General features: G+C 62.2%; 114 protein-coding genes, 1 tRNA gene and 2 pseudogenes (2 of these 117 cut by a window edge). 77 read left to right on the top strand and 40 right to left on the bottom strand.

The annotated features are described in order from the left end of the window. A protein-coding gene (locus tag AC0L2H_RS14280; protein ID WP_107650079.1) for a glycosyltransferase crosses the window boundary here: on the top strand, positions 1 to 277 show its 3' portion. Its footprint begins 227 nt before the window's first position; the window shows 277 of its 504 coding nt (coding positions 228-504); its start codon lies off the left edge, out of view; its stop codon occupies positions 275 to 277. A gap of 251 nt (positions 278 to 528) precedes the next feature. Continuing rightward, complete coding sequence (locus AC0L2H_RS14285; protein WP_473591051.1) at positions 529 to 1,503, top strand: phytanoyl-CoA dioxygenase family protein; 975 nt, start codon at positions 529 to 531, stop codon at positions 1,501 to 1,503. 9 nt (positions 1,504 to 1,512) lie between these two features. Here AC0L2H_RS14285 and moaB read toward each other — a convergent pair whose 3' ends face one another. The 6 genes from moaB to AC0L2H_RS14315 form a co-directional block, all read right to left on the bottom strand. Then, entirely contained in the window at positions 1,513 to 2,064 is a 552-nt protein-coding gene (gene moaB / locus AC0L2H_RS14290; protein WP_473590825.1) for a molybdenum cofactor biosynthesis protein B, read from the bottom strand. Between the two features lies 1 nt (position 2,065). After that, positions 2,066 to 2,926 carry a 4-(cytidine 5'-diphospho)-2-C-methyl-D-erythritol kinase gene (locus AC0L2H_RS14295; protein ID WP_473590826.1) on the bottom strand — a complete coding sequence of 287 codons (861 nt, stop codon included), beginning with the start codon at positions 2,924 to 2,926 and terminating at the stop codon, positions 2,066 to 2,068. A gap of 44 nt (positions 2,927 to 2,970) precedes the next feature. Beyond that, positions 2,971 to 3,156 (bottom strand): hypothetical protein, encoded by a 186-nt coding sequence (locus AC0L2H_RS14300; protein ID WP_107650076.1) that lies wholly within the window; start codon positions 3,154 to 3,156, stop codon positions 2,971 to 2,973. 82 nt (positions 3,157 to 3,238) lie between these two features. Continuing rightward, on the bottom strand, positions 3,239 to 4,102 hold the full coding sequence (locus AC0L2H_RS14305; RefSeq protein WP_473590827.1) for a S49 family peptidase: 864 nt from the start codon (positions 4,100 to 4,102) through the stop codon (positions 3,239 to 3,241). A 139-nt stretch (positions 4,103 to 4,241) separates the two neighbouring features. After that, complete coding sequence (locus AC0L2H_RS14310; protein ID WP_473590828.1) at positions 4,242 to 5,042, bottom strand: tRNA1(Val) (adenine(37)-N6)-methyltransferase; 801 nt, start codon at positions 5,040 to 5,042, stop codon at positions 4,242 to 4,244. After that, complete coding sequence (locus AC0L2H_RS14315; RefSeq protein ID WP_473590829.1) at positions 5,042 to 5,266, bottom strand: putative signal transducing protein; 225 nt, start codon at positions 5,264 to 5,266, stop codon at positions 5,042 to 5,044. Before AC0L2H_RS14315 ends, AC0L2H_RS14310 begins: the two co-directional genes overlap by 1 nt. Positions 5,267 to 5,426: 160 nt before the next feature. Here AC0L2H_RS14315 and AC0L2H_RS14320 point away from each other — a divergent pair, with 160 nt between their 5' ends. After that, positions 5,427 to 6,443, top strand: a complete 1,017-nt coding sequence (locus tag AC0L2H_RS14320) for a polyprenyl synthetase family protein (protein WP_473590830.1) — start codon at positions 5,427 to 5,429, stop codon at positions 6,441 to 6,443. Positions 6,444 to 6,494: 51 nt separating this feature from the next. Here AC0L2H_RS14320 and AC0L2H_RS14325 read toward each other — a convergent pair whose 3' ends face one another. Next, on the bottom strand, positions 6,495 to 7,595 hold the full coding sequence (locus tag AC0L2H_RS14325) for a helix-turn-helix transcriptional regulator (protein WP_473590831.1): 1,101 nt from the start codon (positions 7,593 to 7,595) through the stop codon (positions 6,495 to 6,497). Between the two features lie 310 nt (positions 7,596 to 7,905). Here AC0L2H_RS14325 and AC0L2H_RS14330 point away from each other — a divergent pair, with 310 nt between their 5' ends. Continuing rightward, entirely contained in the window at positions 7,906 to 9,681 is a 1,776-nt protein-coding gene (locus tag AC0L2H_RS14330) for a tetratricopeptide repeat protein (protein WP_473591052.1), read from the top strand. Positions 9,682 to 9,733: 52 nt separating this feature from the next. Here the strand turns inward: AC0L2H_RS14330 and AC0L2H_RS14335 are convergent, their stop codons facing one another. Next, positions 9,734 to 10,195 (bottom strand): GNAT family N-acetyltransferase, encoded by a 462-nt coding sequence (locus AC0L2H_RS14335; protein ID WP_473590832.1) that lies wholly within the window; start codon positions 10,193 to 10,195, stop codon positions 9,734 to 9,736. Positions 10,196 to 10,381: 186 nt separating this feature from the next. On the opposite strand from AC0L2H_RS14335, the gene AC0L2H_RS14340 reads away from it, so the two are divergent. Beyond that, positions 10,382 to 11,326, top strand: a complete 945-nt coding sequence (locus tag AC0L2H_RS14340) for a glycine--tRNA ligase subunit alpha (protein ID WP_473591053.1) — start codon at positions 10,382 to 10,384, stop codon at positions 11,324 to 11,326. Between the two features lie 87 nt (positions 11,327 to 11,413). Next, the gene (locus AC0L2H_RS14345; protein ID WP_473590833.1) at positions 11,414 to 12,109 is read left to right on the top strand and encodes a DUF4328 domain-containing protein; all 696 of its coding nucleotides are present in this window, start codon (positions 11,414 to 11,416) and stop codon (positions 12,107 to 12,109) included. On the opposite strand, the gene AC0L2H_RS14350 is transcribed toward AC0L2H_RS14345, so the two are convergent. After that, complete coding sequence (locus tag AC0L2H_RS14350; RefSeq protein WP_107650070.1) at positions 12,070 to 12,258, bottom strand: hypothetical protein; 189 nt, start codon at positions 12,256 to 12,258, stop codon at positions 12,070 to 12,072. The genes AC0L2H_RS14345 and AC0L2H_RS14350 overlap by 40 nt on opposite strands. Before the next feature lie 226 nt (positions 12,259 to 12,484). Here AC0L2H_RS14350 and AC0L2H_RS14355 point away from each other — a divergent pair, with 226 nt between their 5' ends. From AC0L2H_RS14355 to AC0L2H_RS14365, 3 genes are all read left to right on the top strand, one after another. Beyond that, complete coding sequence (locus AC0L2H_RS14355) at positions 12,485 to 15,103, top strand: glycine--tRNA ligase subunit beta (RefSeq protein ID WP_473590834.1); 2,619 nt, start codon at positions 12,485 to 12,487, stop codon at positions 15,101 to 15,103. 108 nt (positions 15,104 to 15,211) lie between these two features. After that, complete coding sequence (locus tag AC0L2H_RS14360; protein WP_473590835.1) at positions 15,212 to 15,526, top strand: ATPase (modular protein); 315 nt, start codon at positions 15,212 to 15,214, stop codon at positions 15,524 to 15,526. Positions 15,527 to 15,706: 180 nt separating this feature from the next. After that, positions 15,707 to 16,228, top strand: coding sequence for a hypothetical protein (locus tag AC0L2H_RS14365; RefSeq protein WP_473590836.1), 522 nt, complete (start codon positions 15,707 to 15,709; stop codon positions 16,226 to 16,228). Positions 16,229 to 16,246: 18 nt separating this feature from the next. On the opposite strand, the gene AC0L2H_RS14370 is transcribed toward AC0L2H_RS14365, so the two are convergent. Beyond that, positions 16,247 to 16,684, bottom strand: a complete 438-nt coding sequence (locus AC0L2H_RS14370) for a hypothetical protein (protein WP_473590837.1) — start codon at positions 16,682 to 16,684, stop codon at positions 16,247 to 16,249. 161 nt (positions 16,685 to 16,845) lie between these two features. Here AC0L2H_RS14370 and AC0L2H_RS14375 point away from each other — a divergent pair, with 161 nt between their 5' ends. The 3 genes from AC0L2H_RS14375 to AC0L2H_RS14385 all read left to right on the top strand — a co-directional run bounded on the left by AC0L2H_RS14375 (position 16,846) and on the right by AC0L2H_RS14385 (position 20,053). After that, a complete protein-coding gene (locus AC0L2H_RS14375; RefSeq protein ID WP_473590838.1) occupies positions 16,846 to 17,856 on the top strand; it encodes an L-threonylcarbamoyladenylate synthase in 1,011 nt (336 codons plus the stop codon). 9 nt (positions 17,857 to 17,865) lie between these two features. Beyond that, a complete protein-coding gene (locus tag AC0L2H_RS14380; protein ID WP_473590839.1) occupies positions 17,866 to 19,296 on the top strand; it encodes an FAD-binding oxidoreductase in 1,431 nt (476 codons plus the stop codon). A 184-nt stretch (positions 19,297 to 19,480) separates the two neighbouring features. Further along, positions 19,481 to 20,053 carry a DUF6101 family protein gene (locus tag AC0L2H_RS14385; protein WP_473590840.1) on the top strand — a complete coding sequence of 191 codons (573 nt, stop codon included), beginning with the start codon at positions 19,481 to 19,483 and terminating at the stop codon, positions 20,051 to 20,053. A gap of 134 nt (positions 20,054 to 20,187) precedes the next feature. Here the strand turns inward: AC0L2H_RS14385 and AC0L2H_RS14390 are convergent, their stop codons facing one another. From AC0L2H_RS14390 to ubiA, 3 genes are all read right to left on the bottom strand, one after another. Beyond that, positions 20,188 to 20,400, bottom strand: coding sequence for a hypothetical protein (locus AC0L2H_RS14390; protein WP_473590841.1), 213 nt, complete (start codon positions 20,398 to 20,400; stop codon positions 20,188 to 20,190). Beyond that, complete coding sequence (locus AC0L2H_RS14395; protein WP_473590842.1) at positions 20,400 to 20,627, bottom strand: hypothetical protein; 228 nt, start codon at positions 20,625 to 20,627, stop codon at positions 20,400 to 20,402. The genes AC0L2H_RS14390 and AC0L2H_RS14395 overlap by 1 nt, the downstream gene beginning before the upstream one ends. 261 nt (positions 20,628 to 20,888) lie before the next feature. Beyond that, positions 20,889 to 21,872 carry a 4-hydroxybenzoate octaprenyltransferase gene (ubiA, locus tag AC0L2H_RS14400; protein WP_473590843.1) on the bottom strand — a complete coding sequence of 328 codons (984 nt, stop codon included), beginning with the start codon at positions 21,870 to 21,872 and terminating at the stop codon, positions 20,889 to 20,891. Between the two features lie 180 nt (positions 21,873 to 22,052). Here ubiA and AC0L2H_RS14405 point away from each other — a divergent pair, with 180 nt between their 5' ends. The 3 genes and pseudogenes from AC0L2H_RS14405 to AC0L2H_RS14415 all read left to right on the top strand — a co-directional run. Beyond that, positions 22,053 to 22,850, top strand: a complete 798-nt coding sequence (locus AC0L2H_RS14405; protein ID WP_473590844.1) for a phytanoyl-CoA dioxygenase family protein — start codon at positions 22,053 to 22,055, stop codon at positions 22,848 to 22,850. A 131-nt stretch (positions 22,851 to 22,981) separates the two neighbouring features. Next, positions 22,982 to 24,262: a phosphoribosylamine--glycine ligase gene (gene purD, locus AC0L2H_RS14410; RefSeq protein ID WP_473590845.1), complete on the top strand. Its 1,281-nt coding sequence runs from the start codon at positions 22,982 to 22,984 to the stop codon at positions 24,260 to 24,262. 121 nt (positions 24,263 to 24,383) lie between these two features. Further along, positions 24,384 to 24,527 (top strand): annotated as a pseudogene (locus tag AC0L2H_RS14415) (helix-turn-helix domain-containing protein); the annotation flags it as partial. 71 nt (positions 24,528 to 24,598) lie between these two features. Here AC0L2H_RS14415 and AC0L2H_RS14420 read toward each other — a convergent pair. The 4 genes from AC0L2H_RS14420 to AC0L2H_RS14435 all read right to left on the bottom strand — a co-directional run bounded on the left by AC0L2H_RS14420 (position 24,599) and on the right by AC0L2H_RS14435 (position 27,348). Continuing rightward, positions 24,599 to 25,708: a glycoside hydrolase family 25 protein gene (locus tag AC0L2H_RS14420; RefSeq protein WP_473591054.1), complete on the bottom strand. Its 1,110-nt coding sequence runs from the start codon at positions 25,706 to 25,708 to the stop codon at positions 24,599 to 24,601. 349 nt (positions 25,709 to 26,057) lie between these two features. Next, positions 26,058 to 26,519: an RES family NAD+ phosphorylase gene (locus AC0L2H_RS14425; RefSeq protein ID WP_473590846.1), complete on the bottom strand. Its 462-nt coding sequence runs from the start codon at positions 26,517 to 26,519 to the stop codon at positions 26,058 to 26,060. Continuing rightward, complete coding sequence (parS, locus tag AC0L2H_RS14430; RefSeq protein WP_473590847.1) at positions 26,519 to 26,956, bottom strand: type II RES/Xre toxin-antitoxin system antitoxin; 438 nt, start codon at positions 26,954 to 26,956, stop codon at positions 26,519 to 26,521. Before parS ends, AC0L2H_RS14425 begins: the two co-directional genes overlap by 1 nt. Before the next feature lie 155 nt (positions 26,957 to 27,111). Beyond that, complete coding sequence (locus tag AC0L2H_RS14435; RefSeq protein WP_473590848.1) at positions 27,112 to 27,348, bottom strand: hypothetical protein; 237 nt, start codon at positions 27,346 to 27,348, stop codon at positions 27,112 to 27,114. Positions 27,349 to 27,654: 306 nt separating this feature from the next. Here AC0L2H_RS14435 and AC0L2H_RS14440 point away from each other — a divergent pair, with 306 nt between their 5' ends. Both AC0L2H_RS14440 and AC0L2H_RS14445 read left to right on the top strand, forming a co-directional pair. Then, a complete protein-coding gene (locus tag AC0L2H_RS14440) occupies positions 27,655 to 29,421 on the top strand; it encodes an acyl-CoA dehydrogenase (protein WP_473590849.1) in 1,767 nt (588 codons plus the stop codon). Between the two features lie 32 nt (positions 29,422 to 29,453). Next, positions 29,454 to 30,206 (top strand): crotonase/enoyl-CoA hydratase family protein, encoded by a 753-nt coding sequence (locus tag AC0L2H_RS14445; protein ID WP_473590850.1) that lies wholly within the window; start codon positions 29,454 to 29,456, stop codon positions 30,204 to 30,206. Between the two features lie 11 nt (positions 30,207 to 30,217). Here AC0L2H_RS14445 and pdxH read toward each other — a convergent pair whose 3' ends face one another. Then, complete coding sequence (gene pdxH, locus AC0L2H_RS14450) at positions 30,218 to 30,835, bottom strand: pyridoxamine 5'-phosphate oxidase (RefSeq protein WP_473590851.1); 618 nt, start codon at positions 30,833 to 30,835, stop codon at positions 30,218 to 30,220. 41 nt (positions 30,836 to 30,876) lie between these two features. On the opposite strand from pdxH, the gene AC0L2H_RS14455 reads away from it, so the two are divergent. The 5 genes from AC0L2H_RS14455 to AC0L2H_RS14475 all read left to right on the top strand — a co-directional run bounded on the left by AC0L2H_RS14455 (position 30,877) and on the right by AC0L2H_RS14475 (position 34,526). Further along, entirely contained in the window at positions 30,877 to 31,338 is a 462-nt protein-coding gene (locus AC0L2H_RS14455; protein WP_473590852.1) for an RT0821/Lpp0805 family surface protein, read from the top strand. A gap of 100 nt (positions 31,339 to 31,438) precedes the next feature. Continuing rightward, a complete protein-coding gene (locus AC0L2H_RS14460; protein ID WP_473590853.1) occupies positions 31,439 to 32,368 on the top strand; it encodes a DnaJ C-terminal domain-containing protein in 930 nt (309 codons plus the stop codon). Between the two features lie 106 nt (positions 32,369 to 32,474). After that, the gene (gene fabI / locus AC0L2H_RS14465; protein WP_107650050.1) at positions 32,475 to 33,293 is read left to right on the top strand and encodes an enoyl-ACP reductase FabI; all 819 of its coding nucleotides are present in this window, start codon (positions 32,475 to 32,477) and stop codon (positions 33,291 to 33,293) included. Positions 33,294 to 33,350: 57 nt separating this feature from the next. Continuing rightward, positions 33,351 to 33,938 carry a histidine phosphatase family protein gene (locus AC0L2H_RS14470; RefSeq protein ID WP_473590854.1) on the top strand — a complete coding sequence of 196 codons (588 nt, stop codon included), beginning with the start codon at positions 33,351 to 33,353 and terminating at the stop codon, positions 33,936 to 33,938. 300 nt (positions 33,939 to 34,238) lie between these two features. Continuing rightward, positions 34,239 to 34,526 carry a hypothetical protein gene (locus tag AC0L2H_RS14475; protein ID WP_473590855.1) on the top strand — a complete coding sequence of 96 codons (288 nt, stop codon included), beginning with the start codon at positions 34,239 to 34,241 and terminating at the stop codon, positions 34,524 to 34,526. Between the two features lie 207 nt (positions 34,527 to 34,733). On the opposite strand, the gene AC0L2H_RS14480 is transcribed toward AC0L2H_RS14475, so the two are convergent. After that, a complete protein-coding gene (locus AC0L2H_RS14480) occupies positions 34,734 to 34,988 on the bottom strand; it encodes a DUF1344 domain-containing protein (RefSeq protein ID WP_097576521.1) in 255 nt (84 codons plus the stop codon). Positions 34,989 to 35,199: 211 nt separating this feature from the next. Between AC0L2H_RS14480 and aroC the strand changes: the two genes are divergently transcribed. Further along, positions 35,200 to 36,315, top strand: a complete 1,116-nt coding sequence (aroC, locus tag AC0L2H_RS14485) for a chorismate synthase (protein WP_473590856.1) — start codon at positions 35,200 to 35,202, stop codon at positions 36,313 to 36,315. Between the two features lie 93 nt (positions 36,316 to 36,408). Beyond that, positions 36,409 to 37,509: a 3,4-dihydroxy-2-butanone-4-phosphate synthase gene (gene ribB / locus AC0L2H_RS14490; protein WP_473590857.1), complete on the top strand. Its 1,101-nt coding sequence runs from the start codon at positions 36,409 to 36,411 to the stop codon at positions 37,507 to 37,509. A gap of 30 nt (positions 37,510 to 37,539) precedes the next feature. On the opposite strand, the gene AC0L2H_RS14495 is transcribed toward ribB, so the two are convergent. Further along, entirely contained in the window at positions 37,540 to 38,760 is a 1,221-nt protein-coding gene (locus AC0L2H_RS14495; protein ID WP_473590858.1) for an MFS transporter, read from the bottom strand. Between the two features lie 120 nt (positions 38,761 to 38,880). On the opposite strand from AC0L2H_RS14495, the gene AC0L2H_RS14500 reads away from it, so the two are divergent. Further along, positions 38,881 to 39,501 (top strand): TetR/AcrR family transcriptional regulator, encoded by a 621-nt coding sequence (locus AC0L2H_RS14500; RefSeq protein WP_473590859.1) that lies wholly within the window; start codon positions 38,881 to 38,883, stop codon positions 39,499 to 39,501. Here the strand turns inward: AC0L2H_RS14500 and AC0L2H_RS14505 are convergent. Then, positions 39,442 to 40,368 (bottom strand): AraC family transcriptional regulator, encoded by a 927-nt coding sequence (locus AC0L2H_RS14505; RefSeq protein WP_473590860.1) that lies wholly within the window; start codon positions 40,366 to 40,368, stop codon positions 39,442 to 39,444. The genes AC0L2H_RS14500 and AC0L2H_RS14505 overlap by 60 nt on opposite strands. 88 nt (positions 40,369 to 40,456) lie before the next feature. Here AC0L2H_RS14505 and AC0L2H_RS14510 point away from each other — a divergent pair, with 88 nt between their 5' ends. The 12 genes from AC0L2H_RS14510 (at position 40,457) to AC0L2H_RS14565 (ending at position 50,515) form a co-directional block, all read left to right on the top strand. After that, on the top strand, positions 40,457 to 41,305 hold the full coding sequence (locus tag AC0L2H_RS14510) for an SDR family oxidoreductase (RefSeq protein ID WP_473590861.1): 849 nt from the start codon (positions 40,457 to 40,459) through the stop codon (positions 41,303 to 41,305). A 95-nt stretch (positions 41,306 to 41,400) separates the two neighbouring features. After that, a complete protein-coding gene (locus AC0L2H_RS14515; RefSeq protein ID WP_473590862.1) occupies positions 41,401 to 42,381 on the top strand; it encodes a hypothetical protein in 981 nt (326 codons plus the stop codon). Positions 42,382 to 42,457: 76 nt separating this feature from the next. Continuing rightward, complete coding sequence (locus AC0L2H_RS14520) at positions 42,458 to 43,384, top strand: histone deacetylase family protein (protein WP_473591055.1); 927 nt, start codon at positions 42,458 to 42,460, stop codon at positions 43,382 to 43,384. A 3-nt stretch (positions 43,385 to 43,387) separates the two neighbouring features. Then, a complete protein-coding gene (locus AC0L2H_RS14525; protein ID WP_006330579.1) occupies positions 43,388 to 43,639 on the top strand; it encodes an exodeoxyribonuclease VII small subunit in 252 nt (83 codons plus the stop codon). 108 nt (positions 43,640 to 43,747) lie between these two features. Next, positions 43,748 to 44,014 carry a DUF2277 domain-containing protein gene (locus tag AC0L2H_RS14530; protein WP_473590863.1) on the top strand — a complete coding sequence of 89 codons (267 nt, stop codon included), beginning with the start codon at positions 43,748 to 43,750 and terminating at the stop codon, positions 44,012 to 44,014. 9 nt (positions 44,015 to 44,023) lie between these two features. Further along, positions 44,024 to 44,944, top strand: a complete 921-nt coding sequence (locus AC0L2H_RS14535; RefSeq protein WP_473590864.1) for a pirin family protein — start codon at positions 44,024 to 44,026, stop codon at positions 44,942 to 44,944. A gap of 93 nt (positions 44,945 to 45,037) precedes the next feature. Further along, the gene (gene dxs, locus AC0L2H_RS14540) at positions 45,038 to 46,951 is read left to right on the top strand and encodes a 1-deoxy-D-xylulose-5-phosphate synthase (RefSeq protein ID WP_473590865.1); all 1,914 of its coding nucleotides are present in this window, start codon (positions 45,038 to 45,040) and stop codon (positions 46,949 to 46,951) included. Positions 46,952 to 47,099: 148 nt separating this feature from the next. Further along, the gene (locus AC0L2H_RS14545) at positions 47,100 to 47,393 is read left to right on the top strand and encodes a hypothetical protein (protein WP_473590866.1); all 294 of its coding nucleotides are present in this window, start codon (positions 47,100 to 47,102) and stop codon (positions 47,391 to 47,393) included. A gap of 129 nt (positions 47,394 to 47,522) precedes the next feature. After that, positions 47,523 to 48,317, top strand: coding sequence for a TlyA family RNA methyltransferase (locus AC0L2H_RS14550; RefSeq protein ID WP_473590867.1), 795 nt, complete (start codon positions 47,523 to 47,525; stop codon positions 48,315 to 48,317). Continuing rightward, the gene (locus AC0L2H_RS14555) at positions 48,314 to 49,555 is read left to right on the top strand and encodes a class I SAM-dependent RNA methyltransferase (RefSeq protein ID WP_473590868.1); all 1,242 of its coding nucleotides are present in this window, start codon (positions 48,314 to 48,316) and stop codon (positions 49,553 to 49,555) included. The genes AC0L2H_RS14550 and AC0L2H_RS14555 overlap by 4 nt, the downstream gene beginning before the upstream one ends. Positions 49,556 to 49,647: 92 nt before the next feature. Beyond that, on the top strand, positions 49,648 to 50,016 hold the full coding sequence (locus tag AC0L2H_RS14560) for an antitoxin Xre/MbcA/ParS toxin-binding domain-containing protein (RefSeq protein WP_473590869.1): 369 nt from the start codon (positions 49,648 to 49,650) through the stop codon (positions 50,014 to 50,016). Further along, a complete protein-coding gene (locus tag AC0L2H_RS14565) occupies positions 50,009 to 50,515 on the top strand; it encodes an RES family NAD+ phosphorylase (protein ID WP_473590870.1) in 507 nt (168 codons plus the stop codon). The genes AC0L2H_RS14560 and AC0L2H_RS14565 overlap by 8 nt, the downstream gene beginning before the upstream one ends. A gap of 12 nt (positions 50,516 to 50,527) precedes the next feature. Here AC0L2H_RS14565 and tldD read toward each other — a convergent pair whose 3' ends face one another. Together tldD and AC0L2H_RS14575 are read right to left on the bottom strand one after the other, a co-directional pair. After that, positions 50,528 to 51,940: a metalloprotease TldD gene (gene tldD / locus AC0L2H_RS14570; protein WP_107650176.1), complete on the bottom strand. Its 1,413-nt coding sequence runs from the start codon at positions 51,938 to 51,940 to the stop codon at positions 50,528 to 50,530. A gap of 147 nt (positions 51,941 to 52,087) precedes the next feature. After that, on the bottom strand, positions 52,088 to 52,657 hold the full coding sequence (locus AC0L2H_RS14575) for an invasion associated locus B family protein (RefSeq protein ID WP_473590871.1): 570 nt from the start codon (positions 52,655 to 52,657) through the stop codon (positions 52,088 to 52,090). 375 nt (positions 52,658 to 53,032) lie between these two features. On the opposite strand from AC0L2H_RS14575, the gene coxB reads away from it, so the two are divergent. The 13 genes from coxB to AC0L2H_RS14640 all read left to right on the top strand — a co-directional run bounded on the left by coxB (position 53,033) and on the right by AC0L2H_RS14640 (position 62,910). Beyond that, on the top strand, positions 53,033 to 53,914 hold the full coding sequence (gene coxB, locus AC0L2H_RS14580) for a cytochrome c oxidase subunit II (RefSeq protein ID WP_473590872.1): 882 nt from the start codon (positions 53,033 to 53,035) through the stop codon (positions 53,912 to 53,914). A gap of 38 nt (positions 53,915 to 53,952) precedes the next feature. Further along, positions 53,953 to 55,605: a cytochrome c oxidase subunit I gene (ctaD, locus tag AC0L2H_RS14585; RefSeq protein ID WP_473590873.1), complete on the top strand. Its 1,653-nt coding sequence runs from the start codon at positions 53,953 to 53,955 to the stop codon at positions 55,603 to 55,605. A 75-nt stretch (positions 55,606 to 55,680) separates the two neighbouring features. Further along, complete coding sequence (locus AC0L2H_RS14590; protein WP_473590874.1) at positions 55,681 to 56,625, top strand: heme o synthase; 945 nt, start codon at positions 55,681 to 55,683, stop codon at positions 56,623 to 56,625. Between the two features lie 2 nt (positions 56,626 to 56,627). Then, on the top strand, positions 56,628 to 56,789 hold the full coding sequence (locus AC0L2H_RS14595) for a hypothetical protein (protein WP_473591064.1): 162 nt from the start codon (positions 56,628 to 56,630) through the stop codon (positions 56,787 to 56,789). 1 nt (position 56,790) lies between these two features. Continuing rightward, the gene (locus AC0L2H_RS14600) at positions 56,791 to 57,420 is read left to right on the top strand and encodes a cytochrome c oxidase assembly protein (RefSeq protein WP_473590875.1); all 630 of its coding nucleotides are present in this window, start codon (positions 56,791 to 56,793) and stop codon (positions 57,418 to 57,420) included. Between the two features lies 1 nt (position 57,421). Continuing rightward, complete coding sequence (locus tag AC0L2H_RS14605; protein ID WP_473590876.1) at positions 57,422 to 58,303, top strand: cytochrome c oxidase subunit 3; 882 nt, start codon at positions 57,422 to 57,424, stop codon at positions 58,301 to 58,303. Between the two features lie 82 nt (positions 58,304 to 58,385). Beyond that, positions 58,386 to 58,772, top strand: a complete 387-nt coding sequence (locus AC0L2H_RS14610) for a DUF983 domain-containing protein (protein WP_473590877.1) — start codon at positions 58,386 to 58,388, stop codon at positions 58,770 to 58,772. Then, positions 58,769 to 59,566: an SURF1 family protein gene (locus AC0L2H_RS14615; RefSeq protein WP_473590878.1), complete on the top strand. Its 798-nt coding sequence runs from the start codon at positions 58,769 to 58,771 to the stop codon at positions 59,564 to 59,566. The genes AC0L2H_RS14610 and AC0L2H_RS14615 overlap by 4 nt, the downstream gene beginning before the upstream one ends. A 147-nt stretch (positions 59,567 to 59,713) precedes the next feature. Further along, positions 59,714 to 60,718 carry a 4-hydroxy-3-methylbut-2-enyl diphosphate reductase gene (gene ispH, locus AC0L2H_RS14620; RefSeq protein WP_107650023.1) on the top strand — a complete coding sequence of 335 codons (1,005 nt, stop codon included), beginning with the start codon at positions 59,714 to 59,716 and terminating at the stop codon, positions 60,716 to 60,718. Between the two features lie 7 nt (positions 60,719 to 60,725). Beyond that, on the top strand, positions 60,726 to 61,688 hold the full coding sequence (locus tag AC0L2H_RS14625; protein ID WP_473590879.1) for a homoserine kinase: 963 nt from the start codon (positions 60,726 to 60,728) through the stop codon (positions 61,686 to 61,688). Further along, entirely contained in the window at positions 61,685 to 62,224 is a 540-nt protein-coding gene (rnhA, locus tag AC0L2H_RS14630; RefSeq protein ID WP_473590880.1) for a ribonuclease HI, read from the top strand. The genes AC0L2H_RS14625 and rnhA overlap by 4 nt, the downstream gene beginning before the upstream one ends. Before the next feature lie 103 nt (positions 62,225 to 62,327). Beyond that, positions 62,328 to 62,609, top strand: coding sequence for a ribbon-helix-helix domain-containing protein (locus tag AC0L2H_RS14635; protein ID WP_473590881.1), 282 nt, complete (start codon positions 62,328 to 62,330; stop codon positions 62,607 to 62,609). After that, on the top strand, positions 62,599 to 62,910 hold the full coding sequence (locus AC0L2H_RS14640) for a type II toxin-antitoxin system RelE/ParE family toxin (RefSeq protein ID WP_473590882.1): 312 nt from the start codon (positions 62,599 to 62,601) through the stop codon (positions 62,908 to 62,910). Before AC0L2H_RS14635 ends, AC0L2H_RS14640 begins: the two co-directional genes overlap by 11 nt. A gap of 4 nt (positions 62,911 to 62,914) precedes the next feature. On the opposite strand, the gene AC0L2H_RS14645 is transcribed toward AC0L2H_RS14640, so the two are convergent. The 3 genes from AC0L2H_RS14645 to AC0L2H_RS14655 form a co-directional block, all read right to left on the bottom strand. After that, positions 62,915 to 63,394: a DUF2938 domain-containing protein gene (locus AC0L2H_RS14645; protein ID WP_473590883.1), complete on the bottom strand. Its 480-nt coding sequence runs from the start codon at positions 63,392 to 63,394 to the stop codon at positions 62,915 to 62,917. 39 nt (positions 63,395 to 63,433) lie between these two features. Then, a complete protein-coding gene (locus AC0L2H_RS14650) occupies positions 63,434 to 63,916 on the bottom strand; it encodes a redoxin family protein (protein ID WP_473590884.1) in 483 nt (160 codons plus the stop codon). Positions 63,917 to 64,029: 113 nt separating this feature from the next. Beyond that, the gene (locus AC0L2H_RS14655) at positions 64,030 to 64,836 is read right to left on the bottom strand and encodes a protein-disulfide reductase DsbD domain-containing protein (protein ID WP_473590885.1); all 807 of its coding nucleotides are present in this window, start codon (positions 64,834 to 64,836) and stop codon (positions 64,030 to 64,032) included. A 171-nt stretch (positions 64,837 to 65,007) separates the two neighbouring features. Here AC0L2H_RS14655 and AC0L2H_RS14660 point away from each other — a divergent pair, with 171 nt between their 5' ends. Then, positions 65,008 to 65,616, top strand: coding sequence for a YqgE/AlgH family protein (locus AC0L2H_RS14660; protein ID WP_473590886.1), 609 nt, complete (start codon positions 65,008 to 65,010; stop codon positions 65,614 to 65,616). A gap of 24 nt (positions 65,617 to 65,640) precedes the next feature. On the opposite strand, the gene AC0L2H_RS14665 is transcribed toward AC0L2H_RS14660, so the two are convergent. From AC0L2H_RS14665 to thrC, 4 genes are read right to left on the bottom strand one after another with little or no spacing between them, the layout of a single operon-like run. After that, positions 65,641 to 68,529 (bottom strand): EAL domain-containing protein, encoded by a 2,889-nt coding sequence (locus AC0L2H_RS14665; protein WP_097576714.1) that lies wholly within the window; start codon positions 68,527 to 68,529, stop codon positions 65,641 to 65,643. A 2-nt stretch (positions 68,530 to 68,531) separates the two neighbouring features. Continuing rightward, positions 68,532 to 69,128, bottom strand: a complete 597-nt coding sequence (locus tag AC0L2H_RS14670) for a GNAT family N-acetyltransferase (protein WP_107650013.1) — start codon at positions 69,126 to 69,128, stop codon at positions 68,532 to 68,534. Between the two features lie 15 nt (positions 69,129 to 69,143). Beyond that, complete coding sequence (locus AC0L2H_RS14675) at positions 69,144 to 70,436, bottom strand: M16 family metallopeptidase (RefSeq protein ID WP_473590887.1); 1,293 nt, start codon at positions 70,434 to 70,436, stop codon at positions 69,144 to 69,146. A gap of 14 nt (positions 70,437 to 70,450) precedes the next feature. Continuing rightward, positions 70,451 to 71,848 carry a threonine synthase gene (thrC, locus tag AC0L2H_RS14680; protein ID WP_473590888.1) on the bottom strand — a complete coding sequence of 466 codons (1,398 nt, stop codon included), beginning with the start codon at positions 71,846 to 71,848 and terminating at the stop codon, positions 70,451 to 70,453. 127 nt (positions 71,849 to 71,975) lie between these two features. Between thrC and AC0L2H_RS14685 the strand changes: the two genes are divergently transcribed. Further along, positions 71,976 to 72,680, top strand: coding sequence for a hypothetical protein (locus AC0L2H_RS14685; RefSeq protein ID WP_473590889.1), 705 nt, complete (start codon positions 71,976 to 71,978; stop codon positions 72,678 to 72,680). 37 nt (positions 72,681 to 72,717) lie between these two features. Here AC0L2H_RS14685 and AC0L2H_RS14690 read toward each other — a convergent pair whose 3' ends face one another. Continuing rightward, a complete protein-coding gene (locus AC0L2H_RS14690) occupies positions 72,718 to 73,407 on the bottom strand; it encodes an HAD family hydrolase (RefSeq protein ID WP_473590890.1) in 690 nt (229 codons plus the stop codon). Between the two features lie 179 nt (positions 73,408 to 73,586). On the opposite strand from AC0L2H_RS14690, the gene AC0L2H_RS14695 reads away from it, so the two are divergent. Continuing rightward, complete coding sequence (locus AC0L2H_RS14695; RefSeq protein WP_473590891.1) at positions 73,587 to 74,720, top strand: DNA methyltransferase; 1,134 nt, start codon at positions 73,587 to 73,589, stop codon at positions 74,718 to 74,720. Positions 74,721 to 74,833: 113 nt separating this feature from the next. Here the strand turns inward: AC0L2H_RS14695 and vapC are convergent, their stop codons facing one another. The 4 genes from vapC to mutY all read right to left on the bottom strand — a co-directional run bounded on the left by vapC (position 74,834) and on the right by mutY (position 77,466). Further along, on the bottom strand, positions 74,834 to 75,223 hold the full coding sequence (vapC, locus tag AC0L2H_RS14700; protein WP_473590892.1) for a type II toxin-antitoxin system VapC family toxin: 390 nt from the start codon (positions 75,221 to 75,223) through the stop codon (positions 74,834 to 74,836). Beyond that, positions 75,220 to 75,432: a type II toxin-antitoxin system VapB family antitoxin gene (locus AC0L2H_RS14705; RefSeq protein WP_006330656.1), complete on the bottom strand. Its 213-nt coding sequence runs from the start codon at positions 75,430 to 75,432 to the stop codon at positions 75,220 to 75,222. The genes vapC and AC0L2H_RS14705 overlap by 4 nt, the downstream gene beginning before the upstream one ends. Positions 75,433 to 75,612: 180 nt before the next feature. After that, complete coding sequence (locus tag AC0L2H_RS14710) at positions 75,613 to 76,224, bottom strand: HAD family hydrolase (protein WP_473590893.1); 612 nt, start codon at positions 76,222 to 76,224, stop codon at positions 75,613 to 75,615. Positions 76,225 to 76,353: 129 nt separating this feature from the next. Next, a complete protein-coding gene (mutY, locus tag AC0L2H_RS14715) occupies positions 76,354 to 77,466 on the bottom strand; it encodes an A/G-specific adenine glycosylase (protein WP_473590894.1) in 1,113 nt (370 codons plus the stop codon). Positions 77,467 to 77,518: 52 nt separating this feature from the next. Here mutY and AC0L2H_RS14720 point away from each other — a divergent pair, with 52 nt between their 5' ends. The 7 genes from AC0L2H_RS14720 to AC0L2H_RS14750 all read left to right on the top strand — a co-directional run bounded on the left by AC0L2H_RS14720 (position 77,519) and on the right by AC0L2H_RS14750 (position 87,783). Then, a complete protein-coding gene (locus tag AC0L2H_RS14720) occupies positions 77,519 to 78,019 on the top strand; it encodes a DUF721 domain-containing protein (RefSeq protein WP_473590895.1) in 501 nt (166 codons plus the stop codon). Between the two features lie 142 nt (positions 78,020 to 78,161). After that, the gene (locus AC0L2H_RS14725) at positions 78,162 to 78,905 is read left to right on the top strand and encodes a DsbA family protein (protein WP_473590896.1); all 744 of its coding nucleotides are present in this window, start codon (positions 78,162 to 78,164) and stop codon (positions 78,903 to 78,905) included. A gap of 69 nt (positions 78,906 to 78,974) precedes the next feature. Then, complete coding sequence (gene smc / locus AC0L2H_RS14730) at positions 78,975 to 82,433, top strand: chromosome segregation protein SMC (protein WP_473590897.1); 3,459 nt, start codon at positions 78,975 to 78,977, stop codon at positions 82,431 to 82,433. 106 nt (positions 82,434 to 82,539) lie between these two features. Further along, a complete protein-coding gene (locus AC0L2H_RS14735; RefSeq protein WP_473590898.1) occupies positions 82,540 to 83,529 on the top strand; it encodes an NAD-dependent epimerase/dehydratase family protein in 990 nt (329 codons plus the stop codon). Between the two features lie 927 nt (positions 83,530 to 84,456). Then, positions 84,457 to 85,059, top strand: coding sequence for a toxin-activating lysine-acyltransferase (locus AC0L2H_RS14740; protein WP_473590899.1), 603 nt, complete (start codon positions 84,457 to 84,459; stop codon positions 85,057 to 85,059). A 415-nt stretch (positions 85,060 to 85,474) separates the two neighbouring features. Continuing rightward, entirely contained in the window at positions 85,475 to 86,749 is a 1,275-nt protein-coding gene (locus tag AC0L2H_RS14745) for a hypothetical protein (RefSeq protein ID WP_473590900.1), read from the top strand. Further along, positions 86,749 to 87,783 (top strand): Tle-like phospholipase domain-containing protein, encoded by a 1,035-nt coding sequence (locus tag AC0L2H_RS14750; protein ID WP_473590901.1) that lies wholly within the window; start codon positions 86,749 to 86,751, stop codon positions 87,781 to 87,783. The genes AC0L2H_RS14745 and AC0L2H_RS14750 overlap by 1 nt, the downstream gene beginning before the upstream one ends. Positions 87,784 to 88,090: 307 nt before the next feature. Here the strand turns inward: AC0L2H_RS14750 and AC0L2H_RS14755 are convergent. Next, positions 88,091 to 88,165, bottom strand: a tRNA-Gln gene (locus tag AC0L2H_RS14755). A gap of 144 nt (positions 88,166 to 88,309) precedes the next feature. Continuing rightward, a complete protein-coding gene (locus tag AC0L2H_RS14760) occupies positions 88,310 to 88,654 on the bottom strand; it encodes a VOC family protein (RefSeq protein ID WP_473590902.1) in 345 nt (114 codons plus the stop codon). A 209-nt stretch (positions 88,655 to 88,863) separates the two neighbouring features. On the opposite strand from AC0L2H_RS14760, the gene ppdK reads away from it, so the two are divergent. The 3 genes and pseudogenes from ppdK (at position 88,864) to AC0L2H_RS14775 (ending at position 93,618) form a co-directional block, all read left to right on the top strand. Continuing rightward, on the top strand, positions 88,864 to 91,542 hold the full coding sequence (gene ppdK / locus AC0L2H_RS14765) for a pyruvate, phosphate dikinase (RefSeq protein ID WP_473590903.1): 2,679 nt from the start codon (positions 88,864 to 88,866) through the stop codon (positions 91,540 to 91,542). Between the two features lie 163 nt (positions 91,543 to 91,705). Further along, positions 91,706 to 92,797, top strand: coding sequence for a glycosyltransferase family 9 protein (locus AC0L2H_RS14770; protein WP_473590904.1), 1,092 nt, complete (start codon positions 91,706 to 91,708; stop codon positions 92,795 to 92,797). Between the two features lie 74 nt (positions 92,798 to 92,871). After that, a pseudogene (locus AC0L2H_RS14775) lies at positions 92,872 to 93,618 on the top strand (polysaccharide deacetylase family protein). 25 nt (positions 93,619 to 93,643) lie between these two features. Here AC0L2H_RS14775 and AC0L2H_RS14780 read toward each other — a convergent pair. Beyond that, positions 93,644 to 94,033, bottom strand: a complete 390-nt coding sequence (locus AC0L2H_RS14780) for a DUF427 domain-containing protein (RefSeq protein ID WP_473590905.1) — start codon at positions 94,031 to 94,033, stop codon at positions 93,644 to 93,646. Between the two features lie 155 nt (positions 94,034 to 94,188). Continuing rightward, on the bottom strand, positions 94,189 to 94,545 hold the full coding sequence (locus AC0L2H_RS14785; RefSeq protein ID WP_473590906.1) for a hypothetical protein: 357 nt from the start codon (positions 94,543 to 94,545) through the stop codon (positions 94,189 to 94,191). A gap of 179 nt (positions 94,546 to 94,724) precedes the next feature. Here AC0L2H_RS14785 and AC0L2H_RS14790 point away from each other — a divergent pair, with 179 nt between their 5' ends. Together AC0L2H_RS14790 and AC0L2H_RS14795 are read left to right on the top strand one after the other, a co-directional pair. Next, the gene (locus AC0L2H_RS14790; RefSeq protein ID WP_473590907.1) at positions 94,725 to 96,353 is read left to right on the top strand and encodes a fatty-acid--CoA ligase; all 1,629 of its coding nucleotides are present in this window, start codon (positions 94,725 to 94,727) and stop codon (positions 96,351 to 96,353) included. A gap of 75 nt (positions 96,354 to 96,428) precedes the next feature. Further along, a complete protein-coding gene (locus AC0L2H_RS14795; RefSeq protein ID WP_473590908.1) occupies positions 96,429 to 97,208 on the top strand; it encodes a DUF1499 domain-containing protein in 780 nt (259 codons plus the stop codon). A gap of 3 nt (positions 97,209 to 97,211) precedes the next feature. Here the strand turns inward: AC0L2H_RS14795 and AC0L2H_RS14800 are convergent, their stop codons facing one another. Then, entirely contained in the window at positions 97,212 to 98,120 is a 909-nt protein-coding gene (locus AC0L2H_RS14800; protein WP_473590909.1) for an MBL fold metallo-hydrolase, read from the bottom strand. Between the two features lie 117 nt (positions 98,121 to 98,237). Between AC0L2H_RS14800 and AC0L2H_RS14805 the strand changes: the two genes are divergently transcribed. The 12 genes from AC0L2H_RS14805 to AC0L2H_RS14860 all read left to right on the top strand — a co-directional run. Beyond that, positions 98,238 to 98,828, top strand: coding sequence for a biotin transporter BioY (locus AC0L2H_RS14805; RefSeq protein ID WP_473591056.1), 591 nt, complete (start codon positions 98,238 to 98,240; stop codon positions 98,826 to 98,828). 448 nt (positions 98,829 to 99,276) lie between these two features. Further along, a complete protein-coding gene (nusG, locus tag AC0L2H_RS14810) occupies positions 99,277 to 99,819 on the top strand; it encodes a transcription termination/antitermination protein NusG (protein WP_473590910.1) in 543 nt (180 codons plus the stop codon). Between the two features lie 166 nt (positions 99,820 to 99,985). Next, positions 99,986 to 101,263, top strand: coding sequence for a sugar transferase (locus AC0L2H_RS14815; RefSeq protein WP_473590911.1), 1,278 nt, complete (start codon positions 99,986 to 99,988; stop codon positions 101,261 to 101,263). A 104-nt stretch (positions 101,264 to 101,367) separates the two neighbouring features. Further along, positions 101,368 to 102,462 carry a GDP-mannose 4,6-dehydratase gene (gene gmd, locus AC0L2H_RS14820; protein WP_473590912.1) on the top strand — a complete coding sequence of 365 codons (1,095 nt, stop codon included), beginning with the start codon at positions 101,368 to 101,370 and terminating at the stop codon, positions 102,460 to 102,462. Between the two features lie 22 nt (positions 102,463 to 102,484). Then, positions 102,485 to 103,273, top strand: coding sequence for a glycosyltransferase family 2 protein (locus tag AC0L2H_RS14825; protein WP_473590913.1), 789 nt, complete (start codon positions 102,485 to 102,487; stop codon positions 103,271 to 103,273). A 3-nt stretch (positions 103,274 to 103,276) separates the two neighbouring features. After that, positions 103,277 to 104,338 (top strand): hypothetical protein, encoded by a 1,062-nt coding sequence (locus AC0L2H_RS14830; protein ID WP_473590914.1) that lies wholly within the window; start codon positions 103,277 to 103,279, stop codon positions 104,336 to 104,338. A gap of 1 nt (position 104,339) precedes the next feature. Beyond that, complete coding sequence (locus AC0L2H_RS14835; RefSeq protein WP_473590915.1) at positions 104,340 to 105,506, top strand: glycosyltransferase family 4 protein; 1,167 nt, start codon at positions 104,340 to 104,342, stop codon at positions 105,504 to 105,506. After that, positions 105,503 to 106,114 carry an acyltransferase gene (locus AC0L2H_RS14840; protein WP_473590916.1) on the top strand — a complete coding sequence of 204 codons (612 nt, stop codon included), beginning with the start codon at positions 105,503 to 105,505 and terminating at the stop codon, positions 106,112 to 106,114. The genes AC0L2H_RS14835 and AC0L2H_RS14840 overlap by 4 nt, the downstream gene beginning before the upstream one ends. Positions 106,115 to 106,252: 138 nt before the next feature. Continuing rightward, positions 106,253 to 107,590, top strand: a complete 1,338-nt coding sequence (locus AC0L2H_RS14845; RefSeq protein ID WP_473591057.1) for a flippase — start codon at positions 106,253 to 106,255, stop codon at positions 107,588 to 107,590. A 105-nt stretch (positions 107,591 to 107,695) separates the two neighbouring features. Further along, positions 107,696 to 108,379, top strand: a complete 684-nt coding sequence (locus AC0L2H_RS14850) for a class I SAM-dependent methyltransferase (RefSeq protein ID WP_473590917.1) — start codon at positions 107,696 to 107,698, stop codon at positions 108,377 to 108,379. Positions 108,380 to 108,460: 81 nt separating this feature from the next. Beyond that, on the top strand, positions 108,461 to 109,777 hold the full coding sequence (locus AC0L2H_RS14855; RefSeq protein ID WP_473590918.1) for an O-antigen ligase family protein: 1,317 nt from the start codon (positions 108,461 to 108,463) through the stop codon (positions 109,775 to 109,777). Positions 109,778 to 109,915: 138 nt separating this feature from the next. Then, positions 109,916 to 110,777, top strand: partial view of a glycosyltransferase family protein gene (locus tag AC0L2H_RS14860; protein WP_473590919.1) — the 5' portion only. The gene runs 215 nt beyond the window's last position; 862 of the gene's 1,077 nt are visible here — the first part of the coding sequence; its start codon is at positions 109,916 to 109,918; the stop codon falls past the right edge of the window.

Here is a 110,777-nt window from a genome sequence, read left to right on the forward strand (position 1 = left end):
GGAGCCGGGCGCGCGGCTGGCGGAAGGCTGGATCGACGATGTCGCCGCCCATACGGCCAGGCAAACCATGCCGGCGCGGTTCTCGCGGGCGCGCGCCAGCCGCACGCCGTTTCTGTCGCGGGTCTTTTCTGGAAACCGGGCGCTGGCCGAAGGGCTGGTGATCAGCAAGCGTCAGGCCGCTGCCTTGTCCAAGAACGCCCGCAGCGCTGAAGCCATTGCGCGCGGCCTCGCGACAAAGCGGCTCCACGCCGAGATCTCCGTCGCGCCGGCGAAGTGAGCTCCTTCTTGCGCTGCTCCTCGTTCTTCTATTCACGCTGCTCGCCACGTTTCCTCTTTCCGTAGGTGGGCGAGGGGTTACGGGAATTTTTACCGGGCTGTCCTTTTTTACCGGCCTGTCCTTTATTGTGCGTTGCACAATACCTTCCCTCGGGGTAGCATTCTCCTGATGCGGGATATCAGGGTTTGGGTAATGCCGGAGCGGTGAGCGACCGACACTTCGTCGACGCCGCCTTCACAGCCGAGGAGCCGATGACCCTTTCAAGCCCTGACAAGACCGGCGCTGCGAGCCTCGAGGCGATCGCCCGAAACGGCAGCCTGCTGCGCCGTATCGCCGTGCGCATCCCAACCTATCTGACGGATCTTCGTGAGAACCCTGCCTGGTTGCCGATGTTCGTGCTGGCGCGCACCATGCCGGCGCGCCGGCTGCATTGGCGTGGCGCAAAACCGGTTCGGCCGGCACAAAAAGCCCGGGAAACGATGTTCGCCGGCGTCGATCGTGAAGCCGTGGTCGAAGCGCTCCGCTCGGACGGCCTCTTTTCCGGGTTGGTCCTGCCATCGTCGATCCACGAGGAGATCGCCCGCTTTGCCCAGCGCACGCCGTGCTTCGGCAATTTCGACCGTAGGCTGGAATTCCAGCCGGCCAAGCACGCCGAGGCCGAGAAGCACTTCGGCCGGCCCTTGCTCAGCGGCCATTTTTTCGAACGGATCCTCGACTGTGACGCGGCACTTGCCGTGCAGCGCGACCCGCTGCTTCTCGACATCGCCGCCCACTATCTCGGCAGCCAGGCGAAGCTGATCACGACACGCGTCTGGTGGAGCTTTCCGACCGGCGGGGTCTCCGACGCCGAGAAAAACCTCGCGTCGCTCGGCAAATACCACTTCGACCTCGACGACTGGCGCATGCTGAAATTCTTCTTCTACCTTGTGCCGGTCGACGACGGCACCGGTCCGCATGTCTATGTCAGGGGCAGCCACAACCGCCGCATCGTCAAGCATCAGATGACGCTTCTCGTCGGCCATCCGGCCGAGGAGGTTCTGAAGGTCTACGGCGACGACAGCCCGGTCACGCTGACCGGCGAGGCCGGTCTCGGTTTTGTCGAGGATCCCTTCGGTTTCCACATGGGCACCGTGCCGACGCGCGCGCCGCGGCTGATGATGGAAGTCGGCTTCGGTGTTTCGACACCGTCGCGCCGGCGCTTCCACGGCGAGCCGGTCATTCGCTGAACGCTCCGGCTATCCGGTTTTCCCGCGCCTGAGATGCTCGTCCAGCCGCGGCATGATCTCGACGAAATTGCAGGGCATGTGCCGGTAATCGAGCTGCGGCTTCAGGATGCCGTCCCAGGCGTCCTTGCAGGCGCCGGGCGAACCCGGCAGCACGAAGACGAAGGTGGCGTTGACGACGCCGCCGGTCGCCCGGCTCTGGATCGTCGAAGTGCCGATCTTGTCGTAGGAGATGCGGTGGAACACTTCGGAAAACCCGTCCATGTGTTTTTCGAAGATCGGCTCCAGCGCCTCCGGTGTCACGTCGCGGCCGGTGAAGCCGGTGCCGCCGGTGGTGATGACGACATCGATATTCTTGTCCCTCGACCACGCGAGGACCGTGTCGCGGATCTTTTCCCTGTCGTCGGTGACGATGTCGCGGGCGGCCAGGATATGGCCGGCGCCGGTGATGCGGTCGGCCAGCGTCTGGCCGGACTTGTCGTCGGCCAGGCTGCGCGTATCGGAAACCGTCAGCACCGCGATGCGCACGGGGATGAAGGAGCGGCTCTCGTCAATTTTGGCCATGTCAGTCGGCCTCCGATGTCAGGCTGCGCGTCGCGGCGACGAACCAATCCGGTTCGCGACTGCGGATTTCGGCTGCGGCGCGCTTCGCCACATTGCCGGTCTCGAACAGCCCGAAGCAGGTCGCGCCCGAGCCCGACATCCGGGCGAACCCCGCTCCGGCCTTGTTCAGCACGGAAAGCGCCCTGCCGATGGCCGGCTGGATGGCACGCGCCGCGGGCTCGAGATCGTTGCGGGTGATCTCCAGCCAGTTGCGGACGCTGTGGAAGTCGAAAGTATTCGGCAGCGGCGGCAGCCCATCATTGTCACGGCGCGAAAGTGCCGCGAATACCTCGGCCGTGGAGACAGCAGTGCTCGGATTGACCAGCACCAGTCCCAAGGCCGGAAAACCCGGCACGACCGACAGGTCGTCGCCGACCCCGCGCGCGATCAGCGGCTTTGCCGCCAGGCACATCGGAACGTCGGCGCCAAGCGAAAGGCCGATCCGCGCCAGGTCGGTATCGCCGATGTCGAGCTCCCAGCTCCGCACCAGCCCGCGCAACACCGCCGCGGCATCGCTGGAGCCGCCGCCGACGCCGGACGCGACCGGCAGGTTCTTTTCCAGCCGGATGACAACCGGCGTGTGCTGGAGACCGGCCTCCCGCCGCAGCGTGTCGCGCGCTTTCACCGCCAGATTGCCGCCGTCGAGCGGGACGGCGGACGCGTATTTGCCGGAGACGGAAAACCCGTCGCTGTCGGCACGCTCGATCTCGACCCTGTCGCCGAAGCGCGTGAACACGGCGAGGCTCTCGATCAGGTGATAACCATCCGGCCGCTTGCCGGTGACGTGCAGCGCAAGGTTGATCTTGGCATGCGCATGCCACATCCGCGCGTCGGAATTCACGGTCTCGGCGGCGAGGGAGATGATTTTCAGTCCTTGGCCAGGCGGTATTCGCCGGTCTTCGGATCCTTGACCAGCGTTCCCATCGTGCCGTTTGCCGCCTGCTTTTCGGTGCGCCGTATCTTGGCCGTCACGCGCTGGGCCTCCCTGACAAAGGAGCGGTAACCGACATAGGCAAGCACCCCGACGGCGGCGAAGAAAACGATCTGTGGCATGTCAAACTCCTCCCTCGCAGGGCTGGCAAACGCGGCCAATGGGGTCGGTCAACGCACTATGCTAGACGTTTCCGCCGGTTTTTCAAAGCCCGAAGCGCGCCCAAAGCGCGCGCTGTTCCGCCGCATCGATCACGCCGCTGGCGGCAGCGGCGGCGATATCGGGCGCCGAAAAGCCCTGGCGCGAACCGAACAGGCCGAACCGCCCGAACAGGCCGCGCGGCGCCGTGATCAGCTTGAGCTGGGTCTTTGTACCGAAACGGGTCTTCAGCACGCTGCGCATGTCGCCGAGCGCGTCGACAAGGCCGAGTTCCAGTCCCTTCTTGCCGGTCCAGAACAGGCCGGTGAACAGGTCGGGATCGTCCTTGAGCCTGGTGCCACGCCGCTCCTTGACGAGATCGATGAAGGTCTCATGGACCTCGAGCTGCAACGCCTTCAGCCGCTCGACATCCTCCTTCTTCTCGGGCTTGAACGGGTCGAGCACGGCCTTGTTCTGGCCGGCGGTGTGGACGCGGCGCTCGACGCCGATCTTCTTCATCAGCTCGGGAAAGCCGAACGAGGCTGATACCACGCCGATCGAGCCGACGATCGAGGAGGGGTCGGCAAAGATCTCGTCGCCGGCGACCGCGATCATGTAGCCGCCGGAGGCTGCGACGTCCTCGACAAAGACCAGAACCTTTTTGTTCTTCTCGTTCGCCAGGTCGCGAATGCGCCTGAAGATCAGCCGCGACTGCACCGGCGAGCCGCCCGGCGAATTGATCGAGATGGCGACCGCGGGTGCGGCGAAGGAGAACGCCTTCTCGATCAGGCCTGCGGTCGAAGCCAGCGACAGGCTCGGCCGGAACTGGCCGCCGCCGGCCATGATGGTGCCGTGCAGCCGGATGACCGGAATGACGACGACGTTGGAGCGCCAGGATTTCGGCAGCAGGCGGTTGAAGAGGCGTTTCACGGGATCTCCGGTCAATTGGCCTGAAGGCATGTAGGCGGTTCGCCAGCCAACGACAATGCCGCGACGCCGGTCGGCAAAATGCATGTCGCCCAAAAAGTGTGCCGCGGTTTTGGGTTAACGACATGCATCAAATCAAAAATCAATCGCCAAACAGCGATGCCAGTCCGTTGTTGATCATCTCGGTCCGCTCCGTCGGGCCGTCGCCCGATTGCGCATGCAGCATCAGCGGCGGGCGGATCGACAGTTTTCCACGCGCACCGAGCGTTGCCCTGACGACGATGCGGATTGCCTGCGCATTGGGGCGCGGGTGGACGGCCAGCATCTCGGCGTCGCCGAAACGGCGCGACATCGCGTCCAGAATGGCGCCGAGCTGCTCCGGCCGGGCAATGATGGCGAGACCGCCGCGCGGTCTGAGCACCGCCGCGGCACTTCGGATCCAGCGATCGAACAGTCCGTCCTCCATCACATGCGCCGCCTTTCTCAGCGGGTCGGGCGTGGCGCGATCCTCGGCGGCATTGAAGGGTGGGTTCATGATGACGAAATCGAAGGAATTGTCGGCAAGGCCGGCAGCCGTCCGCGCCTGGCCCGACAGCGTGACATCGGCGGCGAGCACGCGGGCGCGGTCACCGAGATGGGCGTTGCCGGGGTGGGCGAGCGTGGTTGCGGCAAAACCCGCCATTTCAGGCGAGCGTTCGACGAGCACCACCTCGGCCGCCGGGCAGCGCGACAGCACCGCAAGGCCCGCGGCGCCGGCGCCCGCGCCGAAATCGGCGAGCCGGCCAGTAAAGGCGGACGGTACCGAAGCGGCCAGCATCATCGCGTCCATGCCGGCGCGATGGCCGGCCTGTTTCGGCTGCACCAGCCAGAAGCGCCCGCGATGGAAGGCATCGACCGTGTGGGCCGGCGTGTCGCGGACAAGGGTGGCGCGCGATACGGACATTATGTCAGGCGGATCTCGTTGGCGATGCCGGCATCGGTAAGGATGCGCCGCGCCACGTCGGCCTGATCGGCGTCGACCATGATGCGCCGGGGCAGGATGCCGATCGACCCGTCGAGCACGCTCATGTTCTGGTCGGCCACGAAACAGCCGATGCCGGCGTCGCGCATCAGCGATTCGACAAAGGAGATGATCACGGCATCGTTGGTGCGGATGAGCTCTATCATCGGACGAAACTCGCAGGTTGCGGCGTTCATGTAAATGTGGATGGACCAAGGCGCCAGAGCCCCCGCGCCAATTCGCCTCTTGCCGCCCCGGTGGGTAGCGCCCTAGAGTCTTTTCAAGGGACCAGCGTGCCGTCGTGCATATGAGGTTGGGAGTTTTGTCGTGGGTGTCGTTCTCAACATTGAAAACGGGAAGCGGGAAGTTGCGTCCATCAAGGATCTCATCGATCTGACGGCCGCCGACATGGCAAGGGTCAACAAATTGATCCTGTCGAAGGCCGGTTCCGATGTCGAGATGATCCCGGAGATCGCCAACCACCTGATCTCGTCCGGCGGCAAGCGGCTGCGGCCGATGCTGACGCTCGCCTCGGCCCAGATGTTCGGCTATTCGGGCGAGGGCCATGTCAAGCTCGCCACATCGGTCGAATTCATGCACACGGCGACACTTCTCCACGACGATGTCGTCGACGAGAGCGGCATGCGGCGCGGCAAGAAGACCGCCCGCATGATCTGGGGCAACCAGGCAAGCGTGCTGGTCGGCGATTTCCTGCTGGGTCAGGCTTTCCGCATGATGGTCGATGTCGGTTCGCTGGAAGCGCTCGACATCCTGTCGAGTGCCGCCTCGATCATCGCCGAGGGCGAGGTGATGCAACTTGCCGCCGCAAAAAACCTCGAAACCACCGAGGACGAGCATTTCGCCGTCATCAAGGCCAAGACCGCGGCGCTGTTCTCGGCCGCCGCCGAGGTCGGACCCGTCATCGCCCAGGCGACGCGCAACGATCGCGCGGCCCTGCGCTCCTACGGCATGAATCTCGGCCTGGCCTTCCAGCTGATCGACGATGCGCTGGATTATGGCGGCACCAGCAAGGATCTGGGCAAGAATGTCGGCGACGACTTTCGCGAGGGCAAGGTGACGCTGCCGGTCATCCTCGCCTATCGGCGCGGCACCAAGGCCGAACGCACCTTCTGGAAGCGCGCCATCGAGGACAATGTCACCGATGACGCCGGGCTGGAAAAGGCGATCGGCCTGATGACCCGCCACGGGGCGATCGCCGACACGATCGGGCGCGCCCGCCATTTCGGGGAGATCGCCCGCGATGCGCTGGCGCCGCTCGAGGCGACACCGCAGAAATCGGCGCTGATCGATGTCATCGATTTCTGCATCAGCCGGATAAACTGAGTAAGCCGAGCGGCATCCGCGGATCCGTGGTTCGACGGAACAGCTTATGGATCACACAAAAGACCGCGCGCTCTTCAGCAGCGCCACGAGCTGGCTTTGGCGGTTGGTCCCGGTCTTTCGGAAGATTCGTTCGAGGTAGCTGCGGGCCGATTTGACGGCGATGCCGATTTCCATGGCCGCTTCCTGCGTGGAACGGCCCGAGGCAAGCGCGGTGGCGAGCCGGGCTTCCGCCGGCGTCAGGTCGAACAGGGCCGCAAGGATGCTCGGCGACGCAATGGTGGCGTCAACGCTTACCGTCGTCGCAGCGACCAGAATTTCGGCGCCCGAAAAAATATCGTGCGCGGCGCGGCGCAACGACAACAAGTGAACGATCAGCGCCGGCCGCTCCCGCACGACCGGAACGGGGACGGAACGCACAACGCGGTTATCCCTGTTCTGTACGACGGCCTGCTGGAACAGCGCGTTTGCCGGTTCGTCGGCAAGCGCCATGCCGCCATGAGCCAGGGATCGGAAAACGTCAGCCATCCCGTCCAGGAGGCTGTTGGCCAACAGCACGCGGCCCGATCCGCCCGTGACGGCGGCCGGCAATCCCATGTCGCCGAGGACGGACACGGCCGTGCCTGCACGCTCCAGACCCAGGCGCTGGGCTATCAGGCCAGCGCGTGCCAGATGCGGACGCAGCCCGTTCAACAGATCGATCGTGGCCTGATCGTAATCGCCGTCCTTCAGCCAGCGCAGGAAAACAAACAGGAAAAGCTCTCCACCGGGCATGGAAATCGACGTGCAGACGAGCGATCCGACGCCGAAAGCTTTGGCGGATGTGCAGATGGGATCGCGCTCGCTCTCTTCGCCGGTCATGAACTCGTCGATCCGCGCGAAGCTTGCCGGCCGGGTGTTCAACATGCGCTGGACGCTCCGGGAAAGCGCCCGGTTGTCCTTCGCCATGAACGCGTCGAGCAACGGCTGGAGATGCGCCTCGCCGATGGCGCGAACCGGCGCATGATCGCTGACCACGAAAATCGCACCGCCCGCCGAGCGCGACAGCGCGCTGGCCGCTTCCAGCGCATCCGGCCACATCTCGGCGGCGAAGGCCGCTTCGTAGATCAAATCGACAATGGCGAAGGCTTGCTCGTTACGCGGCATTTCCAGCATCGGCACCTCCTCGGCGAAGCAAGCGCATCCGTCTGCACGCGCCACGCGTGGTTTCCGTGACGGCAGTTCTCAACCCTTGCTGCTTACGGGAACATCGGAGGCATTGAAGTGAGCAACGTCACATTGGTAGGTCGCAGGGCGATATTTGAAGAGGTGCATCCGCTTGTCGGCATGCTTTCTTAATCGCATGACCCGATTGTGAATTCGGGCCGGATTGATGCTTGACCCAAAAAAGGCCATGCTTTGCCCGGAAAAGATCGAGTCTATGGTGAGCCCGCTGATGCGGGAGCCCCAGGCTGAAAGGAATATGATGCGGCAAGGATGTGCGCGCTGGCTGGCAGGGCTGGCAATTGTGACGGCTATGGCGGTGTCCGATCTGCCGGCCTATGCCAAACAGACCACCGAACCGGTCAAGATCACATCCTTCTCGGGCGCTTATCTCGCCGCGCGGGTCGCCGAAGGCGACAACGATCTCGACAGCGCCATCACCTATTACAAGCAGGCGCTCGCCTTCGATCCCGGCGACACCTCGTTGCAGCAGAGCCTGATGCTGTCGCTGATCGCGCAGGGACGCTTCGACGAATCCCTGGTCTATGCCGACAAGCTCAAGACCGTTACCGATGTCGAGCGGTTCTCGCGCCTGGCGCTCGCCGTCGGTTCTTTCCACAAGAAGGATTTCTCCAAGGCTGAGTACTGGCTCAAGCTTTCGCTCGAATCCGATCTCGACCGGCTGATCTCCGGCATCATGACCGGTTGGGCCAAGCAGGGCGCCGGTGACAGCAAAGATGCCTTGGCCTTTGTCGACAAGCTGCAGGGGCCTGACTGGTTCGGCCTGTTCAAATCCTACCATCGCGCGCTGATCGCCGACGCCTCCGGCTTGCCCGAAAAGGCCGATGAACTCTATGCCGCGACCTTGGCTGACACCACGGCCGGCGGTGCCGCGCCCGAGACATGGCTGCGCAACGCGCAGGCCTACGCCTCCTTCCTCGCCCGCAAGGGCGACAAGGCCAAGGCGCTTTCCGTTCTCGACCAGGCCGAGACGTTCGCGCCCGGCAAGGTTGAGATATCGGCCCTTCGCGACAAGATCACCAAGGGCGAGAAGGTCGAACCCTTTGTTGCCGGCCCGTCGGACGGCGCCGCGGAAATCCTGCTCGATCTCGCCACCGCGCTCAATCGCGGCGGCGGCGAGCCGTTCGTGCGCCTCTATCTGCAATACGCCCTGGCGCTGAAGCCCGACAGCGATGCGGCCCTTGTCCAGCTTGCCGCTGTCGCCGAGCAATTGAAGGACGGCGAAGGCGCCATTGCCTTGTATCGCCGCATTCCCGACAGTTCGCCGCTGAAGGAGCTTTCGGAGCTGCAGCTCGGCCTCAACCTTGCCGACCTCGACCGCCAAGACGAGGCGGTCACCCACCTGAAGGCACTCGTCGACGCGCATCCCGACGACATGCGCGCCTATCTGGCGCTCGGCGGCGTCTACGCCGCCAAGGAGGATTTCCGCTCCGCGGCCAATCTCTACGACAAGGCGGTGGAGGTGCTGAAGACGCCGACCGGCGCCAACTGGAACATCTTCTACCAGCGCGGCATCGCCTATGAGCGGCTGAAGGAATGGCCGAAGGCCGAGCCGAATTTCCGCAAGGCGCTGGAATTGTTCCCCGACCAGCCGCAGGTTCTGAACTATCTCGGCTATTCCTGGGTCGACATGAACATGAACCTCAAGGAAGGCCTTCAGATGATCCAGAAGGCCGTCGATCTCCGGCCGAGCGACGGCTACATCGTCGATTCGCTGGGTTGGGCCTATTACCGCCTCGGCAGGTTCGACGACGCGGTGCGCGAGATGGAGCGGGCCGTGTCGCTGAAGCCGGAAGATCCGGTGCTGAACGATCACCTCGGCGACGCCTATTGGCGCGTGGGCCGCAGGCTGGAAGCCACCTTCCAGTGGAACCAGGCCCGCGACCTGAAGCCGGACCCGGATGTGCTGGCCGCCGTGCAGCAGAAGCTTTTGAAGGGCCTGCCGCCGATCGAATCCAACACGGCGCAGGAAACCCCGAAGGTGAAGCCCGGACCCGTGCCTGCGCCGAAGGGCTGAACATTTCTGAATTCGATGATGCGGGGCTCGAAGTCGGGTCCCGTTTCTGTTTTCAGAACAGCTTTCGATAGACGCCAAAGCCGGAGCGTTCTCCGACCTTGTCGTAAAGCTTCATCGCCGTGTGATTGGTTTCATGCGTCAGCCAGTAGACCCGGCCCGAGCCGTCGGCTTTGGCGCGGTCGTAAACGCCTTCGATCAGAGACCTGCCGACCCCTCTTCCACGCGAAGCCTCGGTGGTGAAAAGATCCTGCAAATAACAATTCGGCGCGATCGACGTGGTGCTGCGGTGGTAGAGATAGTGCACCAGGCCGAGAAGCTGTCCTCCGGTCTCGGCAACGAGCGCATGCATCGGCTCATAGACGTCGAAGAAGCGAGACCAGGTCATATCGGTGATTTCTTTTGGCAGAGCGGTAGCGCCGGAGCGGCCGTAGAATGCGTTGTAGCCATCCCATAGCGGCAGCCATTGGTCGAAATCCTGTCGCGTGACAGAGCGGATGGTGATCGGACCGGGCATTGCTAAACCTGCTGTCGCTGAACCGTGGTGCCGGGGCAGGAGACAGCAGCCACCGTTGGCCGGCAATAGGCCAGCACCTTGCAAAACAACACGCCTCAGGGCGGCTGTGGCCGGCCCCTTGCCTTGACGCTTGCCGGTGGGCGCTCTAGGGAGGGCCGCATTCCCGCCTTTCCCGTCGAGGCCGCCGTGACTGTTGCCGTTCCCGCCCATATGCATCCCAGCCGCTCGTTCCAGGGGCTGATCCTGACCTTGCACAATTACTGGGCGGATTATGGCTGCGTCGTCCTCCAGCCCTACGACATGGAAGTCGGCGCCGGCACCTTTCACCCGGCGACAACGCTGCGCGCGCTCGGGCCCAAGCGTTGGAACGCGGCCTATGTGCAGCCCTCGCGCCGGCCCAAGGACGGACGCTACGGCGAGAACCCGAACCGGCTGCAGCACTATTACCAGTATCAGGTGATCCTGAAGCCGAACCCGCCCAATCTGCAGGAGCTCTATCTAGGCTCGCTCAAGGCGATCGGCGTCGATCCGCTGCTGCACGACATCCGTTTCGTCGAGGACGATTGGGAAAGCCCGACGCTGGGCGCCTGGGGACTGGGTTGGGAGTGCTGGTGCGACGGCATGGAAGTGTCGCAGTTCACCTATTTCCAGCAGGTCTGCGGCATCGAATGCGCGCCGGTGGCGGGCGAGTTAACCTACGGGCTGGAGCGGCTGGCCATGTATGTGCAGGGCGTCGACAATGTCTACGACCTCAATTTCAACGGCCGCGAGGGCGCCGACAAGGTGACCTATGGCGACGTCTTCCTGCAGGCCGAGCAGGAATATTCGCGCCACAATTTCGAATTCGCCGATACGGCCATATTGCTGCGGCACTTTGACGACGCCGAGGCCGAGTGCAAGGCGCTGCTCGATGCCGGCGCGCCGGCGCCAAGCGACAATCTTGCGATGCATCGCATGGTGTTTCCCGCCTATGACCAGTGCATCAAGGCCAGCCACGTCTTCAACCTGCTCGATGCGCGCGGCGTGATCTCTGTCACCGAGCGCCAAAGCTACATCCTGCGGGTGCGCAATCTGGCCAAGGCCTGCGGCGAGGCGTTTCTGCTGACGCAGGCCGGCGGGTTGGCGGCCTGAAGAGGTCGCACATGATCAACCTTCCCGCTTGATTTTCCTCTTTTCCCGTTTAGGTTGTGAACGCGTGCAAGCCGGGGGGCGGTTAACGTGGGCATTTTCCGAAACCTTTCGATCAGCACAACCTGGGTCGTCAGGCTGCTCTGGATTGGCATCCTTGTCGACATGATTGCCGTCGTGTCCGGCTTGTCCGAGCTTTGGCTGCTCAGCGACATCGAGAGCGGCAGCTATGACTACGACCTCGCGGCAGCGGCCAACCGGAACGATTTGAGGCAGGGCGCGATCGGTATCATTCAGCTCGTTCTATATGTGGCTCAGGCCGTCACCATTCTGGCGTGGATCAGGCTCGCCAACAAAAACGTGAGGCTGCTTGGCGCCAAGGACATGGAATTCACGCCCGGCTGGGCGATCGGCTGGTACTTCATTCCGATCGCCAATCTGTGGAAACCCTACCAGGCGATGTCCGAGATCTGGCGCGCGAGCACCGGGTCGCCGGACTGGAAATCGGACGAAACCTCGGGATCGCTGCCTGGCTGGTGGTTCGCCTGGCTGGTGGCCAATGTGCTCGGCCGCCTGTCCTTCAAGCTCACCATGAATGCGGAGGAGCTTCCGGAGCTGAAGAATGCCTCGATTGCGCTCATCGCGGCCGATGTCGCAGGCATTGTGCTGAGCCTGCTCTTCCTGGAGGTCGTGAAGGAGATTTATCGTCGGCAGACCGCGTGGCCGGCTGCGTCCGCCTTGCGGGCTCAGGACAGCGCCGGGCTGGCCGCCGGCGACACGGTGTAGAGCGCCGCGGCAAACATGCCCTGACCGCTCGCGCCATCGATCGTCCGCAGCGCCTGCCTGACGCCCGGCATCGCGAACGTGCCATGCACCTGCGCGGCAAAGCAGGCGCTGAGCGCCAGGATCTGCAGGAATGTCGATGCCGTTTTCATGGTCGTTCAGCCAATAGTTCTCTGCCTGAGCGTGGGTCGCTTCAGCGCTGCGTTCGGTTCATGGAAATCTTTGACCCAAGGACGAGCGGGTTTGCCTCGGCCCGACAGTCCATCGAATTTTTTCGGAAATCGCCGCCAGATGCTCCGATGTTGCGCAGAAGGGTGACAGCGGCCAGCCGAGTTGCTATGCCCCGCGCGGACCATTTTGCCGCGTGAGCCCCCATCAATGCCCGACCTGCTTCTAGAACTTCGCTCCGAGGAGATCCCCGCCCGCATGCAGCGCAAGGCTGCCGGCGATCTCAGGAAGATGCTGACTGACGGTCTGGTCGAGGCGGGCCTGATCTACGAGGCGGCGCGCGAATACTGGACGCCGCGGCGTCTCACGCTCGATATCAGAGGCATGACCGCGCGCTCCAAGGACATCAACGAGGAGATCAAGGGCCCCTCGACCAAGGCGCCGGAGCAGGCTGTCCAGGGTTTTCTGCGCAAGGCCGGCCTTGCCTCGGTTGCCGAGGCGCATGTCCATGCCGATCCGAAGAAGGGCGACTTCTATGTCGCCCATATCTCCAGGCCGGGCAGGGCGGCGGAAGACATCATCGCCGAACTGGTGCCCGGCATCATCCGCAATTTCCCCTGGCCGAAATCGATGCGCTGGGGGCCGGCTTCGGCGAAGCCGGGCTCATTGCGCTGGGTGCGGCCGCTGCAATCGATCCTGTGCACCTTCGGCCCGGAGACCGAGGAGCCGGTGGTGGTCGATTTCGAGATCGACGGCATCCGCTCGGGCAATGTCACCTACGGCCATCGCTTCCTCGCGCCCGGCGAAATCACCGTGCGCCGCTTCGACGACTATGTGAGCAAGCTGGAAACGGCCAAGGTCGTGCTCGATGCTGACCGGCGCAAGGAGATCATCCTTGCCGACGCCAGGAACCTGGCTTTCGCCAACGGGCTCGACCTGGTCGAGGACGAGGGATTGCTGGAAGAGGTCTCGGGCCTGGTCGAATGGCCGGTCGTGCTGATGGGCGAGTTCGAGCAGGATTTCCTGGCGATACCCGCCGAGGTAATCCGGCTGACCATCCGCGCCAACCAGAAGTGTTTTGTGACATCGCGCCTGATCTCCCCCCTCGAGGGGGAGATGTCGGCGAAGCCGACAGAGGGGGTCGTCTCGCGTGGAGCGGCGACCCCCTCTGGCCTGCCGGCCATCTCCCCCTCAAGGGGGGAGACTAGCCAGCTCTCCAACCGCTTCATCCTGACCGCCAATATCGAGGCGAAGGATGGCGGCAAGGAGATCGCGCACGGCAACGGCAAGGTGGTGCGCGCGCGCCTCTCCGACGCGCTCTATTTCTGGACGACCGACCAGGGCGATTTGCCTGATCTCGACCAGCTCAAGGCATCGGCCGAAAAATTCGGGCTCGATCTCAAGAAACCGCTCGACCAGCGCATGGCCCGCCTCGACCATCTCAACGTGACGTTCCATGCCAAGCTCGGCACGCAGGGCGAGCGGGTGGAGCGGATCATGCGGCTGGCGGAAGAACTGGCGCCGATCGTAGCGAGTTCAATCTCCCCCCTTGAGGGGGAGATGGCCGGCAGGCCAGAGGGGGTCGCCGCGCGCCGAGCGCCGGCATCCTCTGTCCAAAACGGGGAGTCGCGCCAGAACGTACCGACCCCCTCTGTCGCCTTCGGCGACATCTCCCCCTCAAGGGGGGAGATTCCCGCGCTGGCGCGCCGCGCCGCTGTGCTGGCCAAGGCCGATCTCACCACAGAAGTGGTCGGGGAATTCCCCGAACTGCAAGGCGCCATGGGCCGCAAATACGCGCTGCTGCAGGGCGAGCATCCCTCCGTCGCCGCCGCAATTGAGGAACACTACAAGCCGCAAGGCCCATCCGACCGCGTGCCGACCGATCCGGTGTCGATTGCCGTCGCGCTCGCCGACAAGTTGGACACGCTGGTCGGCTTCTGGGCCATCGACGAAAAGCCGACGGGGTCGAAGGATCCCTATGCGCTGCGGAGAGCGGCGCTAGGTGTCGTGAGGATGCTGGTCGAAAATCGGATTCAACTAGGCATCGTCGATGTGGCAGAATCTCATGTCCCTTCGATCCATCAATCAATGAAGAGCGCCCAAGGAGAGGCGATAGGACGAGGGTTGCGAGAATTCAGAGGTAAGCAAGTTGGCGCTGAAGTGCTCGACCTACTCGCCTTCTTCCATGACCGCCTGAAGGTCTATCTCCGCGATCAAGGCGCCCGCCACGATTTGATCGACGCGGTGCTGGCGGGCGGCGGAAGCGCGCCAATCTCCCCCCTTGTGGGGGAGATGTCGGCGAAGCCGACAGAGGGGGGTGCTGTCCCGCCGGCATCTCGGCGCGAGGCACCCCCCTCTGCCCTGCCGGGCATCTCCCCCACAAGGGGGGAGATCGGCCAGTCGCCGAACGACGACCTCCTGCAAATCGTCCGCCGTGTCGAAGCGCTCGGCTCCTTCCTCGACACCGAGGATGGCAAGAACCTGCTTGCCGGCACCAAGCGTGCGGCAAACATCCTGGCCGCCGAGGAGAAGAAGAAAACGGCGATTGCCGACCATGTCGAGCCGGCGCTGTTTCGGGAAGCGGCCGAGAAATCGCTGTTTGCGGCGGTGAATCAAGCTGAGAGGCAAGCCGGCGAAGCAATTCGAAACGAAGACTTTTCCGCCGCCATGCTGGCGCTTAGCGTGTTGCGCGAGCCGGTTGATTCATTCTTTGAACAAGTGCTGGTAAACGACGAGGATCAGGCCGTCCGCGCCAATCGCCTGGCGTTGCTCGCCCGCATCCGGGCAGCCACCGACCAGGTCGCCGATTTCTCCAGGATCGCCGGCTAAAGCGAACAGAATTTTCTTTCCAGCCGGCCGTTCGAGCCGGCTTACAGTCATATGACGATGATCTCTCCGTGGCAAAAGGACATGTTCCCCAACCCCACGGAGGCTTCCATGAATTCCGCTCACGAAATCGAAGTGACAGAAGAAACCCCGGCCCCCGCCGAGGCGCTTGATTCCGCTTCCGAAACGACGCTCGACCGGGCCGCCGCCGCGGTGGTCGAGGCAACCGACCTGTCTGACGACGAGCAGGACGGCGACGACGAAGACAGCGAAGAATCGGAAGAGGACGGCGACGAAGAAGCCGCTACCCTCTCGGACGACGATGAGGACGAAGACGAGGCCGAAGTCGCTGACGAAGAAGACGACGACGAAGACGAATCCGACGAGGCATCCACCGACGAGGCGGACGAAGAAGTCGCGGCCTGATATTTATCAGGCGCCGGAATTCACTCGAGCGGGATGCATGCATCCCGCTCTATTCATTTGTTTTGGTCGCATTCGTGCGCCGGCCAGGTAATGCACCTGGCTGCAAAATGCTCTTGTGTTTTTACGGCGAAGGATTTGAGCTAAGCTGGCGCATCCCTGCCGCGCTGGAGAAGCACCCTTATGGCTGAACGCCCGAGTGGAGGAGAAAGCAACGGAACTGCCGCAAGCAGTCTCGCCGACGATGATCCGCGTCTTGCGTTCATCTATCAGGAGGCGGTGCGAGGCCTTATGCAGCAGCAGAACCTCGTCGAGAACATGAGCACCCGCGCCGGCAGCCTTATCTTTGCCACCGCATTCGCCAACTCGTTGCTCGGCGGCGCGGCCCTTGCCAATGGGCTCGGTCTTTGGGACTGGATCGCGGTGGCTCTGCTGTTCGGCATTGGCGGGCTGATCGTCTTCATGCTTTGGCCCTACCACCAATACACATTCCGCTTCGACCCCGAAGAACTGCTCCATCAATATGTCGATGGCGACAGGCCGGCAACGATGTCGGCCATGCGCCGCGCGCTTGCCCTTCGCATCAAGGCGGACATGGCCAGCAACTGGCGAATTATCCAGCGGCTGCGGGTGGCGTTGCAGATTGCCCTGCTGTTTCTGTTGTTCGATATCCTGGCCTGGCTCCTGGCGATTGCGGGCGTTTGAGCCGGAAGCGCTTCGAACCTATCTGGCCTGGTCAGGCTCGGGGATGGGTGTCGGTTGCGGCTCGGGCGGGCTGTTCGCCGCTTCCGTCTTGTTGCCGGACCCTGCTTGAGGCGCCGCTGCGGCGGCGGTGGTCGGCGTTGGTATGGAAAAGTCGCCGCCGACAATGCCGCCGCGAATGATCATCGGGCCTGGCATGAAACCGCGTTTTAGCCCGGGCTGGTTCGGGATCGCCGCCACCTTTTCATAGGTGACGTCGGGCCAAGCTGCGCCGAGTGCCACGACCGATGGCGTCGAATTACCGGCCTTGCTCGCGGCCGTCGTCGCCGTCTCGGGTGCGCCGGGCCTGACGACGGATGGCGTCGAAGCCGGTGCGCCGAGAATGATGACGGATGAAGCCTGCGCTTCGCCCGCCGCCAGGATAAGACCAAGCGCTCCAAGAATGCGCACCGAGATCATGACAATTCCCCTTGCCCAAGAAGCCGGCACCATACTTGTGCGACGATTGACGCGGGCTTGCGGGGAAGCATGGCATTTTAGCGATCGAGGATTCGCTGACGCCCGGACTTGCCCCACGGCCGCCGCCGTACTACGCAGCCGGCATCTGTGAGGTAACGACCGTGGTTGAAATACGCGCCGTCGGCGATGCGATGGAAATGGCACTGGCGCTGCTCGAAAGCGGCGACGTCGTCGCCATTCCGACGGAGACCGTCTACGGGCTGGCCGCGGACGCGACCAATGGCGTCGGCGTGGCGCGCATCTTCGAGGCCAAGGGCCGGCCGCGCTTCAACCCGCTGATCGCCCATGTCGCCGACCTGGCGATGGCCGAGCGCATTGCGCTGTTCGACCCGCTGTCGAAACGGCTGGCGCAGGCATTCTGGCCGGGGCCGCTGACCCTGGTGCTGCCGCAACGCCCCGGCAACGGCATTCATCCGCTGGTCACCGCGGGGCTCGACACGATCGCGCTGCGCATGCCCCGGGGATTTGGCGGCGAGCTGATCGCCAGGCTCGGTCGGCCGCTCGCGGCGCCCAGCGCCAATTCCTCGGGCAAGATCAGCGCCACGACCGCAGAGGCCGTGGCAGCCGATCTCGGCCCCAGGATCAAATTGGTGGTCGATGGCGGCGCGACCCCGGTTGGATTGGAATCGACGATCGTCAAGGTTGAAGGCGCAAGATTGCGGCTGCTGAGGCCGGGCGGTATTGCCGCCGGCGACATCGAAGCAGTCGCCGGCATGCCGCTGCTGCGCGGCGCCGCCGGCATCGAGGCGCCGGGCATGCTGGCCTCGCACTACGCCCCGGGCGCCGCGGTGCGCGTCAACGCCGGGAAAATCGCCAAGGGCGAGGCTCTTCTGGCTTTTGGCGGCCGCCGTGCCGAAGGCTGGCAAGGTGCGGTCGCCTTTCGCAACCTGTCGGTATCAGGCGACCTGCGCGAGGCGGCGAGCAACCTTTTCGCCCATATGCAGGATCTCGACCGCAGCGGCGCCAAGACCATCGCTGTCGAGCCTATCCCATTCGATGGGCTGGGCGAGGCGATCAATGACCGGCTGTCGCGCGCCGCCGCCCCTCGTGACCGGGCCGCCACGCGTGACCGGGCCGCCGTCACGCGTGACAAGATCGACACAGGGCAATAGTTTCCATCCATGAACGACATATCCCAAGACCTCGACGCCGCCCTCATAGACCGCTTCGCGACAATCGTCGGCGACAAATATGCGCTTCGCGACCAGCAGGATATCGCGCCTTATCTCAGCGAGCGGCGCGGCCTGTGGCATGGCAGGACGGCGCTGGTGCTGAGGCCCGGCAGCGTCGACGAGGTTAGCCGCATCATGCGGCTGGCGAGCGAGACCGGCACGCCGATCGTGCCGCAAAGCGGCAATACCGGGCTGGTCGGCGCACAGGTGCCGGATGCTTCCGGCCGCGAGATCGTGTTGTCGCTGTCCAGGCTGAACCGCATCCGCGAGATCGACGTCTTGTCCAACACGGTCACCGTCGAGGCAGGCGTCATCCTGCAGACCTTGCAGGAGGCGGCCGATGCCGCCGACCGGCTGTTTCCGCTGTCGCTCGCCGCGCAAGGTTCCTGCCAGATCGGCGGCAACCTCTCCTCCAATGCCGGCGGCACCGGCGTGCTTGCCTATGGCAATGCGCGTGAGCTCTGTCTCGGCGTTGAAGTGGTGCTGCCGACCGGCGAGGTGTTCGACGATCTGCGCAAGTTGAAGAAGGACAACACCGGCTACGATCTGAAGAACCTGTTCGTCGGCGCCGAGGGTACGCTTGGCATCATCACTGCCGCCGTGCTCAAGCTCTTCCCCAAGCCGAAGGGGCGGGAAGTGGCTTTTGTCGGAATGTCGTCGCCTGAGGCGGCACTCTCCCTGTTCAGCCTGGCCATGGACCGCGCCGGCGCCGCGCTCACCGCCTTCGAGCTGATCGGCCAGCGGCCCCACGATTTCACGCTAGCGCATGCCCAAGGTGTGGTGCGCCCACTGGCCGAGGATTGGCCGTGGTATGTGCTGATGCAGATCTCATCCGGGCGCTCCGCGGAGGATGCACGGGCGCTGATCGAGGAGGTGCTGTCGGAAGGCCTCGAGCAGGAGATCGTCGGCGATGCGGTGATTGCGGCGAGCATCGCGCAGGGCGACGCTTTCTGGAATTTCCGTGAGGTTCTGCCCGATGCGCAAAAGCCCGAGGGCGCCTCGATCAAGCACGACATCTCGGTGCCGGTGGCCTCCATCCCGTCCTTCATCGACAAGGCGGCTGGCGCCGTGCAGTCGGTCAGCCCGGGTGCCCGCGTGGTCTGCTTCGGCCACATGGGCGACGGCAATCTCCACTACAACATCTCCCGGCCGGTCGATGGCAATGACGAGGCGTTCCTCGGTCTCTACCACGCCATGAACAAGGCCGTGCACGATGTCGTGCGCGGCTTTCACGGCTCGATCTCAGCCGAGCACGGCATTGGCCAGCTGAAGCGGGACGAACTGATCGCCACGGCGCCGCCGATGGCCATCGATCTGATGCGCCGGGTGAAGGCCGCCTTCGATCCGGCCGGCATCATGAACCCCGGTAAGGTTATCTGATCCTTTCCTGAGCGCGGGCCCGGTGGCATTCCGATAACCATCGCCTGCGATCAGCAAAATTTAACTGACTTTCTTAAGCGCAGCGGTAAGAAGCGCGCGCTAATGTTTCTCCACAACGAGGCTGGACAAACCGGCCCGGAGAGAACCGCAAGCCGGCTCTCAGGAGAGACGGGAAAGGCAATCTATGAACAACTCCGGACTGAAGCCAGTCTGGGCCGGGTGCAATATGCGCCTCGACCCATTCCGCCTGCCGCAGGTGGCAAGCTACGCTACCCGCGACGACTATGGCGACGTTACCTTCACCATCGACCAGCGTGGCGCCGTCATTCGCCGCACGCTGGAGATGAGCGGCGTGCCGGCGATCATCGCTCTGCCCGCCAACGCGTTTCGCGGCGTCGCCGCCCGCGCGATGGAGGATACGGATGGCAATGTCACGGTGACGCTTGAACTCCTGCACAATGATCCGATGCTGTCGGTGCCGCTGCTGGTGGCCGACGATCTCGACGATGTCGCCGCCGACTGGCGCGCATGGGCCGACGCCTATCGCCTGCCGATGCTGTTGATCGAAGCGGACGGCATTGCCCGCACGCTGGAGGAATCGCTTGGCGCGGCCATCAAGACGCTGCCGGCGCAGGACCGCCGCAAGGGCCGCGTCTCGACCACGCGCCGCCCGCGTTTCCTCGCCCGCCGTCGGGCCGGCGACCTCGGCCTCAGGCTGGTCATCGGCGGCGAGGAAATCATCTCGCGCGACGAATAGACGGTTTCGATGAGTTCCAATTCAACCGGCGTCCGGGTTGTTTTTCCCTGAAGTGCCTCGTGGTCCAGCAGGGCGGCATTGTCTCAAGCTGAAAATCCTCACGAGAAGATTGTCGCCAGGCAAGGCGCTGCCGCTTATTTCAAGAGCAACAACGCCGTGGCCAGAAAGCCAAGGCCGAACGTGGAAGCCATCGAATACGCCACCGTCCCGATCGCCAGGTAACTATTGTCGCTTGAAGGCAAATGATCCGCGATGGAGCCATAACCGATCAGCCAACCTGCCACAAAGAGCCCGATCATTGCTCCCGTCGCAAGATTCTTGATTATGAAAACCACCAGTTGAGGCATCAGTTGCGCTCCCACCTTGCCAGCTGGCGCTTACCGAGCCGGGCGGGGTCAAAGCGCTTCACCGCGGCTTCGAGCACCGTACGGCGGCTTCCATATCGCCTCATAAGGGTGTGCACCTGAGCGGCCGTGATGCCGTTTTGCCGCGCGAAACACTCAATCACATAAGGCTCGCTCCCGGACAGGAGATCTCTGTCACGAGCATGGCGGATTTTAATGTCGTAAGTCATCCTTCTGCCCTGAGGCTAGTTCACCGATTGCTTGATTAACGCAAGACCTTGGATTCGGTTGCCCGTCACGGCCTGCCTAGGGTCAGTTCCCTTGGTGAACTGCCTGAATGTGTCGATGCGTGCGGCTGATGGGATCTTCGCGCGCTGCTAGAGCATGATGCCGAAAAGCGTGAAGCGGTTTTCGGACGACATCATGCTCTATCTCTTTGATTTAGAGCCGGATTCAGATTTCAGGTCGACTTGACCTGAAATCATCCGGCTCTAGACGAGCGGCTTCAGCGCCACCCACACCGCGCCGCCGATCAGGCCGAGAAAGATCAGCCAGCCGACCTGGTTGTTCGACTGGAACAGCTTGAGGCACTGGTCCGGATCGTCGATGTCCAGCCTGGCGATCTGCCGCGCCATATGGGCGCCGGCGGCGATCAGCCCGGCCAGCGCCGGCACCGGCGCCTGCGCCGAGGCGAAGGCGATGGCGAAGCAGGCCAGCGCGCCGCCATAGAGCCCCACGAGCCAGGTCTTGGTGTTGTCGCCGAACAGGCGCGCGGTCGAGCGCACGCCGACGATGGCGTCGTCCTCCTTGTCCTGATGCGCGTAGATCGTGTCGTAGCCGATCACCCACAGGATCGAGCCGATATAGAGCATGATGGCAGGGCCATCGAGATCGCCGAACTCGACCGCCCATCCCATCAGCGCACCCCAGGAAAAGGCAAGGCCGAGAACCAGTTGCGGCCAGTTGGTGAATCGCTTCATGAATGGGTAGATGGCAACGATGACGAGCGAGACGATGCCGAGCGGGATGGCGAAGTCGTTGAACTGCAAAAGCACAGCCAGCCCGACCAATGCCTGAAGGGCGACAAACGCCCAGGCCTGCCGGCGCGTGACCTTTCCCGCCGGCAGCGGCCGCGAACGCGTGCGTTCCACCTGGTTGTCGATGTCCTCGTCGACCACGTCGTTATAGGTGCAGCCGGCGCCGCGCATGGCGATGGCGCCGATCAGGAACAACAGGAGATACCACGGCGCCGGCAACAGCGTCAGCAGTGGATCCGAGGGGCGGGGATAGGCGCTCGCGGCAAGGGCTGCCGACCACCAGCACGGCCACAGCAGCAACTGCCAGCCTATCGGCCGGTCCCACCTTGCAAGCTGCGCATAGGGCCACAGCCAGCGCGGCAGCACCCGATAGACCCAATGGCCGCTCGGCGCATCGGCGACGCGCCCCTGGGCTGCTTTCGATTGGATGTTTTCCATCCCGCTGAAGTGGCAGCAGCGATGAAAGCCGTCAAGCGTCAAGCCGAACGGCCATGATGTGAAAAATCGTTACGGCCATCCTCTCGCAACGAGCGCCAGCGCCGCATTCAACGGCTGCTGATCGATGTTTACCTGTCGTGCAACGACTGCAATAGTTGGCCATCCCGGTAGGAGAACGCGATGGCCTCCCAGCACCAGATCGACGCCGAAACCATAGAAGACTATCAGCGCGATGGCGCCGTCTGCATCCGCGGCGCTTTCCACGATTGGGTCGACACGATTGCCGCCGGCATCGAGCGCAACATTGAGAACCGCAGCGCCACCGCTTCCGATATCGCCAATGGCCGTGGCAGTTTCTTCGACGACTATTGCAACTGGGAGCGCATTCCCGAATTCGTCAAGGTGATACGGGAATCACCAGCGGCCGAACTGGCTGCGGCGGTGATGCAGTCGCGCACCGCGCAGTTCTTCCATGATCACGTTCTGGTCAAGGAACCCGGCACGCAGAAGCCGACGCCATGGCATCAGGACATCCCCTATTACTTCGTCGACGGGCGGCAAACGGTCAGCTTCTGGATACCGATCGATCCGGTCAAGGAAGCGACGTTGCGCGTGATTGCCGGCTCGCACAAATGGGAAAAGATGATCCTGCCGGTGCGCTGGCTCGACGACAGCAATTTCTACGCCGCCGAGGGCGACTATCTGCCGGTGCCCGATCCCGACCAGGATCCCGGCATGAAGGTTCTCGAATGGGAAATGCAACCGGGCGACGCCATCCTGTTCGACTTTAGGACCGCGCATGGCGCCCGCGGCAACATGACTGCGGCTCGGCGCCGCGCGCTGTCGCTGCGCTGGGTCGGCGACGATGCGCGCTATGTCGAGCGGCCCGGCCGCACCTCTCCTCCTTACCCAGGCCACGACATGAAGCCCGGACAGAAACTGCGCGAGGATTGGTTCCCGGTCGTCTTTCGCAGCTGATCGCGCCGCGCTCACCGAAGATTGATGTCTGACGTTCCCGTGCGCAACCGCGCTCATGCTGCCCAAATGTCTTGACCAGTCGTGCGAGGCGCAATAGCGCAGTCCCTGTTGTCGAATGAAGGAACATGGGCATGCGCGTTTTGTTGATCGGCTCCGGTGGCCGCGAACATGCCCTGGCCTGGAAGATCGCGGCCTCGCCGCTCTTGACCAAGCTCTATGCCGCACCCGGCAATCCGGGCATCGGCCGCGACGCCGAACTGGTCAAGCTCGACATTGCCGATCATGCCGCGGTCGCCGCCTTCTGCCAGGAGAAAAAAATCGATCTTGTCGTCGTCGGTCCGGAAGGGCCGCTGGTCGCCGGCATTGCCGATGATTTGCGCGCCGCGGGCATCCGGGTCTTCGGTCCGTCCAGGGCGGCAGCACGGCTGGAAGGCTCCAAGGGGTTCACCAAGGACCTCTGCGCCAAATACGATATCCCGACGGCTGCCTATGGCCGCTTCGACGATCTGGCGTCGGCCAGGGTCTATGTCCAGACCATGGGCGCGCCGATCGTCATCAAGGCCGACGGGCTGGCGGCCGGCAAGGGCGTCACCGTTGCCATGACGCTGCCCGAAGCGCTGGCCGCGCTCGATGCCTGTTTCGACGGCTCCTTCGGGCAGGCCGGCGCGGAGGTGGTGGTCGAGGAGTTCCTCGCCGGCGAGGAGGCGAGTTTCTTCTGCCTGTGTGATGGCACCACCGCGCTGCCGTTCGGCACCGCGCAGGATCACAAGCGTGTCGGCGACGGTGACACCGGCCCGAACACCGGCGGCATGGGCGCCTATTCGCCAGCCCCGGTGATGACGCCGGAGATGATCGACCGCACCATGCGCGAGATCATCGAGCCGACCATGCGCGGCATGGCTGAAACAGGCGCGCCGTTTTCCGGCGTGCTGTTTGCCGGGCTGATGATCACGGACAAGGGGCCGAAGCTGATCGAATACAACACCCGCTTCGGCGATCCCGAATGCCAGGTGCTGATGATGCGGCTGAAGGACGATCTCCTGGTGCTGCTCAACGCCGCCGTCGACGGCCAGCTTTCCCACACCTCCATACGCTGGCGCGATGAGGCAGCGCTGACCGTGGTGATGGCGGCGAGGGGCTATCCCGGCACGCCTGAAAAGGGTTCGGTCATTCGCGGCGTCGAAGAGGCGACTGGTGACGGCGTCGAGATCTTCCACGCCGGCACGGCCATCAACAGCGGCGCGCTGGTCGCCAATGGCGGCCGCGTGCTCAACGTCACGGCGCTCGGCCGGACCGTCGGCGAAGCGCAGAAAAAGGCCTACACCGGGCTCGACCGGATCGATTGGCCGCAAGGCTTCTGCCGCCGCGACATCGGCTGGCAGGCCGTGGCGCGCGAAAAAGCTGACTCCTGATCCCAGCCTGTCAGGCGATCAGGCCGCCTCGGTCTTGGCGTGCGCTCGCGCCCAAGCCGGCAGCCAGTCGCCATGAGCGGCGAGCAGATCGTCGACCAGCGACCATATCTGGCTGCGCTACGAGAACCTGCCGGTGAAGGAAGTCGCCATCATGTGCGGCTTCGAGGATGCGAATTATTCGAAGGTCTTTCGCCGCTGCTACGGCATTACGCCCAGCCAGTTCCGCACCACTGGCATGTACGCCAGCATGGGAAGCCGCCGTTGATCGTGCGAGGGTGCATGTCGCGCAAAAGTGTAAGCGGTTTTGCGATAACGACATGCACAAAACAAGAGCTTTCAGCGCAGGCCGCGATCGGACTCGGTCGAGGCGGTGCTGAGCGTATCGCCTGTGGCAGGCGCGGCCTCAAAGGGGTATGCGGCGCGTTTTTCCTTCCGCGTCCAGGCCACATACTCGGCGATCCCGCGCGGCTGACGCGGCGCTGCCGTCACCACCGCAGGCATCTGGAAGCTATCACGGAATCTGGCCCAGCGAGCGCTGAACACGGAAACCATCTCGTCGAAGCTCGGCGGCGTCGCCACGGTGGCGTAGGTGATGGTGACATTGCCCGCGAGCGCGGCCTCACGCGAGAGAGGCACTGGTATCGAGGCCAGGTAATCCGGCTGCATGTCGATCAGGCCGCCAAAGGGCCATTGCGCGCGCAGTGTCGCGGCATCCATCGGCGCGACATTGACGTCGATATCGGTGGGTGTGCCGGCGACCCGGTACGGGCAGCGGAAGCGGCCGCAATTCGCTTTCGCCGAAAACTGCCACAGCGCGTAGCCTTGCCAGTTGCCCATCGGAAAGTGCACGCCGATGTCAGGCTTGTAGCGCGCATACCAGAGCGGCAGCCGCGACAGCAGCCGGTACTTGTACCTGTTTTCGGCAATGTGCCGGGCGGTGTTGCCATTGGTGTAGAGCACCGGAAAGCGGCCGATCCGCCGATGCACCTGGCGTACGAATTCCTCGGCATCCTCGAGCGACATCCATTGCGTGGGATCGTCGTCCTCGATGTCGAGGGCAAGCAGGTCGTCAGGATCGGGTTGGGCGAAATCGATGAAGTTGTTGGCCTGTCCGATCGGATTGCCTGGACGGGCGAGGTGATAGGCGCCCCATTTCAGGCCGAGCGCCTTGGCCACCACCTTGCGCGTCTGGAACAACTCCTGCGCCACCGCGTAGCGCTTCCACAGCGTCTTGCAGAGCCGCGCCTCGGTCTCGTCGCCGAAACAGGAATAGGAGGGCGGCATCCCATCGGACGCCTTGTTGATGAAGCCGACGATCCGTTTGTCGGTGGCAAGCTGGCCCCAGTCGATGGGATTGTACTCGTAGGCGTCGATGACCAGTGCCCGGTCGGCATTCTTCCACGGCTCGGAGAAATCCGAGGCCCTTGCCGCCGGCGTCAGCGCCATCGCCGCCGTGATGGCAAGAAGCGCTAAACGGCGAAGAGGGTGCGCCGGCTGTTTCAAACAGGGAATCCCCGCTGACCAAATGCCGATCCTGAACCGCCATGGTTAAGGAAATGCTTCGGGTCCGCAAGAGGCTGAACTGGAATTGGCGAAAGGATCATTGTGGCACCTTGAGGCAAAACGACGAGCATGATTATCAGCCAAATAGCTTCAACGCTGTCGCTATGGGCAGGAACAGCGATAGCGGGCGGCTCTGAAGCGCGGCCTTTCCGGCGTTAGCGGTCGAACGTCGGAATGCACAGCCCAACGTTGGCTGGCCCCCTGACTTGGCGGCTCCTGATAGCGTCTCAACCTAGAATAGCCGCGGATCGAGGACGAATGGCTCGGCGGCAATGATCTTCACCTCACTCGCAGCGGAATGATTATGATTTACAACCATGTTTAGATCAGGCGAACGGACGATCGGCACAATTGCCGACGGCACGCGGAGCAATGGCGTCGAGCGCGCCTGATGCCAGGCATCACCTCGTTGCTGTGTCCATGCCTCCTGACGGCGCCAGTTCGGCGGAAGATCATCAAGACCAACGGTCTCGACGCCGAGGGTATCTGGAACATCGTAAGTGACCATGACAAGCTCGGGAAGCAGGGCCGGGTCCTCGATGTGAACGAGTTTCTCCAGGACACAGAGGGAGGGAGAGGTCGCGCAATAGGTGACCGCATGTCCCATCGAGTTCCATCTGCCGTCAAAAAGCAGGCCATAGCCGCCGTCAAGCGCCTGGGCGTGCTGCCTGCCTGACAGGCGCCACAGCAGCATCAGGCGGCGGCGCCCCAGGCGATCTTGCCGAGAATGGTTTCGATGACGCGGGCGCCCGCCTCGGTCTGGGCAACCTCCAGAGGCATCTCGCCGGTAAGTTCGGTGAGGGGCCGGCGTAGCCAGCGATTGGCCTTGTCCTTGTCGCCAAAGGTATCTTCCGCCAGCGACTGGACCCGCAGGAGTCGGACGGCCCGATCGGATTCGTCGATCGTCAGCGGCTGGTGCTTGTTGGCGCGGTGTCGGCGGGTCCGCTGGGGGATCACGAATCTCTCGATCTCCTGATCGCTCAGCCCCGCAAGCGCCAGCCCTCTGAGCGTTGCCAGCGGCAGGCGGTTACGAACGGCGAGCGCCAGATCGGCCTGCGACCGAACGATCACTCCAAGAACCGCCTGGCCGCCGAGCTTGCGTGCAACCTCCTCGACAATGGCAATGGACATGGCCACCCCTTTTGCATGTTTGGCAATCTGCCGTAGATATAGGTGGCATATTGCCGTTCTGCAAGGTTCGATGTCCGGAGCGATCGACGAACACCCAACTCTGGATTTGAAACCAAGACACTTTCTCATAGCCAATACGATCGCTGGCCGACGGATCAACGGCGCGAAATCGGCTGGATTTCGAACGGGTCGGGCGCCGGCGCTTGCGGCAGCGTCCCCTCGGCCGCGCGTTTGCGATGATGGGCCAGCGAACAGCGCGGCGAACACAAGATGCCACGGTCCGACCAGTAGGCGGCGCCGTTTTCGATCATGCTCTTATGATAGGAAAAGCCTGTCGACCGATAGGGCAGGCCGCATTCGATGCAGCGATAGGCGTCAGGTCTGGCCAGCATGGCGCGGTTCCGATCCAGGGTCTTGCGCCGGACGAACTTGATCCGACTTTGGCAAATTTAACGTGCGCTGCGGTACTTGCAAAATCCGCGTGACAAAATTTGACGTTTACGTAAAAAGAAGATGGAGGAGGCGACCAAAGACCGATGGTTTTGCATCGCCTGCGGTCTTAGGTTGATCCGCCAGGCTAGAGCGACGTGCGTCCATTTGGACGCACAAAGTACGCTCTAGCAATTTTAGTCTATGCATCGTGCTTTCCGGAAATCGATTCCGATTTCCTGGCCGATGCATCAGGAGGACAAAGCGGCATGTATCGGGCACCCGTCGAGGATATCGCCTTCACGTTGAAGCACGTGGCTGGCCTGAAGCCGGCGCTCGACGCAGGCACCTTTGGCGACCTGGGTGAAGACCTCGTCGACGCCATTCTGGCGGAAGCCGGCCGCTTCGCCAGCGAGGAGGTGGCGCCGCTCCACAAGGTCGGTGACGAACAGGGCGCTGTGCTGAAGGCTGCGGCGGTCACCATGCCCCCCGGCTGGAAGGCGCTTTATCGCCGCTGGATCGATGGCGGCTGGAACGCGCTGTCGGCGCCAGAAGAATTCGGCGGTCAGGGGCTGCCGACTATGCTCGGTGTTGCCGCGCTCGAAATGTGGAACTCCGCCGCCATGGCCTTCGGCGTGGGTCCGACGCTGACCATGGGCGCGGTCGAGGCGCTCGACAAGCACGCGTCGCAGGCCCTGAAGGCGAAATACCTCGAAAAGCTCGTCTCCGGCGAATGGATGGGCACGATGAACTTGACCGAGCCGCAGGCGGGCTCGGATCTGAATGCCTTGCGCGCCCGCGCCGAACCGGCCGGCGACGGCACCTATCGCATCTTCGGCCAGAAGATATTCATCACCTATGGCGAGCACGACTTGACCGACAACATCGTCCATCTGGTGCTGGCGCGGCTGCCCGATGCGCCGGCCGGCACGCGTGGCATTTCGCTGTTCCTGGTGCCGAAATTCCTGGTTGGCGACGATGGCACGCTCGGTGCCCGCAACGACCTCTTCTGCTCCGGACTGGAACACAAGCTCGGTATCCACGCCTCGCCGACCTGCACCATGATCTATGGCGATGGTTTCGAAGGCGAGTCGCCTGGCGCGATCGGCTGGCTGGTCGGCGAGGAGAACAAGGGCCTCGCCTGCATGTTCACCATGATGAACAATGCCCGCCTTGCCATCGGCATGCAGGGCGTCGCGGTCGCCGAGATGGCGACGCAGAAGGCGATTGCCTATGCCAATGAACGCCGGCAGGGCAAGGCTGCGAGCTATGGCGGGCCCGGCATGGCGCCGATCGTTCATCACCCGGACGTGCAGCGCAATCTCTTGACCATGAAGGCGCTGACGCAGATTGCCCGGTCCATCAGCTATTCCTGCGCGCATGCCATCGATTGCGCGCGCGTCTTGGACGGCGACGCCGCGCATTGGCGCGACCGCGCCAATCTGCTGACGCCGCTGGCCAAGGCCTTCTCCACCGATATCGGCGTCGAGGTAGCCTCGCTTGGTCTGCAGGTGCATGGCGGCATGGGGTTCATCGAGGAGACGGGCGCGGCCGCACTCTACCGCGACGCGCGCATCGCACCGATCTACGAAGGCACCAACGGCATCCAGGCGATCGATCTGGTGGCGCGCAAATTGCCGCTCGGCGGCGGCGAGCACGTGCATGGCTACATCGCCGAACTGAAAGCGGTCGCCAATTCCGTGCGGACCTCGAACCTCAGGGGTTTCGGCCGCACGGCCGACAGCCTCGACCAGGCACTGGACGACCTCACGGAAGCGACGCGCTTCTTGCAGAAGCTGCTCGCCGATGGTCGTTCGGACGCGGCGCTGGCCGGCGCCACGCCCTATCTCAGACTGTTCTCGCTTGCCGCCGGCGGCGCCTATCTGGCGCGCGGCGGGCTTGCCGACCAAACCCGCGTGCCGCTGTGCCGCTTCTTTGCCGAAAACCTGCTTGGCGAGGTGCGGGCGCTGAAAGAGCGCGTCATTGGCGGCGCCGAAAGCCTTGCCGATGCCGGCAAGGCGCTGATTTCCGCCTGAATTTTCCAGTCTGACGTTCACAAGGAAAAACCGTGACAGACCATATCCTCGTCGAGCGCCAGGGCGCCATCCAGATCATCCGCATGAACCGCCCGGACAAGAAGAATGCCCTGACGCGCGCCATGTATGCGACAATGTCGGCCTCCCTTGCAGAAGGCGACGCCGATCCGGCGGTGCGCGTCCATGTTTTCTTGGGCGTGCCCGGCGCCTTCTCGTCCGGCAACGATCTTGCCGATTTCATGATTATCGCCACTGGCGGCGAGGGTGGCACAGAAGTCTGGGATTTCCTGATGGCACTGGCCAAAGTGGAAAAGCCGATGGTGTCCGGAGTCGACGGTATTGCTGTCGGCATCGGCACCACGCTCAACCTGCATTGCGACCTGACTTTCGCCACGCCGCGCACCGTATTCCGCACACCCTTCGTCGATCTCGGCCTGGTGCCCGAGGCCGGATCCAGTCTGCTCGCGCCGCAGGTGCTCGGCCGGCAAGGCGCCTTTGCGTTGCTTGGCCTCGGCGAAGGCTTTTCCGCCGAGCGGGCGAAGGCCACCGGGCTGATCTACGAGGTGGTCGCGGAAGAGGCGCTCGAAGCCTCGGTTCTGGCCGCCGCCGCCCAGATCGCCGCCAAGCCGCCGCAGGCGCTGAAGATCGCGCGCGATCTGATGCGCGGCTCGCGCGAGGACCTTGTCGCCCGCATCGGCGAGGAGAGCGGCCATTTCCGCGAACAGTTGAAATCCGACGAGGCGCGCGCGGCGCTGACGGCCTTCATGACCAGGAAAAAAGCCTGAGCGTCAGCGTTTTAGGGATAAAGCCTCGTCTTGTCCCAGCCGCCCTGGGAATTGCGGGAAAAGACGATGCGGTCGTGCAGCCGGAACGGTCGGTCGTGCCAGAACTCGATCGTCTGCGGCACGATGCGGAAACCCGACCAGTGCTTTGGCCGCGGGATATCGCCGATCGGATAGCGCGCGGTGTATTCGGCAACGGCCTTTTCCAGCGCGAATCGGCTTTCCAGCGGCCGCGACTGTTTCGACGCCCAGGCGCCGATGCGGCTGCCGCGCGGGCGCGTCGCGTAGTAGGCATCCGCTTCCGCCTCGGTGACGATTTCCACCGGTCCGCGCACGCGCACCTGCCGGCGCAGCGATTTCCAATGGAAGCACATCGCCGCCTTCATGCTGCCAAGAATCTCGCGGCCCTTGGCGCTCTCGAAATTCGTATAGAAGACAAACCCGCTTTCATCGAACCCCTTGAGCAGCACCATCCGCACATCCGGCATGCCCTCGGCATCGACGGTCGCCAGCGCCACGCCGTTGGCATCGTTGATCTCGCTCTTCGTCGCGTCCTCGAGCCATGCGGCAAAAAGGCGGAACGGCTCGGCGACCTCGGTAAAGTCACCGCTTGTTAACCCGGTTTCGCTCATAGTTTTTCCAAATCTTGATCGCTGGCTGGGGAGATTGCCGATTGTCGCGTATCGCGCAAGCTTTTGACAGCAGGCAACGCAGCGTAATTGCTTCGGCCAGCGTCAAAGCCGCCATGGTTCTGGTCGCCCTGCCGCTGGCCGCTTGCGGTGGTGGAGGCTTCAGCCTGGAGCAGGCCGAGGTCGACCGCACGATACTGACCTCAAGCACGTCAGCCAACGCTTCGCCGGACGATCAGGACCGCGCCTCGGACCAGACGACGATCGGCAATGCGGTGTCTTCGGCCGACATCGAGCAACTCAGCGGGCAGGCCGTTCCCTGGGCGAATGCCGATACCGGTTCGCGCGGCTCCATTACCGAACTGGCGGAGTCCAGGGACAGAGGGCAGACGTGCCGCCGTTTCACCGCGTCGCGCGAAAGCTTCGACGGCGTCGCTCTGTTCAAAGGTGAGCTCTGCCTGGCCGGCGCCGGCGCCTGGCGCATGCAGGACTTCAAGGCGCTCTGATTTTCAGCCATCATAATGGCCGCCCGCCACTGGAATTTCTTCCTATGCGGGCGCATATAGGTGGCAATCGTGGACTCATACTCTCTTGCAGGCAGGAAGCATGCGCGACCCCTATGAGGTGCTGGGCGTTGCCAAGAACGCATCGGCCAAGGACATAAAATCGGCGTACCGCAAACTCGCCAAGAAGCATCATCCGGACCAGAATCCGAATGATCCCAAGGCGAAGGACCGTTTTGCCGCCGCCAACCAGGCTTACGAGATCGTCGGCGACGAGAAGACCCGCGCGGCCTTCGATCGCGGCGAGATCGACGCCGACGGCAAGCCGCGGTTCCAGGGCTTCGAGGGCGCCGCAGGCGGCGGCGATCCTTTTTCCGGCTTTCGCCGGCAGCAGGGGCCCGGCGGATCGCGATTCGAATTTCGCTCCTCCGGTCGCCCCGGCGGCGATCCTTTCGACGGCAACAGCGATATCTTCAGCCAGATTTTCGGCGATGCCTTTTCGGGAGCGCGCGGCACAGGTGCTGGCGACCGCTGGCAGGCCCAGCCGGGCGCCGACCTGAACGTAACGCTCGACATCACCATCGAGGAAGCGGCGACCGCCGAGAAGGTGACAGCGATGTTTCCCGACGGCCGCAAGATCGCCGTCAAGCTGCCGGCCTATGTCGAGGACGGCCAGACCATCCGGCTGAAGGGCCAGGGCGAGCAAGGGCCGCAGCCGGGCGATGCGCTGGTCAAGATCCGCTTTCGCCGGCATCCGCGTTATCGCGTCGATGGCCGCGACCTGCATGCCGATCTGCCGGTGGCGCTGGCCGATGCGGTGCTAGGCGCCAAGGTGGCGGTCGAGACCCCGACAGGCAAGCTCGCGGTCAACATCCCCGCCTGGTCGAGTTCCGACAAGGTGCTGCGGCTGAAGGGCAGGGGCTTGCCGGAGAAAGCCGGCGGTCACGGCGATCTCTATGCGCATGTGCGGCTGATGCTGCCGGAAGGCGGCGACAGCGATCTCGAAGCGCTGATGCGCAACCGAAAAGGTTGATCATACGGTTTTGTCCCCCGAACTGTCCGTTTTGAACGCTTGAAGGGGCTCTGTGCCTGTGCGATAGGGCTGTCCACAAAGCAGAAATCTTGCGGAGAGCACTCACATGGCGGGTGGACTGGGCATTATGGCCGGCAAGCGCGGGCTTATCCTTGGCGTCGCGAACAACCGGTCTATCGCCTATGGCATCGCCAAGGCCTGTGTCGACCACGGCGCCGAGATCGCGCTCACCTATCAGGGCGAGGCGTTCAAGAAGCGCGTCGAGCCGCTGGCGGCCGAGCTCAACGCGCATGTCGCCGGCCATTGCGACGTCACCGACCCGGCAAGCCTCGATGCGGTGTTCGCCGATATCGCCAGGCATTGGGGCAAGCTCGACTTCCTCGTCCACGCCATCGCCTTTTCCGACAAGGACGAGCTGACCGGCCGTTATGTCGAGACGACGCGCGACAATTTCCTGCGCACCATGGACATTTCGGTGTATTCCTTCACCACCATCGCCAAGCGCGCCGAGGCGCTGATGAGCGAGGGCGGTTCGCTGCTGACGCTGACCTATTATGGCGCGGAAAAGGTGATGCCGCATTACAACGTCATGGGTGTGGCCAAGGCGGCGCTCGAAGCCAGCGTGCGCTATCTGGCCGTCGATCTCGGCGCCAGGAAGATCCGTGTCAACGCCATCTCGGCGGGCCCGATCAAGACGCTTGCCGCCTCCGGCATCGGCGATTTCCGTTACATCCTGAAGTGGAACGAATACAATTCGCCGCTGAAGCAGACGGTCACCCAGGAGGAAGTCGGCGATTCAGCCGTCTATTTCCTGTCCGACCTTTCACGCGGCGTCACCGGCGAGATCCACCATGTCGATTCCGGCTACCATGTCGTCGGCATGAAGGCCGTCGACGCACCCGACATTTCGACCGTCAAGGACTAGTTCCTTCCACGAACACCAATCCTGCCTGTCTGCTCCAGATCTCACCCGGAAGACCTGATGTATCCGCTCGTCTACATCGCGCGCCACGGCCAGACCGAGTGGAACGCCGAGGCCCGGCTGCAAGGGCAGGCCGACACCGACCTCAATGCGCTCGGCCGCGAGCAGGCCAGCCGCAACGGACGCCGGCTGGCCGAATTCGTCCATAATCCTCAGGATTTCGACTTTGTCGCCAGCCCGATGCGGCGCACGCGCGAGACGATGGAACTGATGCGCGCGGCGATGAAGCTCGATCCGCACGCCTACCGCACCGAGCCGCTGCTGGTAGAGTTGAGCTTTGGCGACTGGCAGGGTTTCACCTTTGCCGAGCTCGAGGCCAGGGATCCGGGTTCGACTAGGCAGCGCCGCCTCGACAAATGGAATTTCCAGCCGCCGGGCGAGGGCGCCGAAAGCTACCAGAGGCTGCTCGAAAGGGTGAAGCCGTGGTTTGAGGCACTCGATCGCGAAACGGTCTGCGTCACTCATGGCGGCGTCGTGCGCGCGCTGTTCCGCCTTGTGCTGGGGATGTCCGCGCAAGACGCGGTCAGGATGGACGTGCCGCAGGATCGCCTGCTCAGGCTGGAGGGCCGCAAGCTGGAGTGGCTTTAGGATCGAAATCCAATCGCCCTGAGCGATTTAGCCCCTCTCAGACATTGATGGCGCTAACCGCCCGTTTCCTTTGGAGAAGGCACGACCAACTTAGCCTGGAGTTAAAGCGCGCGCCGGAATCGGTCACGTTACAAGGGTGTCTGAGTGCATCTTAGGCGCTTGCGCATACGGCAGCTTTGCCGCGCTCTGCGCGATTGCAAGACGTTCAAATTTGAGCTTCCGCACTCATGCTTTGTCGAGAGTATCTCCGTAATCTACGCCGTTCTGGCGGCCACGATGACGACGAAACAGGAGAACGCAATGGCTCGCAATCACGTTGAACGTCTTGGAGAGTTCAGGGAAATCCTGGTCGCGACGCGACGCGAAGGAGTCCGTAACGTGCACCATACTCGCGACGCAATGCGGGCGAGTGGCTTTCAGATCGGGGACAGCGACGGCTCCAGCTACGGAGCCGAGTTGAAGGTGCTCCAAGAGGAAATTGAGGCAGTCGATCGCGCCATCGAAGACGAGAAACGGTTGGCCCTGGCCCTCGAGAGCGCTGCTCAGCCCCGCCGACCGACTAAACCGAGAATCGTGAAGGGAACATAGAGTTACCCCTTGGCGCCCGTCGGGTCGATCGCCTGCGTTATGGCGCCGGGCCCGTCGTCGCCGTGGTGCAGCGCCCTAACGGCGGATATTCCGCCTCCGGCCTCATCTCGGTCGTTCAATGACCAGCATTCCCATCGCCGCTTGTAGCGCTGGCGCTCGTTTCCGCCCGCCAGCTTCGGAATGGTCCGCTGCAAAGACGCTATTCGGTTAATCGCCATCCGGCAGTTGCATGTCGGTGACGACATTCTCGCCATTCGTCTCGTCATAGGCGATTACGATATCCATCCCCGGCTTCAGCGCATCGAGATCGGTTTCGGCGTTCAGCTTGTAGGCCTTGCCGTCGTCGAGCGTCAGCGTCAGCGTGTCCTTGTCCACCTTCTTGATCAGGCCTTCGGTCTGGCCGGCCAAGGCTGCACTGGAAACAAGCAATGTCGCGGCGAAGGCGCCAATCAGGATACGCATCATCGTCCTCTTATCGTTGCGCCGGCAGGATGGCGGCGAGGGTTCAACGGACCGGTCAAGCGAACCAGAAACCAACCGAATGTGTCAAAACTAAATCCTCCGGATCACAGTTTGACCACTGTGGAAAACGCCAATAGAAGGCAGATTACAGCGCCGCGCGCCCTCTTGGTCATGCTTAAAGCCGGTTCCGCTGCCGGGCAGGGTCACTTTCATGTCTCACAACACGTTCGGCCATCTTTTCCGCGTCACCACCTGGGGCGAAAGCCATGGGCCAGCGCTTGGCTGCGTCGTCGACGGCTGCCCGCCCGGTATCCGTTTTACGCAGGCCGATATCCAGGCCGAGCTCGACAAGCGCCGTCCCGGCCAGTCACGTTTTGTGACGCAGCGTCGCGAACCCGACGAGGTCAAGATCCTGTCCGGCTTCATTCTGGACGAGGACGGCGAGACCATGATCACCACCGGCACGCCGGTGTCGATGCTGATCGAGAATGTCGACCAGCGCTCCAAGGATTATGGCGAGATCGCCCGCCAGTACCGGCCGGGCCACGCCGACTACACCTATGACGTCAAATACGGCCTGCGCGATTATCGCGGCGGCGGCCGCTCGTCGGCCCGCGAGACGGCGGCGCGGGTGGCCGCCGGAGCCTTGGCCCGCAAGGTGGTGCCCGGCATGGTGGTGCGCGGCGCGCTGGTGTCGATGGGCGAAAAACAAATAGACCGCGCCAACTGGAACTGGAATTTCATCGGTGACGCCGAAAACCCGTTCTTCACCCCGGACCCGAAATCGGTGGCGGTCTTCACGCAGTATCTCGACGGCATCCGCAAGTCGGGCTCCTCGGTCGGCGCCGTCATCGAGATCGTCGCCGACGGCGTTCCCGCGGGCCTCGGCGCGCCGATCTATGCCAAGCTCGACCAGGACATCGCTTCGGGCCTGATGTCGATCAACGCCGTCAAGGGCGTCGAGATCGGCAATGGCTTCGAGGCGGCCCGCATCACCGGCGAACAGAATGCCGACGAGATGCGCATGGGCAATGACGGCAAGCCGGTCTTCCTGTCCAACAATGCCGGCGGCATCCTTGGCGGTATTTCAACCGGCCAGGCGATCGTCGCGCGCTTCGCCGTCAAGCCGACCTCGTCGATCCTGACGCCGCGAAAATCGATCGACAAGGACGGCCGCGACGTCGAGATCATGACCAAGGGCCGGCACGACCCGTGCGTCGGCATCCGCGCCGTGCCGATCGGCGAGGCGATGGTTGCCTGCGCGATTGCCGATCACTATCTGCGGCACAGGGGACAGACGGGGCAGGGAATAGGCAGTAGGCAGTAGGCAGTATGCTACGCAGCCCACTGAAACAGCCTTTTCCCTAGTCCCTACTGCCCTATTCCCCTATCCCCTATTCCCTGCGAGCGAAGCGAGCCAATGCCTTACGACCAGAAGAAAATCGTCGAAGCCCTGCGTGCTTTCGAGCGCGGCGAGATCGTCGTCGTCATGGATGATGACGGGCGCGAGAACGAGGGCGACCTGATCGTTGCGGCCGTCCACTGCACACCGGAAAAGATGGCCTTCATTGTCCGCAACACCTCCGGCATCGTCTGCACGCCGATGCCGCGCGAGGAAGCCAAGCGGCTGAACCTGCAGCCGATGGTCGCCGACAATGATTCGGCCCACACCACCGCCTTCACCGTCAGCGTCGATTTCAAGCACGGCACCACGACAGGCATTTCAGCTGACGACCGCACGCTGACGGTGCGCAACCTCGCCAACGGCAATGTCGGCGCTTCCGATTTCGTCCGCCCCGGCCACATCTTTCCGCTGATCGCGCGCGAGGGCGGCGTGCTGATGCGTTCGGGCCATACAGAGGCCGCGGTCGACCTCTGCAAGCTCGCCGGCCTGCCGCCGATCGGTGTCATTTCCGAGCTGGTCAACGATGACGGCACCGTCAAGCGCGGCCCGCAGGTGCAGGCGTTCGCCGAGGAGCACTGCCTGAAGCAGATATCGGTAGCCGACCTCATCGCCTATCGCCAGCGCAAGGAAACGCTGGTCGAGCGCGTCGCCTGCTCCGACATTGAGACGCCGGGCGGCAAGGCGCAGGTCTTCACCTACACGCTGCCCTGGGATTCGATGCATCACGTCGCGATCGTCTTCGGCGACATCCGCGACGGCGAGGACGTGCCGGTGCGGCTGCATTCCGAGGATGTCGTGAGCGATGTCTTCGGCACCAGCCACCGGCTGGACGGCGTCATGAAGGCGATGGGCGAGCGCAAGCGCGGCGTCATCGTCTATCTGCGCGAGGGCTCGGTCGGCGTCGCCCATCAGGAGCGCAACCGGCCGGCTGCCGGCGACCGCGAGGACCATGAAGAGGCGCGGCGCCGCGAGAACGAATGGCGCGAGATCGGCCTTGGTGCCCAGATACTCAAGGATCTCGGCATCTCCTCGATCAACCTGATCGCCTCGCGCGAACGCCACTATGTCGGCCTCGAAGGCTTTGGCATCCATATCGCCAGGACCGAGATTCTCTAGGGTCTGTCGATACTCGGGTGATGCCGGCTGTTACTCGGCGGGAACTACTGCCTCGCATCCGTTCAGATCGCAATCCGGTATCGCAAGGCTGCGCTGTCCGATGAGCACTGTGGCGAGTGCGACTGTGCCTGCCGCTACGGACACAAGGAACCCGCTCTGAGCGCCGAACGCGTCCACCACCGCTCCGGCGGCGAAGGAGCCGAGCGCCATGCCGATGCCTATCCCGGTCATCACCCAGGTGACGCCCTCGGTCAGCATGGCTTCCGGCACGTGCCGCTCGATCAGGCCGAATGCCGTGATGAAGGTCGGCGAGATCGCCACGCCGCTGATGAAGACGGCCAGCGCCAGGGTGGGCACGGTGCCGGCGACGAGCAGCGGCAGTGTGGTCAGCGCGATGATGGCGATCGCGATTGCCAACTGGCGCTGCAGCGGCACTTTCAGGTTGAGCGCGCCGACGATGATCCCCAGCACGAACGATCCCAGCGCATAGACGCCGATGACGACGCTGGCGGCGCCCGGCTGGCCAAGCTCCTTGGTGATCGCCACGGTGGTCACTTCCGTGGTCGCGAAGGTCGCGCCGATGAAGATCAGGGCGAAGGTGATGATCTGAACCGGCCGCAGGCGGATGGCCGAGCCCTGTGAGCCATGCTCCACCGGTCGCACGCGCGGCTCGGTCGAGCGCTGTAGAATGAAGGCCGTCGAGCCGAAGGCGAGGAACAAGGTGCTCGCCAGCATTCCGGCTTCCGGGAACAGGGCGACGCTCAGGCCCACCGACAGCGATGCGCCGGCGACGTAGACAAGTTCGTCCGCCACCGACTCGAAAGCGAACGCGGTGTTGAGTTCGGGGCGATCCCGGAAGATCTCGGTCCAGCGCGCGCGCACCATTGCCGGGATGCTCGGCATGGCGGCGGCCAGCAGCGCCGACACGAACAGCGTCCAAATCGGCCAGCCCTGATTGGCCGCAGCAATCAGGATGGCGAAGGCGAGCACGGAAATGACCGTGGTGGGCGCGACGATCCGCGTCTGGCCGAGGCGGTCCACCAGTCGCGATATCTGCGGTGCCAGGAAAGCGTTGGTCAGCGCGAATGTCGCCGAGACGGCGCCGGCCAGCCAGTATTCGCCATGAGTCTGCGACAGCATCGCGACGATCCCAATCGGAGCCATTGCGATAGGGAGCCGGGCAAAGAAGCCGGATGCCGCGAAGCCCCTGGCGCCGGGAGCGCGAAAGATTTCCGAATAGGGGTTCTGCATGGTCAGTCTCCTCGACAAGGGACGGTTCGACAATTACATACGCAGCGTATTACTATGAGGTAGTTCATACGCATCGTATGTCAATTGGCATACGAGGCGTATGTCGATAGGGCCAGAACCATGCATAGACCCCGCAAGGAGATGATCGCCGAGACGCGCGCCAAGCTGATAGCCGCGGCCCGCCATGCCTTCGGAACTGCCGGCTATGCGGAAGCCTCGATGGATGACTTCACCGCGTCGGCCGGCCTGACGCGCGGCGCACTCTATCATCATTTCGGCGACAAGAAGGGGCTGCTTCAGGCGGTCATCGCCGAGATCGACGCTGAAATGTCGGCAAGGTTAAAAATCGTCTCGGCCAGGGCGGACAATCTCTGGCAGGGCTTTGTCGGTGAATGCACCGCCTATATCGAGATGGCGCTGGAGCCGGAAATCCAGCGCATCGTGCTCCGCGACGGCCCAGCCGTGCTCGGCGATCCCTCGCAATGGCCCAGCCAAAATGAATGCATCCATTCCATGGCGGAGAGCATTCGCAAGCTCAGGGATGAGGGAACCATCGCTGACGTCGATGTCGAAGCCGCCGCCCGGCTGATCAGCGGCGCGTCGCTGCATGCCGCGCAGTGGATCGCCAATTCAAACGATCCGCAAGCCACATCGAAGAAGGCCGTGAAGGCCTTCAACGTTCTACTGGAGGGCCTGCTTCGCGTCCCCGTCCCGGTGGGAGCGCGCGAACGCGCCCGGTGAGCATCCCACGCGTCTGCGAAACGCCGTACTGAAGGCGCTGGCGGAATCATAGCCTATCTCTTCGGCGAGGAGGTCAAGCGACCTTCCGCCCCGGCTCAAGGCATCCCGAGCGAGCGTCATTCGCCAACGCGAAAGATACTCCATCGGAGCGCAGCCCAGAGTCCCGGAAAACCTGGCCGCGAACGCTGATCGCGACATGCCGGCAAGTCTCGCGAGCTCAGCCACGGTCCATCCCGCCCGAACATTGGAATGCATCGCGCGCAGGACAGGAGCCAAGGCTGGATCCCGCATTCCCGACAGCAACCCTGCCGGAAGCGAATCCTGGCTGATGCCGGGCCAGCGCAGACCCTCCACCAGCATGATTTCGAGAAGCCGTTCCAGGATCATTTCCCGGCCCGGCCCATCGGCGGCGCACTCTTCCATGATGAGATCGATGATGCGGGCGAGACGCCCGGTATCGACTTCCGCAGCGCGTATGTGGATCATCCTGGGCAGCAGCGCAAGCAGAAGCGTCGCATTGACCTTGTCGATCTGAAAGCTGCCGCCAAGCATCTGAAAGTCAGGCTCACCGTCCGGATCGCCATGCCGGACGGCTTCTTGTGAAGGCCGGCCCGGAACGCATTTGGCATCCGGTTGGCTCAGCAGCGCGAATGCCGGCGAAGAGGCCAGCAGCACGAAGTCTCCATGATCGAGCAGCACTGGCTTCGCTCCGTCGATAGCGAGCCAGCATCGCCCCGCCAGCACGATGGAGAAGCCCGGCGCCTGATAAGCGGGATAACGAACGCCCCATGTCCCGCGGCCCGTTATCGGCTTTGAGAACACGGCGTGCGGCCGCAGCAGAGCGATCACATCGCTGAGAGGATCCATTTGGACGATCGATAATGAATTGCGGACGCCAGATTATAGACCGTCCTGTGTCCTTGTCTATGTTGCCGGCAGAAAAATGGAGATTTGAATGACCAGGACAATTCTGATTACCGGCACATCGTCGGGCTATGGCAAGTCAGTTGCCGAATTCTTCCTCGACCGGGGCTGGAACGTCATCGCGACCATGCGTCGCCCCGATCCGAGCGTGTTCGCAACCGCCTCCGATCGTCTGAAAGTGCTGCCGCTCGATGTCACCGATACCGGCAGCATCGGCAAGGCGATCTCGGAAGGTGTCGCCGCATTTGGAGCGATTGATGTGCTCGCCAACAATGCGGGTGTCGGACTGGCATCGGTCGTTGAAGCGACGCCGGACAGCACCGTGCGCGAGATATTCGAAACCAATACCTTTGGCGTGTTCGCGACCAGCCGCGCCATCATCCCCCAAATGCGCAAACAGGGCCACGGCGTCATCATCAACGTCACGTCGAGCGTCACCCTCGGCATCATGCCGCTGGTGGCGGTCTATGCGGCCAGCAAATGCGCCGTCGAAGGCTTCACCGAATCGCTGTCTTACGAGTTGGACGCGTTCAACATCAGGGCTCGGCTGGTTGAGCCTGGCTATGCGCCGACCACGAACTTCAGCGCCAACAGCGGCGCACGCATGAAGGATTTGATCCCGGCGGACTATGGCTCCTTCGCCCAATCCTATTTCGAGAAGATGGCCAACTATCCGACCCCTTATTGCACCGAGGCGGAAGTCGCCGAGGCTGTCTTCGCGGCAGCGACGGACGAAGGGCGGACGATCCGCTATCCCGCTGGCGCGGACAGCAAACTCCTCGCGGAGCTACGCTGGACGACCTCGGAAGAGCATTACCTCGGAAAAATGCGCGAGATGTTCAGTCCGCAACTGTCGTCCCAGTCTGTGGAGAATGCCTGAAATCCCTTGGCGATCTCGCCCGACCAGCCCGAGATTGACAATCGCCGGCCTGAAGTCATCCTCTACCTCCATCTCTGAGGGGGAGATTCGGGCGCATGTGGGATTTCCAGATCGGCAGGTCGGTGTCCATCATGAGGCGGACATGGCCCTTCATCGTCTTTCGCATGATCGTCTATTTCGGCATCACGCTGGCCTATATCGTGGCGACCGGCACGGGCGCCGGCGTCGGCTATGGCGTCGGCCGCGTCTCAACCGATCCGGACGGGCCGCTGTCATTTGCCTTGTGGGGCGGTGTGGTCGGGTTCGGTGTCGTTTCGATCGCCGTCTACTGGATACGCGAATACATCCTCTATATCGTCAAGGCCGGCCATATCGCGGTCATGGTCCATCTGATCGACGGCCAGCCTGTGCCCGGCGGCCAGGGCCAGATCGCCTATGCCAGGGAGGTCGTGAAGGAGCGTTTCGCCGAGGCCAACGTCCTTTTCGTGCTCGACCAGCTGGTCAAGGGCGCCATCCGCGCCATCACCGGCCTCATCGGCGGCATCGCCGCCTTTCTGCCCATCCCAGGCCTGGGCGGTCTCGTCAGCTTCATCAACACGGTGATCCGCCTGTCGCTGACCTATGTCGACGAGGTCATCCTCGGCTACAACATCCGCACCAATTCCGCCTCGCCCTTCGAGACGGCGCGCCAGGGCGTCGTGCTCTACGCGCAAAACGGCAAGACCATGGTCAAGAACGCCATCTGGCTGGCGGTGATCATGTGGGGCATTTCCTTCGTCATTTTTCTGCTGATGCTGGCGCCAGCCGGCGCCATCCTCTGGTTCATGCCCGGCCAGCTCGGCGGCTGGGCCTTCGTGCTCGCCATCGTCTTCGCCTGGGCCTTCAAGGCCGCCTTCATCGAACCCTTTGCCATCGCTTGCCTGATGCAGGTTTATTTCAGGACGATCGAGGGCCAGGTGCCCGATCCCGACTGGGACCGGAGGCTGGCTGAGGCGTCCTCGAAATTCAGGAAACTCAAGGACGAGGCGCTGGCCTCATTCGGTGGTTCGCGCTGGACTCAAGCCCGCGCCCAATAGCTAAACCCTGTTGAACGTCTGGCTTTGGCCGTGCGAAAACATGGTCAAAACGGCCGGGCGCGCCTATATCGGGGGCATGGTCACACGGCTCTACACCCATCCGATCTTCCTCGAACACATAACGCCGCCCGGTCATCCGGAACGGCCCGACCGTTTGCGCGCCATCGAGCGGGTGCTGGACGACGAGGCCTTTGCGGCACTTGATCGTGCCGACGCGCCGGAAGGCGACGAGGCGACCATCCTCTACGCGCACCCTGAGCAATTCGTCGCGCGCGTTCGTGCCGCCATACCAGACACCGGCATCGCCCGCATCGATGCCGACACCACCGCCAGCCCGAGAAGCTGGCAGGCGGCCGTGACCGCGATCGGCGCCGCCAACGCCGCTGTCGACGATGTTTTCGAGAGGCGCGCCGACAACGTCTTTGTCGCCGCCCGGCCACCTGGCCATCATGCCGAGAAGACGACGTCCATGGGTTTCTGCCTGTTCAACACCGCGGCGATCGCGGCGCGTTATGCGCAGCGCAAGCATGGCGCCGAGCGCGTCGCAATCGTCGACTGGGACGTGCACCACGGCAACGGCACGCAGGACATTTTCTGGGACGATCCGTCGGTGCTCTATTGCTCGACGCACCAGATGCCGCTTTATCCCGGCACCGGGGCCAGGAGCGAAACCGGCGCCGGCAACATCGTCAACGCGCCGCTGGCGCCGCGCACCGGCAGCGACATGTTCCGCGACGCCTTCCTGTCGCGCGTCTTGCCGGCGCTCGACAATTTCGCGCCCGACCTCATCATCATCTCGGCCGGTTTCGACGCCCATCACCGTGATCCCCTGGCCGAGATCAACCTGACCGAGGATGATTTCGACTGGGCGACCGGCCAGTTGATCGAGTGTGCCGGGCGCCACAGCGGCAATCGGCTCGTCAGCCTGCTGGAAGGCGGCTACGATCTGCAGGGATTGGCATTTTCGGTCGCCGCCCATGTCGGGCGACTGATGAAAGGATGAGGAATGGCTGGCGAAGCGAATGAAGACGTCAAGGCGATGAGCTTCGAACAGGCGCTCGACGCGCTTGAGAAGATCGTCGATGATCTGGAGCGCGGCGACGTGCCGCTCGACCAGTCGATCCGCATCTATGAGCGCGGCGAAGCGCTGAAGGTGCATTGCGACCGGCTCCTGAAGGCGGCCGAGGACAAGGTCGAGAAAATCAGGCTGTCGCGCGACGGCAAGCCGGTGGGAACGGAGCCGCTCGATGCGGATTGAGGCACGGCCTCAACCACAATTTCGCCTTACCGGCTTTTGGACATGATCATGATTGAGGATAAAACTCATCCCGATTGAAACGGCTCCAGGACGAGGAGATTGCGAACGATGTGCCGAAACATCAAGACCCTGTTCAATTTCGATCCGCCGGCGACCAACGACGAGGTGCATGACGCCGCACTTCAGTTCGTCCGCAAGCTGAGCGGCTCCGCCAAACCTTCCAAGCGCAACGAGCATGCCTTCAACCATGCCGTCGAGGCGATCGCAGCTGCTGCGCGCGAACTGCTGGATTCGATGGAAACCACGCAAGAACCGCGCAATCGCGAAGAGGTGGCGGCCAAGGCGAAAGCCAGGTCCGCACTCCGCTTCGCCTGAGGAAACCGCATGAGCTTCTTTCCTGGAAATGACCCGCAGGCCGGCGATGCCTTCGCCAGCGACCAGATCGAATTGATGGTCGTTCCCAACGCCAAGGACATTGGCGGCTTCCAGGTTCGCCGCGCTCTGCCGACCGCCAGACGCCGGCTGGTCGGCCCTTTCATCTTCTTCGACCGCATGGGTCCGGCAATCCTGCGGGCCGGCCAGGCGCTCGATGTCCGTCCCCATCCGCATATCGGCCTGTCGACGGTTACCTACCTGTTCGACGGCAAGATCAGGCACCGCGATTCGCTCGGCACCGAAATGGTGATCCAGCCTGGTGACGTGAATCTGATGACTGCCGGCCGCGGCATCGTCCATTCCGAACGCACGCCGGAAGAGTTGCGCGGCGCGCCGATGTCGGTCTCCGGCCTGCAGACATGGTTGGCGCTGCCGGACGACAAGGAAGAGGTCGCCCCTGTCTTCGCGAACACGGCCGCCCTGCACCTGCCCGAGATCGATGCCGATGGCGTCAGCGGACGCGTCGTCATCGGCGCCTTCTCCGGGCTACGGTCTCCGGTAAGCACCGCCTCGGAGACGCTCTATGCCGATCTCACCCTGGCGCCCGGCGCCAGCGTGAAAATCCCGGCCGACGCCGAAGAGCGCGCCATCTATACGCTTGAGGGCGAGGTTTCGATCTCCGGTGACCGCTTTCCGGCGGAGCGGCTGCTGGTGTTCCGGCCGGGCGACGAGATTGTCGTGTCGTCGGAAGGCGGCGCTCATTTCATGCTGTTCGGCGGCGCTTCGCTCGGCTCAAAGCGCTATATCTGGTGGAACTTCGTCTCGTCGTCTAAGGAACGCATCGAACAGGCGAAAGAAGAATGGAAGACTGGCCGCTTCGATATCGTTCCTGGGGATGAGAAAGAATTCATTCCGTTACCGGACAATTAACGTCAGAGCCGTCCGCGTCACTCACACGCATTTACATTCGCCGGCCGTCGGCCTATTTCGCGATGAACAAAAGCCTGAGCAGGCCCTTAACCAGTGAACGCAAAACCCGATACGCCGCTTCTCGACAAGGTCCGCACTCCGGCCGACCTGAGGACGCTTGCCGAAGGCGAGCTGCCGCAGCTGGCGTCGGAGCTTCGTGCCGAGTTGATCGACGCCGTGTCCCATACGGGCGGACATCTTGGCGCCGGCCTTGGCGTGGTCGAACTGACGGTTGCGCTGCACTATGTCTTCAACACGCCGGATGACCGGCTGATCTGGGACGTCGGCCATCAGGCCTATCCGCACAAGATCCTGACCGGCCGCCGCGACCGCATCCGCACCCTGCGGCAAGAGGGTGGCCTTTCCGGTTTCACCCGGCGCGCCGAGAGCGAATACGATCCGTTCGGCGCCGCGCATTCCTCGACCTCGATTTCCGCTGGCCTCGGCATGGCGATGGCGCGCGATCTTTCCGGCGGCCGCAACAATGTCATTGCCGTCATTGGCGACGGCGCCATGTCGGCCGGCATGGCCTATGAAGCCATGAACAATGCCGGTGCGCTCGATGCTCGCCTGATCGTCATCCTCAACGACAACGACATGTCGATTGCCCCGCCGACCGGCGCGATGAGCGCCTACCTGGCCCGGCTCGCTTCCGGCAAGACCTATCTGGGCTTGCGCGATTTCGGCAAGAAGCTGACCTCCTATCTGGGCGAGCGCGCCGATCGCGCCATTACCCGGGCGGTCGAGCATGCGCGCGGCTACGTCACCGGTGGCACGCTGTTCGAGGAGCTTGGCTTCTACCATATCGGCCCGATCGACGGCCACAATCTCGAGCATCTGATCCCCGTGCTGAAGAATGTCCGCGACAATGCCGACGGCCCGGTGCTGATCCATGTCGTGACCCAGAAGGGCAAGGGCTACGGGCCGGCCGAGGCCGCGCCCGACAAATATCACGGCGTCAACAAATTCGACGTCATCACCGGCGCGCAGGCCAAGGCGCCGGCCAACGCGCCAAGCTACACCAAGGTCTTTGCCGAGAGCCTGATCCAGGAGGCCCGGGAGGACGACCGCATCGTCGCCGTCACCGCCGCCATGCCGAACGGCACTGGTCTCGATCTCTTCGGCGAGGTGTTCCCGACAAGAACCTTCGATGTCGGCATCGCCGAGCAGCATGCGGTGACCTTCGCCGCCGGCCTCGCCACCGAGGGCTACAGGCCCTTTGCCGCGATCTATTCGACTTTCTTGCAGCGCGCCTACGATCAGGTCGTCCATGACGTGGCGATCCAGGGCCTGCCGGTGCGCTTTCCCATCGACCGCGCCGGCTTCGTCGGCGCTGATGGCGCCACCCATTGCGGCGCCTTCGACACCACCTTTCTGGCGACGCTGCCCGGTTTCGTCGTCATGGCGGCGGCCGATGAAGCGGAACTGCGCCACATGGTGCGCACGGCGGCGCACTACGATGAGGGGCCTATCGCCTTCCGCTATCCGCGCGGCAACGGCGTTGGCGTCGACATGCCGGAGCGCGGCTCGGTGCTGGAGATCGGCAAGGGCCGAATCGTCAAAGAGGGCACCAAGGTCGCGTTGTTGTCCTTCGGCACACGGCTGCAGGATTGCCTGCTTGCGGCCGAGGAACTCGGCGCGGCAGGGCTTTCCACCACGGTTGCCGACGCCCGTTTCGCCAAGCCGCTCGACGAGGATATGATCCGGCGGCTGGCGCGGTCGCACGAGGTGCTGGTGACCGTGGAAGAAGGCGCGGTTGGCGGCTTCGCCAGCCACGTGCTGCAATTCCTGGCGCATGAGGGATTGCTGGAGAGCGGCCTGAAGGTGCGTCCGCTGGTGCTGCCCGACGTGTTCACCGATCACGCCAAGCCCGAAAAGATGTATGCCGACGCCGGGCTGGACTCGGCCGGCATCGTGCGCACGGTCTTCATCGCCCTTGGCCACGCCGTCAGCGCGCAACGCGCCTGAATCAAAACCTCAACGGCTTGAATCAATTTGCCGGCGAACAAGGGTAACTTGTTGTTCACGCTGTCGTTTGGCGTTCTGCTTACCCTGTCTCTTGGCCGTTTTTCAACGGCGCCCTGCTAAGGTTTGATCAGGCAGGGAGACCAATACAATGAGAACGCTTCTGTGCGGCCTGGCGCTTTTGGCTGTCATCGCCACGCCGGCCGTGGCCGAAACGCCTTATGACCGCAATCTCGAAAAAGCGGCGGTAGGCATCGTCGCCAGCAAGATGGGCGATATCCGCGGCGGCTTTTCCTACAAGCAGGTGCCGCAATTGGTCGTCGTTCCCGAAGCCGCGTCGACGCCGCCTGCCTCTACTGAGCGCCCGCGCAGGCAGGCTTCCGGCGACCAGGGCAATGGTCTGGCGCCGGCCATCGAGCGCCGGGTTTCGCGGACGATCTTCTAGAAGCTGGGAGGCATCTCGCCCCTCACATTTTGTCGGACTGGGTGCGATATTCAACACGCCGTTGGGCGGGTCAGCGTTCCCTGCTCTAATATCCTTGCCTTCGCGGCCGGCTTTCGCCAGAGAAGGCCGATGAATTCCCCTGTGCCAGCCAGCATACGCCAGCGGCTAGACGAACTGCTCGTCGCGCGCGGTCTGTTTCCCAGCCGCTCGCGCGCCCGTGACGCCATCGAGCGCGGCACCGTGACGGTCGACGGCGTTGTCGCCCGCAAGCCCGGCCAGACCGTCTTGCCCGACTGCCGCATCGCCATCGACGATCCGGCACAGGGCTATGTTTCGCGCGCGGCGCTGAAACTGATCGCCGGGCTCGACCATTTCCGCCTCGATCCCTCGGGCAGCGAAGCACTCGATGTCGGCGCCTCGACCGGTGGCTTCACCCAGGTACTGCTCGAACGCGGCGCGGCACATGTCACGGCGATCGATGTCGGCCATGGCCAGATACATCCCGACATTTCTGGCGATCCGCGTGTCACCGTCATCGAGGGCCTCAATGCCCGCGATCTGCTGGCCAATGATCTTGCCGGCCGTATTCCCAATTTCATCGTCTGCGATGTCAGCTTCATTTCGTTGAAGCTTGCCTTGCCGCCGGCACTGGAACTGGCCGGCAAAGGCGCGCGCGCGCTGCTGCTGGTCAAGCCGCAGTTCGAGGCCGGCCGCGCGGCAATCGGCAAGGGTGGCTTGCTGAGGAATCCCTACGATGCGGCGCGCGTTGCCGGCATGCTCGGGGATTGGCTGGAGGGCGTGCCCGGCTGGCGCTCGCTGGGGCTGAACCTGTCGCCGATCGAAGGCAGCGACGGCAATCGCGAGTTCCTGCTCGCCGGGATCAAGGACACTGGGATCGGGGACACCGGGATTGGGGACCGATGAGCGCGCGCTTCACCATCGCAAGGCTGGGCTCCCAGGGCGACGGCGTTGCCGAGACCGACAGCGGCGAGGTTTTCATTCCCTTCACGCTGCCTGGCGAAACCGTGACCGCCGCGCGCGAAAAGGATCGCGCCACGCTGATGTCGGTTCTGGAGGTGTCGCCGCTCAGAATTGACCCGGCCTGCCGGCATTTCACCGAATGCGGCGGCTGCGCCATCCAGCATTTCGAAGCCGAAGCTTATCATAGGTGGAAGCGCGACAAGGTCGTGCATGCGCTGAAGAGCAAGAGTATCGCTAGCGACGTCGGAGCGCTGGTGCCGTGCGCGCCGCAGACGCGCCGCCGCGTCGTCTTCAGTGCGCGGCGCACGGACGCCGGCATGCGGCTCGGTTTCGTCCGTGCGCTGTCGTCCGAAATCATTGCCATCGAGGAATGCCCGATCTCGCTGCCCGGCATCGTCGCAGCACTCGACCGCTTGAAGACCCTCGCCGGGCTGATCTGCACAACGACCAAATCGTTCCACATGACGGTCACAGCGACCGGTTCCGGCCTCGATGTCGCGGCTCACGATTCCGGCAAGCTCGGCGACAACCTGCGCCGCGTCGCCTCCAACTTCGTCATTGCCGAGGGGTTGGCCAGGCTGTCGATCGACGGCGAGATCATCATCGAACCAAAGAAACCGGTCGTCCTGTTTGGTGGCGTCGCCGTCGCGGTGCCGCCTGGCGCCTTCCTGCAGGCCACCGAGGCCGCCGAGCAGGCGATGGCCGGCATCGTCGGCCAGCATCTGTCGCGCGCGAAAAAAGTCGCCGATCTCTTCGCCGGCTGCGGCAGCTTCGCGCTGCGCCTGGCCGCGAAGTCGGAAGTCCATGCAGTGGAAGGCGATGCGCCGGCCCTTGCGGCGCTCGATCATGGCTTTCGTTTCGCCAGCGGCCTGAAGCGCGTGACCAGCGAACGCCGCGACCTGTTCCGACGGCCGATCACGTTCAAGGAATTGAACGCCTTCGACGGTCTTGTCTTCGATCCGCCACGAGCGGGTGCGGAAGACCAGTCGAAGCAGATTGCCCGCTCGGATGTGCCCTTTGTCGCCGCGGTGTCCTGCAATCCGGTGACGCTGGCCAGGGACCTGCGCATTCTCATCGACGGTGGCTATGCGTTGAAAAGCGTGACGCCGATCGACCAGTTCCTGTGGTCGCCGCATGTCGAGGCGGTGGCGCTGCTGGAGAAGCCGAGGCGAAGGCGTTAGGCGAGCAGGATACCCCGCATCGTTGATCTTGAATTGCGCATAGATTGAGCATATTTTGATGGCGTGTTGTCAAATTACGCTAGGAAATCGCTATGGCTGTAGCCCTCGACATTCCAGCGTCGCGCTTCGGCGAGGAGCGCACGCCATTTCTCTCGGCAAGGCGGGTCGCCGAACTGCTCGGCGTCAACCTGACGGAACTGGCCGGCCTGATCGGCGTCGCGCGCAACACGCTTGCCGCCAAGGCCGGCGCGCGCAAGGTCGACGCTGCCCTCAGTCCCGTCGTTCGCATTCTGGCGATGGCCGGTGAAATGGCCGGCAACGAGCAGCGCGCGGCGATCTGGTTCAAGCATCAGCCGATCCCCGGCTGGGCAGGAAAGACCGCTTACGATCTCGTTCGCGAGGGCAAGGCCGACAAGGTGCTTGCCTATCTGGAGGCAGTACGCTCCGGCATCTATGCCTGAAACCAGGCTGACCCTATGGCGTGCCTTCGTGCCGCGCTGGGCGCATCTGCCGCTTTCCGGCGCGGGCGCTGCCCGATTCGGCGGCCGCTGGAATCCGCTGGGCGCCGCAACGATCTATTCTGCGCGGGAACTGTCCACCGCCTGGGCGGAATACAATCAAGGTTTTGTCCAGCATCCGGCACTGATCGCACAGTTCGAACTGACAGGCGCGCGGCTCGCCGATTTGACGGATGCCGATACGTTGGCTGAGCTCGGCGTACCGGCGGACATTCACCGATGCGAGTGGCGCGACATCATCGATCGAGGTTTTGTGCCCGAGACGCACACACTGAGGCATCGCTTGCTCGCCGACGGTCTGCACGGGGTGATCTACCCGTCCTTCATGTCGCCTGGCGGCACATGTGTCGCGCTCTGGCGCTGGAACGAGGGCAATGCACCACGCCTTGAGATCATCGATCCCGACCATCGCCTGCCGAGGACGCCGGCGTCATGGCTTTAGGGCAGCTACGGCTCAAACCCTGGTGCCGCCCACCGTCATCTGGTTCATCCTCAGATGCGGCTGGCCGACGCCGACGGGCACGCCCTGTCCGGCCTTGCCGCACATGCCGATGCCGTTGTCGAGCTTCATGTCGTTGCCGATCATCGAAACGCGATGCATGGCGTCCGGGCCATTGCCGATCAGCATGGCGCCCTTGATCGGCTGCGTCACCTTGCCGTTTTCGATCATGTAGGCCTCGGTGCAGCCGAACACGAACTTGCCCGAGGTGATGTCGACCTGGCCGCCGCCGAACGAAACGGCATAGATGCCGTTCTTGACCGAGGCGATGATCTCTTCCGGCTGCATGTCGCCTGCTGTCATGTAGGTGTTGGTCATGCGTGGCATCGGCTGATGCGCATAGCCCTCGCGCCTTCCATTGCCGGTCGCCTTCATGCCCATCAGCCGGGCGTTCTGGCGATCCTGCATGTAACCGACGAGCTTGCCGTCCTCGATCAGCACATTGCGGGCCGAGGGCGTGCCTTCGTCGTCGACGGTCAGCGAGCCGCGCCGTTCGGGCAAGGTGCCGTCGTCGACGACTGTCACGCCCTTCGCCGCCACCTGCTGGCCCAACAGGCCGGCGAAAGCCGACGTCTTCTTGCGGTTGAAATCGCCTTCCAGCCCGTGGCCGACAGCCTCGTGCAGCATGACGCCCGGCCAGCCGCTGGACAGCACGATGTCGAACGTGCCGGCGGGCGCCGGAATGGCCTCGAGATTGACCAGCGCCTGGCGCAGCGCCTCCTTGGCCGCGTGCTTCCAGCTCTCCTCGACCAGGAATTCGCCAAACGCCTTGCGCCCGCCCATGCCGTAGGAGCCGCTTTCCTGCCGGTCGCCATCGCCGACCACCACCGACACGTTGATCCTGACCAGCGGGCGGATATCGCGCACCATCTGGCCGTCGGCGCGCACGATCTCGACATGCTGCCAGGAGGCGGCGAGCGAGGCCGTCACTTGCCGCACGCGCGGATCCTCGGCGCGCAGCCAGGCGTCGATTTCCTGCAGCAGCTTGGCCTTGGCCTCGAAGGAGGGCGAGGGGATGGGATTCTCGTCGCCATAGAGATGGCGATTGGTGCGGGCGGGTGCGGCGGCAAGCGTGCCGGAATAGCCGCCCTTGACCGTTGAAACGGCGTCTGCGGCACGCAGCAGCGACGCCTCGGAAAGGTCGCTCGAATGCGCGTAGCCGCTGGCCTCGCCGGCAACCGCGCGCAGGCCAAAACCCTGGTCGGTGTTGAAATTGGCGGTCTTCAGCCGGCCATTGTCGAACATCAGCGCTTCGCTCTCGCTGTATTCGAGAAAAAGTTCGCCGTCGTCGGCGCCGTTGATGGTCTCGGCGACGATCTCCTTGATGCGATCGTCGGAAATGTCGAATTGGCCGATCAGGCTGTTCATGGCAGGTCCATTCGTGGAAAGATTGGTTCGTTTCCCCCGATGTAGGCGCGAAGACAGGCTCAGACAATCGGCAATGATGCCAAACGCGGTGACGATCGCCGTCGCACGGGCCGGATAATCGTCAAGGGCTGGGATGTGTGGCTGATTTCAGGGCAGGGCGGCGAAGCCGTCCGCGAAACCCTTGAGGTCGACCGGAATGCCGATGCCCTCTTCCGGCGTCTGGAAGACGATGAAGGTAGCCGACGTGCCGGTCTTCAGCGTGTCCAGCAGCGGCTTCTCAAGAATGACCTCTGCGTAGCAGCCGTCCTGGAAGCAGCGCACGAAATAGGCGCGGCCGATATCCTTGCCGTCGACATTGAGACCCAGCCCGTTGGGCAACAGCACGCCGAGCGGCGCCAGCACGCGCAGGATCTCGGCCTTGTTGTCGGCGGTGCGCAGCACGACGACGGAAAGGCCCATCTCGGGGCGGTCCTCGGCGACGACGTTCTGCATCATCACGCATTGTTCTGAAGTCGCGCCGGCGGGCGTGTCGCAGATGATCGACCACGCGCCATGCGTCGACTTGACCGTGCCGCTAGGCTGCGCGGCGCTGGCCTGGCCGATCCCGGACAAGCTCCCCGACAAAACAATGCCAAACGCGGCGAGAAAGACGAACGTCGCCAAGGTTCTCGAACGCCCAAGTTCAGAACGCCCAAGTCTCGAAAGCCAAGAGGTCATGACGGCTCCATTGCGAATCATGGCACTTTAAGCCGCGCCAAGGCCAAGTAAAGGATGAGACCGCCGCCGGTCTGCCCCGATCTGGGCGTTTATGCGCTTTTCCCTGGCAAATTCGCCCGAATTGCGACCGCCCGGCGCATTGCTCCGGAGCAGTCGCTGCTGTTCACGTGCTGGTGATCGGCGCAGCACGTTTGTCATCCCGACGGCGCGGCCGGCGCTTGCGCGCAAAAATGCCGCACGGTTTCCTCCGCTCCTTTCTTGCGGAGGCAAATAGAGTATGGTTTGAACCACCCTTGGGACTGTCCGGGATTCCCATCCCGGCCTGTTCGTTAGTCTTGCGGTCCGATCGCGAGGAACTGGGAGATGATGAGGGCGATGAGAAAATTCCGAGCAGGCGCCAAATTCCTAGCAAGTGTTGGGGCAGCCACCTTGTTCGCTGGAGCGTCCGCCCATGCGGCGCAGCCGCAGCCTTGGGAAACCACTTTTCAGCCTCCGGCGACCGACATCATGCGGCAGATCGAGTGGTTCGGGAACTATTCGATGTGGTTCGTGGTCCCGATCACCGTCCTGGTGCTGGTTCTTCTCGCCTACTGCATCATCAGGTTCCGGGCGAGCGTGAACCCGGTTCCTTCCAAGACCAGCCACAACACGCTGATCGAGGTGATCTGGACTGTCGGGCCGGTCGTCGTCCTGCTCTGCCTTGCTATACCCTCGTTCCAGTTGCTGACCGCGCAATACACGCCGCCGGAAGAAGCCAAGCTGACCATCAAGGCGACGGGAAACCAGTGGAACTGGGACTACGAATACCAGGTCGACAAGACGCTTTCCTTCAATTCCGCCATCCTCGCGGATGCCGACCGCGCGGCGGCCGGCAAGGAAGATCGCGCCGTCTATCCGCGCCTGCTTGCCGTTGACAACGAATTGGTGGTGCCGGTCAATACAATGACGCGCGTTCTGGTCACGGCCACCGACGTGATCCATGCCTTCGCCATGCCCTCCTTCGGCATCAAGACCGACGCGGTTCCCGGCCGCATCAACGAGGTCTGGTTCAAGGCCGAGAAGGAAGGCCTCTACTACGGCCAGTGTTCGGAACTCTGCGGCAAGGACCACGCCTTCATGCCGATCGCGATCCGCGTCGTTTCCGACGCGCAGTATAACACCTGGCTGGCAGCGGCCGGGACCGACCTGCCTGGCGCCAACAAGGCGTTGATGGCCAAGGTCGACAGCGCAGACAAGGTAGCGGCCGCCGGCAACTGATGCCGCAGCCAGGAAAGAATCAGGGAACGGAGCGGAACATGGCAGAGGCTGCAGCTCACGGCGATCACGACCACAAGCCCTATCATGGCTGGGTCCGCTGGGTGTATTCGACCAACCACAAGGATATCGGTACGCTCTACCTGATCTTCGCCATCATCGCGGGCTGCATCGGCGGCGCGCTTTCTGTCGTCATGCGCATGGAGCTGATGGAACCGGGCATCCAGATCTTCACCGGCCTGGCGCAGATGGTCTACGGCATGGACGGCGATGCGGCGATCGATGGCGGCAAGAGCATGTACAATGCCTTCACCACCGCGCATGCGCTGATCATGATCTTCTTCATGGTCATGCCGGCGCTGATCGGCGGTTTCGCCAACTGGATGGTGCCGATCATGATCGGTGCGCCTGACATGGCCTTCCCGCGCATGAACAACATCTCCTTCTGGCTGCTGCCACCGGCCCTGATCCTGCTGCTCATCTCGATGTTCGTACCGAGCGCGCCCGGGGCCTACGGCGTCGGCGGCGGCTGGACGATCTATCCGCCGTTATCGACATCGGGTCAGCCCGGACCGGCGATGGATCTGGCCATCCTGTCGCTGCACATCGCCGGCGCCTCCTCGATCCTCGGCGCCATCAATTTCATCACCACCATCTTCAACATGCGCGCGCCTGGCATGACCATGCACAAGATGCCGCTGTTTGCCTGGTCGGTGCTGATCACAGCCTTCCTGCTGCTGCTGTCGCTGCCGGTTCTGGCTGGTGGCATCACCATGCTGCTTACCGACCGCAATTTCGGCACCACCTTCTTCACGCCGGACGGCGGCGGTGACCCGATCCTGTTCCAGCACCTGTTCTGGTTCTTCGGCCACCCGGAAGTCTACATCCTGATCCTGCCGGGCTTCGGCATCATCAGCCACATCGTCTCGACCTTCTCGAAGAAGCCGGTGTTCGGCTACCTCGGCATGGCCTATGCCATGGTCGCGATCGGCGCCGTCGGCTTCATCGTCTGGGCTCACCATATGTATACGACCGGCCTGTCGCTCGACACGCAGCGCTACTTCGTCTTCGCCACCATGGTCATCGCGGTGCCGACGGGCGTGAAGATCTTCTCCTGGATCGCCACCATGTGGGGCGGGTCGATTTCGCTGAAGACCCCGATGCTGTGGGCGATCGGCTTCATCTTCCTGTTCACCGTCGGTGGCGTCACCGGCGTGCAGCTCGCCAATGCCGGTCTCGACCGCCCGCTGCACGACACCTATTTCGTCGTCGCGCACTTCCACTACGTGCTGTCGCTGGGCGCGGTCTTCGCCATCTTCGCCGGCTGGTACTACTGGTTCCCGAAGATGACCGGCTACATGTATTCGCCCGTCATCGGCAACACCCATTTCTGGGTCACCTTCGTCGGCGTCAACCTGGTCTTCTTCCCGCAGCATTTCCTCGGCCTGTCGGGCATGCCGCGCCGTTACATCGACTATCCGGATGCCTTCGCCGGCTGGAACATGGTGTCGTCCTACGGCTCCTACATCTCGGCCATCGGCGTCGTCATCTTCCTCTACGGCGTGTTCGAGGCCTTCCAGAAGAAGCGGGTGGCTGGCGCCAATCCATGGGGCGAGGGTGCGACGACGCTCGAATGGCAGCTGCCTTCGCCGCCACCCTTCCACCAGTGGGAACAACTGCCGAAGATCAAATAGGCGGTTGCCCCGGAATACGAAACCGCCGGCCCGCCCGGCGGTTTTGGCCAACGGAATGATGGAATTTAAGTACGCATGGCCCTTGTCGACGAGAGATTGACTGACGAAGCGGGTTTCCGCATGTCGGAAGCGACGGCGGGCGATTTCTTTGCCCTGCTGAAGCCGCGCGTCATGTCGCTTGTGGTGTTCACCGCGTTTGTCGGCCTGGTCGCTGCACCGGTGACCATCAATCCGCTGCTGGCGGTGATCGCCATCCTGTCGATCGCCATCGGCGCCGGCGCCTCCGGCGCGCTCAACATGTGGTACGACGCCGACATCGACGCGGTGATGACCAGGACCGCAAGCCGTCCGGTGCCGGCAGGCCGCATCCTGCCCGGCGAGGCGCTGAGCTTCGGCCTGGTGCTATCGGTGATGTCGGTGATGACGCTGGGCGTGCTGGTCAACTGGCTGTCGGCCACGCTGCTCGCCTTCACCATCTTCTTCTACGCCGTCGTCTACACGATGTGGCTGAAACGCTCGACGCCGCAGAACATCGTCATCGGCGGCGCCGCCGGCGCCATCCCGCCTGTCATCGGCTGGGCGGCGGTGACCGGCACGGTCAGCCTGGAATGCGTCATCCTGTTCCTGATCATCTTCCTGTGGACGCCACCGCATTTCTGGGCACTCGCTCTCTTCAAGTCCGAGGACTATGCCAGGGCCGGCATCCCGATGATGCCGAATGTCGCCGGCCAGGCGTCGACCAGACGCCAGATATTCGCCTACGCGCTGATCCTGGCGCCGGTGGGCGTGCTGCCATGGGTGCTCGGCTTCACCACGCCTGCCTATGGCGTCGTCGCGGCGCTGCTTGGCGCAGGCTTCGTCTGGTATGCCTGGAAAGTGCTGCGCATGGCGGCGGACGACAAGGTGATGAAGCCGGCCAAGGCCCTGTTCGGCTACTCGCTGCTTTATCTCTTCGCCATCTTCGCCGTCTATCTCGCCGACTGTGTTGTCGGGCGCGCGCTGGCGATCGGCGGAGCATGACCATGGTCGACAAGAATCTCGAACTCGTTTCGCTGACCGAGCGTCAGCAGAAGGCAAGGCGCAACCGTTCGGTCGCCATCGGCGTGGCGCTGGCGGTGCTTGTCCTGATCTTCTATGTCGCCACCATCGTGAAGTTTGGCCACAACCTCGCTGGAACGATGTGAGATGAACCGCGACACCGTGACCGATCCCAAGAAGAAGAACACGAACCGCATTGTCGCGGGCGTGTGCGTCGCCTTCTTCGGCGGCATGATCGGCATGGCCTACGCCGCAGTGCCGCTCTATGCGATGTTCTGCAAGGCGACCGGCTATGGCGGCACGGTCAAGCGCGCCACCCAGCAATATGCCGATCGCGTGCTCGACCGCGATATCACCATACGCTTCGACGCCAACACGGCCGGCGTTCCCTGGCAGTTCCAGCCGGTCGCCCGCTCGGTCACCATCAAGATAGGCGAGACGACCCAGGCGCATTACAGCGCGACCAACAAGTTCAGCCGCGCCGTCACCGGCCGCGCCACCTTCAACGTGCAGCCGGAACTGGCCGGGCCTTACTTCAACAAGGTCGAGTGTTTCTGCTTCACCGACACGACGCTGAAGCCCGGCGAGACGCTGGACATGCCGGTCGTGTTCTATGTAGATCCCGACATCGTCAATGTTCCGGAACTGAAGGACTTGAGTACCATCACCCTGTCCTACACGATGTTCCCGGTCGAGAAGAAGAAGCCGGTGGCGTCGTCGGTACCGGCCGAAAGCAGCAACAAGATTTCAAATACCGAAGGAAGCCTCGGGGGTTGATATGGCAGACGCGCACGCAAAACCACAGCATGACTACCATCTCGTAGACCCCAGCCCGTGGCCTTTCCTGGGTTCGGTCGGTGCGCTGGTGACCGCGATCGGCGGCGTCTGCTACATGCAGTATCTCAAGGCCGGCGATTTCCCCATCTTCGGCTACAACATCGCCAATCCCTGGCTGTTCTTCATCGGCCTCCTGATCGTCGTCTACACCATGTTCGCCTGGTGGTCCGACACCATCAAAGAGGCGCATGAGGGCCACCACACCCGCGTCGTGTCGCTGCATCTGCGTTACGGCATGATCATGTTCATCGCTTCCGAGGTGATGTTCTTCGTCGCCTGGTTCTGGGCTTTCTTCGATGCCAGCCTGTTTCCCGGCGAGGTCCAGCAATACGCCCGCACCACCTTCACCGGTGGCGTCTGGCCGCCGAAGGGCATGGAGGTTCTCGATCCCTTCCATCTGCCGCTCTACAACACCATCATCCTGCTCCTGTCGGGCACCACGGTGACCTGGGCGCACCACTCGCTCATCCATGGCGACCGCAAAGGGCTGATCAACGGCCTGGTGCTGACTGTCGGCCTCGGCCTGCTGTTCACCATGGTTCAGGCCTACGAGTACATACATGCGCCCTTTGGCTTCAAGGATTCCATCTACGGCGCCACGTTCTTCATGGCCACCGGCTTCCACGGTTTCCACGTCATCATCGGCACCATCTTCTTGGCTGTCTGCCTGGTCCGCGCGATGAAGGGCGACTTCACGCCCAAGCAGCATTTCGGCTTCGAGGCGGCCGCCTGGTACTGGCACTTCGTCGACGTGGTCTGGCTGTTCCTGTTTGCGTCCATCTACGTCTGGGCCTCGAACGGCGCGATGATCGAAGGCCACTGACAAAGGCATCCGGAATTTGATGGGGCGGCTGCGGCGACGTGGCCGCCTTATCTTTTGCGGCAAAGCGAATTAAGGTAGCGAGATGAGTGAAGACAAGGCGATCTGGCCAGCGGTCGATCCGATCTCAGCTGGCCTGCACGGCCGCTGCCCGCGCTGCGGTGAGGGACGGCTGTTCTCCGGATTCCTCACTGTCGGCAAGCGCTGCGTCAATTGCGGCCTCGACTATTCCTACGCCGATGCCGGCGACGGGCCGGCGGTGTTTGTCATCCTGATCATCGGCTTCATCGTCGTCGGGCTGGCGCTGTGGACGGAAGTGACGCTCAGCCCGCCGCTCTGGCTGCATCTCTTGCTGTGGATACCGCTGGCGCTGGTGCTGTGCCTGACGGCGCTCAGATTGATCAAGGGTGTGCTCCTGACGCTGCAGTACCGCAACAAGGCGGCTGAGGGCAGGCTGGACCGCGGCGAATGAGCGAAGCATCCGGTTCTATTCCCGGCCGTTCGCGGCCGCAGACGGCGTTGCTGCTTGGCCTCGGGCTCTTGCTGTTCCTCATCCTTCTGGCGCTCGGCACCTGGCAGGTCCAGCGCCTGTACTGGAAGGAAGGGCTTCTGCAGACCATCGACCAGCGCACGCATTCGCCACCCCGGCCGCTGGCCGAGGTCGAAAACGAGTTCGCCTTCAGCGGTGATGTCGACTACACGCCGGTCACGGTGACTGGCACCTTCCTGCATCAAGGCGAGCGGCATTTCTTCGCGACCTGGGAAGGCGCTTCCGGTTTCGACGTCTTCACGCCGCTTGAATTGGACGACGGCCGTTTCGTTCTGGTCAACCGTGGCTTCGTGCCTTACGACCTGAAGGATGCGGCCAAGCGTCCGCAAGGCCAGGTGGCGGGCAAAGTGACGGTGACGGGCCTGGCCCGCAACCCGCTGACGGCGAAGCCCTCGATGATGCTTCCCGATAACGATCTGAAGAAGAACATTTTCTACTGGAAGGACCGCGACGCGATGGCACAGAGCGCCGGCCTGCCGGCCGGGGCTCGCCTGGTGCCATTCTTCATCGATGCCGACAAGGCGGCAAATCCCGGTGGCCTGCCGGTCGGCGGCGTCACCATCATCGACCTGCCGAACAGCCATTTGCAATATGCCGTCACCTGGTACGGCCTTGCCGCGGCCTTGGCCGGCGTTCTCATCTTCAGGCTCCGTCGTTCGGCGAAAGACGCATCGGCCCGAAAATCGGAATCGATTTCCGGAAAGCATGATGCGTAGATTCAAAAGTTAGAGCGTACTTTGTGCGTCCAAATGGACGCACGTCGCTCTACTGATTGCACCCCCACCCTTGACAGGGCAGGGCTACGCACCTCATTTCGCGCCTTGAGTTCTTAAGTCCACGATCCGATCAACCGGCCCGCAATCATGCTCCAGACAAAGCCACCGCTGACGATCCGGCTCTGCCAGCCGCGCGGCTTTTGTGCCGGCGTCGACCGCGCCATCCAGATCGTCGTGCTGGCGCTGAAGAAATACGGCGCGCCGGTCTATGTCCGCCACGAGATCGTGCACAACCGCTATGTCGTCGAGGGGCTGCAAAGCCTAGGCGCCGTGTTCATCGAGGAATTGTCAGAGATCCCGGCGCAGCACCGCCAGAGCCCGGTCGTCTTTTCGGCGCATGGCGTGCCGAAATCGGTGCCGGCGGACGCCCAGGCGCGCAACCTGTTCTATCTGGACGCCACCTGTCCGCTGGTGTCGAAGGTGCACAAGCAGGCGATGCGTCATCAGCGGCTTGGCCGCCATGTGCTTCTGATCGGTCACGCCGGGCACCCGGAGGTGATCGGCACGATGGGCCAATTGCCGGACGGCGCCGTCACACTGATCGAGACCGAAGCCGATGCCGGAAAACTGGTGCCCGCCGACCCGCATGCGCTCGGCTTCGTCACCCAGACGACGCTGTCGGTCGAGGACACCGCCGGCATCATCCGGGCGCTCAGGGACCGCTTTCCCGATTTGCATGCGCCGGCCGCCGAATCGATCTGCTACGCCACCACCAACCGCCAGGAAGCGGTCAAGGAGACTGCCGCCGGCGCCGATCTCTTCCTGATCGTCGGCGCGCCCAACTCCTCCAACTCGCGGCGTCTTGTCGAAGTGGCGGAGCGCGCCGGCGCCTCGATGTCGCTTCTCGTCCAGCGCGCTTCCGAGATTCCATGGAATGACATCGGCGCTATCTCGACGCTTGGCCTGTCGGCCGGCGCGTCGGCGCCGGAAATCATCGTCGACGAGATCATCGATGCGTTCCGCCAGCGCTTCCACGTGACCATCGATCTGGCGATCACGGCGACGGAAACGGAGGATTTCCCGGTGATGCGGGTTCTGCGCGACGTCGAACTGACGAAGGCCGACATGGCTTTCGTCAACGGAGCCGCGTGAACAGCCCATGGCGGTCTATACCGATGTCAATGAAGGCGAACTTGGCGCGTTCCTGAAGGCCTATCCGGTCGGCGACCTGCTGTCATACAAAGGCATCGCCGAAGGCACCGAGAATTCGAATTTCCTGCTCCACACGACCAGCGGCTCCTACATATTGACGCTCTATGAGAAGCGCGTCGACAAGGCGGACCTGCCTTTCTTTCTCGGCCTCATGGGCCATCTCGCCAGAAAGGGCATTTCCTGCCCGCTTCCGGTGACCGCGCATGACGGCACCGTCATCGGCACGCTGGCCGGCCGGCCAGCCGTCATCATCACCTTTCTCGAAGGTCTGTCGCTGCGGCGGCCGACGGCAGCGCATTGCGGCGAGGTTGGCAAGGCGCTGGCGCAACTCCATCTTGCGGGTCAGGACTTTCCCATGACCCGGCAGAACGCGCTTGCCATCGATGGCTGGCGCAAACTGTGGAACGCCTCCCACGCCCGCGCCGACGAGGTCGAGCCGGGACTGGCGGCCGAGGTCGACGCCGACTTCGCAGATTTTGAGAGCAACTGGCCGAAGGGCCTGCCGGAAGGCATCATCCATGCCGATCTTTTTCCCGATAACGTCTTTTTTCTCGGCGAAAAACTGTCCGGCCTGATCGACTTCTACTTCGCCTGCAACGATCTCTACGCTTACGACGTCGCCACCTGCCTCAACGCCTGGTGCTTCGAGAAGGATTTCTCCTTCAACCTGACCAAGGGCACCGCACTGCTTGCCGGCTACCAGAGCGTTCGGCCCTTGAGCGGCGACGAGAAGGCAGCGCTTCTAATGCTGGCGCGCGGCTCGGCGCTGCGCTTCATGCTGACCCGGCTCTACGACTGGCTGACCGTTCCCGATGGCGGGCTGGTCATGAAACGCGATCCGACCGAATATATCAGGCGAATGCGCTTCCACCGGGCGATCCGCTCTCCTTCCGAATACGGACTGACATGACCAAGCACGTTGAAATCTTCACCGATGGTGCCTGTTCGGGCAATCCGGGCCCAGGCGGCTGGGGAGCGATCCTGCGTTTCAACGGCAAGACGAAGGAACTGTCGGGCGGCGAGGCCGAAACCACCAACAACCGCATGGAACTGCTCGCGGCCATTTCGGCGCTGAATGCGCTGAAGGAACCATGCGAGGTCGATCTTCACACCGACAGCAAATACGTCATGGACGGTATTTCCAAGTGGATCCATGGCTGGAAGAAGAATGGCTGGAAGACCGCCGACAAGAAGCCGGTGAAGAATGGTGAATTGTGGCAGGCGCTCGATGAGGCCAACAGGCGCCACAAGGTCACCTGGAATTGGGTCAAGGGCCATGCTGGCCATACCGAAAACGAACGTGCCGACGAGCTGGCGCGCGAAGGCATGGCGCCGTTCAAGCCCAAGCTCGCCAAACCCGCGCCTGCGGCCGCATCAGCGAAAGAAGCGGCCTCATCGAAAAAGCCGGCATCAAAGCCTGTCCGGCGCTCGACCCAGAGCTATTGAGGCTCTCAGATGCCGCGCCGCGAAGTCGGTGACTGACGACGAGCTGTTGCTCCAAGGGTGTGATAGGAGTAATATTTCCTACCAAAGAGCATAAGGAGGAGTCATGGCAGGCGTTGAAAAAATGAGTGTGGCCGTGACGCCGCAGCAGGCGGCTGTCATGCGCGAGGCTGTGGAAACGGGCGAGTACGCCACCACAAGCGAGATTGTGCGCGAAGCGATGCGGGACTGGCTGGCCAAGCGCGAACTGCGGCATGAGGATGTGCGCCGTCTGAGGCAGCTGTGGGATGAAGGCAAGGCAAGCGGGAAACCCGAGCCTGTGGACTTCGACACCTTGCGAAAGGAAGCTCGGCGGAAGCTGACGGAAGCCTCGCCGAATGTTCGTTAAGATAGTCTGGTCGCCCGCGGCCAGGACCGACCTTATCGACATCTACGTAACAATAGGCGGCGAAAACATACGGGCAGCCGACCGCTATTATGACCGGATAGAAGCGCGGGCTATGCAACTGGCGGATCAGCCGCGCATGGGTTTGAGGCGACCGGATATTCGGCGCTCGGCGCGAATGCTGGTGGAAGCGCCGTTTGTGTTGCTCTATGAAACCTCTCCAGACACGGACGAAGGCCCTGTTGAGCGCGTTGAGATTATCCGTGTGGTGGACGGGCGACGAGATTTGAACCGTCTGTTCTAGATGCTCAGCGGATCAGCAGCGCCGTTCCGTAAAGCCCGGCCGCGAACACTGTGTGCGACACCAAATTGAGGGCACGGATCTGCATCGGATTGGGGCGCTTTGAGGCGGCCCAGCCGGCGCCCATGCCGGGCGCCAGCAGGAACCAGCCAGCGCCCACGGTGACAATGCCGAGGATGAAGGCCGGCAGGAAGGTCGGCGCGTTGAGCCATGCCGATCCCGCCAAGACGACCAGAATGATGCCGTAGGCGATGCCGACAAGATAGTGGAAGGCCCAACCCAGAGCCGATTCATGCGCATAAGGCGAGGCCTTGCCGATATCGTCATGAAAGACCTTCTCACGCAGGTGCCAGACCCAGCGGCCGACCAGCCCCCAGTTCGGTCGCGGTTGGGCAAACGCCAAATTGAGAAAAATCGCCCAGATATCCATCAACACCGTGGCGCCGATGCCGATCGCCACGGTGCGCCAGAAAATGTCAAACGTCATCGAAATCCCCCAAGCAGGCAATCGCCAGCGGAAGCTAGACTAAAGCTGTCCGAGAATGTGAGCCGCGCCTGATATGTCGACGCCCGGTTTGCTCTCGACATTGAGCGCGGTGACCTTGCCGTCGTCGACGATCATTGAAAAGCGCTTCGAGCGCAATCCCATGCCGCCGCCCGAGAGGTCGGCGTCAAGGCCGGTTGACTTGGCGAAATCGCCATTGCCGTCGGCCAGATAGAGGATCTTGCCTTCGCCGCCACTGAAGCGCGCCCAGGCGCCCATCACGTGAACGTCGTTGACGGCAACGACGGCAATCGTGTCGACGCCGCGCGCCAGGATGGCGTCGTAATTATCGAGATAGCCGGGCAGATGGTTGTTGCTGCAGGTCGGTGTGAAAGCGCCGGGAACGGCGAACAGCACCACTTTCTTTCCCGAGAAGATCTCGGCCGTCGTGATCGCCTTGGCGCCATCGGCGGTCATCGTCTTGAAGGTTGCTTCGGGCAGCTTGTCGCCAACGGAAATGGTCATTGTCTCTCTCGCTTGGGAAGATTGAAAGGAGGTGTCCCGCTCTAGCGGACCAGGCCTGTACCCGCAACTGGCCAGCGACCGGCATCAGAGCGGCCAGCATGAAGCAAAGACGCTTAAGGGAACGGCAGAAGTCCCTCGACAGCACCATCGGCGCTGGTCAGCGTGTAGTAGAGGCCGCCATCAGTCGGCGTCGTCGACGGCCGGTCGAGGATTGGCACCGTAAACACCAGCTTGCCGTCCTTTTCGCTGCGGGCAGGGACGCCGAACATGTAATCCCGTTCGCCGGCAACGAAGAAATCCGCCGCCTCCGGATCGCCGGGAAAGCTCGCCTCGACGATCAGCGTCTCGTGGTCGCCCGGCAAGATATTGATGCCGAAATCGGGCCTTGCGGGGGCGGGCAGCGTTGCAAGGGCCGCCTTCACCAGCGCGGCATCCTCGGCATTGTCCGGATCGGAGCCGGGGTCGACGGTCAGCCGCGTCTGCACCGGAATGCAGATCGTCTCGCAGATGCCGAGAAAAATATCGGCATCGATGACGGCCGGCTGGTTTGGCGCCGACAGCGTGAACGTCACCGGCAACGAGACCGGATGGTCGTAGCCGGCCCATTTGCCGTAGCCGTCGTCGTGGCGCTGGGGCGGCGGAAACGAAAACGTTGCGTCGGAGATGTTGGTGCTGGCTGAGATATCGAGTTGCGGCGGCACGCCGGCGTCGCCCGGATCGCGCCAGTAGGTCTTCCAGCCGGGCTTGAGGGCGATATCGAGCACGCCGTGGATGCGGCCGGCTTCATCGGGCTTGCCGCTCGTCACCAGCCGCACCTTGCCGCCTTCGCTGTTGTACCAGATCGATGATGAGGCGGCCGCGGGAAGACCTGTTCCCAATCCAACAGCGGCGCCGAGCAGCAGGACTTTCAAGCGTTGCATGGCGCTGATTTGAGCGTCAGTTGATGGCTGTGCAATGACTTCATGGCGTCGCTGGTATCATATTTGCGTGACCTCGGTCACGCGGCTTCGCGTGACCCGGTCAGAGAGCTTTGGCCAAATCGCGCGCTGCGCATCTTTTCGGCGGTGCGGAAACGCGTTACCCTCCCTCCCATGGACTTGTTGCGCCACAAGAAGACGGCTGCCGCGCGCGGCTTCCTCGACGACCAGTTCCTGATTGCCATGCCCGGCATGAAGGACGATCGTTTCACGCGCTCGGTCATCTACATCTGCGCGCATAGCGATGAAGGCGCGATGGGCCTGATCATCAACCAGACCCAGCAGATGCTGTTTCCGGACTTGCTCGTGCAGCTCGGCATCATGAACGAGCAGGAGGCGATCCGCCTGCCGGCGCAGGCCCGCGATTTCGTCGTGCGCAATGGCGGCCCGGTGGATCGCAGCCGGGGCTTCGTGCTGCATTCGGGCGACTACCGGGTGGAATCCTCGCTGACCGTCTCCGACGACATTTGCCTGACCGCAACCGTCGACATACTGCGCGCGATCTCGTCGGGCCGCGGGCCACGGCATGCGCTGATGGCGCTCGGCTATTCGGGTTGGGGCGCGGGGCAATTGGAAAGCGAGATCGCCGAGAACGGCTGGCTGACCTGCCCGGCAACCGCCGAGCTTCTGTTCGACACCGATATCGAGCGCAAATATGACCGGATCCTCGCCTCGATCGGCATCGACCTGGCGCATCTCAGCGCGGCGGCCGGTCACGCCTGAATCTCATAACGTCCTGAGTCTTAATCACGCTTGAGTGAGCGGGTACTGTTCCTTCAGCGTCTTCAGCACCTGGTCGCCCGGCATCGGCGCGCCGAACATGAAGCTCTGCACATATTCGCAGCCCATCTGCCGCAGTTCGAGCGCGTCGCTTTCATCCGAGATGCCCTCGGCCACGACCGAGAGGCCAAGGTCATGCGCCATGCTGACCATCGATTTGAGCAGCACCGCGCGCTTCGGCGTCGTGTCGTCGACGAAGCTCTTGTCGATCTTGATCGTGTCGAAGGGAAAGCGCGTCAGATAGGCCAGCGATGAATAGCCGGTGCCGAAATCGTCCAGCGACAGGCCGATGCCAAGCTGCTTCAGCTTGGTCAGCACATGGGCTGACTGTTCGGGATTGTCCATCACCAGCGATTCGGTGAGTTCGAGGCGGAAGCAGCGTGGCTTCAGATTGGCGCGCGCGATCACCGAGCGGACGTCGCTGACCAGGTCGCGGCGGATGAGCTGGCGGCTGGACAGATTGACCGAGACCGACAGCGGCGCGTCGCCGATCTGTTTCTGCCATGCGGCGAGGTCTTCGGCCGCTTGCTGCATGGCGAACAGGCCAAGCTGGACGATCAGGCCGCAGCTTTCGGCGACCGGGATGAAATCCGCCGGCGGGATCATGCCGCGGCGCGGATGGTCCCATCTGAGCAGCGCCTCGAACCCGGCGACGCTGCCGTCTTCCAGCCGCACGATCGGCTGGTAGGCGAGCGTGAATTCGCGCCGTTCGATGGCGCGGCGCAGATCGGACTCGAGCTGCAGCCGGTCGGTGCCGACGGTGCGGAAGGCCGGACGGAACGGCTCGATCCTGTCGCCGCCGAAGCGCTTGGCCTGATGCATGGCAAGCTCGGCGTCCTTGACCATGTCCTCCGCCGAAGTCTGCGCCGAGGTCCAGGTGATCAGCCCGATCGAAGCGGTCAGCACGATCTCGCGCTTGGCGAAGGTGATCGGGTTGTTGATCGCATGCTTGATGGCGTCCGCCACGGCTGCGATGCGGGCAGGATCCTGCTCCGACAACAGCATCAACGCGAACTGGTCGCCGGCAAAGCGCGACAGCGAATCCTTCGGCTTGAGCAGCCGGTGCAGCCGGCGCGCGATCGTCAGCAGGATGGTATCGCCGGCCGAGATGCCGAGCCCGTCATTGACCTGCTTGAAGCGGTCGATGTCGATGACGAAGACGGTGGGGCGCACCTTGTCTTCCGTGCGGGCGATCGAGATGATCGCCTCCAGCCGGTTCATGTACAGCTCGCGGTTCGGCAGGCCGGTCAGATTGTCGTGCACGGCGTCGTGCAGCAGCCGTTCCTCGGATTTCTTCTGCTCGGTCACGTCGACCATCGTGCCGACGCAGCGGATGACCTCGCCGTCCGATCCGATCACCGGGCGCGCCCTGAGCGAGAACCAGTGATAGTGCCCGTCGGCGCCGCGCAGCCGGAAATTCTGCGCCACGCGGCCGCGGCGGTGTTCGAGCACCACGTCGAGCGTGGTGCGGAAAGTGTCGCGGTCGTCGGCATGCAGCACCGGCAGCCAGTTGCGGGCCGCACCGCCGAGGCTGTTGGGCGCGAGGCCGAGCTGGATGCTGACATCGGGCTTGGTGACGACGCGATCGCGCAGCACGTCCCAGTCCCACACCGTGTCGCCCGATCCGGCGACGGCCAGCGCCTGGCGTTCGAGATCGGAGAACAGGCCCTGATGCAGCGCGCCGCCGGCAAAGGCATGCTGCATGACGGTGAAGCCGATCAAGAGGATGATCAGGATCAGTCCGCCGCCCAGCGCCGGCTGGGCGATGTCGTTGTCGAGCATGCCGGTGATCGCCATCCACGACCCGCACAGCCACAACAGCACCATGACCCAACTCGGCACCAGCATGATCGCGCGGTCATAGCCGCGTATGCCGAGGAAGATGATCAGGCCAAGCCCGGTCAGCGCGGTGGCGGCGAAGGAAATCCTGGCGATCCCGGCGGCGACCGCCGGATCGACGATGGCGACGCCGGCGATCAGCACCAGCCCCAGGATCCAGACCAGCGCGCCATAGCTGAAATGGCCGTGCCAGCGGTTTAGGTTGAGATAGGCGAACAGGAACACCACGAAGGTCGCCGCCAGCGCCACCTCCGTTCCGGCCCGCCACATCTGCTCATTGCCGGGCGATATCTCTATGATCTTGTTGAGGAAGCCGAAATCGACGCAGATATAGGCGAGCACCGCCCAGGCGAGCGCCGCGGTCGCCGGAAACATCGAGGTTCCCTTGACGACGAACAGGATGGTCAGGAACAGCGCCAGTAGGCCGGCGATGCCGATGACGATGCCGCGAAACAGCGTGTAGGAATTGACCGAATCCTTGTAGGATTCCGGATCCCAAAGATAGACCTGCGGCAGCTTGGGCGAAGCAAGCTCGGCGATGAAGGTGACCACCGTTCCGGGGTTCAGCGTTACCCGGAACACATCCGCGTCGGGGCTGGTCTGGCGATCGAGCGCGAAGCCTTCGCTCGGTGTGATTGCGGCAATGCGGGTCGAGCCGAGATCCGGCCAGAAGATGCCGGAATTCACCAGCCGGAAATGCGGTGCGACGATCAGCCGGTCGAGCTGCTGATCGGTGGTGTTGGCCAGCGCGAACACCGCCCAGTCGCCGGTCGAGCGCGCATCATTGGCCTCGACCTCGATGCGCCGCACGATGCCGTCAGGCCCGGGCGCGGTCGACACCTGGAAGTTCTCGCCCTGGTTCCGATAAATTTCGACGGCGCCCGACAGATCGAGTGCCACATCGTCGCGGGCGATCTTGATCGGTTCGACGGCAAAGGACGAGGACGCCGCTCCAAGCATGATGATCGCTGCCAGGACAAAGGCGAACAGCGACCTGATTCGCAGGAAATTCGTCAAAATCAGTCCTTCGTTCCCGCGCCAGGCGGATCGTCCGCGATCCGGGCGTAGAGGTAGTGGTCCTGCCAGATGCCGTTGATCCTGAGGTAGGATCGCAGAAGTCCTTCGCGCCGGAATCCGGCTTTTTCAAGCACGCGGATCGACCGGGCGTTGTCGGGAATACAGGCAGCTTCGATCCGGTGCAACCTCAGCGTTTCGAAGGCGAAGCGCGAGACCACCTTGACCGCGTCGGTCATCAGGCCGAGGCCGCTATAGCGTTCGCCGATCCAGTAGCCGATATGGCCGCTTTGCGCGACGCCGTGGCGAATGTTGCCGAGCGTGATGCCACCGGCAAGCTTGCCGCTGCCTTTCTCGAAGATGAAGAAGGCGATCGCCGTTCCCTGCGCATAGTCCTCGCGGTAGCGGCCGATGCGGTGGCGCCATGAAGCGCGGTCGAGCTCGTCGGGGGTCCATCGCGGCTCCCACGGCTCCAGGAAGGCGCGGCTTTCCCCGCGCAGCGCCGTCCATTCGCGATAGTCGTTGGTCAGCGGTACGCGCAGCGTAACCCGGTCGCCCTTCAGCGCCGGCAGGTCACGGCGAAAGAAAGGGAGCGCGAACACGGGCGCTTGGACAGGCTAGACGGCGAGCTTGCGGGCCGTGGTCTGCGTGCCCGAAAGCGAATCGAGGATCGCTTCATAGGGGGCGAGCGTACCCACCGGTCCAACAGCGGTCAGCGTCGGCTTGGTCGAGAAAAGCCGCGACGACAGGTCCGTCAGCCGATTGATCGTCAATGCCGACAGTCGCTCCATCAGCTCTTCCTTGGCGATCGGACGGCCGAACAGCAGCAATTGCCGGGCGATCTGCGAGGCGCGGCTGGCCGGGCTTTCGGCCGACATGATCAATCCGGCGCGGTATTGGGCGCGCGCCCGGTCGAGTTCTTCCTGCAGGATGTTCTCGCCGGCCTTCTGCAGTTCGTCGATGACGACGGGCACCAGTTCGGCGATGTCGCTCTGCCCGGTGGCAGCATGGACGCCGAATATGCCGGTGTCGGAAAAGCCCCAATGGAAGGCATAGACCGAATAGCACAGGCCGCGCTTTTCGCGGACTTCCTGGAAAAGGCGCGACGACATGCCGCCGCCAAGGATCATCGACAGAACCTGCGAGGCGTAGAAGTCGCGCACGTGGTAGGCGCGGCCTTCGAATCCCAGCACGATCTGGGCATCCATCAGGTCGCGGTCCTCGCGGAAATCACCGCCGACATACTGCGCATATTGCGGAATGTTGCCTTCGGCCTTGGCGCGGAAGCCGCCGAGATGTCTTTCCACCTCGCGCACGAAATCGTCGTGCTTGATGTCACCGGCGGCGACGACCACCATGCGCTCGGCGGCATATTGCCGTTCGATGAATTTGTGCAGCTGCTTCGAGGTGAAGGATTTGACGGTGTCCGGCGTGCCGAGGATGGAGCGGCCGATCGTCTGGTGGCGAAAGGCCGTCTCGGTGAAGCGGTCGAACACGATGTCGTCGGGCGTGTCGTGCGCGGCGCCGATCTCCTGCAGGATCACGTGCTGCTCGCGTTCCAGTTCCTGCGGATCGAACTCGGACTCCTGCAGGATGTCGGCGAGGATGTCGACGGCCAACGGCACGTCGTCGCTCAGCACCCTTGCATAGTAGGAGGTCGTCTCGACGCTGGTGGCGGCATTGATCTCGCCGCCGACATCCTCGATTTCCGAAGCGATCTCGAAAGCGCTTCGCCGCTTGGTTCCCTTGAACGCCATGTGTTCAAGCAGGTGGGCCATTCCGTGCTCTTCGTCACGCTCATTGCGGGCGCCTGATTTGACCCAGGCACCAAGAGCAACGGATTCGAGACTTGGAAGGGTTTCGGTGGCGACTGTCAGGCCGTTCGACAGACGGCTTACCTCAACACCCATATAGCTGGTACTCCCTAACTTGCCGCCCGCGTGTGATGGCTAACATAATCTTCCACCATTTTCAGGTCGGATGGAAGTACCGTGTATCTTTCCTCCGATGTCATCAACCCGCCCAGCCATGCGGGCAGGGCCGGCGACACGCCGCAGGCGTCTTCGACGGCGGCCGGAAACTTTGCCGGATGGGCTGTGCCCAGCACCACCATCGGCACTGCATGGGCAGTGTTTGCAACGGCAACATGCATGGCTGCGGCCGTGTGCGGGTCGAGCAGGTAGTTGCTGGCCGCCAGCGTCGAGCGGATCGTGGCGGCGACTTCGTCCGTCGTCGAACGGCCGGCGTCGAATTCGGCGCGGATCCTGGCGATCTCCGCCGTTTCGATGGTGAAGGCGCCCGACTGTTTCAGCCCGTCCATGTAGCGCCGCACGGTCGAGGCATCTCGGCCGGCCGCCTCGAACAGCAGGCGTTCGAAATTCGACGACACCTGGATGTCCATCGACGGCGATGTCGTCGAAAAGACGCCTTTCATGCGGTATTCGCCGCTCGACAGCGTGCGCGCCAGAATGTCGTTGTCGTTGGTTGCGATGATCAGCCGCTCGATCGGCAGGCCCATTTTCTTGGCAGCGTAGCCGGCGAAGATGTCGCCGAAATTGCCGGTCGGCACGGTGAAGGAGATCGGCCGGTCGGGCGCGCCCAACGACAGCGCCGACGAGAAATAATAGACGATCTGGGCCATGATGCGGGCCCAGTTGATCGAATTGACGCCGGACAGCGACACCCGGTCGCGAAAGGCGTGATCGTTGAACATGTCCTTCACCAGGCCCTGGCAATCGTCGAAATTGCCTTCGATCGCCAGCGCGTGGACGTTGGCGGCGGTCGATGTCGTCATCTGCCGCTGCTGCACCGGCGAGACCTTGCCATGCGGGAACAGAACGAAGATGTCGGTGCGGGCGCGCCCGGCAAAGGCATCGATGGCAGCCCCGCCGGTATCGCCCGAGGTGGCCCCGACGATTGTTGCGCGCTGGTCGCGTTCGGCCAGTACATGGTCCATCAGCCGGGCGAGAAGCTGCATGGCGACGTCCTTGAAAGCCAGCGTCGGGCCATGAAAGAGTTCGAGGACGAATGTGTTCGGACCGGTCTGCACCAGCGGGCAGACGGCCTCGTGACGGAAGGTCGCATAGGCCTCGCGCGCCAGCCGTTCGAACACCGGCATCGCAATCTCGCCGCCCAGAAACGGCGCCAGCACGCGAATGGCGAGATCGGGATAGGCGAGGCCGCGCATGGCGCGGATTTCGGCTGCGGAAAGATGCGGCCATGCGCTGGGCACATAAAGCCCGCCGTCGCGCGCCAGTCCCGCCATCACCGCGTCGGAAAAACCAAGCACGGGCGCTTCCCCGCGGGTACTCACATATTGCATCGTCGCATGTCCATTGCCGCCGGGCGGTTCCATCCCGGCAAAGTGGTTAATTTCTGCGCTGGCTCAGTCGCATTTTTGCCGCGCGGTTGATATACGTCACCGGCTTTGCGAGAGGGAAGAGCAGTTCATGGCGTTTTGTTCGTTCAACGGTCGCCCATTTTATCGTTTTGTCGCGGGTCTGGCGCTCACCGGCTTTATGCTTGCCGCCGCCGGCTGCCAATCGAGCGACAATGGCATCCTTGGCTTCGGCAAGAAGGACACGTCGCCACCGCCGCCTCCGGATCCACAGGTTCTCAGAAGCCAATTGCTGGCCTATTGCCCGAAAGTGACGCTGCGCGACGGCACCGCTTTCTTCAACACCTATGCCAAGAGCGGCCCGAAGCCCAGGAAGAAAGCCGAGCCCGCCGCCGACGCGGCACAGACCGACCAGACGGCGCCGGACGGTACTCTCGTCGATCCGCAGAAGGATCCGACGAAGATTATCTACCAGGCCTCGATCACCGACGTCACCCGCGACTGCAGCCGCGCCAACGGCCAGTTGTCGATGAAGATCGGGATCGCCGGCAAGGTCGTGCCGGGTCCGATGTTCAAGCCCGGTACGATCACCATGCCGATCCGTGTTGCCGTAATGCATGGTTCGGACGTGCTTTACTCGCAGCTCCATCCATATCAGATCCAGGTTACCGACCCTTCGACCGCCACCCAATTCGTCTTCACCGATTCCAGCGTCGTTGTTCCCGAGCCCACCGCGAAGGACTATCAGGCGTTTGCCGGCTATGATGAAGGCGCGCCGAAGAAAGGCGTCAAGAAAAAGGTTGCCGCGGCCGAATAGCGGCGGGGAATTGCGCCTCCGGATGGAGGCGCATGCCTTATGCATCCGCCGACCATTCCGACAGGGCGGCGATGACGCTTTTCAGCTCGGCCCAGCGGCGAATGACCGTTTCAGCGCCGGCCTCGGTCAGCGCATCGGCATGGCCGGGATAGCTGTGGCTCGCTCCCGTGAAGCCGATCACGCGCATCCCCGCCGTCCTGGCGCCGGTCACGCCATGCACGGAATCCTCGATGACGAAGGTGTTTTGCGGATCGGCCTTGAGCTTTTCCGCGGCATAGAGAAACACGTCGGGCGCCGGCTTGGTTTTCCCGGTCGGTGTTTCCATCGCCGAAAAAATTCGGCCCGCGAAGAACGGCAGCAGATGCACCTTCTCCAGCATGAACTCGATCCGCTCCGAACGTGAATTCGAACAGACGCAGCGCGGCACTGTCACCGCGGCGACCGCCTCGCGCACGCCGTCGATGGCGCGAACGTCGCTGCGCAACTTGCGGTCGACCAGCTCTTCGGCGCGGTCGATCAGCGAGGCCTGGAACGGGATGCGCGACTTCTCCTCGACCCGCATCATGATGTCCTTGAAGGTCAGCCCGGCATAGGTTTCGCCAATCTCCTCGGCCGATATCTCATACCCGGCCAAGGTCAGCAGCTCGGCCTCGATGCGCGCGGCGATGATTTCGGAATCGACGAGCACGCCGTCGCAATCGAAGATGACAAGGTCTGGCTGTGGCATGGCGGTCCGGAAGCGGGAGGGCGGGCGTTGGCCCGAGCAAGCCCGGGCGGCGCGGGCATACACCAACGGGCCGGCCTTCGCAAATTGCCGGGCCGGCACCTCGGGCCTTCACCGAATATTTACGCTGATCGGTAACCATAACAGAGAGTAAAACAGTAACGCGTGCCTTGGGTGTAACAATGTCAGCCGTGCGTCTTCTCGACGAGCTTTCCCATGCTCCTCAGCAATCCGAGTGGCTGGATACGATCCTGAAAGGCGACTGCGTCGCAGCGCTCGACCGGCTGCCCGAAAAATCCATCGACGTCATCTTCGCCGATCCGCCCTACAATCTGCAGCTCGACGGCGATCTGCACCGGCCCGACCAGTCCAAGGTCGATGCCGTCGACGACGACTGGGACCGGTTCGAGAGTTTCGAGGCTTATGACGCCTTCACCCGCGCCTGGCTGCTGGCGGCGCGGCGCGTGCTGAAGCCCAATGGCACCATCTGGGTCATCGGCTCCTATCACAACATCTTCCGGGTCGGCGCCAGGATGCAGGATCTCGGCTTCTGGATCCTCAACGACGTCGTTTGGCGCAAGACCAATCCGATGCCGAATTTCCGCGGCCGGCGCTTCCAGAACGCGCATGAGACGATGATCTGGGCCTCGCGCGACCAGAAGGGCAAGGGCTACACCTTCAACTACGAATCGCTGAAGGCCTCGAACGACGACGTGCAGATGCGTTCCGACTGGCTGTTTCCGATCTGCACCGGCGGCGAGCGGCTGAAGAACGACAATGGCGACAAATTGCATCCCACGCAGAAGCCGGAAGCCTTGCTTGCCCGCATCATGATGGCTTCGACCAAGCCCGGCGATATCGTGCTCGATCCCTTCTTCGGGTCCGGCACCACCGGCGCGGTGGCCAAGCGCCTTGGCCGCCATTTCGTCGGCATCGAGCGCGAGCAGGCCTATATCGACGCCGCCAATGAGCGCATCGATGCTGTCCGGCCGCTGGACGGCGCCGATCTGACCGTGCTCACCGGCAAGCGCGCCGAACCGCGCGTCGCCTTTGTCAGCCTGATCGATACCGGGCTGATGCTGCCGGGCGCCACGCTCTATGACGCCAAGAAGCGCTGGGCCGCCAAGGTGCGCGCCGACGGCACGGTGGCGATCGGCGACAGCGCCGGCTCGATCCACAAGATCGGCGCCGAAGTGCAGGGGCTGGACGCCTGCAACGGCTGGACCTTCTGGCATTACGAGCGCAGCGGCGGCCTGACCCCGATCGACGAGCTGCGCCGCATCGCTCGCCTCGGCATGGAGCGGGCAGGGGCCTGACAATAACCGCTATGGCGATCTCGTTGCACATCGTTCCCGAAGGAAGCAGGATCGCGCTTTCTTGACCGAGAAGTGCCGCGAAGCGTTCCGCCAGTTCCGTCGTCGGGTTTTCGTCAAGCGAGTTGCAGACCGAGGTGATGAACCATTGGGTCGAAGTCTCGGTCGTCATGCAGCAGCGCGTGTCCGCCCTGGATGCAGAATGTGCCGATGATCATATCGATTGTCTTGCGGATGGTGATGCCCCGCTGCCGGAGCATGCGGTAGTTTCGGGCAGCTTCGACTGCCGTCGCCGGATCCAGCATCGGCACAATAGCGAACTGTCGAAGATTCCGCTCAATCAGCTGGGCATGCGGTTCGTTGCGCGCCCCTTGTAGCACCTCCAGCAGGATCAAGTCTCCGACCAGAATCTCCTGAGTGTCGTCGAGATGCCTGAGCTTACCTACCGAGACGCTGTTCGTATTGCGGAGATGGGCGATCCAGACGGAACTGTCGACGACGATCATCGACGCTGATCGGGCGAACGACCTTCCCGCATGGTGTCGAGATCGCCGTCCCAGCCGGCGCCAGCAAGTGCGGCGATAGCCATATCTTGCCGGTGCCGGCGTACCAGAGTGCGCAAGGCCGCCTCAATCGTCGCTTTCTTGGTCTTAAGACCGGAGGCGGCCATGGCCTCCGCGATCAGTTTGTCGTCGAGTTCGATGTTGGTTCGCATGGCGATGCTCAATGTGTGTAAATTGGACTAAATATACACATTCCGCTCTTGACCAACAAGCCGTCACGCCGACAGCGCCACGACGAAAGAGGAGGGACATCTTCGACATTACGCGCAAACCTGAAGCGGATTATCAATCGGCTTGTCGAAGTGATTCAAATCACACAGTGATCCCCAGGGTCACACAGTGATCCCCAGGCGCCGGAGGTCAGCTTCGAGCGTCTTTGCGTCGGTGAACAGCACGGAGTGCCAGCCGGCCGCCTTGGCGCCTTCGACATTCTTCGGGCTGTCGTCGATGAACAATGTGGCCGCCGGCTCGAGGTCGAACGCGGCGACGTGATGATCGTAAATGCCGCGATCCGGCTTGATCAGGCCGATCTCGCCCGAAATGGTCACGCCGCGCGGACGGTTGAGGAAATCGAAACGCTGCCGGGCTTCGGCGAGCGTGTCGGAGGCGAAATTGGTCAGCATGGTGACGTCATGGCCGCTGTCGATCAGCTTCTCCATGATCTCAACGCTGTCTTCATAGGCATGCGGCACCATCTCGTGCCAATGGCGGCGGAAACCGCGTATGTTTTCGGCATGGTCCGGATGCTCGGCGATCAGCAGCGCCTCGGCTTCTTCCCATGTCCGTCCGCGATCCTGCTCGATGTTCCAGTCATGTGTGCAGACATTGTCGAAGAACCACTTTCTCTCCTCGGCATCCGGAATGAGACGGCTGAACGGCAGGTTCGGATCGTAGTGGATCAGCACTCTGCCGATGTCGAAAACGATGTGGCGGATTTCAGTCATTGTCGTCCTCATTCAATGCAATTCAACGCGGGCGCTGCTTTTAGTGCATGTCGCCCAAAAGTGTGCGGCGGTTTTGGGAACACGACATGCGCAAAACAACAATCCAAAGCGCGTTGCGGTTCGATCGATTCAAACAGGACGCGCTTTGGTCGCGCCCGGTATCGCCGCTTCGATTACTTTTTTCATGACAGTGGGCAAGGCTTCCCCGGAAATTTCATGGGCCAGCGACCAGAAATGTCCCGCTGGAGCAGCACTCTCGGTCGCCGTTTTGAAGACGTCGAGTTCGAGCGCGAAATGGGTAAAGACATGGCCGATCCGCCCGGCAGGCCGCCAGTCGCCGGGGAAGGGGGCTGCCGCATCCGTGGTGGCGCCGTCGACCCGCGCGGTCCAGCCGGTCGTCGGCACCTCGGTCATGCCGCCGAGCAGGCCTTTCTCCGCGCGTTTTCTCAAAAGAATGGCGCCGTCGGCCCTGACGGCGACGAATGCGGCGCCGCGCCGCAAAGGCTTTTCGGCCTTTGGCAGGCGCACCGGGAAACGTTCGGGATCGCCCGCGAGGATGGCGCTGCAATCCTCGCGCAGCGGACAAAGCATGCAGCGCGGCCGGCGTGGCGTGCAGATAGTCGCGCCCAGATCCATCATCGCCTGGGCGAAATCACCCGGTCTTGTCAGGGGAACCATGCGCTCGACATGAGCGCGTATCTCGCTCTTGGCTTCGCTCAGCGGTGTCGCGATCGAAAACAGCCTTGAGACGACGCGCTCGACATTGCCGTCGACGACAGCGGCAGGATGGTCGAAGGCGATCGCCGCGATCGCCGCCGCCGTATAGGCGCCGATGCCGGGCAACTCTTTCAGACCGGCTTCCGTGGCCGGAAACCGGCCGCCTCGCCGTGCGACGAGATCGGCGCAGGCCTTGAGATTGCGGGCGCGCGAGTAATAGCCGAGCCCGGCCCAGGCCTTCATGACATCTTCGGTCGAGGCCGCTGCCAGTGCCTCGACATCGGGCCATTTGCCGACAAAGGCCCGAAAATAGGATTTGACCGCTTCGACCGTGGTCTGCTGCAGCATGACCTCGGAAAGCCAGACCCGGTAGGGATCGGGCCGTATGCCGCGCACAAGGTCACGCGGCGCGATACGCCATGGCAGATCGCGGTGATGCGCGTCGTACCAGCCGAGCAGGCGAGACGCGATCCCGCCAGTACTGTCTGCGGATGCGGTCTTGCGGGTCTGGTCGTGCAGTGCCATTGATCGAGGACTGGCCTAACCGCTCGGCGAAGGTTGTGACTGGAGAACGCACATGGCAGGGAAAAGGCCCTTCGGCAATCCCGTTCCGGTGAGCGATCTCGCCACCGAGATTCTCGATCCGGTGCTGCGCAAGCGGGCCGGCATGTCGATCGGGCTCGTCCAGTCGTGGGAAGAGATTGCCGGGCCAAGGCTCGCCGGCCGCTCGCGCCCCGAAAAGATCCAGTGGCCGCGCCGCATGCATGAGGACGATCCGTTCGAGCCGGCGGTGCTGGTCATCGCCTGCGAAGGCATGGCCGCGCTGCATCTCCAGCACGAGACCGGCGAAATCATCAACCGGGTCAATGCCTTCCTCGGCTTCAACGCCGTCGGCCGGATCAGGATCGTGCAAAAGCCGGTTCTGTCGCAAAAGCTTCCCCCGAAACCAGCTCCCAGACCGCTCAATGATGCAGAAAAATCAAAGCTCTCGCAGACCGTCGGCAAGATCGAGGACGATGGCCTGCGCGCCTCGCTGGAGCGGCTCGGCGCAACTATTCTTGGCCAAAGAAAGCCATAGACCTGTCGTCAATCTCGCGTATTCGTGATCGCTCCGTAAAAGTTTGGCGATTGGAATGGGGATGGCGATGCCTTAATTCGCGCCAACTCTCGCCTTTTCTAGCCTTTGCATTGCAATATCCAACCGATATCAGGTGATTCGTATGACCCGTCCCGCATTTGGCAAAAGCTTGTCCCGCAGAAACCTCCTGTCTTCGCTGGCCGCGGTTCCAGCGGTGGTTCTGCTCGCCGCATGCAGCGACTCGGGCGAGAAAGCCGAGGCGGAGGTCGTGAAGCCCGCAACTCCCGCCGATCCGGCGAAGCCGGCCACTCCCGCAGCTGTAAAGGCACCGGAAGCGCAGGGCACGGTGGATATGGCGGCATTGCTGAAGCCGGGCGCGCTGCCCGACGAGCAGCTTGGCAAGGACGACGCGAAGGTCACCATCGTCGAATATGCCTCGATGACCTGCCCGCATTGCGCGCATTTCGCCGAGACGACATTTCCGGAGCTGAAGACGAAATACATCGACACCGGCAAGGCCCGCTATATCCTGCGCGAGTTTCCGTTCGACCCCACCGCCGAGGCCGGTTTCATGCTGGCGCGCTGCGCCAAGGACAATTATTTCCCGATGGTGGATGTCCTGTTCAAGCAGCAGGCGAACTGGGTGGGCGTCAACAATACCAAGGACGCGCTGCTGCAAATCTCCAAGCTCGCCGGTTTTACACAGGAGTCCTTCGAAGCCTGCTTGACGGACCAGAAACTTCTGGACGATGTGAGGGCGGTCCAGAAGCGCGGCGCCGATGAATTCAAGGTCGACTCGACGCCGACCTTCTTTATCAACGGAAAGACCTACAAGGGGGCGCTGTCGATTGAGGAAATGTCGGCCATCATCGACCCTCTGCTTTGACGCTCCAGCAGCGCCGGGGCGATCGCGCTTCGGCGTGCGCGCCTGTTTGTCTCTTTCGGGGCGGCGCGAATGAAGTTTTCGCGCCTTCGCCTGCTCGGTTTCAAGTCCTTCGTTGAACCCGGTGAGTTCGTCATCGAACGCGGCCTGACGGGCATCGTCGGGCCGAACGGCTGCGGCAAGTCGAACCTAGTCGAGGCGCTGCGCTGGGTGATGGGCGAAAGCTCCTACAAGAATATGCGCGCGTCGGGCATGGACGACGTCATCTTTTCCGGCTCGGGAACGCGTCCGGCCCGCAACACCGCCGAAGTCACGCTCTTCCTCGACAATACCGATCGCAGCGCACCCGCCGCCTTCAACGATGCCGACGAGTTGCAGGTCTCGCGCCGCATCGAGCGCGAGGCGGGCTCGCTCTATCGCATCAACGGCAAGGAAGCCCGCGCCAAGGACGTGCAGCTGCTTTTCGCCGACCAGTCGACCGGCGCACGCTCGCCCTCGATGGTCGGACAGGGCCGCATCGGCGAACTGATCCAGGCCAAGCCGCAGGCGCGCCGCGCGCTGCTCGAAGAGGCGGCTGGCATCTCCGGCCTGCATACGCGGCGCCACGAAGCCGAGCTCAGGCTGAAGGCGGCCGAGCAGAATCTGGAGCGGCTGGAAGACGTCGTCGGCGAGCTCGAAAGCCAGATCGAAAGCCTGAAGCGCCAGGCCCGTCAGGCCTCGCGCTTCAAGAACCTGTCGGCCGATATCCGCAAGGCCGAAGCGACGCTGCTGCATCTGCGCTGGACGCTGGCCAAGACGCAGGAAGGCGAGGCGCGCTCGGCCCTGGCGGTTGCCACCGCCCTTGTCGGCGACCGCGCCTCCGCCCAAATGGCTGCCGCCAGGGAGCAGGGGATCGGCGCGCACCGGCTGCCGGACCTGCGCGACGCGGAAGCCGCTGCCGCTGCTGCGTTCCAGCGCCTGTCGATCGCCAAGGCGCAGATCGAGGAGGAAGCGGGCCGCATCCGCGCCCGCCAGGCCGAACTCGACCGCCGGCTCCAGCAGCTCGATGGCGACATCGCCCGCGAGGAGCGGATGGTGCGCGACAACGCCGACATTCTCGAACGCCTGCGCACGGAAGAAGCCGAGCTGAATTCCGAAAATGCCGGCGCTACCGAGCGCGAGGCCACCACCCGCGCGGCTTTCGAACAGGCGGCGTCAACGCTGGCCGCGAGTGAGGCGAAACTGGCGGCGCTGACCGCTGAACGGGCCGAGGCCGCCGCCTCGCGCAACCAGATCGAGCGCACCCTGCGCGACACCGCCGAGCGCCGTGACCGCTTCGCCCGCCAGCTCGCCGATGTCGACCGGGAATTGTCCGACATCATATCCAGGGTTGCCGGCCTGCCCGATCCGGCCGAAAAGCGGCTTCTGGTCGAGGACGCCATGGCGCTGCTCGAGGAAACCGAGGCCGCCGCCATCGCTGCCGAACAGGCAGTCGCCGAGGCGCGAGCGGCCGAAAATGCGGCCCGCCCGCCGGTCCAGGATGCCAAGGGCGAACTGGCGCGGATCGAGACCGAGGCGCGCACGCTGGCCAAGATACTGAATGCCGCCAGCGGGGACCTCTTCCCCTCCGTGCTGGAGCAGATCAGCGTCGAACGCGGCTACGAGACCGCGCTTGGCGCGGCCCTTGGCGAAGACCTTGACGTACCGCTCGACCGCAGCGCGCCAGTGCATTGGGGTGAAAGCGAAATCCAGCCTGGCGACGCAGCTCTGCCCGAAGGCATCAGAAGCCTCGCCAGCGTGGTTCGCGCGCCGGCGCAGCTCGCCCGCCGGCTGGCGCAGGTCGGCATCGTCGAGACCGGCGACGGCCGACGGCTGCAAGCGCTGCTCGCGCCCGGCCAGCGGCTGGTCAGCCGCGAAGGCGCGCTGTGGCGCTGGGACGGCTTCACCGCCAGCGCCGATGCGCCGACCGCGGCAGCACAAAGGCTGGCGCAGAAGAACCGGCTGGCCGAACTCGATGCCGAAGCCGTGCAAGCCACGCTCGTGCTGCGCGAGGCCGAGGCTGCGCTTGTGCAAGCCGAACAGGCGCTTGCGCGAAGCAGCGAGGCCGAACGCAATGCCAGACAGGCCGGGCGCGATGCCCAGCATGGGCTGGACGCCGCGCGCAACGTGCTGGCCGAGGCCGAAAAGGCCGGCGGCGAGCTGTCGAGCCGGCGCGCCGCGCTGGACGAGGCGCGCGCCCGAATCGTCGACAGCCACGAGGAAACGGCGGCGGCTTTCGTCGAGGCCGAAATGCTGCTGCAAGGTGCGCCCGATCTCGGCGATCTGCAGTTGCAGCTCGAACAGTCCTCGGCCAATGTCGCCCGCGATCGCGCCGCTCTTGCCGATGCGCGCGCCGTTCATGAGGGCCTGAGGCGGGAGGCCGAGGCGCGGATGCGCCGGCTCGAGGCCATCGGGGCGGAACGCCGCAACTGGCTGGAGCGCGCCGAGAACGCCTCGACGCAGATCGCCTCGCTGGGCGAACGCAAGGCCGAAGCCGAGGCCGAGCGCGAAAGGCTGGCCGACGCCCCCGACGAGATCGACGCCAAGCGGCGTGCGCTTCTCTCGCAGCTCGCCGAGGCGGAAAGCCTGCGCCAGGCGGCGGGCGACCGCCTGCAGGAAGCGGAGAACCGGCAGTCGGAGCTGGACAAGGCCGCGACCGCGGCGATCCAGTCGCTGGCCGAAGCGCGTGAAACGCGCGTCCGCGCCGAAGAGCGGCTGACCGCCGCCGACGAGAGGCGGCTGGAGGTCGAGGCGCGTATCCAGGAAACGCTGAATACGCCGCCGCATCTGGTCATCCGTCATACTGGCCTCGAAGCCGACAGCCCGATGCCCGAAATGGCCGAGATCGAGCGTCAGCTCGACCGGTTGAAGATCGAGCGCGAACGGCTTGGCGCCGTCAATTTGCGCGCCGAGGAGGAGCAGAAGGAACTGTCCGACCGGCTGGAGACCATCGTTTCCGAGCGCGAGGACATCATCGAGGCGATCCGCAAGCTCAGGCAGGCGATCCAGAGCCTGAACCGCGAAGGCCGCGAACGGCTGCTCGCCGCCTTCGAGGTGGTCAACGGCCATTTCCAGCGGCTGTTCTCGCATCTGTTCGGCGGCGGCACGGCGGAATTACAACTGATCGAATCCGACGACCCGCTCGAGGCCGGTCTCGAGATCCTTGCCCGCCCGCCCGGCAAGAAGCCGCAGACCATGACGCTGCTGTCCGGCGGCGAGCAGGCGCTGACGGCTATGTCGCTGATCTTCGCCGTGTTCCTGACCAATCCGGCGCCGATCTGCGTGCTCGACGAGGTCGACGCGCCGCTCGATGACCACAATGTCGAGCGTTTCTGCAATCTCATGGACGAAATGGCCGCCACCACCGATACGCGCTTCGTCATCATCACGCACAACCCGATCACCATGGCGCGTATGAACCGGCTGTTCGGCGTGACGATGGCTGAGCAGGGCGTAAGCCAGCTCGTGTCGGTCGACCTGCAGGCGGCCGAAGCCATGCGCGAGGCAAGCTGAAGCATCGATAACGCGGCTTGCCGGTGGCCTCAATTCCGGCTTTCGACTATAGCACGACATGAAGCGGACGGTTTCCGTCCGACGGCCGCGCGTGTGGAGAACCTTGTTGCCTGTACTCGTCACTGGAGCCGCGGGGTTCATCGGCAGCCATGTCTGCCATCATCTCCTCGACAGGGGAGAGGCGGTGGTCGGCGTCGACAACATGAACGACTATTACGATCTGGCGCTCAAGAAGGGGCGGCTCGCCCGCCTTCTGCCCCACCGGGATTTTTCATTTCACCAGCTCGATATTGCCGAACCGGGCGCGCTCACCACCGCCCTGGCCGGCAAGGGCATCGTCAGGATTGTCCATCTCGCCGCGCAGGCGGGCGTGCGCCACTCCCTCGACAATCCCCGGCTCTATGTCCGCTCCAACGTCATGGGCCATCTCGAAGTGCTCGAATTCTGCCGCGCCGAGCCCGCATTCGAGCATCTGGTCTATGCCTCGTCGAGCTCCGTCTATGGCGGCAACCGCACCGTGCCGTTCAGTGAGGCCGACCAGGTCGACAAGCCCGTGTCGCTCTACGCCGCCACCAAGAAGGCGGATGAGCTGATGAGCCACACCTACGCCCATCTCTTCGGCATCCCGCAAACCGGCCTGCGGTTTTTCACCGTCTATGGTCCCTGGGGCCGGCCCGACATGGCCTATTGGATGTTCACTCAGGCGATGCTCGAGGGCAAGCCGATCCGGGTCTTCAACAATGGCGAGATGTGGCGCGATTTCACCTATGTCGACGATGTGGTGAAGGCAGTCGTAGCCGTGCTCGATAAGCCTCCCACGGACACTCCGCCGAACAGGCTTTACAATGTCGGCAACAACCGGCCGGTGCGGCTGGGCGATTTCATAGACATTCTGGAAAAGCTGCTTGGTGTCGCGGCGATCCGGAAGAACGAGCCGATGCAGACGAGCGATGTGGAGCGAACCTATGCCGACATCGCGGCGTTGGAGCGCGATTTCGGCTTCCGGCCGAGCGTTTCGATAGAAGATGGCTTGAAGAAGTTTGTCGACTGGTACCGGTCGGAATGGCTGGCGCCGTCCGCAACAAACCGGGAGTAACCAGCTGAAAAGCGCGCCGCATGAATTCCACCGCACGACGCGCTCGAAGGATGCCAAAGCCGAAAACAGCGTGGCTGGGGCCAAATGTTGCTAGGTCGCCGATCCCCCAGGCGTTACCCCTCCGGGAACCGGTCGCTTGAGCCTCTGCGGGATCCGGCAGACCCGCCCAGAACTTCGTCAGAGCCTCGGCAACCGGCCCGGGCGTTTCCTCCGGCCACCAGTGGCCCACGCTTGCCAGATGCGCCATTTTCGCGCCCGCTCGCTGCGCTGCCCACTCATGCTGCTCCAACGTCCCGCTGGCTCGCCCAAAGATGTTGGCGGACCGACAACAGGCAGCGCCTGCATTCCGCGCTCGCCGGATGAATACGAAGCCGGCCTAACGCGATTGCGCCAGGATCCCTTGGTCGCAATCCAAACTCTGGGGAACTGTCCCTGATTAGTGTCCCACCCAAGGGGGTTCGGTCCACCATCTCCGGTATAAAACCGTAACCCATGTGTCCGGAACGGACCCCGTAATATTTGGCTGGGGTTCCTGGAAGCTTTTAGAACTTTTTGGGTCGCGCCTCAGCCCGAATTGCGTGAGCTTATGGGACAATTTGGAACATTAGATTCGGTTTTGGCAAAAATTTGAGGAGCATCAACTTTCTCGCGCGCGTGCTCACCCCAGTCGTGTCAGCACAAACCTCCGACAGTTCTACGTGCTGAACGGCTGCTATGCGCCTCAGGTTGGCTGTTGAGGTCGGCCTACCAGCCGCCTGAAGCAGACGATATCAAAGGCCACCCTGGAGGTCACCATCGCGCGGTCAGCTCTGTCCATCTCGGTAAACTGAGCTTCTGGCGAGCAGCGGGTGCGACATTCGGCTGTTGACCAGAACGATTGTTGCAGCAACCATGGCCTGATCTAAATGCAGGCATGGCGAGGATCTCATGGCGAACGAACAGAGCGGCAATGGCGAGAATGGCGGTGCGAACGAGCTTGGCAAGGAAAGTGCCGCGGCCGCCGAAGTGAAGCCAGAACAGCCTCAATTGTCAGAGGGCGCGCAGGTGAAACTGCGCGAGATGCGCAGCAAGCTGGCCACGGCATTTTCCCAGGTGACCATGGCATTGATGGCGACGCCGCGTTATCGCAACCTGTCGATCTCGGACCTGGAGTGGTTGGTACTCGAGCCGCTGCTGCGTGACCGCATCGCGATTGCCTCCGGCAAGCCGCCGGCGTCCGGAGATGAAGGGCCAATGGTTGGGCTGGCGATGTGGGCAAAAGTCTCGGAAGTCGTTAGCGCCCGGATCGAGGAGCAGGCCCGCGCCGGCAGTTTCCCGGTCCGGCTCAAGGGCAACGACTGGGACAGTGGCGACATCGTCTGGCTGCTCGACGTGGTTGCGGCGAACCGCGCTCTCGCCACCAGCGTGCTGATCAATTTCGGCCAGTTGGCCAAGGGCGCACCGGTTCGCGTCCATCCGATGATCCGGCAACTGGTCGACAAGGAGATATTGGAAAAGCTCAGTGAAAAGCGTGCGCCCGTGCCGTCGTGAGCTTTGGAGGCAGCATTGGACGCCCGTCCGGCGTATATTTTCCGTAGCCTTCAATCTGCCTGAAAATATTGCCCCCGGTGAGCGGCAGCGGGCTCCATCCATGCATGTACAATAGACAGAACTGTCAATTAGAAATACCTTATAGAAAGAAGCAAGAATTTCTTAAGTTGTTTTCTCACGAGGTCTTAACAGTTGGTCACGGCTATGTTACCAAATTCCCTGCGGGGGTAACGCGGCGGTGATCGCTGCGCGCCCATGAAAGCGGCGAGGGTTTGATGGTGTCGGGCGTCACGCTTCGCATGGGATTTGCTGCGCGCGCCTGGAGGCTTGAGCCCATCGAGCGGGGGCTTGGCGTTTGGGCGAGGCTTGTGCACGCTGTGCGGCGCGGCGTTCTTCTCACGGCCGGCGCGCTTTTATGACGGCGCGAAAATTTGCCTTCATCGTAGCCGGCCTCCTTGTCGCACTCTGCTTGTGGGCGACCTCGACGACGAGCGGGCAGAATCTGCCAGGCGACTGGTCGTTCACACAAGAGGCGCGTGTCGATCGCGGCACCTACTTCCGCCTGAAGGTCGACCTGACCTATCAAGGCGAGCCACAGCATTTCGACATCGTCGTCGGCTGCAATGTCCGCGACATCGGCTACAAGGACGGGTCAAGCACGCATGAGGTCGGACTGGTGCCGACTGTTTATGGCCGGCGCATGAGCGACGGCAAGGGACTGGTAATGCGTGCGCCTGATGCGTGCGATGGCGAGACTACCGCTAACGGCCAGGTTCCAGCCGATTTCATACCGGTGATGATCGTCTATGACGATGCCAACACACTGGGCTTCGGTACGGCCTACATGGTCGATGAGGCCTATGACAGCCCGCATTCTCTGATGAAGTTCGGCAAGGCCTTCGTAGAGAAAGCCACACGAGCCGAATTTGTCGACTTCCGACAGAACGGCACGCCAAACCTGGTGACGCGCGACCAATACCATTCGGCCCAGCCCCGAGGAATCGTAGAGAAGATGGGCCTGCAGAAGGTCTATCCGGCTTTCGGGCGCACCTGCTGGGCTTATAGCCGATCCTTGATTCCGAAGGAATTTCGCGCCGAGGTTGCCAAGTTCTGGCCGTCGACACGGCCAAAGTACTGGATGATTCCCGACAGAAAATCACGCTCTGACCTGGCGGAGTCTGCAAAGGATGTTGGCTTTTTTCGTGATGACGGGGCACCCGAGAAAAAAGGTATATTCGGGTCGATTGGACCTGGATGGCCCGATTATGGCGCCATGCATCGACATGGCAGTCAGCGTGTCGGCCCTGCGGTGCCGACGAGGATCAAAAGTCCCGCATTCTATCCCGCGAGCAGTTCCGTGGCGGCCTTCGCCTGGCCGCCAGATCCCTCGCAATGGCGGAAATTCATTGCAGAAATGGGTAGTGTCAACATCTGGAACGTGGACGTTGTCGAGGGCCAATTCAGAGGATTCGCCTACTGTTACGAGCGCCCCTCCTTCTCTTCCAACGAAAGTGTTATCAAGCTCCTTGAACGGAAAGATGCTTCGCTAACGGTCGACAGACAGCAGGTGCAAGGTGCGCCGCCGCGATGGTCCTTGTGGATTGGCCAGGTGCCAAATCTATTTGAGGACGACAAGTTCGCCTACGGATTCTACTATTTTCATCTTGAGTCAACTGGGGGGGACGTGTGATGTCATTGACCGATCTGCAGATGGCTGCGGCGCTCTGTGAGCAGGTGTATCGACGTGACGGCCTTGATCAGCAGTTGAGCTCTAGTGAGGATAATTTCGAAGGATTTGGCTCCGAAATATCGAATTTGTCTGACACAATAGACGGATTTACATTCAGTGACGGGTATTATTATAACAATGATACCGGCTTTGTTGGCAGAATAGTTATCGCAAATGACAAAGTGTTCGTTGTTTTTCGCGGTAGCGATCTTTCGACGAGCTTTTCGGCCGCCTCCGCGGCGTTTTGGACTGATCCCGCACCTGGGGGTGAAGAGAGCAGGGTTGATGCCCAGGACTGGTCTGACAATCGCAAATTGGGGCTGACCGGTACTGTCGGGGCAACTCAACTCGATGATGCCTTGAGGCTGCTTCAGTATGCCAAAGAACATGTCCCGGAAGGGATGAGTATTGTCGTCACAGGTCAGTCGTTGGGAGGCGGATTGGCTGGACTCGCGACTGCGGTCGAGAATTCGCGGGGGGACGGCCCGACAGTTCAGGGCTATGCGATCGCGCCGGCGCCATTCAAGGCGCAGCTTGCTTTTGAAGCCTCGTTCTTGGCTCTGGAGGCCCTAAGTTCCATCTCAAAAGACGATGTTCGAGGGGTAAATGGAACGGCTTGGCAAGACACGACTTTTGGCAATCCCGCCTTATTCGTAACTGTCGAAGAAGCCTTCACGATGGGCGGGGACGCCTTCAAGGCAGTTGTTCATGCAAACGCTCCGCAACTCACGACGACGCAAATTGATGCTATCGCAGCAAGTCGCGCTGCATACCTCACCGATTGGACCGACGGTGACGGTATCGGAAACTTGGATATTCGTCGCATTGACGGGGAGGCCCTGGATCTCATTCCCAATGCCTTTCATCTTGGTGCGGCTGACAAGGAGTATGATATCGGCAGTGTGGGTGTCCTTGACCCATATCTCGCCGCCGGTGCCAAGCATGGTCCCGCCTTGCACAATCTCGTTATAAGAACTGACGGCTCGCAACAATAACGCGGTTATTAGGACAATCGGCCGATCAGAGTATGGGAATGTGGAGATGTCTCGCAAGGCGACCCCGACGCTACTGAACGCTCTAGGCGATGGCGAATTGATAATATCGGGAGGCTCACATAGTGCCCGATTTCAGTTACGAGACACGGGATTGGTAACCGCAGCTATCGCCAGGTTCTGCCGCCTACCGAACCAAGACTAGGGAAGAGGGGCACCCAAATCCTTCCATGTGGATCATCCACAAAGCTGTAACACATGCCGTTTCGGCCAAGCCGCTAAGTATATGATTTTGTAGAACAAAAAGCAGTGGCTGGGGCGCCAGGATTCGAACCTGGGAATGTCGGTACCAAAAACCGATGCCTTACCACTTGGCTACGCCCCAACAGCCTGAACGCGCCGGCTGAGCGCGGCCTTATAGGACGAGCCGGGCGAAAGCTCAATGCCGAGATGGCGACTGCGCGGAACTGATCCACCGGTTCCGCAGACAGGGGTTCGCATATGATCCCATGCTGTCGGGCGATGGCGTCTATTCACCCCAGACCGCCATTTCATTGCCGGCCGGATCGACGAAATGGAACCGCCTGCCGCCGGGGAAAGAAAAGACCGGCTTCACGATCGTGCCGCCGGCATTTTCGACTGCGTCAAGAGTTCCTTCCAGATCCTCGGAATAAAGCACCGGCAGCGGCTTGGCCGGCGCCTCCGCGGCATCGGCCTGAAAGCCGCCGTCGAGCCCTTCGGCAAAGGCCGAATAGGTCGGTCCGTAATCGGTGAACGACCATGAAAAGGCGGCGCTGTAGAAAGCCTTCACCCTGTCCAGCGTTCCACCGGTCGCCGGCATTTCCAGGTAATCGAGTTTTCCGGTCAGTCTCATGATTCTGCTCTTTGTTCGCTGTTTGTTCTACAGCGAGGGTGACCAAATTGCAAGTCTTTTCGCCCTCGCTTTTTCTTAATCGATTGTAGAGGGCGGCCGGCTTTGCCGACGCCTTGCCTTTCGCAGTGCAGCATCATATCGCTCGAACCGGGCACGGCGAAACTTCGGCTTCGTCAATCTTTTCAATCTCCTGCGAGTGGAGAGCAAGCATGACCAAATGGGTCTACACCTTTGGCGATGGCGCCGCGGAAGGCCGTGCCGGCGACAGGAACCTCCTGGGCGGCAAGGGCGCCAATCTGGCCGAAATGTGCAGCCTGGGGCTGCCGGTGCCGCCGGGCTTCACCATCACCACCGAAGTCTGCAACGCCTATTACGCCAACGCGCGCTGCTATCCGCCGTCCCTGGAAGCGGATGTCGCCGTCGCCCTCGACCATATTGGCCGGCTGACCGGGCGCCGCTTCGGCGATCCCTCGAAATTGCTGCTGGTGTCGGTGCGCTCGGGCGCCCGCGCCTCGATGCCCGGCATGATGGACACCGTGCTCAATCTCGGCCTCAACGACGAGACCGTCGAGGCGCTGGCCGCCGATTCGGGCGATGCACGCTTTGCCTATGACAGCTACCGCCGTTTCATCCAGATGTATTCCGATGTCGTGATGGGTCTCGACCATGAGGTCTTCGAGGAAATCCTCGAAGACCAGAAGGGCGGGCTCGGCCATGAGCTCGACACCGAACTGACGGCCATCGAATGGCAAGGCGTGATCGCGCTCTACAAGGCCAAGGTCGAGGAGGAACTCGGCAAGCCGTTCCCGCAGGATCCGCACGAGCAGCTGTGGGGCGCGATATCAGCCGTGTTTTCGAGCTGGATGAACAACCGCGCCATAACCTATCGGCGCCTGCACGATATTCCCGAAAGCTGGGGCACGGCGGTCAACGTCCAGGCCATGGTGTTCGGCAATATGGGCGACACCTCGGCCACCGGCGTCGCCTTCACCCGCAATCCCTCGACCGGCGAAAAGATGCTCTATGGCGAGTTCCTGGTGAATGCGCAGGGCGAGGACGTCGTCGCCGGCATCCGCACGCCGCAGAACATCACCGAAGCGGCGCGCATTGCCGCCGGCTCCGACAAGCCATCGCTGCAGAAGCTGATGCCGGACGCCTTCCAGTCTTTCGTCACCATCTCCGACAGCCTGGAGAAGCACTACCGCGACATGCAGGATCTCGAATTCACCATCGAGCGCGGCAAATTGTGGATGCTGCAGACGAGGTCCGGCAAGCGCACCGCCAAGGCAGCGCTCAAGATCGCCGTCGAGATGGCGCGCGACAAGCTCATTTCGAAGGAAGAGGCCGTCGCCCGCATCGATCCCGCCTCGCTCGACCAGTTGCTGCATCCGACCATCGATCCGAAGGCCGCGCGCGACGTAATCGGCGTCGGCCTGCCGGCCTCTCCGGGTGCCGCCACTGGCGAGATCGTGTTCTCCTCCAACGATGCCGAGGAAGCCAAGGCGCAAGGCCGCAAGGCGATCCTGGTGCGCATCGAGACCAGCCCCGAAGACATTCACGGCATGCATGCGGCGGAAGGCATCCTGACCACGCGCGGCGGCATGACCAGCCACGCCGCGGTGGTGGCGCGCGGCATGGGCAAGCCTTGCGTGTCGGGCGCCGGCTCGCTGCGCGTCGATTACCGGGCCGGCACGCTGATGGCGATGGGATCGACTTTCCGCAAGGGCGACATCATCACCATCGATGGCGCCAACGGCCAGGTGCTGAAAGGCGCCGTGCCGATGCTGCAGCCGGAACTTTCCGGCGATTTCGCCACCATCATGGAATGGGCCGATGCGGCGCGCCGCATGAAGGTGCGCGCCAATGCCGAAACGCCGCTCGACGCGCGCATGGCGCGTTCCTTTGGCGCCGAGGGCATCGGGCTTTGCCGCACCGAGCACATGTTCTTCGACGGCGCCCGTATCGTTGCCATGCGCGAGATGATCCTGGCCGACACGGAAAAGGACCGGCGCACGGCCCTTGCCAAGCTTTTGCCCATGCAGCGTTCGGATTTCCTCGAACTGTTCGAGATCATGGCCGGCCTGCCGGTGACGATCCGCCTGCTCGATCCGCCCCTGCACGAATTCCTGCCCAAGACCGAGGAAGAGGTGGCCGAGGTCGCCGCCGCCATGAAGGTCTCGCCGGACAAGCTCAGGCAGCGCACCGAGGCGCTGCACGAATTCAACCCGATGCTCGGCCATCGCGGCTGCCGTCTCGCCGTTTCCTATCCCGAAATCGCCGAGATGCAGGCGCGCGCCATTTTCGAGGCGGCCGTGGAAGCTGGCAGGAAGGCTGGAGCGCTGGTGGTTCCCGAGATCATGGTGCCGCTGGTCGGCCTGGTGAAGGAACTCGACTACGTCAAGGCGCGGATCGATGCGGTTGCCGCGAGCGTCATGCAAGAGACCGGCGTCAAGATCGACTATCTGACTGGAACCATGATTGAACTCCCCCGCGCTGCGATCCGCGCCCACGTCATTGCGGAGACGGCTGAATTCTTCTCTTTCGGCACCAACGATCTGACCCAGACCACCTTCGGCATCTCGCGCGACGATGCGGCGTCGTTCCTGGAAACCTACCGCCAGAAGGGCATCATCGAACAGGATCCGTTCGTATCGCTCGACATCGATGGCGTCGGCGAACTGGTGCGGATGGCGGCGGAGAAGGGCAGGGCGACAAGGCCGGCCATCAAGCTCGGCATTTGCGGCGAACATGGCGGTGATCCCTCGTCGATCCATTTCTGCGAAAAGGTTGGCTTGGACTACGTGTCCTGCTCGCCTTACCGCGTGCCGATCGCCAGGCTGGCTGCCGCCCAGGCGGCGGTGCAAGTCGCCAAGATCAATCATGGGTGACATTCTGGGACCAATCGATGATCTCGATTGGTCCTGGCGGTCCCCGGTCCAAGATTAAAATTTTGTAATTGAGTTCACGCGAAGTTGCGCGTTTCAGCTCCGAATCTCGACACCGTTTCTGCCCAATTTGCGGCCCCCAAACCGCTCCCGGCTGCAGAAACAGATGCCTCAGATTTTCCGCTCGATCCTGATCATCCAGACGAAGTTCATCGGCGATATAGTCCTTGCCTCCGCGCTCGCCAAAAACCTGCGGCTCGAATATCCCGAGGCCAGGATCGTGTTTCTCTGTGAAGCTCGCTTCAAACACTTTCTGACTGCTCACGACATCGCCTCCGACGTCGTGACGTTCAGCCGTGCCCGCATGCGCGGCACGCCGTTTGAGCGCGGACACGAACTTTACACGATGGTGCGGACGCTGCGCCGGTTTGGCTTTGACCTGTCGATCGACCTGACCGACTCCAAAACATCGCGGATCATCACGCGGTTGGTCAAAGCCAGGACCCGGGTGGGCTACGACCCTCCCGAAAGGCCCTTGCGCTGGCATGAGTCGCAGCCTGCCAACGTCCTGGCAAAACCGTTCGGCTTTGGCGAACGGCACTTCCTTTACCGCTATCTTTCGCCGCTCGAGGCGCTTGGCGTCGATCTGCGGGTGCGGGTCCCGTCCATTCAACCGCTGCCGTTGGAGACGGCCAAAGCGCTGGCGCTGCTCGACAGGCACCATCTTCGGCGCAACGCCTTCATCGCTGTGCATGCGGGTGCGAGTTTCGAGGGGCGGCAATGGCAGCCGGAACGCTTTGCCATGGCCATTGACGAGATTTCGCGGGAGACCGGGCTGGACTTCGTGCTTGTCGGCGGTCCGGATGAACGGCTGCCCGCCGAACGCATTGTCGCCAAGACCGCTTCACCTGTAGTCAATCTGGTCGGCACGACGCCGCTTGAAACATTGCTCGCCGTCCTGAAACAGGCACGGCTTTTCCTTGGCAACGAGAGCGGTCCGATGCATATGGCGGCCGCCGTCGGAACTCCGGTCGTCGGACTTTATGGCCTCACTGATCCAGCCAGATGGGGACCAGTCGGCGTCCCAGGCATTGCCCTCCAGCCCCCCTTTCCATGCCCGTGCGTGGCCAACAGACTGTGTCAATGGCCGGATCCGAGCAAGGCTTGTTGTGTCTGGCGCCTGGAGGTCAAGCCAGTTGTCGCCGCGATGCGGGAAGTCCTTGCACGCACGGTTAGGGACGTCGAGCACCTACACTGATGCCGCACTTGCAAAAGATGGGCGGGGCGATCAAAACTGCCGCGCCTTGATGGCACCGGCTGGAAAACCAAACTATGCGTCTGTTCCAAAAGCATTTTTGCGCGATCGTGATCTCGACCTCGATGTGGGCTGCATCCGCGGCCTTTGCCGCGCCACTCGTCGAACCGACGCTGCATATCAAGCCGGAGGCTGGCGGCAACGGTCGTGTCGCCCTTACGCTCGACGCCTGTGGCGGGCGGACCGACACAAGGATCCTTTCGGCGCTCGTGGAGAACAAGATACCGGCCACCATCTTCGTCACCGGCATCTAGCTGAAGCACAACGCCGCCGCCGTCGAGATCATGCGGGCGCATCCTGATCTGTTCGAGTTGGAAAACCATGGCGGCCGCCACGTCCCGGCAGTCGACACACCGCGCAAAATCTACGGCATCCGCGCCGCCGGCAGCCCGGCCGCGGTCCTGGCCGAGGTCGAGTCGGGCGCCGCCGCCCTCGCCGGGACCGGCGAGCCGGCGCCGAAATGGTTTCGCGGCGCAACCGCCGAATACAGCCCCTCGGCCATCGCCATGATACGCAAGCTTGGCTTCAAGGTCGCCGGCTTCTCGATAAACGGCGACGGCGGTTCATTGCTGGGAGCGAAGGAAACCGCACACCGTATCGCCGCGGCCAAGGACGGCGATGTCATCATCTCGCATATCAACCAGCCGACCCACGCCGCCGGCGAGGGCGTGGTGCAAGGTCTGCTGGCGCTGAAGGCCAAGGGTTTCACCTTCGTGCGGCTCGATGAAGCCGACGGCATCGGCAACAACGGCACCACCGACTGACCGCGAAGTTCTGAGTATCCGCTGCTCAGTCCGGCGCGGCTTCGATCGTCACCTTGTTGGCATAGAATGCGCCATGATCGCGGATTTCGACCATCTCGTCGAAAGGCTGCTCATAGGCCCACATCGCATCCTTGCCCGCCTCGGCGGCAGGCAGCACGCTCCAATAGCTCGCATCGCCCTTGTAAGGGCAATGCGTCGAGAATTCCGTCTTGCGAAGCTGGCCGAAATCGATGTCTTCGAACGGAATGTAGAGGACTGGGGGGTAGGGGGACTCGGTCAGGAGCTTTGCATCGGTTGACGAGGCGATGACAGTTTCGCCGCTGCGCACCGTGACGGTGCCGCGGTAGGGCTCGACGGTGATGACCTTGCCGGGATTGCGTTGAAAGCCTGGTGAGGGGTTTGCGATCTGGTCCATTGGCGGGGGTTCTCCGTGACCGGCATAGAGCGCCGTCCGGAATAGGTGTGTCGGACGAGTGCGTTTCGCAAGGGCACCGTTCAACAAGTGACATACAGCCGGCGCCGCTCAGGTTCTGGCCTGGTGGCTCGTCAAACTCATCTTACCCGCAACGATCAGGCGGCAGCCTGAAATGCATCCATCAGCCCGGCATAGGCGGCGGCGATGCCGGCCACCGGATTGGTGCTCCGCGACACCGTCTCGACCTTGAGCGCGCCACCGGCGGTCGGCAAGGTGAGAAGCAGGAACTGGCGGTTGCCGCCGTCACCCACGCATGCCGCGGCGACGTGTTCGCCTTCGCCTTCGTTCTGGACGCACATCTTGAACAGCAAAGTGCCGCCAACTGCCTCAAGGGCGCCGCCGACGACTTCGGCGAATTCGTCTTCGGAAACGGTTTTGGTGTCCGGCACCATATCGGCCAAGCTTTCGGCAAGCGTAGTTTCGAGCGTATCGTCGTCAACCTGCGCGTCCATGCGAACCTCTTTCATTCGCCAATCGCGCCCCCACCCCGTTAATCAAGATTAACGGCGACGATGGCCGGATTGTGGCGGTTTTCCCTGTGTTTTCGAGCAATGCACCGCTTCCACGCCGGCATGGCTGGACAATCCACAGGTTCGTCTCACAATGGAACAAAAACCAGTGGGAGGAAAGAATGCTCGGACTGATGCAGGAATGGCCGCTGCTCTGCCATAAACTTATCGACAACGCAGCCATGCAGCACGGCAACCGCGAGATCGTGTCACGCTCGATCGAAGGCCCGATGGTCCGGACGACCTACGCCGACATTCGTCGCCGCGCCCTGGCGGTCGCCGAACGGCTCGAGCGCGACGGCTTCGGGCTTGGCGACCGCATCGCCACGTTGGCCTGGAACACGGCGCGCCATATCGAAGCCTGGTACGGCATCATGGGCGTAGGCGCGGTCTATCACACGCTCAATCCGCGCCTCTTTCCCGAGCAGATCGTCTGGATCATGAACAATGCGGAAGACAAGGCGGTCTTCGTCGATCTGACATTCATGCCGCTGCTCGAAAAGATCGCCGGCGCAGTCAAATCGCTGAAAAAGGTGGTCGTGCTGACCGACAAGGCACATATGCCGCAAACGGCGCTGCCGGACGTCGTTGCCTACGAGGAATGGCTCGGCGAAGCCGACGGCGCCTTCGCCTGGAAGACGTTCGACGAAAACACCGCCGCCGGCATGTGCTACACCTCGGGCACGACGGGCGAGCCGAAAGGCGTCCTCTACAGCCATCGTTCGAACGTGCTGCACGCCATGATCGCCGCCATGCCCGACGCGATGGGCATATCCGCGCGGGATGTTATTCTACCTGTCGTGCCGATGTTTCACGCCAATGCCTGGGGCCTTGCCCAGAGCGCGCCGATGGTCGGCGCCAAGCTGGTCATGCCTGGCTGCAAGATGGACGGCGCCTCGATCTATGAATTGCTCGACACCGAGAAGGTGACCTTCAGCGCCGCGGTGCCGACCGTGTGGATGATGCTGCTCCAGCATCTGGAGGAGACCGGCAAGACACTTCCGCATCTGAAGCGGGTCGTCATCGGCGGCTCATCCTGTCCGCGCGCGCTCATGACAAAATTCCAGGACATCTACGATGTCCAGGTCATCCATGCCTGGGGCATGACCGAAATGTCGCCGCTCGGCACGCTGTGCACCGTGAAGCCGGACTATGCCGGGCTCGAGGGCGACGCCCGGCTCGATGTCCAGAGCAAACAGGGCTATCCGCCCTTCGGCGTCGAGATGAAGGTGACGGATGACGAAAACAACGCGCTGCCCTGGGACGGCAAGACCTTCGGGCGGTTGAAGGTGCGCGGCCCGGCTGTCGCCGGCGCCTATTATGGCAGCGTCGGTTCCGAACAGTTCGACGCGGAAGGCTGGTTCGATACCGGCGACGTCGCCCATATCGATCCATGTGGCTACATGCAGATCACCGATCGGGCCAAGGACGTCATCAAGTCGGGCGGCGAGTGGATTTCGACCATCGATCTCGAGAATCTCGCTGTCGGTCATCCCGATGTCGCCGAGGCCGCCGCCATCGGCATTCCTCATTCGAAATGGGGTGAGCGGCCCCTGCTTGTCGTCGTCCGCAAGCCGGGCAGGGAACCTACCAAGATCGATATCCTTGCTTTCATGAACGGCAAGGTGGCCAAGTGGTGGATGCCGGATGACGTCGCCTTTGTCGGGGAAATCCCCCACACCGCCGCCGGCAAGATCCAGAAGACCAGCCTGCGTGAGCAATTCAGGGATTATCGCCTGCCAACGGATTGACGGGAAGGCTTTCCGCCTTCAAGCCGCCACCAAAGGCTCTAAATGTCCGTTCGGGTAGGGGCAGTGCAGAAAACGATGGAAATTGCCGAGCGACAGACGTCGAAGGCTGCCGGCTGGTCGCGGCGAACGGGCGCCTTTGCGGTGGTCCTGCTTCTGAGCGTTCTCGTCGGCCATCGGTATGATCTCGTTGAAACGCCGGTTTTCCTTTGGGTGCTAGCCATTGTCGCGCTGCTTGCCGCCTTCGCGCTCCTGTTCGCCGGATTTGCCTTTTCGAGACTGTGGAATTTCGGCGACCGCGGCGGTCGCGACCTCACCGTCGGCGCCTTGCTGGCGCTTCTGGTGCTCGCTCCTTATGGTGTCGTCGCCTACCAGGCGGCGACCTATCCGCCGCTGAACGACATCTCGACCGATCTTGACGATCCGCCGGCGCTCGCCGCCGCCCGGACGGGTGACATGAATATGCTTTCGCCGCCGACCCCGGGCGAGCAGCGCTTGCAAGCCGAGACCTATCCGCGGGTCACCGGGCGCAGCTACGATCTGCCCTTCGATAGCGTCCTCCAAGCGGTCGAAACCGTGCTTGGCCGGCGGGATTGGCGGCTGGCAGTGCCGTTCCCCGACGCGAGCGCGCAAAGTGAAGTCACCATCGACGCCCTGGCCAAGAGCTTTGTCCTCAGCCTTCCCGCCGATGTCGCCATCCGTGTCGCGGACGATGGCGATGCGGTCATCGTCGACATGCGCTCGGCCTCCCGCTACGGCCGCTACGACCTTGGCGACAATGCCGCCCGCATTATCGATTTCCTGGCTGAGCTCGATCAGGAGGTCGCCGGCCAGGTGGGCGTAGCGCCAGCCGAATAATGTCTACGCCGCAGGCACAAAAATGCCGTCGATGGCTGGGTCGCCATCGGTGCGTACCAGACCGCGCGCCACCAGATCTTCCAGATGGGCAAGCACGGACAGTCCGGCGGCGCCATGGAGACGCGGATCGGTGTTGCGATAGATCGCCTTGACCATGTCCCTGATCGTGCGGTCGCCGCCCTTGATCCGCTCCAGGATCGCACGCTCACGCATCTTGCGGTGGGTCTTCAATCCGCGCATGAAATTGCGCGGCGCGGTCACCGGCCCGCCATGGCCGGGCAGCAGCAGGCGATCGCCGCGCTCGATCAGCCGGTCGAGCGACATCATGTAGTCGGCCATGGCGCCATCCGGCGGCGCAACGATGGAGGTCGACCACGCCATGACGTGATCGGCCGAGAACAGGACGCCGGTACCCTCCAGCGCGAAGGCGGCATGATTGGCGGTGTGGCCCGGCGTCAGCACGGTTCTGATCGCCCAGCCGTCGCCGTCGATCACCGCATCGTCGGGCAGGACGATATCGGGAGCGAAGGCGATGTCGGCGCTGGCATCGAGCGGATTGACCTCGCCTGTGCGCAATGGCCTCGCCGGGCGATGCACGCCTTCGGCGAGCACGATCGCGCCGGTATGCTGCTTGAGCCGCGCTGCCAGCGGAGAATGGTCGCGATGCGTATGACTGACGAAAATGTGGCTGACCGGCCTGTCCGCGATCACCTCGAGCAGTGTCTTGAGATGCGCGTCGTCATCCGGCCCCGGATCGATGACCGCCAGCGTCCTGCGCCCGACGACATAGCTGTTCGTGCCGTGGAAGGTGAATGGGCTGGGGTTGGGGGCGGTGATGCGAAGCACGTCGGGCGCAATGGTCACGCCCCGGCCGTAGGACGGGTCGAAGCGTGTGTCGAATTCCAGCGCCATGCCGAGTGTCGCGACCTTTTATTGGGGAGAAGGCAAAACCGATTGCCGCATAACACGGAAGCCAATATAGGAAAACGCATGGCCGCGCTCGGCGGCAATCCGAAGATGGGGAAGACCATGGCAATTGCAACGACGATGCGCCCGCTTGTTTCTCTGGCTCTGCCTGAAAAGGGCGCAACCCGCCTTGCGACGCAGCTTTTGCTGGCGATCGCCGGAACGCTGGTGTTGACGCTCGCGGCCAAGACGAAAGTTTTGCTCGGCCCGGTCGACATCTCGATGCAGACCTTGGCCGTCTTTCTGATCGCCGCTGCGTTCGGCATGCGCCTCGGCGTCGCCACGCTGCTTCTCTACATGGCCGAGGGCGCCATGGGCTTCCCGGTCTTCCAGAGCTCGCCGGAAAAAGGGATCGGCATGGCCTACATGCTGGGGTCCACCGGCGGTTATCTTGCCGGCTTCGTGGTCATGGCGGCGATCGTCGGCTGGGCTGCCGATCGCGGCTGGGATCGTCATCCGATCAAGCTCTTCAATGCCATGCTGGTTGCCGAGATCGTCATGATGGCGATGGGCTTTGCCTGGCTGGCGCTGCTGATCGGTGCGGAAAAGTCATGGCAGTTCGGCGTTGTGCCCTTCATCATTGGCGACCTGATCAAGGTTGCCTTGGCGGCAAGCCTTGTGCCGGCCGTCTGGTCGCTTCTGAAGCGCTCCTGATCTCTGGGGCAACCGGATCGGATGATGAAGCACCGGACCAGAGATGGCCCGGGCTTTCTCCGATAGCAGGTTGGCGATCGATCGATAGCGGGCTCCCGAACTGACGGGCGTCGCTTCGCAACGACGGGCCGGCGACGCCGTCACACTATCTTCAAGTCAGCGACTTAAGGAGAGGACGACCAGCGATTCGTCGTGGCCAAGGTAACCAGACAGCTACACATCGGCGCATCGCTCAACATTATTCTTCCTGCAGCTAATATAGAAAGCGGCCCGATGACTTCTTAGGCACGGCTAAAGTCTATGCGCAATTCGCGGGAATTTTTTCGACCGGCCATCTTGATTCTCGCGACAAAGTTGCTTGCTGGTAACCTCACGCTGTCGTAACCCTTCACGCCGACCATGCCGAAACCCGCCGAAAGCGAGTCGCGTGATTAGTTCGGAAAAAACAATGGACAAGGCGAATATTCTGTCGCAACGGCCAACTGTCAGTCCGGCAACCCGCTGGTACGCGGCCAGTGTATTTCCGGGAAAGGAGAGCGTTGCCGAATGGCATCTCCAGAGGCAGGGCTTTCATCCATTTGTGCCTCGCCACGAGAAGACCACACGTCATGCCCGGCGCCTCGAAACGCGGTCGGCGGCATATTTCCCGGGTTATATGTTCGTCGCCTTCGATGTGGCGCTGCAGCGTTGGCGCTCGATCAACGGAACGTTGGGCGTGCGCTCGTTGGTCATGCAGGGCGACCGGCCGTTGCCGGTCCCCTCGGGGTTGGTGGAACGGTTCATTGCGCTGACCGGCGAGGACGGCCTGCTGGATTTTCGCGGCGGCCTCGCCGCGGGCGCCTCGGTCCAGATACTTTCCGGGCCTTTTGCCGAGATGATCGGGCGGCTCGATCGGCTCGATCCCGCCGGGAGAGCTCGGGTTCTTGTTGCCTTCATGAACGGCGAAGTCCCCGTCGACCTCGACGCCAGGGATCTCGTCGCAATCGCATAACCGAGGAGCGTTGGCGCTCGGTCATGCGGTGTAAGCTGTGGCAAAGTCGGCTCTCGGGTTTTCACCCGGGAGTGCGGTAGCCATTGTTGTGGCGACAGGCACGACGACACAGAGCTATGGTTACCCATCGCTGATGATCTGTTAATTGGTTAGTGGCCTCACGAATTTGAATACCTCCACCATCAACCTGCCCAACCAAAGGCATCTTCTGCTCCGGATGCGGTTTCAGCTGCTTGGCGGTTTGACATTCGCTATCCTGCTTCCCGCGCTGGTGCGCATGTCGTTCGATCAGCAGGTGATCTTTCAATCGAATATGCAGGTTACAATTGTCGCGGCATTCATCGCACATACGATGGGGTACCTGCTTTACAAGCGCATTGGTAATTTTCCAGGCGTGGCGGCGACTGGCTACATCCTGCCCACCTTTGCCCTGGCTTACGGCCTTGTATTCGTCACCATCTTTTTTTTCAGGTTCGACTATAGCCGGTTCCAGGCTGCCGCAAGCTTCATCCAATCGACATTGTGGTATTTTGGCTTGAGCCTGGTTACGCGACGGCTCGATCCATACCTATTGGCGATAATCCCTGGGGGCGACGTCGACAGGCTGGAGAGCATACCGGGCGTCAGCTGGCGCCGGCTTCATTCACCAGACACAATCGTCGAGCACGCAAGCGGTGTGGTGGCCGATCTTCGTGCCGATCTTTCGGATCAGTGGGAGCGATACATCGCCGACCGTGCGCTTTCGGGAACGCCGGTTTACCACGTCAAGCAAATCAGCGAATCACTCACAGGCCGGGTAGAGATCGAGCATCTGTCCGAAAACACCTTGGGATCTCTGAATCCAAATCAGGCCTATCTAAAAATAAAACAGGCAATCGACTGGATATCTGCTCTGTTTGTTCTGATTGTCTTCTCACCACTGCTGTTATTCGTGGCAATTGCGATAAAGCTTGATTCAAGCGGCCCGGCGCTGTTTAGGCAAGAAAGGATGGGATACGGTGGCAATACGTATGAGGTCTACAAGTTTCGAACAATGAAGCTTGGCGTCGCTATTGGCGATGAAAAGGAAGAGGCCATCACCAAGGCTGATGATGCGCGTATCACCCGCCTTGGACAGTTCCTGAGGAAATCCAGGATCGACGAACTCCCACAAGCGTTCAACATCCTGCGCGGCGAAATGAGCTGGATCGGACCGCGCCCGGAAGCGCTTGTGCTGTCGAAATGGTATGAGGCGGAGCTGCCGTTTTATCGATACAGGCACATCGTCCGGCCCGGCATTACCGGATGGGCACAAGTCAACCAGGGTCATGTTGCGGCCGTGGACGACGTTTTGGAAAAACTTCACTACGACTTCTACTATATCAAGAACTTCTCACCTTGGCTCGACGTGCTGATCGTGTTTAGGACTATCCGGACCATGCTGACAGGGTTTGGTGCTCGTTGAATGTTAATTGTGAGAGCCGATTTTCGAGACGTCGCCGGGAATAATGATGTCTAAAGTTACACTGCTCAGCGTTGAGAATATCGTTGTCGATTCCGGAGAGAACAATGACTAAGAAAACCGCGCTCATTACCGGCATCACTGGTCAAGATGGCGCCTATCTGGCGGAACTTCTTCTGGCAAAGGGCTATGATGTCCACGGCATCAAGCGGCGGTCATCGTCGTTCAACACCGGCCGTATCGACAATCTCTATCAGGATCCGCACGAGAAGAACGTCAGGCTGTCGCTCCACTATGGCGACATGACCGACGCCACGAACCTCATCCGCATAGTCCAGGAGGTGCAGCCTGACGAAATCTACAATCTCGCTGCACAGTCACACGTTCAAGTGAGTTTCGAGACCGCTGAATACACCGGGAACGCTGATGCTCTGGGGACGCTGCGTCTCCTGGAGGCGGTTCGACTGCTCGGTTTGGCCAAGAAAACAAGATTCTATCAGGCGTCGACATCCGAACTCTATGGCAAGGTGCAAGAGGTTCCGCAGAAGGAAACAACGCCCTTTTATCCGCGATCGCCTTACGCTGCGGCCAAGATTTATGCGTACTGGATCACGGTGAACTACCGCGAGGCCTACGACATCCACGCCTCCAACGGGATTCTTTTCAACCACGAAAGTCCGATGCGGGGCGAGACCTTTGTGACGCGTAAGATCACACGCGCGGCTGCCGCGATCAGCCTGGGTCTCCAGGACAAACTCTATCTCGGCAACCTGTCTGCCGAGCGCGATTGGGGGCATGCTCGCGATTATGTCGAAGGCATGTGGAGAATTCTTCAGCGGGACGTGCCCGACGACTATGTGCTCGCCACCGGGGTGAAAAACTCGGTCCGCCGATTTGTCGAGCTTGCCTTTGGCGAGGTCGGGATCGAGATCCAATGGGTTGGTTCGGGTGTCGACGAAAAAGGCGTCGACGCAAAATCCGGCGATGTTCTGATCGAAGTTGATCCAAGGTACTTTAGACCCACCGAAGTTGAACTTCTGATAGGCGATCCATCGAAAGCCGAGCGCATCCTCGGATGGAAAGCCAAAACGTCGCTGGCTGCGATGGTGCGCGAAATGGTCCAGTCCGACCTCGAGACGGTAAGACGGGAATCCGAGCATCGTCGTCTGGACGAGGATAGCGTTCGCGTTGCGGCACGGTAAGGCAGCGTTGGACCGAGTTGAGATGAAAATCTCGGTTTTAACGGTCTGCTGGAACTCGGCCGCGACAATCAGGCATACGGTCGACAGCTTCCTTGCCCAGGATCATCCTGACAAGGAACTGGTGGTCGTCGATGGTGGATCGTCGGACGAAACACTGGCGATAGTCCGATCCTATTCACAGGACCGGATCCAATTGATCAGCGAACCCGACAGCGGCATGTACGACGCCTTGAACAAAGGATTGCGTCTCTACACCGGGGACGCAGTGGGCGTGCTGAATTCTGACGACTGTTTTCACGACCGCACCGTGCTGGGGCGAATTTCGGCAGGGCTGGAACAGGCCGATATCGTGCATGGCGATCTGGATTTTGTTGAAAACCATCTCAACAAGCGTGTCGTAAGGCGCTGGCGGGCTGTTCCCAGGCCCGCCAAGGGTTTTCGGACTGGGTGGATGCCAGCCCATCCAACGTTTTACGTCAGGCGGAAGGTGGCGGAGACGGTCGGCCCGTTCGACCTCGATCTCAAAGTCGCATCAGATTATGATTGGATGCTGAGGGCCATTGAACTTCACGGATTCGAATCCGTCACCACCAACCACACATTGGTGGACATGATGGTTGGCGGCGCCAGCACACGGAGCTTCCGTTCTCAAGTAGGGCACAATCTGGAAGCGCTGCGTTCCCGCCGCCGTTGGTTGGATTCGGGAGTGATAGATTACGCGCTCGTCGCGAAACCTGCGCGGAAATTGGGGCAGTTTTTCGGCGTCGGCAGTGCCAGCACTGCGAAGCAAAGCCGGCATGGAGCAAGCTGAATAGTGGTTTCGGCAACCCATGCCTCGAAGGCCGGCGCGCACGTGAAGCGCAATTGCGTTCACGTGTCTGCGCCCGATGGTCATCGCCAATTTTACCAGCGTCTCTTTGCCGGCCTGTTTGACCTCGCGCCGATAGGGGGACGCATTGGACCTCGATTGTGGCTTGACCTTGTTCGAGCCCGCCAACTCCTGTTTGCCACCATAGACGATGACTACGCTGGTTTCATTGCAGTCGCATTGACAAGATCGCTGATGGGGCGGCGGACGGTCGGGCTTTTTCTCAGGCCGTCCCAATGCTTCGAAAAGGGAAGGCTTGTTTATAGCCTCAAGAGATGGGCTTTCCGATGCTTGCGGCATTTGCCTCGCCTGTCGCTTTTTACGATTTTGCCGTTCGGATTTGACCGTCGGTTTGCCCAAGTGGCGCACGGATGGGTACACGACCCTCAGATGTGGGACGTGCAAGATCGCACGACCTCAATCGAACCGTCTCAACTCTCACGCGATGTGCTGGCCGCGGCTGGCGGACGCGCCGTTTTGTGCTTCCTGGGCAGCGTCAGAAAGTCGAAGGGCTTTGAATACTTGGTCGACATCCTTTCCGGCCACCCAGATCTCATGAAAGATGTTTTTGTGGTGGCTGCCGGCCGCGTCGATCTGGCCTCTGGCGGAGATTGCGCTCGGCTGATTTCCGCTGGTGGAATGGTGGTCGACCGCTTCGTGTCGGACGACGAGCTTCTGGGTCTCTACGAAACCTGCGATTTCGCCTGGTGCTGCTATGAGCCCGGTTACGACCAAGCCTCCGGCATATTCGGCCGAAGCGTGCAATTGGGTGTACGTCCAATCATCCGTAAAGGCTCGTACCTTGAGAAATACGCACAGGAAGGTGCGGTTTCACCACTCTGTCTGATTTACGGCGATACTCGTGACGCTGCCTCCAATATTGCAGCCGCCGCAGCCAGTCGACTCGACAGGGCAACGGACGGACGATCCGACAAAGCGGTGCGGCTGCACGAAATCGTCGGCGGCTGGCGGTCCGATTTCATCCAGAAAATCCGTGCGGCCCTTTGACGTGAAGAAAGTTTTGTATCTTCATCACGCGATAGGGTTGGGAGGAGCGCCACGTAGCCTGTCTCTGCTCATCAAAGGCCTTGATCGCGAACGGTTCCAGCCAATAGTTGCCATGCCCAGGCGGGAGGGCAACGACGCGGTAAAGACCTTGTTTCGCGAAGCTGGCGCCGAGGTCCTCGAAGAAAGAGATATCCGACCGTTCAATGGTTCGTCGGTTGCCCCCAACAACAAACTGAAGGATCGCGCCTATGCGATCGCTTCATACCCCCTGACCGCCAGGTGCGCAAAGCGTTTGGTCAATGATGTGCGACCGGATCTCGTACACCTGAATTCGACCTGTCTGGTGGCCGCCGCCGCGGGGGCTCATAAGGCGTCGCCAAAATTACCTGTGGTCGCTCATGTGCGCGAGCCGCTGCTCTCCAATAGGTGGGGCCGGGCACTGGCCAGTCTTAACAGGAGGCACGTGAATGCCTTTATTAGCATCGACGAAGCTGGCTTGGAGACGCTCGGAAGCAAGGATGTTGATGCGACAGTCATCTACAATTTCGTCAACGAGGAAACCTTTCATGCCGATCCAAGACTGGGTAAGAAATACAGACGAGAGCAAGGTTGGACCGCTGACGAGGTAGTGTTCCTGTTCCTGGCTCGTGTGGCTCCGTCGAACGGCATCCTTGAATTGGTGAGGCTGATCGAAGCGAATGTGCAAAATCTGCATCCTTCCGCTCGATTTGTTGTGGCTGGCTTCCCCAGCACCAAGGCGGGCTACGCTTTGGCTGCATACAAGGCTGTGACACAGAGCGCCCGATGTACCGCATTGGACTTCGTGGAGGCACCGCTTTCCCTGATGTTGGCCTCTGACGCCATCATCGCTCCCTTCACGGAGCCTCACAGCGCGAGAAGTGTATTCGAGGGAGCCGCATTGGGAAAACCGAGCGTGGTCGCCAATGTTCCGCACTTGAATGAACTGGTGAAGGACGGTCGCACCGGGACAGTGTTCGATTGGGAAGAGCCTGGCACGTTTGTGTCTGCCGTCAACGACCTGTGCAACGATGATGGACGAAGGGAGAAGGGACAGGCTTCGCTCGAATTCGCCAAGGCGAACTTCAGCAGCAAGACAGCTATCGATAAAACGATGGCGGTTTATGACAGGCTGTTGGAAAACAAATGATCAAACGAATTGGATATCTATACAACGCCATAAGCGGAACCTACTGGTCCTTGAGAGCTCGCGTGCAACTGCGCATTCGCGGGGTTCCTTACCCGAAAGGCTTTGTGGTGCTTGGTCCGCTGGGGTTGAGCGCGCGTGGTCGAATTCGTATTGGTGAGAACGTCACAATCGTCAATCACTCACGTTATAATCGTGCTGGTATCAATCATCCGACGCAGTTGGTGGCCGGCCAGGGAGCAATCCTGACGATTGGCGACAATACCGGAATATCGGGGGCAGCAATATTCTGTTCAGAATCGATTACGATTGGAAACCATGTCCTTATCGGGGCAAATTGTAATGTATATGACACGGATTTTCACCCGATTGACTTTATGGATCGGCGCGAAAGAAAGCCATGTGGTACTGCACCGATAATTATTGAAGATGATGTTTGGCTGGGCGAAGGCGTTACGGTTTTGAAGGGGGTGCGGATTGGCGCGCGGAGTGTAATAGCAGCTGGTAGCGTGGTAACAAAAAACATTGAACCAGACACGTTGGCAGGAGGCGTGCCAGCAAGGTCGATCGGTCCCGTGAATTCAAAGCAGGTGGGACAACAGGAAGATTGAAGGACCTGCTGTATGATCTACCCTCTACTCCATGCCGATTCGGGTACATTTTCTAATTCGGATTCGCTAAAACATTATTTAAGAGGAATTTACGATAAATGAGCAATCGCCGTGAAAAAGAACTCTAATTCGTTCCGAGTGATTTCGGAGCTGATTAGGAGGTACTGGAGGTATATTTCAAACTCACTTTGGCTAATTTCGGATAGGCTATTAGCGAGTCTGATCGCGCTTTTGGTGGTGGCCGTAGTGGCCCGCCATCTCGGGCCGAGTGAGTTTGGTTTGCTGTCCTACACGTTCTCCACGGCGCTTTTGTTTGCGGTTGTTGGACAACTTGGGCTCGACGGGCTGGTCATTCGAGAAATCGTCAACCGCCCTGACGATGTGCCACGCGTACTCGGAACAGTCTTCGTCCTGAAGTTCTCAGGTCATTTGCTGGGGGCTGCGGGCCTGGTCGTCTATGCGCTGTCCATCGATGTGCCTTCGACGGAGCGTGCCATGTTGTTTTTGGCCGCGGCCTTCATACCCTTGGCCTCGCTCTCAGGATTTCTCGGACTCTGGTTTCATTCGCGCGTTCAGGCCCGCTACAGCGCCATCTCCTCCAGCGTATCCGCCTTGCTGGTCGGCTTTGGAAAACTCGGGCTTGTATGGATCGGGGCCGCGGTGATGGCGTTCGCCGCTGCAAATGTGGTCCAGGTATTGATCGCGGCCATGCTGTCGTTCCGCTTTTACAAGCGACAGAAGGGACCGCCTTTGTCCTCATGGCGGTTCTCTCCGGCATTGGCAAGGGTGCTGCTTTCCGAGAGCTGGATGCTTTTTCTTGGGTCCATATTTGCGATCATCTACCTGAAAATCGATATGATGATGCTTCGCTGGCTGGCGGGGCCGACAGAGGTTGGCACCTATGCGGTCGCGGCGACCCTTTCCGAGGCGGCATACTTCGCCCCGGCCGCATTGGTTGCCAGTGTGTTCCCCAAACTGATCGAGTTCGCGAAAACCGATCAGGATTTATTTAGCAAACGCCTTCAGACCGTTTTCGATGCTTTATGGCTTGCGGGGCTTGGCATGATTGCCACGATGTTCTTGCTTGGTGGACCGATTATCCGGCTCCTTTTCGGAGTTGAATACGATGCATCGGTTCCGGTGTTGATGGTTCATGTTCTGTCCGCGCCCTTCTTGTTCATGCGAATCGCATTCACCAGATGGACGATCATCGGAGGTGGCGCGACGTTCTTCATGTTAACCGAGGGTCTCGGTGCGCTTACCAATGTGGCCTTTAATTTACTTCTCATTCCCCACTATGGCAGTATTGGCGCCGCGCTCGCCACGCTCGTATCATATGCCATGGCCTCTTATCTTGCCTTGGCCATTCCGCGCCGTACGAGGCCGATTTTCTTGATGATGTCGCGCTCCATTTTCATGCCGTGGCGCGCGCCCAGAGAGTTCTTGAATTATGTAAAACGAGGCGCCTATGCCTGAACGGCAGTTCTAACGGCGGGATCGCATGGTCTTCGATGCGTAGTGGCGGCAAGCGTCGTTGGTGGCGACATTTCAATTGCGGATACAAAGCGGAGTTATGAACGCATGACGGTGCTTAACAGGATAGCGACAAAGTGGAACCGCTTTGCGCAACTTTCCAATGATACGCGGGCCGCGGTGGAATTATCCCGGCTCGGTCTGCCATATTTGCCGTGGTCCGACGCATCCCTGCTTCCCTCAGCCCTGCAAGTCGTGCTCAACGAAATCGAAATCAACTCCCGCAAGACAATCGTGGAGTTTGGAAGCGGTATTTCCACCATCTACATTGCCCAAATCCTGTCACGGCTTGGAGGCCGGATTGTCAGCTTCGAGAGTGACGCGGAATGGGCGACCTTCGTCGAGAATCGTCTCGCAGCATTCAATCTGTCCGAATTCGCCTCTGTCGTTCATGCGCCGTTGAGGCCCTGTTCCTTGAGTAAGGATGGCCTGCATTGGTACGATCAAACGATCGTCGAAACGAGTGTGCAGAAACTATCTGTTGATTGCGTGGTCGTCGATGGTCCGCCCGCCTATAAGCCGGGATTTGAATTGGCGCGCTATCCGGCACTTCCAGCCCTCCAAGTGCGTCTCGCGCAGGATTACGCCGTGTTTCTCGACGACATCCATAGGCATGGCGAGCAGGAGATATTGCGGCTCTGGACCGATCTCTTCAGCATCGAATTTATTCCCCACTTTTCCAAAGGAAACATAGCCAGGGGTATCCATGGCGTGGCACAATTTACGGTGTGAGTCATGCCCATTATTGGACAAAATATGGTGTGTGTCCTGAAAGCTTTTGATACGATGGCTATCGCGAGGTGCGGCTAGTCCATGACTCACAGAGCCAATTTTCGCTACGACACATCCACCGATTTCAATCACGGAGGGATTGATCGTCGTTTCGCGCATTTAAAAGGTTATGTTGATCGTCATATCGTGTTTTCTCCTGCGATGGCCTTCGCTCTTGCGATCTGCGGGACATATTCCTTCTCCGGTATAGTAAATAGGTTTGATCCAGAAGGAAACATTGGATCAATTATGTTTAGAGTGGCTATTGCCGCGATTACGCTATTTTCATTTTTGCTTCTTCCGAAGAAATTTAGATCGTCAACGCCGTATTTGCTGCCGCTAAAAATTTTTTTTGTTTTTTACATATGCAGACTTGTGGAAAACATGATCATTTCTTCAGTGACTTTCTCCCCTGGTCCTGTAATGGTGTTTAGTATTTTTGTCGTGACCTGTGTGGGGTCCTCCCTTTTTATTGCGTCGATGGATAGGGCGATCAGAAACGAAAATCTAATTATGGCGATGAACGCCCTTTGCATAATTTTTCTGGTAGGGCTTTATTTGAACAGGGATCTTTTATCGACATCTGGAAATGATCGCCTATCCCTGGATAAGATCAATCCGATAGCGATGGGGCAGACGGCGCTTTCGTTTCTGATATATTTCATTCTATTAACGGAGAGGACAAGAAAGCTTTCGATATACACAATTGTTTTTTGCCCGATTCTTTTCGTTGTTCTTGTGTGGGCGCGATCCCGTGGGGCATATATTGCCGGCGCCGGCGCCCTGCTGACCTATCTAGTGTTGCTCAAGGGATCGAGGCGGGTGATCGCTATTTTCGGTGCGATCGTGCTCGCCATAGTGGTTCTCGCGAGTACGGGATCGGAACTGATCGATGTCATCGCCAAAAGGCTAGCACAGATTGACGTGAATTCCGATCAGTCGACGATGATGCGTAGCATGCTGTTTAGCGGGGCCTGGCGGCAGTTCTTAGAGGATCCTTTGTTTGGGCGTTATGTTGTCGAGATGCGGTTCCATTTCTATCCCCATAACATCTATCTTGAATCCCTAATGGCGATGGGGCTGATTGGATCGGCGCCGCTCGTCGCTCACATCATTCTCGCGCTCAGATCGACGATCGGTATTATCCGGTCCGGGAGGTTCCCGCTCGCCGCAGTGCTGACTGCTGTCCTGTTCGTCAAGGAGGCGATCGGCAGCTTGGCTAGCGGCAGCCTGTGGGGGAACTCGGTCTTCTGGATTACGTCGGCCCTGACGATAGCGTTTTGGTATGGATATCAGGGATTTCTTGACAAAGCTCGGAATATGGAAAGTCGGGCCTACCAGGACGGTCGAGCCTACTAGAGGGGGGACCGGCAATTAGTCGCCCTTGAAGTAGACCCATCACCCATAGTGGATATTCAACAAGCCGCCGACGATCGCTCGTCGGTGCATCATGCCGACGCTCTAGAATCCAGAAGCCATTCCAGCAGAGACCAGGCCATGCAGATTTTTCAGAATTCCGGGATATCGCCGAGCTATCGCGTCAGACTTGCTGGTCTCGTTGCTGGTGTTCGTGGGTTTGAGCCGCAGAAACAGGTATTTTTGAACGACCGCTACGGGGCCGCGCATATCCTCTTGCCTGTGCTCGCCGGCAGCCCGGAAGCCTTTTTTACCAACGGGGATGACGAATCGCTGCAGCGGGCATGGGCACGCGAGAACGGGTTGGGCGAAGATGCCCCACTGGCCGATATTCTGCTCGCCCAGATCGAACACCACAAGACGGACGTTTTCTATAACCTTGATCCGTTTCGTTACGACGCTGCGTTTGTGCGCCGCTTGCCGGGGCATGTGAAACGAAAGATCGCCTGGCGTGCCGCGCCAGGCAGGATCGATTTCTCGGGTTATGATCTGGTCGTTTGCAATTTCCCGTCAATGCGACGGCTTTGGGAAGAGCAGGGCGCCAGGACCGCCCATTTCTTTCCTGCTCACGATCCGGAACTGGATGCCGTGGCCGCGAATCGGGGCAGGGATATCGATGTGCTCTTCTTCGGCGGCTACAGTCGTCACCACCAGCGCCGCCGGCAGATTTTGGAAGCGGTCGCGCGTCTTTCCGAACGCCGCCGCGTTGTCTTCCATCTGGACCTGTCCCGCTACACGCCACTGGCCGAGACGCCGCTCGGCTGGTTCGGTCCTCTCAATGCGGTGCGCCGTCCGCGTGCTATCCGAAAGCTCAGCGCACCTCCCGTGTTCGGTCGCGCCATGTACACGGCGCTCGGAAGAGCCAAGATCGTTGTCAATGCGTCGATCGATATGGCCGGCCCGGACCGGGGCAATATGCGCTGTTTCGAAACCATGGGCGCCG

The organism is Mesorhizobium sp. WSM4871, assembly GCF_055811295.1.

Bases quoted from the DNA above. Each gene is read 5' to 3' on its own strand.
- AC0L2H_RS14315 (WP_473590829.1), bottom strand. From the start codon at position 5,266: ATGATAGAGCTCATCCGCACCAACGATGCCGTGATCATCTCCTTTGTC.
- rnhA (WP_473590880.1), top strand. From the start codon at position 61,685: ATGACCAAGCACGTTGAAATCTTCACCGATGGTGCCTGTTCGGGCAAT.
- AC0L2H_RS14310 (WP_473590828.1), bottom strand. From the start codon at position 5,042: ATGTCCGTATCGCGCGCCACCCTTGTCCGCGACACGCCGGCCCACACG.
- AC0L2H_RS14655 (WP_473590885.1), bottom strand. From the start codon at position 64,836: ATGCAACGCTTGAAAGTCCTGCTGCTCGGCGCCGCTGTTGGATTGGGA.
- ctaD (WP_473590873.1), top strand. From the start codon at position 53,953: ATGGCAGAGGCTGCAGCTCACGGCGATCACGACCACAAGCCCTATCAT.
- AC0L2H_RS14555 (WP_473590868.1), top strand. From the start codon at position 48,314: ATGAGCGCGCGCTTCACCATCGCAAGGCTGGGCTCCCAGGGCGACGGC.
- AC0L2H_RS14515 (WP_473590862.1), top strand. From the start codon at position 41,401: ATGTGGGATTTCCAGATCGGCAGGTCGGTGTCCATCATGAGGCGGACA.
- AC0L2H_RS14505 (WP_473590860.1), bottom strand. From the start codon at position 40,368: ATGGATCCTCTCAGCGATGTGATCGCTCTGCTGCGGCCGCACGCCGTG.
- AC0L2H_RS14855 (WP_473590918.1), top strand. From the start codon at position 108,461: ATGACTCACAGAGCCAATTTTCGCTACGACACATCCACCGATTTCAAT.
- AC0L2H_RS14480 (WP_097576521.1), bottom strand. From the start codon at position 34,988: ATGCGTATCCTGATTGGCGCCTTCGCCGCGACATTGCTTGTTTCCAGT.
- ispH (WP_107650023.1), top strand. From the start codon at position 59,714: ATGCTCCAGACAAAGCCACCGCTGACGATCCGGCTCTGCCAGCCGCGC.
- AC0L2H_RS14685 (WP_473590889.1), top strand. From the start codon at position 71,976: ATGGCGTTTTGTTCGTTCAACGGTCGCCCATTTTATCGTTTTGTCGCG.
- fabI (WP_107650050.1), top strand. From the start codon at position 32,475: ATGGCGGGTGGACTGGGCATTATGGCCGGCAAGCGCGGGCTTATCCTT.
- nusG (WP_473590910.1), top strand. From the start codon at position 99,277: ATGGACAAGGCGAATATTCTGTCGCAACGGCCAACTGTCAGTCCGGCA.
- AC0L2H_RS14470 (WP_473590854.1), top strand. From the start codon at position 33,351: ATGTATCCGCTCGTCTACATCGCGCGCCACGGCCAGACCGAGTGGAAC.
- AC0L2H_RS14300 (WP_107650076.1), bottom strand. From the start codon at position 3,156: ATGCCACAGATCGTTTTCTTCGCCGCCGTCGGGGTGCTTGCCTATGTC.
- AC0L2H_RS14550 (WP_473590867.1), top strand. From the start codon at position 47,523: ATGAATTCCCCTGTGCCAGCCAGCATACGCCAGCGGCTAGACGAACTG.
- AC0L2H_RS14525 (WP_006330579.1), top strand. From the start codon at position 43,388: ATGGCTGGCGAAGCGAATGAAGACGTCAAGGCGATGAGCTTCGAACAG.
- AC0L2H_RS14785 (WP_473590906.1), bottom strand. From the start codon at position 94,545: ATGGACGCGCAGGTTGACGACGATACGCTCGAAACTACGCTTGCCGAA.
- AC0L2H_RS14635 (WP_473590881.1), top strand. From the start codon at position 62,328: ATGGCAGGCGTTGAAAAAATGAGTGTGGCCGTGACGCCGCAGCAGGCG.
- gmd (WP_473590912.1), top strand. From the start codon at position 101,368: ATGACTAAGAAAACCGCGCTCATTACCGGCATCACTGGTCAAGATGGC.
- coxB (WP_473590872.1), top strand. From the start codon at position 53,033: ATGAGAAAATTCCGAGCAGGCGCCAAATTCCTAGCAAGTGTTGGGGCA.
- AC0L2H_RS14460 (WP_473590853.1), top strand. From the start codon at position 31,439: ATGCGCGACCCCTATGAGGTGCTGGGCGTTGCCAAGAACGCATCGGCC.
- AC0L2H_RS14385 (WP_473590840.1), top strand. From the start codon at position 19,481: ATGAACAACTCCGGACTGAAGCCAGTCTGGGCCGGGTGCAATATGCGC.
- AC0L2H_RS14690 (WP_473590890.1), bottom strand. From the start codon at position 73,407: ATGCCACAGCCAGACCTTGTCATCTTCGATTGCGACGGCGTGCTCGTC.
- AC0L2H_RS14790 (WP_473590907.1), top strand. From the start codon at position 94,725: ATGCTCGGACTGATGCAGGAATGGCCGCTGCTCTGCCATAAACTTATC.
- AC0L2H_RS14840 (WP_473590916.1), top strand. From the start codon at position 105,503: ATGATCAAACGAATTGGATATCTATACAACGCCATAAGCGGAACCTAC.
- AC0L2H_RS14295 (WP_473590826.1), bottom strand. From the start codon at position 2,926: ATGTGGCATGCGCATGCCAAGATCAACCTTGCGCTGCACGTCACCGGC.
- AC0L2H_RS14590 (WP_473590874.1), top strand. From the start codon at position 55,681: ATGGCCCTTGTCGACGAGAGATTGACTGACGAAGCGGGTTTCCGCATG.
- AC0L2H_RS14805 (WP_473591056.1), top strand. From the start codon at position 98,238: ATGGCAATTGCAACGACGATGCGCCCGCTTGTTTCTCTGGCTCTGCCT.
- AC0L2H_RS14750 (WP_473590901.1), top strand. From the start codon at position 86,749: ATGTCATTGACCGATCTGCAGATGGCTGCGGCGCTCTGTGAGCAGGTG.
- AC0L2H_RS14560 (WP_473590869.1), top strand. From the start codon at position 49,648: ATGGCTGTAGCCCTCGACATTCCAGCGTCGCGCTTCGGCGAGGAGCGC.
- AC0L2H_RS14510 (WP_473590861.1), top strand. From the start codon at position 40,457: ATGACCAGGACAATTCTGATTACCGGCACATCGTCGGGCTATGGCAAG.
- thrC (WP_473590888.1), bottom strand. From the start codon at position 71,848: ATGCAATATGTGAGTACCCGCGGGGAAGCGCCCGTGCTTGGTTTTTCC.
- AC0L2H_RS14640 (WP_473590882.1), top strand. From the start codon at position 62,599: ATGTTCGTTAAGATAGTCTGGTCGCCCGCGGCCAGGACCGACCTTATC.
- AC0L2H_RS14350 (WP_107650070.1), bottom strand. From the start codon at position 12,258: ATGAAAACGGCATCGACATTCCTGCAGATCCTGGCGCTCAGCGCCTGC.
- pdxH (WP_473590851.1), bottom strand. From the start codon at position 30,835: ATGAGCGAAACCGGGTTAACAAGCGGTGACTTTACCGAGGTCGCCGAG.
- AC0L2H_RS14660 (WP_473590886.1), top strand. From the start codon at position 65,008: ATGGACTTGTTGCGCCACAAGAAGACGGCTGCCGCGCGCGGCTTCCTC.
- AC0L2H_RS14595 (WP_473591064.1), top strand. From the start codon at position 56,628: ATGGTCGACAAGAATCTCGAACTCGTTTCGCTGACCGAGCGTCAGCAG.
- AC0L2H_RS14575 (WP_473590871.1), bottom strand. From the start codon at position 52,657: ATGACCTCTTGGCTTTCGAGACTTGGGCGTTCTGAACTTGGGCGTTCG.
- aroC (WP_473590856.1), top strand. From the start codon at position 35,200: ATGTCTCACAACACGTTCGGCCATCTTTTCCGCGTCACCACCTGGGGC.
- AC0L2H_RS14850 (WP_473590917.1), top strand. From the start codon at position 107,696: ATGACGGTGCTTAACAGGATAGCGACAAAGTGGAACCGCTTTGCGCAA.
- AC0L2H_RS14645 (WP_473590883.1), bottom strand. From the start codon at position 63,394: ATGACGTTTGACATTTTCTGGCGCACCGTGGCGATCGGCATCGGCGCC.
- AC0L2H_RS14745 (WP_473590900.1), top strand. From the start codon at position 85,475: ATGACGGCGCGAAAATTTGCCTTCATCGTAGCCGGCCTCCTTGTCGCA.
- AC0L2H_RS14330 (WP_473591052.1), top strand. From the start codon at position 7,906: ATGCGGCAAGGATGTGCGCGCTGGCTGGCAGGGCTGGCAATTGTGACG.
- AC0L2H_RS14605 (WP_473590876.1), top strand. From the start codon at position 57,422: ATGGCAGACGCGCACGCAAAACCACAGCATGACTACCATCTCGTAGAC.
- AC0L2H_RS14725 (WP_473590896.1), top strand. From the start codon at position 78,162: ATGACCCGTCCCGCATTTGGCAAAAGCTTGTCCCGCAGAAACCTCCTG.
- AC0L2H_RS14335 (WP_473590832.1), bottom strand. From the start codon at position 10,195: ATGCCCGGTCCGATCACCATCCGCTCTGTCACGCGACAGGATTTCGAC.
- AC0L2H_RS14285 (WP_473591051.1), top strand. From the start codon at position 529: ATGACCCTTTCAAGCCCTGACAAGACCGGCGCTGCGAGCCTCGAGGCG.
- AC0L2H_RS14440 (WP_473590849.1), top strand. From the start codon at position 27,655: ATGTATCGGGCACCCGTCGAGGATATCGCCTTCACGTTGAAGCACGTG.
- AC0L2H_RS14795 (WP_473590908.1), top strand. From the start codon at position 96,429: ATGGAAATTGCCGAGCGACAGACGTCGAAGGCTGCCGGCTGGTCGCGG.
- AC0L2H_RS14370 (WP_473590837.1), bottom strand. From the start codon at position 16,684: ATGATCTCGGTGCGCATTCTTGGAGCGCTTGGTCTTATCCTGGCGGCG.
- ribB (WP_473590857.1), top strand. From the start codon at position 36,409: ATGCCTTACGACCAGAAGAAAATCGTCGAAGCCCTGCGTGCTTTCGAG.
- AC0L2H_RS14520 (WP_473591055.1), top strand. From the start codon at position 42,458: ATGGTCACACGGCTCTACACCCATCCGATCTTCCTCGAACACATAACG.
- moaB (WP_473590825.1), bottom strand. From the start codon at position 2,064: ATGGCCAAAATTGACGAGAGCCGCTCCTTCATCCCCGTGCGCATCGCG.
- AC0L2H_RS14380 (WP_473590839.1), top strand. From the start codon at position 17,866: ATGAACGACATATCCCAAGACCTCGACGCCGCCCTCATAGACCGCTTC.
- AC0L2H_RS14530 (WP_473590863.1), top strand. From the start codon at position 43,748: ATGTGCCGAAACATCAAGACCCTGTTCAATTTCGATCCGCCGGCGACC.
- AC0L2H_RS14675 (WP_473590887.1), bottom strand. From the start codon at position 70,436: ATGGGTGTTGAGGTAAGCCGTCTGTCGAACGGCCTGACAGTCGCCACC.
- AC0L2H_RS14610 (WP_473590877.1), top strand. From the start codon at position 58,386: ATGAGTGAAGACAAGGCGATCTGGCCAGCGGTCGATCCGATCTCAGCT.
- AC0L2H_RS14615 (WP_473590878.1), top strand. From the start codon at position 58,769: ATGAGCGAAGCATCCGGTTCTATTCCCGGCCGTTCGCGGCCGCAGACG.
- AC0L2H_RS14780 (WP_473590905.1), bottom strand. From the start codon at position 94,033: ATGGACCAGATCGCAAACCCCTCACCAGGCTTTCAACGCAATCCCGGC.
- smc (WP_473590897.1), top strand. From the start codon at position 78,975: ATGAAGTTTTCGCGCCTTCGCCTGCTCGGTTTCAAGTCCTTCGTTGAA.
- AC0L2H_RS14825 (WP_473590913.1), top strand. From the start codon at position 102,485: ATGAAAATCTCGGTTTTAACGGTCTGCTGGAACTCGGCCGCGACAATC.
- tldD (WP_107650176.1), bottom strand. From the start codon at position 51,940: ATGAACAGCCTGATCGGCCAATTCGACATTTCCGACGATCGCATCAAG.
- AC0L2H_RS14500 (WP_473590859.1), top strand. From the start codon at position 38,881: ATGCATAGACCCCGCAAGGAGATGATCGCCGAGACGCGCGCCAAGCTG.
- AC0L2H_RS14710 (WP_473590893.1), bottom strand. From the start codon at position 76,224: ATGACTGAAATCCGCCACATCGTTTTCGACATCGGCAGAGTGCTGATC.
- AC0L2H_RS14760 (WP_473590902.1), bottom strand. From the start codon at position 88,654: ATGAGACTGACCGGAAAACTCGATTACCTGGAAATGCCGGCGACCGGT.
- ppdK (WP_473590903.1), top strand. From the start codon at position 88,864: ATGACCAAATGGGTCTACACCTTTGGCGATGGCGCCGCGGAAGGCCGT.
- AC0L2H_RS14395 (WP_473590842.1), bottom strand. From the start codon at position 20,627: ATGACTTACGACATTAAAATCCGCCATGCTCGTGACAGAGATCTCCTG.
- AC0L2H_RS14800 (WP_473590909.1), bottom strand. From the start codon at position 98,120: ATGGCGCTGGAATTCGACACACGCTTCGACCCGTCCTACGGCCGGGGC.
- parS (WP_473590847.1), bottom strand. From the start codon at position 26,956: ATGTCCATTGCCATTGTCGAGGAGGTTGCACGCAAGCTCGGCGGCCAG.
- AC0L2H_RS14360 (WP_473590835.1), top strand. From the start codon at position 15,212: ATGAATTCCGCTCACGAAATCGAAGTGACAGAAGAAACCCCGGCCCCC.
- AC0L2H_RS14390 (WP_473590841.1), bottom strand. From the start codon at position 20,400: ATGCCTCAACTGGTGGTTTTCATAATCAAGAATCTTGCGACGGGAGCA.
- AC0L2H_RS14405 (WP_473590844.1), top strand. From the start codon at position 22,053: ATGGCCTCCCAGCACCAGATCGACGCCGAAACCATAGAAGACTATCAG.
- AC0L2H_RS14325 (WP_473590831.1), bottom strand. From the start codon at position 7,595: ATGCTGGAAATGCCGCGTAACGAGCAAGCCTTCGCCATTGTCGATTTG.
- vapC (WP_473590892.1), bottom strand. From the start codon at position 75,223: ATGATCGTCGTCGACAGTTCCGTCTGGATCGCCCATCTCCGCAATACG.
- AC0L2H_RS14535 (WP_473590864.1), top strand. From the start codon at position 44,024: ATGAGCTTCTTTCCTGGAAATGACCCGCAGGCCGGCGATGCCTTCGCC.
- AC0L2H_RS14705 (WP_006330656.1), bottom strand. From the start codon at position 75,432: ATGCGAACCAACATCGAACTCGACGACAAACTGATCGCGGAGGCCATG.
- ubiA (WP_473590843.1), bottom strand. From the start codon at position 21,872: ATGGAAAACATCCAATCGAAAGCAGCCCAGGGGCGCGTCGCCGATGCG.
- AC0L2H_RS14695 (WP_473590891.1), top strand. From the start codon at position 73,587: ATGTCAGCCGTGCGTCTTCTCGACGAGCTTTCCCATGCTCCTCAGCAA.
- AC0L2H_RS14420 (WP_473591054.1), bottom strand. From the start codon at position 25,708: ATGGCGCTGACGCCGGCGGCAAGGGCCTCGGATTTCTCCGAGCCGTGG.
- AC0L2H_RS14740 (WP_473590899.1), top strand. From the start codon at position 84,457: ATGGCGAACGAACAGAGCGGCAATGGCGAGAATGGCGGTGCGAACGAG.
- AC0L2H_RS14355 (WP_473590834.1), top strand. From the start codon at position 12,485: ATGCCCGACCTGCTTCTAGAACTTCGCTCCGAGGAGATCCCCGCCCGC.
- AC0L2H_RS14425 (WP_473590846.1), bottom strand. From the start codon at position 26,519: ATGCTGCTGTGGCGCCTGTCAGGCAGGCAGCACGCCCAGGCGCTTGAC.
- AC0L2H_RS14435 (WP_473590848.1), bottom strand. From the start codon at position 27,348: ATGCTGGCCAGACCTGACGCCTATCGCTGCATCGAATGCGGCCTGCCC.
- AC0L2H_RS14365 (WP_473590836.1), top strand. From the start codon at position 15,707: ATGGCTGAACGCCCGAGTGGAGGAGAAAGCAACGGAACTGCCGCAAGC.
- AC0L2H_RS14625 (WP_473590879.1), top strand. From the start codon at position 60,726: ATGGCGGTCTATACCGATGTCAATGAAGGCGAACTTGGCGCGTTCCTG.
- AC0L2H_RS14565 (WP_473590870.1), top strand. From the start codon at position 50,009: ATGCCTGAAACCAGGCTGACCCTATGGCGTGCCTTCGTGCCGCGCTGG.
- AC0L2H_RS14770 (WP_473590904.1), top strand. From the start codon at position 91,706: ATGCCTCAGATTTTCCGCTCGATCCTGATCATCCAGACGAAGTTCATC.
- AC0L2H_RS14650 (WP_473590884.1), bottom strand. From the start codon at position 63,916: ATGACCATTTCCGTTGGCGACAAGCTGCCCGAAGCAACCTTCAAGACG.
- AC0L2H_RS14600 (WP_473590875.1), top strand. From the start codon at position 56,791: ATGAACCGCGACACCGTGACCGATCCCAAGAAGAAGAACACGAACCGC.
- mutY (WP_473590894.1), bottom strand. From the start codon at position 77,466: ATGGCACTGCACGACCAGACCCGCAAGACCGCATCCGCAGACAGTACT.
- AC0L2H_RS14475 (WP_473590855.1), top strand. From the start codon at position 34,239: ATGGCTCGCAATCACGTTGAACGTCTTGGAGAGTTCAGGGAAATCCTG.
- purD (WP_473590845.1), top strand. From the start codon at position 22,982: ATGCGCGTTTTGTTGATCGGCTCCGGTGGCCGCGAACATGCCCTGGCC.
- AC0L2H_RS14720 (WP_473590895.1), top strand. From the start codon at position 77,519: ATGGCAGGGAAAAGGCCCTTCGGCAATCCCGTTCCGGTGAGCGATCTC.
- AC0L2H_RS14545 (WP_473590866.1), top strand. From the start codon at position 47,100: ATGAGAACGCTTCTGTGCGGCCTGGCGCTTTTGGCTGTCATCGCCACG.
- AC0L2H_RS14495 (WP_473590858.1), bottom strand. From the start codon at position 38,760: ATGCAGAACCCCTATTCGGAAATCTTTCGCGCTCCCGGCGCCAGGGGC.